The sequence below is a fragment of the Stenotrophomonas sp. CASM101 genome, from assembly GCF_049384845.1.
In the GTDB taxonomy this organism is placed as follows: Bacteria; Pseudomonadota; Gammaproteobacteria; order Xanthomonadales; family Xanthomonadaceae; genus Stenotrophomonas; species Stenotrophomonas hibiscicola.
In genome coordinates this window covers 1-111,605 of record NZ_JBMRFR010000011.1, presented here as the reverse complement: position 1 = coordinate 111,605, position 111,605 = coordinate 1, and the positions used below count along the sequence as shown (strand labels likewise).

Below are 111,605 nucleotides of genomic sequence, written 5' to 3'. Positions count from 1 at the left end.
TTCCAGCGCCAGGCAGCGCCCAGGCACCTGGCCCAGTCGCTGCGCGGCCAGCAGGTAGATGTCCGGTGCCGGTTTCGGCCGCGCCACGTCGCCACTGGTGATCACCGCGTCGAAATACGGCAGCAGTCCGGCCGCCGCCAGCTTGCGGTTGGCACGCGGCTGCCGCGTGGTGGTGGCCACCGCGCGCGGTACCGCGTGCGCCTTCAGCAGCTCCAGCAGTTCCAGGATGCCCGGACGCAACGGCAGGCCGGTCTGTGTGCGTCCTTCGTACAGTTCGTGGCAGCGTGCAGCGACCGCCTCGATCACGCTGTCCTCGATACCCTGCGCACGCAGCAGCGCGTGCGAATCCCGGTCGCCGAGGCCGACCATGCGCAGGAACACTTCCTCGTCCAGGCCCAGTGCGAATTCGTCGGCGGCCTCGCTCCAGCAGGCCAGCGAGACGCGCTCGCTGTCGATCATCAGGCCGTCCATGTCGAAGATGACGGCGTCGGGGAGGAACGGCAGCGCAGCGATGGTGGTCATGGAGCGAACAGCGTATCCAGGTCGGTGGAAGTGAGCTGCCGCCATTGCCCCTCGTCCAGTCCCTGCAGGTCCAGCCCGCCAACACGACTGCGGTGCAGGGCCTGCACGTGGTTGCCGGTGGCGGCGAACATGCGGCGTACCTGATGGTAGCGGCCTTCGTGCAGCACCAGGCGCGCGCGACGCGCATCCAGCACTTCCAGTTCAGCCGGCAGCAGGGGCGTCTTCTCGGACTCCAGCATCAGCGTGCCGCTGGCGAACAGCGCCACCTCGTCGCCGCGCAGGTCCTCGCTCAATTCGACCTCATAGACTTTCGGCAGCTTCGACTTCGGCGAGATGATCCGGTGCAGCAGGCTGCCATCGTCGGTCAGCAGCAGCAGGCCGCTGGTCTCGCGGTCGAGGCGGCCCACCGTGGACAGCACCGGATCGCGGTCGCGGAAGCGCGGCGGCAGCAGGTCGTAGATCAGGCGCCCGGTGTCCTTGGTCGAACAGGTGTAGCCGGCCGGCTTGTGCAGCGCGATCGACAGCCCCGGCGGTGGGTCCAGCGGCTCGCCATCGACCCGGATGGCGTCATGCGGCACCTGGTCGTCGGCATACAGCACCTCGCCATCGGCGTCGGTGACGCGGCCTTCGCGGAACATCCATTGCACCTGCTTGCGGCTGCCATAGCCCAGGTTGGCGATGTGCTTGACCAGCTTCACTTGCCCTTCCCCTTCACTGCTTCCACCAGCTTGAAACCGTCGCGTTCGGCGACCACGCGCACCGCGCCGAAGCTGTCGTTGAGGGTGTGCTCGTAAGGCAGGTGGCGGTTGGCCACCACGTACAGGCGCCCGCCCGGGCGCAATGCCTGCGCAGCCACGGCGATGAAGCGCTGGCCGATGTCCGGGCGGTCAGCGCGCGACGGCGTGTGGAACGGCGGGTTGCTGATGATGACGTCGTAGCCCGGCTCGATGCCGGCGGTGGCGTCCTGCCACAGGAAGCGCAGCGGCAGCGGGCGCGGCGGCGGCGCCAGATTGAGCTCGGCCAGCGCCAGTGCGCGCTGCTCGGCCTCGTACAGGTCCAGCGCGGTGATCTTCGGGCAGCGTTCCAGGAGTTCGCGCGACAGGTAGCCGTAGCCGGCGCCGAGGTCGGCGGCACGCCCGGCCAGGTCGGCCGGCAGGTGCTCGGCCAGCAGCGCCGACGCCGGATCGATGCGATCCCAGGCGAACACGCCCGGGCGGCTGAGGAAACGGCCACCGACGATCGGGCGCACCGCGTCCAGTGCCGACCAGCGCTTGGCCAGGTCGGCATCGTGCTGGCCCTGCATCGGGGCGGTCCAGTACACGCGGCAGTGGTTCTTGGTCAGGCTGCCGCCGAGGCCGGCCAACTGCTTGAGGTCGCCCTCGCCGGAGCGCGCGCCTTCGTTGTTGGACTGGCAGGCAACGATGCGGCCGCCGTCGGCGACCAGCGCCAGCGCACGGGCGAACAGCGCACGGGCTTCTTCACGCTGGCGCGGCGGCAGCACCAGCACCAACGGGTAGCGGCCCTTGCCGGCCGCGTCATCCAGCTGCCCGCTGACGGTCCAGCCGGCAGCCTGCTGCAGCGGTTGCGCGAACGGGGCGAAGCTCTGTTCGCAGTGCACCTCGCGATCGCCGGCCACTTCGCGCAATGGCCAGCCATCGCGGGCACGCAGGAAGGCCACCGGGCCCTCCGGCCAGCGCAGGGCGCCTTGGGAGAACGGCAGGAGCAGGGTCTGCAGGGGGGCGTCGTCGCTGGAGGCCATCGGCGCGGGTACTTCAAGCGTGAGGGCCGTCCATTGTACCGGCTTGGCCGGGCCGGCCCCGGCGGCCCGCTTTGCGAAACCCGAACGGGGCCTTGATCCGCCAGAAACATTGAAACGTTCAGGGTAGAGGCTCCCCCGGAAACCCAGGAGAACCTGCATGCGAGCCTTGTTCGTCGGTGGCGTGGTCGACAACAGTGAAATGGACCTGGAAGGCAGCCATCCGCCCGTGCACTACCCCGAGGACACCGGCGGCGGCCACTCGCGCTACCGGCTGCACCAGGTCGGCCATGGCGCCGACGGCAGCGTGGCCTATGCGGTGTACGGCGCGCCGGACCTGGCTGATGACGAGGTGGCGAGGGTTGCAGAGGAGCGGGCGTACGCACGCCGGTTCGAGGCGACGCCGACCCTGTTCGAGCACTGACACATCTGTAGCGCCCGAGCCCATGCTCGGGCGGCGGCAGAGCCGAGCGTGGGCTCGGCTCTACCTCGGATCAAGGCGCCTTGGGTGGCAGGCGGTTGATACTGGCGATCTCATCCAGCCACACATGGTGCTGCTGCACCGGCGTGTCGTAGTCATCCAGGCGCAACTGGCCGTTGCTGCCTTCATCACCCGCGGCGTTGCGGTATTGCTGCACAGTTGGCCTCACGGCCACCGTGCCGAGCAGGCGGCGGCCATCGTGCAGAATCAGTTCCACCTGCGTTTCGCCATCCAGCTGCGGCAGCAGGGCTTCCAGGCGCGCGATCTGCGCCGGATCGGTGTGGATACGTGGAGCTATGCGGGACATCGGCGACCTCCTGACTGCAGGGTCGCCGATCGGCCGTGAATGCTCAGTGCAGCGCGCTGTCCGCGCGCGCCACCTGCACCTTGCGCACGGCAGCCACCAGCTGCGCTACCGAGTACGGCTTGGCGACGTGCTCCTGGAAGCCCGAGGCCAGCGCGCGGCGGCGGTCGTCGGCACGCGCCAGTGCAGTCACCGCCACCGCAGGCAAGGTCGCCGCGTCCACGCCCATGTCCTCGCGCAAGGTGCGCACCAGCCCATAGCCATCCATGCCCGGCATGCCGATGTCGGTCAGCAGCACGTGGTACTGCAGGTGGCCGGTGTCGGCCAGCAGTGCCAGCGCTTCGCCGGCCGAGCTGGCCGCCGATACGGTGGCGCCCTGCTCTTCCAGCATGCGGCGCAGGTATTCCAGCACTTCCGGCTGATCCTCCACCGCCAGCACGTGCATGCCGCGCAGCGGATAGGGTTCGACGACCACCGGCTCCAGGATCGGCCCACTGATCACTTCGCGCAGCGGTCGGCGCTCTGCATCCGGCAGGTGCTGGGGCAGGCGCACGGTGAAGGTGGCGCCATGGCCATGCCCTTCGCTGGCGGCAGTGACCGTGCCGCCATGCAGTTCGACCAGCTGCTGCACGATCGCCAGGCCCAGGCCGAGACCGCCATGACGGCGCGTGGTGGTGCCATCAGCCTGCCGGAAGCGGCTGAACAGATGGTTGAGGAATTCGGGCGCGATGCCGTCGCCGGTGTCGCGCACGGTGATCACCCAGTGATTGCCATCGGCCTGCAGCTGCAGGTCGACGCGTCCTTCGGCCGGGGTGAACTTGATCGCATTGGACAGCAGGTTCCACAACACCTGCTGCAGGCGGGTGGCATCGCCCAGCACCAGGCACGGCTGTTCCGGCAGCAGCAGGCTCACATCCAGCGCCTTGCCTTCGGCGACCAGCTCCTGCGCGCCGATGGCTTCGCTCAGCAGGTCGCGCAGGTCCAGTATCTCCACCTCCAGCTGCACCTTGCCCAGCAGCATGCTGCTCAGGTCGAGCATGTCCGAGATCAGCCGCTTCTGCGCACCGGCGCTGTTGGCGATCACGTTCAGGCCCTTGTACAGCGGACTGGTGTTGTCCACGCGCTGCAGCAGCAGTTCGCTCCAGCCCAGGATGGTGGTCAGCGGCGTACGCAGTTCATGCGACAGCGTGGCCAGGAACTCGTCCTTCAGCCGCGCCATGTTCTCCGCAGCGCTGCGCGCGGCACGCTCGGACTGCAGCAGCTCCTCGCGGGCCAGTTCAATTTCGCGTCGTTCGGTGACGTCCGGACTGCTGCCGGCCAGGCCGATGAAGCGGCCCATCCGCGAAAAACGCGGGCGGGCGTTCATCTCCAGCCAGCGCCACTGGCCATCCGCGCGCCGCGCACGCACCAGCGCGTGCATCGAACGCTGCGCCTTCAGCGCTTCCTGCAGTTCGTATTCGAACACGGACGCGTCATCCGGATGCACGAGACCGCGCCAGACATCTTCCGGCACACGCGTTTCATCACCACCGAAGAACTCGCTGAAGGCACTGTTGACGAAACGCGCATGGCCGCGCTCATCGAGCACCCACACCGGCATCGGCAGGCCGTCTGCCAGCGCGCTGAAACGGGCTTCGCTTTCGCCCAGCTCCACTTCCATCTGCTTGCGCGCGGTGATGTCGAAGAACAGGATGCCGACCTTGTCTTCTCCCGGCCGCCCCACCCGCACCGCGTCGACCGCGAACGAGCGGCCCAGCGCACGGGCTTCCATCTCGAACTGAGCGGGGCGGCCGCTGCGTGCGACTTCGCCATAGATACGGAACCAGTCCTGCTCGTGGTTGGGTTCCAGCGCAGTCATGCACTTGCCACGAGCGTCCTTCAGCCCAGTGTGGCGCTCGAACGCGTCGTTGACTTCGATGAAACAATAGTCGACCGCACGATCACCTTCGAACAGCACCTGGATCACGCAGAAGCCGGCGTTGATGCGCTCAAGCACGCCACGATGCAGGTCGGGTTCTGGCGCCGGCACCAGCATCGGTGGGCGCTCCACGAGGGGCGGCAGTGTGGACAAGGGGGTCTTTGCAGGCCAGGTTGGGAGCACAGCATCTTCCAAAGGGCGTATTCACAGCGTCAAGCGCCGTCAGTCATGGTTGACGTCGATGAATTGGCGGCAACCGCTCTTGCCCACGACGCAATCGGCCATTGCGGTCGTCCGGCAGCAGGCTCACACTCGATCCGTGATCAACACCCCCCCAGCGCGGGGACGCAGGAGACCGTCATGAAACGCTCATTCGCGATTGCCGTGCTGGCAGGCGCCCTGGCGGCCGGTGGCGCCAATGCTGCGCCACGCACCGTGACCGATGCAGACGCGCCGCGTGCGTTGCAGGCCGATGGACCGGTCAGCGTGAAATGGGAAGATCCGGCCAAGTTCACCGAAATACGCCAGAGCAGCAACCGCTTCGAGGCCGAACGCGTTGACTGGGTGCAGCAGCTGGCCCGCTACCTGCAGACCACCGCAGCCAAGCCGCTGCAGCCTGGGCAGACCCTCGATGTGACCCTCGTCGACATCAAGCGTGCCGGTGACTACGAGCCTTGGCACGGCCCGCGTGGCCGCGACATCCGGATCATGCGCGACATCTACCCGCCACGGATCACCCTGCAGTACACGCTGAAGGATGCCAGCGGCCGTATTGTCAGCGAGGGCGATGCGCGCCTCAGCGATACCGGCTACCTGCACAACGTGGGACTGAAGAGCGACAGCGATCCACTGCGCTACGAGAAGCGTCTGATCGATGACTGGGTGAAGCGCCAGCTGGCCAGTCAGGCGACCGCCGCGCGTTAGGTCCCCCGGCAGGTGTCGACCTTGGTCGACACGCATTCACGGCGCCGATCGAGGTCGGCCGCTACCGGTGCCGAGCGCGGGCTCGGCGCTACACGTACACCTTCGCCACGCGCTTGACCGCGCACGGCAGCTGGTAGGCGCTCACGCCACAGCGCGGCGCCAGCTCCGACAGGGTCGGCGCAGAACCCCACAGTTCCACCACGCTGCCGATGCCGGCCTGCGCATGCGCGGTCAGGTCCACCGTCAGCATGTCCATCGACACGCGCCCGATCAGCGCACCGGGCTGGCCATCGATCAGCACCGGCGTGCCGTTTGGAGCGAACTGCGGATAACCGTCGGCATAGCCGAGTGCAACCACACCCACGCGGGTGCGCGCCTTGGCCACGAAACGCGCGCCATACCCCACCGGTTCACCGGCTTCGATCCAGCGCTCGGCGATCACCTTCGACTGCATCGTCATCACCGGGCGCAGCCGCTCGGTCAACACGGTGTTGTCCGGCAGCGGGTTGGCGCCGTACAGCATCAGGCCCGGGCGCACCCAATCACTGCGCACATCCGGCCAGCCCAGCAGCGCAGGCGAGTTGCACACGCTGGTCTCGCCTGCCAGTCCATCAATGGCGCGGGCGAAGGTCGCCGCCTGTTCGTGGGTGCGTTCGCTGTCCAGCTCGTCGGCACGCGCCAGGTGGGTCATCAGCACGACGCGTTCGACGTGCGGCAGCGCCGACAGGCGCGCGTGCGCCGCGCGGAAGCTGTCCACGTCCAGGCCGAGGCGGTGCATGCCGCTGTCCAGCTTCAGCCACACCGTCAACGGGCGCGGGCTGTCGAACGCCGCCAGTGCCTCCACTTGCCACGGTGAACCGACGGCGAACCAGAAGTCATGCTCGGCCACCAGCGTCATGTCGCTCGGCTCGAAGATGCCTTCCAGCAGCAGGATCGGCGCACGGATGCCGGCCTGGCGCAGCTCCAATGCCTCTTCGATGGTGGCCACGCCGAAGCCATCGGCCTCGCCTTCCAGCGCCTGCGCACAGCGCACCGCGCCATGCCCATAGGCATCGGCCTTGATGATCGCCAGCGCCTTGCCACCGCCCAGTTCACGGGCGAGGCGGTAATTGCTGCGCAGGGCGCCCAGATCGATCAGCGCGCGGGCAGGACGCATGTGCGGTTCTCTTGTTGCGGCGCGTGACCGTACTGGCCGTAGCGGAAAATATCCAGGCCTTCGGTGCTGATCTGCGGCTGTCGCGCGCTCATCAGGTCGGCCAGGTAGCGGCCCGAGCCGCAGGCCATGGTCCAGCCCAGCGTGCCGTGTCCGGTGTTGAGGTACAGGTTGCGGAACGGCGTGGCGCCGATCACCGGCGTACCGTCCGGCGTAGCCGGGCGCAGGCCGGTCCAGAACTGCGCGCGCGACAGGTCGCCGCCCTTCGGATAGAGATCCCTGACCACAAGTTCCAGGGTCTCGCGGCGGCGCTGCGACAGCGACAGGTCGAAGCCGGCCACTTCGGCCATGCCACCGACACGGATGCGGTCGTCGAAGCGGGTCACCGCCACCTTGTAGCTCTCATCGAGGATGGTCGAGGTCGGTGCCATCGCCGGGTCGGTGATCGGCAGGGTCAGCGAATAGCCCTTCAGCGGGTACACCGGCAGGCGCATCCCCAGCGGTGCGACCAGCGCTGGCGAGTAGCTGCCAAGCGCGACCACGAAGCGGTCGGCGGTTTCCAGCTTGCCGTCGATGCGCACGCCGGTGATGCGGTCGCCATCGAACTCCAGGCCGGTGATGTCCTGGTCGAAACGGAATTCAACGCCGGCATCCATGCACAACTGCGACAGCCGGCGGGTGAACAACTGGCAGTCGCCGGTCTGGTCACGCGGCAGGCGCAGCGCGCCGACCAGGCCATCGACATGGGCCAGGGCCGGTTCGGCCTGGATGATGCCGGCGCGGTCCAGCACCTCGTACGGCACGCCGTACTGGGCCAGGATCTCGATGTCCTGCGCCGAAGCATCCAGCTGCTGCTGGGTGCGGAACAGCTGGGTGGTGCCAAGGTCGCGGCCTTCGAATTCGATGCCGATCTGCGCGCGCAGCTCGTTCAGGCAGTCGCGGCTGTACTCGGACATGCGCACCATGCGCGCCTTGTTGATCGCATAACGCTCGTGGGTGCAGTTGCGCAGCATCTGCCACAGCCAGCGGTACTGGGCCAGGTCCATGCCCGGGCGGATCGCCAGCGGCGCGTGCTTCTCGAACAGCCAGCCGATAGCCTTCTTCGGCACGCCCGGGGCCGCCCACGGCGAGGTGTAGCCGAACGACAGCTGGCCGGCATTGGCGAAGCTGGTTTCCAGCGCCGGGCCGGGTTGGCGGTCGATGACCGTGACTTCAAACCCGGCCTGTCGCAGATACCAGGCACTGGTGGTACCGATCACGCCGCTGCCGAGAACTAGGACTCGCATGGGACTTCTCCAACCCGATCATTCCCTGCACTGGAGCGCACAGGGACCATAATTGGGGAAGTATAGACAGCCATTCCCAGTTGATTTGCCTGTTTTGAAATCAACCGGCAGGATGTTCCACTTCAATTCACTCCCGAAGGTTGACGGTCATGGCCACCCGGATCCGCGAACTGGACAAGATCGACCGCAAGATCCTGCGCATCCTGCAGGCCGAGGGCCGCATCTCCTTCACCGAACTGGGCGAGCGGGTGGGCCTGTCGACCACCCCGTGCACCGAGCGCGTGCGCCGGCTGGAGCGCGAAGGGGTGATCACCGGCTACCACGCCCACCTCGACCCGGCCGCAGTTAAAGCGAGCCTGCTGGTGTTCGTGGAGATCAGCCTGGCGTACAAATCCGGCGACATCTTCGAGGAGTTCCGGCGCGCCGCGCTGAAGCTCCCCAACGTACTGGAATGCCATCTTGTATCGGGCGACTTCGATTACCTGCTGAAGGCGCGGATCAGCGAGATGGCCTCCTACCGCAAGCTGCTCGGCAGCACGCTGCTGACACTGCCGCATGTACGTGAGTCGAAGAGCTACATCGTGATGGAAGAAGTGAAGGAAACACTGAGCCTGCCGATTCCGGACTGAGGCTGCTGCTGGGTGGGGCCAGATCCCGTACAGCGGGCTCTGACCCCGATCATGGCGACAGTCAGCGCTGCTGCGGATGCTTATGCGGGCGCTGTTCCTGCTGCCTGCCGCCCTTGTGCTGCTGCAGCTCCATCTGCTGTTGCTGCTGTTGCTGCTGCGGGTTGCGGCCCTGCGGTTCCTTGCCGGGATGACGGTTCTGCTGGTTTTTCATGGTCGCGATCCAGTGGACGAAGGACATGCGGCGGCGGGATGCCGGCGCAGAGCCACGGTGGCCCCGGAACGGTTAATCGCAGGCGAAAAAGCAGTGATCGGCTGGACGCTGTTTTCGCGCGTTCAGCCCGCTCAGCGCCAGCCAGCAGCCAACCTTGGTGGCACCAGGGTTCAGCGCTTGATCTGCTGGCCATCGCCGGCCGGCACGCTGTCGTAGTAGCGGCCGGTGCGCGAGTCGAACACGCGGTTCGGGCCGGCCGGGCGCACGCCGGGCACGATGCGGCCGTTGCGGTCGTAGACCTTGTCGGCCGGCCTCGGTGCTGGCGGCGGCGCGACCTGGGCCGGACCGGTGGACTTGATCGGCTGCGCCGGTTGCGGCGTAGGCAGCAACTGCGGCTGCGGCCGGGCCGCCTGTGGCGGTGGCGCCACCGGCTGCGGCGCCACGGTGGTCGCGCTGCGGGTGGCCGTGGGGTCGGGGGTGGGCACCTGGGCCAGCGCCAGTGCCGGCAACAGGGCGATCAACAGCAGGGGAAGGGTCGGCTTCATGGCACGCTCCGGCGTCTATGACACCCACCTTGCTCCCGCACCCGTGTGCCACCCATGAACGGCCATCACACTTGCAAGCGCGCGCCGGCACCCCCACGTTTTCCGGCATCCCCAGGCCATCGACCCCACGGAGCGCCGCCATGACCGCCTTCGATCTGACGCCCCCCACTGCCACCCAGACCGAGGCGCTGGTCGCCGGCCTCAGCAGCGAGGAACGCCGCGTGCTGTTGCAGCACGGCACCGAAGCGCCGTTCTGCGGCGTGTTCCTCGACAACAAGCGCGAGGGCGTCTACTGCTGCCGGCTGTGCGCGCTGCCGCTGTTCCGCTCCAGCACCAAGTTCGATTCCGGCACCGGCTGGCCCAGCTTCTTCGCCCCGTTCGACCCGGCGCATGTGCGCGAGATCCGCGATACCAGCCACGGCATGGTCCGCACCGAGATCACCTGCGCGCGCTGCGGCAGCCATCTGGGCCACGTGTTCCCCGACGGTCCGCCGCCCACCTACGAGCGCCACTGCCTGAACTCTGTCTCACTTTCCTTCGTCGGCAATGGCGAGCCCTGGCCCGATCCGCTGCAGCGTGGCGGCGCCGAAGCCGGTGTGGCCGGCTGAAGCACCCCGCTGACCGATTTCACAGAATTCCCTCTTCAGAAACCCGGGCGACGGGCCGACAAGGAGATATCCCCTCTCCCTGCGTCGCCCCATGCTCATCATCGTCGGATTCCTGGTCGTCATCATCAGCGTGATCGGGGGCTACCTCGGTGCCCACGGCCGCCTGGGTGCCCTCTGGCAGCCCTACGAGCTGGTCATCATCGGCGGCGCCGCGCTCGGCGCGTTCCTGGTCGGTACCCCGGCCAAGACGGTCAAGCAGACCCTGCAGGCCATGGTCGGCGTGTTCAAGGGCCCGCGCTACAAGCAGCAGGATTACATCGATGTCCTCAGCCTGCTCTATGAACTGCTCAACAAGGCGCGCCGCGAAGGCTTCATGGCACTGGAAGACCATGTCGAACGCCCGGCCGAGAGCGCCCTGTTCGCCAACTACCCCAAGGTGCAGGCCGACCACCACCTGATCGACTTCATCACCGACTGCCTGCGCCTGATGATCGGCAGCAACATCGAGCCGCACGAGCTCGAGCCGCTGCTGGAGCTGGAACTGGAGAAGCACCACGCCGAGGCCATGGCACCGTCGCAGGTGCTGACCAAGGTCGCCGACGGACTGCCCGGTTTCGGCATCGTGGCTGCGGTGCTGGGCATCGTCATCACCATGGGTTCGATCGGCGGCGACATCGTCGAGGTCGGCGGCCACGTGGCCGGTGCGCTGGTCGGCACCTTCCTCGGCATCCTGCTGGGCTATGGCTTCGTCGGCCCGATGGCCGCCGCCATGGAAGCGCGCGCCGAGCAGGACAGCCGCATCTACGAATCGGTCAAGACCGCCCTGCTTGCCTGCCTGCGCGGCTACAACCCGAAGATCGCGCTGGAATTCGCCCGCAAGACGCTGCCGTCGAACGTGCGCCCGGCCTTCTCCGATTTCGAGCAGCACCTGAAGACGGTCAAGTAAGCCATGGCCGAGAACAAGCCCACCGTCATCGTCCGCCGGGTCAGGAAGGCCGGCCACGCCGCTCACCACGGAGGGTCGTGGAAGGTGGCCTATGCCGACTTCGTGACCGCGATGATGGCCTTCTTCCTGGTGCTGTGGCTGATGGCCACCACCAACAAGAACGACCGTGCGGCCATTTCCGAGTACTTCCGCAACCCGAGCCCGCTGAGCGGGCAGAGTGCCACGCCGGCACCCGGCATGGCCGGCCCGGGCGGCGCCAGCACATCGATGATCAAGCTGGGCGGCGCCACCGACATCTCGCGGGGCAGCAGCAACGATCCCTTCCAGAACCAGAAGGAAGCAGTGCCGCAACCGGTGGACCAGCAGCAGCGCGACAAGCAGCAGCTGGAAGCACTGATGAAGGAGCTGCAGGAAGCGATCAGCCGGAGCCAGGCACTGGAACCCTTCAAGGACCAGCTGCTGCTGGACCTGACTCCGGAAGGCCTGCGCATCCAGATCGTGGACAAGCAGAACCGGCCGATGTTCGACCTCGGCAGCGCTACGCTGAAGCCGTACACGCAACAGATCCTGCACGAGCTGGCCAACTACCTGAACCACGTGCCGAACCGGATCAGCCTGACCGGCCACACCGACATCACCGCCTATTCGGCCGCACGCGGCTACGGCAACTGGGAACTGAGCGCCGACCGCGCCAACGCTGCACGCCGTGCACTGGTGGACGGCGGCCTGGAGGACAGCAAGATCACCCGCGTGGTCGGCCTGTCTTCATCGGTGCTGTTCGACAAGGCCGACCCGCAGAACCCGATCAACCGCCGCATCAGCATCGTGGTGATGACCAAGGCCGCCGAGGAGGCAGCGCTGGCGGGTGCCGGCCCCCAGGTGGGGCTGTCGGCGCCCACCGCCGACCCGGACGTGCAGGCCGCGCAGGGGCAAGCGGAATAAGCTGTGGGTGCGCGCCTTGGTCCGAATCCACAGGGCCATGCCGGGCGAGCGCACCACGCCGCACCCGCTACAATGGCGGTCTTTCCGTTTCCAGGTGATCTCACCCCCATGTCCCAGAACTCCAAGGCCAAGCGCGACAAGCGCAAGAAGCAGCAGGGCAAGCGCCCGTTCCTCCGCCTGAACGCGCAGCAGCAGGTGCAGAACCATGCCGTGCTGACCAACGAAGACGGCCAGGTGGTGGCGGCCATCGGCCTGCAGGGCCGTGAGTGGCTGCTGGCCATCGGCGGCCAGACCATGGGCAACGCCGAGAACCCGGTGCCGATGCTGGCCATGCTCAAGCACCTGGCCAACGTGCAGGAGAAGGAAGGCCGCAAGGTCAACCTGGAGTACTCCGAACTGCTGCAGAAGCTGCTGGACACCCTGGCGGCCGAATCCGAGCAGACCGCCGACGAATACCTGGACAAGCTGGTGTCCGAGTTCGAGACCGTGGAAGCCGAAGAAGGCGAAGAAGCCGCCGAAGGCGATGTGGTTGAAGCTGCTGCCGACGCCGAGGCCGCCCCGGCCGCTGACAGCGACAGCAAGCCGCAGGCCTGAACCGGCCGCGGCGGTGACGGTCTACGTCGATGACGCGGTGCATCCCTGGCGCGGACAGCGCTGGGCGCACCTGATGGCCGACACCCTGGCCGAGCTGCACGCAATGGCCGCGCAGCTCGGCATTCCCCCGCGCGCCTTCCAGAACAAGGCCAGCGGCGCCCACTACGATGTCACTGCCGGGCTGCGCGCACAGGCCATCGCGCTCGGCGCCCGGGCGATCTCACGGCACACCGACCGCGAGCTGGTCAAGGCGGTGATTGCCAACGCCCGGGCGCAGTACCGGCCGTAGGCTCGGCTGCCGTGTGCCTCCTGTAGTGCCGAGCCGATGCTCGGCTGCTCTACGCGAAATGCAGCCGAGCGTGGGCTCGGCTCTACAGGCCCGATCAGAACGGGTCGCTGCCCAGCCGGATTTCCACGTTCAGCAGCGAGCACAGCGCAAGCATCGCGTCATCGTCGCGGGTCAGCGCCATCACCCCGGTAAAGCCATCACTGCCGGCATCCACGCTCCACAGCGTGTAGTTGTGCTCGCGCAGGCGGTCGAAGGCGGTGGCCATCAGCTGCACGCCGTCCAGGCCTTCGGCAAAGTCCTCGTCGTCCAGGTCGCCACCCCAGTCCAGCTGCAGGTTGAAGCGCGCCGAAAGCTCGTTCACCGCCGACTGAAGCGACTCCAGGTCCTCACGCTCCACATCGAAACCGGACTGCCAGGCGATGGCGGTGAACAGCGCCGGCAGCCAGTCGCTGTCCGCTTCCAGCGGCTGACCGTCCTCGGCCAGGTGCTCGCGCCAGCGGTTGAACTGCTGCAGGGCCAACTCTTCGTCACCCGGGTTGATCAGCACCAGCAGGTTCCAGACCCGCGCCTCGAAGCCCTCCTCGTCGAAGTCGTGGATGTCTTCCTCGAAGTCGAAATAGTCGCTGTTGTCGGGCATGGCGGAACGTCCTCTGGGGCAGGTCGGCATTCTACGGTTTATCCTGTGCCGCTGAAGCCGGCCTTGGTGGCCGTCACTGTGAATGAAGCGATGAGCGATACCCCTCCCGACCACCTGGCGATCAACCCGGCCAGCCCCTTCCATGATGCGCAGGCGCTGGAGCGCGGCGTTGGCGTGCGTTTCAACGACATCGAGCGCGACAACGTCGAGGAATACTCGGTCAGCGAAGGCTGGATCCGCGTGCAGGCCGGCAAGGCCCGTGACCGCCGCGGCAACCCGATGACGATCAAGGTCAAGGGCAAGGTCGAGGTGTATTTCCTGGACCAGAAACCGGAATAACCAGCACCGGCATGTAGAGCCGAGCCTGTGCTCGGCTGCTTTTCGTTCCGGGTTCATGACGCCTGAAGCAAGCGTAGCCGAGCATGGGCTCGGCTCTACATGCCAGGGCGGAATCCGCGTCAGCGTCAGCAACGCCCGGTCCCAGGCATCATTCGCGCTTGCGCGATTCCAGCAGGTCCAGGTTGCGGATCAGGCGCCGCGAGATCTCGTCGGAGATCACCCCGCGCCGGGTCAGCCGGAACAGTTCCTCGCGCTCGGCGTTGAGGCCGGCGCTGCGCAGCTGGCGGTAGCCCAGCTCCATGCGCCGCACCTTCTCCGGGTCTACGTCGGGCCCGTCGTTGTCCTTCTCCAGGTGCCGCTGGTACAGCAGGCTCACCCGCGAGGCGGCATCGTTGTACAGCTGCACGTTCTCGGTGTTCTGGTTCATCACCAGCTGCTGGCGCATGCGCTCGACCCCGGCCAGCGCCGCCTTCGACGACAGGCGGCGCGCCAGGTCCTCTTCCTTGCGTTCACCCGAATCGGCCGGCAGCTGCAGGCCCTTCAGCAGCTGCGGCAGCGCGATGCTGGCGCCGAGCAGCGAGAACAGGATCACCGAGGCGGCCAGGAAGATCACCAGGTCACGTGCCGGGAACGCACTGCCATCAGGCAGGAACAGCGGCAGGGTCAACACGCCGGCCAGGGTGATCGCACCACGCACGCCGGCCACCGAGGTCGCCACCACGATGCGCCAGTTCGGCGCTTCGCCCCGCTCCAGTCCGCGGCGGCGCGCGCGCAGCAGGTTCCAGCGCAGCGACAGCCACACCCACAGCAGGCGCAGCACCACCAGCGCCAGGTTGATCACCACTACGTACACCAGCAGCCACCACGCGCTCTGGTGGCCGGTCTCGTTCATGGTGGTGGTGGCACGTTCGACAATACCGGGCAGCTGCTCGCCCAGCAGCACGAACATGATGCCGTTGAAGCTGAACTGCAGCATGTTCCAGACCCCGGCACGCTGCACGCGCATGCTGCCGGAGACGCGGCCGGTCAGCTCGACGTAGCTCATCGCGATACCGGCGGCGACCGCGGCGAGGATGCCGGAGGCGTGGATCTCTTCGGCCAGCAGGTAGGCCGCGAACGGAATGAGCAGGTTGACCAGCATCGCCGCGCCCGGCTCCTCGCCGAAGCGGCGCCACAGCCAGCGCTGGAAGGTCGACACACCAAGGGTGACCGCCACGCCCACCGCAAGGCCGGCCACGGCCACCCACACGAAGGTCAGCGAGGCCGTGGCCAGCGAGAACGTGCCAGTCATCACCGCAGCCACCGCGAAGCGGAAGCAGACCAGGCCCGATGCATCGTTGAGCAGCGACTCGCCTTCCAGGATGTGCATCAGGCGCTTGGGAATCGGCGCCTTGGAGGCGATCGCACCCACTGCCACAGGATCGGTCGGCGACACGATCGCCGCCAGCGCGAAGCACACCGCCAGCGGCATCACCGGAATCAGCCAGTGGATCAGGAAGCCTGCGCCGATGACGGTGAACACCACCAGGCCGAACGCCAGCTCGAGGATCGCGCCCTTGTCGCGGAACAGGCCCTGCTTGGGGATGCGCCAGCCATCGAGGAACAGCAGTGGCGGCAGGAACAGCAGGAAGAACACTTCCGGCTCCAGCGCGTGGCCACGGTTGAACACCCCGGCGATGACCGCACCCAGGCCGATCTGCACCAGCGGCAGCGGCAACGAGAACGGCAGGACGCGAACCAGGTAGCCGCTGGCGACAACGGCCACCAGCATCGCCAGGACGACTTCAATGGTATGCATGCTTCTTCCAGGAAGCGGCGCGTGGGGAGGCTTGGAGGCCAGCGCCGGAAACCCGGAAAAAACTACCACATGCGGCCATGGCCGCGACGGCCGGGGCCGCCGCGCGTCAGCCCCGGCTCATGCCCCGTCGAAGCGGTACAGATCCATGGCGAGGAAGCCGGCATCGATACCGGCATCGATGCGACGCGCACCGAAACCGCCCTCGCCGGCCGCGCCCATTGCAAAGAACAGCGGCAGCAGGTGCTCGTCGGTCGGGTGCGCGCGTTCGGCGAACGGCGCCTGCCGGCGGTAATCCAGCAGGGCCTGGCGGTCAGCGGCGGCCAGGCGCTGCTCCACCCATTCGATGAAGGGCCGCACGTACGGCGCTTCCTTGCCGTCCTGGTAGTCGCCCCAGTCGTGCAGGTTGTGGGTGATGCTGCCGGAGCCGACCAGCAGCACGCCCTGTTCGCGCAGCGGCGCCAGCGCACGGCCCAGCGCGAACTGATGCTCGGGGCCGAGCAGCGGCTGGATCGACACCGGCACCACCGGGATGTCGGCCTGCGGGCGCAACAGCCGCAGCGGTACCCACGCGCCGTGGTCGAGGCCACGCTGCGGGTCGATGGCCACTGGCAGTCCTGCGGCGGCGATGCGGCCGGCCACTTCTTCGGCCAGTGCCGGGTCACCCGGCGCCGGGTACTGCAGTTCGAACAGCGCGCGCGGGAAGCCGCCGAAATCGTGGATGGTTGGCGGCTGCGGATGCGCCCCGACCAGCGGCTGCCGGCCCAGCCAGTGCGCCGAGGCCATCACGATGGCGCGCGGCGTGGGCAGGTCGCGCGCCAGCTCGGCCAGGCGCACACCAACCTGGCCCGGATGCAGGGCAGTCATCGGCGAACCATGGGAGATGTACAGCGAAGGCAGGCGGGACATGGAATTCTCCAGTTGCAGGATCAGGCGGCGATCAGCGCGAACGCAGGGTCCACTTGCCATCGCCGACCAGGAACAGCACCACCAGCGCCAGCGCCCAGAACGCCGGGTATTCCCAGCCGCCGCCGGCATTGGCGAAACCGAAGCCGTTGGCGCCGTGCACGGTGACGATGGTGCCCAGCAGCAGCGGCACGCCGACCAGGCCCACCCAGCGCGCATAGATGCCCAGCAGCAGCGCGACAGTGATCACCAGCTCGACGCCGATGGTGAGGTAGCCGAGCACGCCGGGCAGGCCCAGCGACTCGAAGAACGCTGCCGTGCCGGCCGGGGTGAATACCAGCAGCTTGGTCAGCGCATGGACCAGGAACAGCACGCCCAGGGCCAGGCGCAGCAGGGCGGCGCCATACGGGGCCAGCGGCGAAACAGGAGCGGTCGTGGCGTGCATCGGAAAGCACCTTGAAGGGAGTGGGCTCAGGTTATTGCGCCTTCACGGGCCGATAAATACGATCGATTGACCGTATTTATTTCAGAAGGCGCAACAATGGACACCCTCGAGGCGATGCGCGTGTTCGTGGCGGTGGTCGAGCGCAACGGCTTCAGCGCCGCCGCCCAGGCCCTGGACATGTCCACCGCCGGCGTTACCCGCCAGGTCGCCGCGCTGGAAAAGCGCCTGTCCACCCGCCTGCTCCATCGCACCACGCGGCGGGTCAGCCCGACCAGTGCCGGCGCCGCCTACTACGCCCAGTGCGTGCGCCTGCTGGCCGAATTCGACGCGCTGGAGGCCAGTATCGGCGCGCAGGCGCTGGAGCCTTCGGGCACGCTGCGCATCAACTCACCGGTGAGCTGGGGCATTGCCCGCCTCGGCCCGCTGCTGGCCAGTTATCGCCAGCGCTTCCCGCAGGTGGAGCTGGACCTGGCGCTGTCCGACCGGCTGGTGGACATGGTCGAGGAAGGCTACGACGTGGCCATCCGCATCACCCGCGAGCCCGGTCCCACGCTGATCGCACGTCGCCTGGGCGAATCGCGGGTGAGCCTGTGCGCCGCGCCGGCCTACCTGGCCGCACGCGGCGCCCCGCAGACCCCGCAGGACCTGCAGGCGCACGCGTGCCTGGGCTACAGCTACTGGGCCGCTGGCGACCACTGGCCGTTGCAGGGGCCCGCAGGCGAAGTAAAGGTCGCGGTGAACAGCCTGCTGCACGCCAACAACGGCGACGTGCTGCGCGAAGCGGCGATTGCCGGCATGGGCGTGATCCTGCAGCCGGATTTCCTGCTGGAAGACGCGTTGGCCGATGGCCGGCTGGTGCGCGTGCTGCCCGAATGGGAGGCCGCCCCAATCGGCATCTTCGCGGTCTATACCAGCCGCAGCCACCTGGCACCGAAGGTGCGCAGTTTCATCGACCATCTGGTCGAAGCCGGGGTGTAGCCGAACCTGGTGCTTGCCGGCCTGCGGCCGGCACTACCGTCATGCTTCGGCCGGGTAGTGCAGGCCGCTGGCCGGCCAATACGAACCCGATCAGGCGGGGACTTCATCCAACGCGTCGATGATCCGCTCCAGCGGTGCCGGCCGCCCCAGCAGGTAACCCTGCACCTGGTCACAGCCGTGCGCGGCCAGCCAGTCCAGCTGCCCCGGTGTTTCCACGCCTTCGGCAATGATGGTCAGGCCCATGCTGTGGCCCAGCGACAGCAGCGCGCGACAGATCGAGGCGTTGCGTGGATTGGTTTCCACGTCCGCCACGAAGCTGCGGTCGATCTTCAGGATGTCCAGCGGCAGGTGCTGCAGGTAGGACATGCTGGAATAGCCGGTGCCGAAATCATCCAGCGACACGCTGATGCCCTGCTCATGCAGGCGCTGCATGGTCTGCATCGCCTGCGCCGGCTTGCGCATCAGGCTGCTCTCGGTCAGCTCCACGTGCAGCGCACCGCGGGCCAGGCCGAATTCCTGCTGGGCGCGGGTGAACTCGGCCACCAGATCGCTGTTGAAGAACTGCACCGCAGACACGTTGACCGCGATCGGCAGCTCACCCCAACCGGCCTCGACCAGCCGGCGCTGCGCCTTTGCCGCGGCGCGGATCACCCAGCGGCCCAGCGCCAGGATCAATCCGGTGTCCTCGCACAGCTGGATGAACTCGTTGGGCGGGATGAAGCTGCCATCGGCCTGCGGCCAGCGCAGCAGGGCCTCCAGCGCGGCCGGGCTGCCATCACCGGCATGCCGGATCGGCTGGAAGTACAGCTGGAACTCGTTGTCGATGGCGGCATGGATGCGCCCGGCCAGGCGCAGGCGGTCGGCCAGGCGCGTGGTCACCGCCGCGTCGAACCAGACCACCACGTTGCCCTCGGCGCGCGCCGCATGCGCGGCCTGCGCGGCCATACCGATCACCTGCTCGGCCGTGTGCCCGTCACCGGCGATGTGCACGGCCACGCCGATGCGCGGCTCGAACTGGTGCAGCGAGTCCTTGCCGCGCATCGGCGCCGAGACGATCTGCAGCAGGTCGTCCAGCACGCGCTGGGGATCGTGCCCGGCACCAATGGCCAAGACGAAATCTTCGGCCGGCTGGAACGCCAGCGTGCCATAGCGCGCGCCCAGGCCCCCGAGCCGGGTCGCCATCGACTGCAGTACCGCATCGCCGATCTCGCGGCCAAGCGTATCGGCCACCAGCTGCAGGCCGCGCAGCTGCACGAAGGCGATGGTATAGCCCTCGCCCTGCCCATCCAGCTGTTCGGTCAGGGCGCGCACATTGAGCAGTCCGGTGGCCGGGTTGTGCCGTGCCTGGTAGGCCAGGTCGCGCTCGTAGGCCAACCGTTCGCTCACATCCTCGGCCAGCACCAGGCACGCGGGCTGTCCGTCGAAATCGAGTTTGGACAGGTGTGCGCGCACCTCGAACACGCTGCCGTCCTTGCGCCGATGCAGGCGCACGGTCGCGTCCGGAGGATCGCCCACCTGTGCGCGCTGGATGGCACCACGCACCTCGTCCCAGCCCTCGCGCGGGCGGATGTCGAGGATGCTCATCGCCAGGAACTCGTCGCGGCTGTAGCCGTACTGGCGCACGGCGGCATCGTTGACCTCGATGAAGCGCAGCGTGTCCGGGTCGAATACCCAGAACGGCGCCGGATTGCGGTCGAACAGCAGGCGGAAGCGGCGTTCCACTTCGCTCATCTGCTCGCGCGCCTGATAGCGTTCGCTCAGGTCGGTCAGCGCACCGATCATGCGCCGCTCGCTGTCGGCCACTTCCACCCGCTGCCCACGTGCCCCGACCCAGCGCACCTCGCCTCCGGGCAGCACCAGGCGGAACACCTGGTCGAGCACCGCGCCGCCGGCGAAGGCCTGGTCGAAGGCCTGCTGCAGGCGTGCGGCGTCGTCGCGATGCACGCGTGCGAAGAAGTCGGCCACCGGCAGGGCATCGGTCTGCACGCCGAAGATCTCGCGCGCCAGGGGTGACCAGCGCAGCAGCGCGGCATCCTCGTCCACGTACCAGGTGCAGACACGCCCGACCTGGTGCGCAAGGCGCAGCTCGGCGTGGCCGGCCTTCAGCTCTTCGGCCATCGACTGCTGGCTGCGGGTGGTTCGGCGCACCGCATACAGCAGCACCAGCAGCACCACGATGTAGGCCAGTACGATTGCCACCGATGCCTGCAGGTAGGGCCACCACGGTGCCAGCACGTCTTCGTCGGCCAGGCCCACCTGCACCGCCAGCGGACTGCGTTCGAGCGTGCTGATGGTGAGGATGCGCGGTACGCCATCCACCACGCCCGGCATGCTGCCCAGCTCGACCACTGCCTGCGTGCCGAGCAGGTCACGGCGTGGCAGGTCATAGCGGTGGCCCACCGTGCCATGCGGGTCAGGCACGCGGGCCAGCATGTAGCCTTCGGCATCGCTGATCGAGACCAGTCCCTTGGGGCCGACGTCGAGGCCACCGACGATGCGCTGCAGTTCGCCGCAGCGCAGCCGTGCCAGCAGCCAGCGTTCGCCGGCCATCGGCAGCGCCAGCGGGACCACCCAACCGCCATCGCTGGCCCGCTGCGGCGGGCCGATGTACAGCGCGCTGCCCTGGCCACGACGCTGCGGGTCGGTCCACAGCGGCAGCTGCAGGTCGCCCTCGCCGGCCGTCAGCGGTCGGCCATGGCGGTCGAGCACGGCGATGCTGTGCAGTTCGGCATGCCGGCCCAGCACCCCGCCGATGGATGCATCCAGCAGGGCCGGCGCCTGCGCCGGCACGCTGCGGAACAGCTCTGCGGCGTCGGCGGCGATGCCGGACATGGCCCGCTCCAGGTTGCGCAGTTCCAGCGCCAGCAGGCGCTCGCTGCCCACCGCCAGCGCGCGGCTCTGGCGCTGCGCCGCTTCCAGACGGCGGTGGTAGTCATTGACCAGCATGAGGGTCAGCCCGGTGACCAGCAGCACGCCCAGCAGCACTCCGCCCCAGGTAATGGCGCGCAGCGGCCGGGCCAACGCGCGTTTCAGCGCGGGCATCGGCGGGTGTTCCTTGTGCAGTCGGCTGGCTTCATGCGCGAACGAATCCTCCACGTCCCCGACCTCAACGGCCGGTGGACGCCATTCTTGACGCCTGACCCGCCCCCGCATGGCCACCTCCCCGTGTCCGCGCAGGGTTCCAGGGTCCAGCATGCACCACGTCGCTCACGGCGTGAAGGTCGGTTCCACGTGTTCAGCCAGATCCTGCACAGCACAGGACGCAGCACAGGGCCGCCAGGCGGGCCGGCGCAGATTAGACTTGGCGTTTTCCGCCGCAAGAGAAGTCCATGTCCAAGCTGCGCCGTCCCACCCTGGCGCTGGCCATCGTTGCCAGCCTGTCCCTGGCCGCCTGTGACCGCCCGGCCGAGCCGGCCGCCACGGCCACCGCGCCGGCCGATGCCACCCCCGCTGCGGCCAAGCCGATGCTGGGCAGCTTCGGCTTCGATGCCAGCGGCATGGACCGCAGCATTGCCGCCGGCGATGACTTCTTTGGCTTCGCCAACGGCACCTGGGTCAAGAACACCGAGATTCCGGCCGACCGGTCGCGCTTCGGCAGCTTCAACGTCATTGCCGAGAAGACCCTGGCCGACACCCGCGCCATTCTCGAAGGGGCCGCCGGCAACACCCAGGCCAGCGGTGACGACAAGCTGATCGGCGATTACTACGCCGCTTACATGGACGAGGCCGGCATCGAGCAGCGCGGCGTTGCACCCGTGGAGCCGCAGCTGAAGGCGATCGATGCCATCGCCGACAAGGCCGGCCTGGCACGTGCCTTGGGCGGCGATGTGCGCGCCGACGTCGACCTGCTCAATGCGACCAACTTCTACACCGACCGCCTGTTCGGCCTGTGGGTGTCGGTGGACCTGCTGCAGCCGGACCGCAATGCGCCCTACCTGGTGCAGGGCGGCCTGGGCATGCCCGACCGCGATTTCTACCTGGGCGGCGGCCGCATGGCCGAACTGCGCAAGCAGTACCAGGCCTACATCGCACAGATGCTGCAGCTGGCCGGCGTCGCCGATCCGGCCGGCAAGGCACAACGCATTCTCGCGCTGGAGACGAAGATCGCGCAGGCACATGCCACCCAGGAAGAAACCAATGATGTGACCAAGGGTGCCAATCCCTGGACCCAGGCCGACTTCAATGCCAAGGCGCCCGGCATGGACTGGAACGCCTTCCTCGACGCGGCCGCGCTGGGCAAGCAGCAGGACTTCATCGTCTGGCAGCCCAAGGCCGTGGCCGGCCTGTCCAGGCTGGTCGCCACCGAGCCACTGGAGGTGTGGAAGGACTACCTGGCCTTCCACGCGCTGGACCGTGCCGCCGCCTACCTGCCGAAGAAATTCGCCGATGCCCGCTTCGCCTTCCACGGCACCGCGCTGAGCGGCACCCCGCAGCAGAGCGATCGCTGGAAGCGCGCGGTGGACGACGCCAACCACGCAGTGGGCGAAGCGATCGGCAAGCGTTACGTCGAAAAGCACTTCGACGCGAAGACCAAGGAACGCGCGGACGAGATGGCCAAGAACATCATTGCCGCCTTCGCCAAGCGCATCGACGCGCTGGCGTGGATGTCGCCGCAGACCAAGGCGAGCGCCAAGGCGAAGGTGGCCGGCCTGACCGTGGGCATGGGCTATCCGGAAAAGTGGCGCGACTACACCGGCCTTGAGATCCGCCGTGATGACCCGCTGGGCAATGCACAGCGCGCCGAGCTGTTCGAGTACCAGCGCAACATCGCCAAGCTGGGCAAGCCGGTCGACCACGGCGAGTGGGCGATGCTGCCGCAGACCATCAACGCGATGAATGTGCCGCTGGAAAACCGCCTGGTGTTCCCGGCCGCGATCCTGCAGCCGCCGTTCTTCGACGGCGCCGCCGACGACGCCGTGAACTATGGTGCGATCGGCGCCGTGATCGGCCACGAGATCAGCCACGGTTTCGACAACGCGGGCGCACTGTTCGATGAAACCGGCAAGCTGCACAACTGGTGGACCGCCGAGGACCTGAAGCAGTTCAACGCCGCCGGCGATGCGCTGGCCGCGCAGTTCAGCAGCTACGAGCCGTTCCCGGGCGTGCATGTGAACGGCAAGCTGACCTTGGGCGAGAACATCGCCGACGTGGCCGGCCTGGGCACTGCCTACGATGCCTACCAGCTGTCGCTGCAGGGCAAGCCGGGCCAGACCCTGGAAGGCTTCACGCCGGACCAGCGCTTCTTCCTCGGCTTCGCCCAGGCGTGGCGCAGCAAGAGCCGCGAGCAGGCGCTGCGCAACTCGCTGCTGACCGATGTGCATGCGCCAGGCCAGTTCCGCGCACTCACCGTGCGCAACATCGACGCCTGGTATCCGGCGTTCGAAGTAAAGGAAGGCCAGAAGCTGTACCTGGCCCCGGACAAGCGGGTCAAGGTGTGGTGATGTAACCGGAACGGGCGCCGCAAGGCGCCCGTTTCACTTGCGGGTAGCTGCCAACCTTGGTTGGCGCTTCCGCGGCACCGCGAAAAGCGTGCCAACCAAGGTTGGCACCTACCAGGCAACCGCGGGCCACTCGCGCAGGATCTCCACCGGCGCGCCCATGCGTGCACAGGCGCGGCTGGCGAGGCCGTCGGGCAGCGCACGGCGGAACAGCGGCGCCATGCCCTGCATCAGCTTCGCAGACGCCGCAGCCTGGGCGCGCTGACGGCCACTGCGTGCAAGCATGCCTTCGGCCCAGTCCGGCAGCAGCGCCGCGCCCGCACCGAGCAACACCTCGCGCGACAGCCCCGGCACCGGTACCGGCAGGCGCACGCCGGACAACACCTCCAGCACTTCACGCGAGCGCTCGTCCACACGCAGCTCCGGTTGCCGCGCGCAGAAGTACGCCGCCACCTCGGCTTCGCTGCACGGCACATCCACTGCACCCAGCGCCTCGGCCACACGGCGGTACTCATCGTAGTAGCGGTCGGCGATGTCCCCCGGCACCTCGCGCCCATAGCGGCGGAAACCCTGCAGGAACCCGAAGGCTTCGGTCACGTGCACCCAGGTCAGCAACTGCGGATCGTCGGCGGCGTAGGGCTCGCCCTGCGCGGTCTGGCCGCGGATCCGTGCATGAATACGGCGCACCTTGGCCACCAGCGCCTCCACTTCGCCAGTGGGCGCGTAGCTGGTGCCGGCAACGAAGGCGGTGGTGCGGCGCAGGCGTCCCACCAGGTCCTGGCGGAAATTGGAGTGGTCGTAGACCCCGGCCAGCGCGCGTGGGTGCAGTGTCTGCAGCATCAGCGCGCACAGGCCACCGGCGAGCATCGAGGGAAATTCGGCGTGCAGCCGCCAGGTGACGCTGTTCGGGCCGAACCAACCCGGGTCGCCCTGCGGATGGTCGTAGTCGATGCCACTCTGGCCGCGCGGGAAGGCGTCCAGTACCCAGCGCCGGATCGGCGCGGTGACGGGGCGGTAGAGTCGCTGCAGCAAAGCCGGCATCACGGGTCCAGGAAAGTCGGAAGAACGGTCGCATCTTGCGCGGTCGGCCCCGATTCTCGGCGATCACGGCGCAGGCGGCGAGCCTCCACGCTCAGCGACCGTTTCATGTGCGGCCGCAGCACGTTTCACCCTGCGACATCCTGTCGCAGGCTGTGATCGCGATGATGCAATGCATCAATTTTCACCCCCGCCGGGCAAACCCTTGCGCCGCTTGGCATTGCCCCCGTTGCACCGCCCGCTGGAAGTGCTAGAACTGGACCCGCCACACCGTCCAATGCTGATCGACGCACGTTCCACAAGGAGCCAGCCATGATTGCCTTGTTCAAGGGTTTGGGAATTCTGCTTCGCGACAACGAGCTCTACAGCAGCCCGTTCGACAAACAGGTGGCGCACTGGCGCAATCTCAGCGAGCAGCAGATCCGCGATGAAGTGGCGGTGCTGGCCCAGGCCAAGTGCCAGTGGCTGATCGCATCGATCATCGGCTGGCAGGCAGCCTCTCTGCTGATCCTGGGCCTGATCGCCAACTACCTGTGGCGCGATGACTTCCATATCACCTTCACCCGCGTGGTGATCGTGTTCGGCTCATGGGTCTCGATCCTGTTCGTGATCTGGTTCATGGCCAACATGTTCGATCAGCAGGCCGGCTTCGAGCGCTGGATGAAGGCCTTCAACAGCCGCGCCCGCATCAGTTCCAAGGCCGACAGCGTGGAGCACGTGGCCGAGGCACTGGACCTGGCCGAGCACTACCCGGAAGTGCTGGACTACAAGCAGGCGGTCACCACCAAGCGCGAACTGCGCCACGAGGACATCCGCATCATGACCGAGATCGGGCGGATGAAGCAGCACTCGGAGCTGGTCGGACGCCTGAACCACGTCGGCGAAACCGAACACCATCACGAGCTGACGCTGCAGCCTGCCTACTGACCCTTCAGCGAAGCGGGGGGATCCACACTGCCACCGTGATCACTCGCGGTGGCAGTGTTCTATCGGGTCCTGGCTGACGCACTGGCGGAAGCCGTCGGGCAGGCCACGCATGGCCTCGGTCTTGCCTGCCGCAACCGCAAACCGACGCAGCGGCGGCGTGGTGCACGCGGCATCGGTGCTGCACGCTGGGTCCAGCACCAGGTAATGGCAGTGGCCACTGCTGCTGGCAATGCACTGAAAGCGCGCCTCGCCGTCGACCACCGTACTCTTGCTGTACAGCGTGTCCACGCCGTTGGCATGGGTGCGGGTGATCGAGGTGTTGCGGGATTTTTCGCAGCCGGCCAGTGCCAGCACGGCAACGCACGCAATCAGCAGACGGGACATGTTCATTCCTCGGTGCAGGGGGGATGCGGCTGCGGCTACATGCCGCGGAACAGGCTCATGAACGGTTGGCTGACCACCAGCGTTTCCGTTCGGCCACGCAGGCGCAGCACGCCCCGCCCGGTATCGTCGCGGCTGACCGCCGCCACGGCCTTCATGTTGACGATGGTCGAGCGGTGGATCTGGCGGAAATGCTGCGGGTCGAGCACTTCCAGCAGTTCGCGCAACGGCGTGCGCAGCAGGCTCTCGCCGGCGGCAGTGACCACGGTGGTGTACTTGTTGTCGGCGCGGAAGTAGGCCACCTCCTCCAGCATGATCAGCTGCGTCTCGCGGCCGTTGCTGGCGGTGATCCAGGCCAGCGGCGGTCGCTCTGCAGTGCCCTGCGATGGGCCCAACCGCTGCAGCAGGCGCTCCAGCACGGCATCGTCCTGCCGCGTCGATGGCAGCCGCGACAGGATGCGTTCGCGGGTGGCAAGCAGGCGCTCGTCGCTTACCGGCTTGAGCAGGTAATCCATCGCGCCCTGCTCGAATGCATCGATGGCGTACTGGTCGTAGGCAGTAACGAACACCACCTGGGTGCGCGGACTCAGCTCGGACAGCGAGCGCGCGACCTCGATGCCGCTGATACCGGGCATGCGGATATCGAGGAAAGCGATGTCCGGCTGCTTCTCGGCCAGCTGCTCCAGCGCGCTGGCGCCGTCCTCGCACTCGGCCACCAGCTTCAGGTCCGGCCACAGCCGGCGAAGTTGCTCCACCAGCGACTGCCGCAGCAGTTCTTCGTCTTCAGCGATCAGTGCCTCAAGCGGCATGGCTGCGCTCCTTGTGCGACTGCGGCAGGGTCATGGTCGCGGCCACGCCGCTGGGGAAATTGGCCACGATCGCCACACCGGCCTGCTCACCGCAGGTCAGGCGCAGGCGCTCGCGCAGGTTCTTCAGGCCGATGCCGGTACCGCTGGTGCCCTGCCCGAAGCCGAGCCCGTCGTCGGCGACGGTCACGGTCACGTGGTCATCGAAACCACGCGCGAGGATCCAGATCGTGCCACCGCCGGGCTTGGGTTCCAGGCCGTGCTTGATCGCGTTTTCCACCAGTGTCTGCAACGCCATCGCCGGCAGGTGCACGCCATGCAGTTCGTTGGGTACCTGCACTTCCACCGCCAGCCGCGCGCCCATGCGGATACGCAGAATCTCCAGGTAGGCGCGGGTGCGCTCCAGCTCCACGCCCAGCGTGGACACCGATTCGTCCACCTGCGGCAACGAGCTGCGCAGGTACTGGATCAGGTGGCCGAGCATCTGTTCGGCACGCGCCGGGTCGGTGCGGGTCAGCACCTGCGCGTTGGCCAGCGTGTTGTACAGGAAGTGCGGTTCCACCTGCGCGTGCAGCAGATTCAAGCGCGCCACCGACAGTTCCTTTTCCACCTGGGTCTGTTCGGCGGCGGCCTGCTCATCGCGACGCTGGTCGGCCACGCGGCGGCTGATCGCACGGGTGACCGCTTCGGCGTTCTCGAAGTTGCTGCCCTCGTCCAGCGCCAGCAGGTCGGCCCACCAGCCCGCATCCGGTTCAAACAGTAGGGTGGCGGTGCTGGTGCCCTGCCCCGGGGTGACCGTGGCCAGCACGCTGTTGCGCTTGATCGCCAGCCGCGCCGGCAGGTTCCAGCGCGAGGGCTGACGCCCATTCCAGAGATCCACGCGGCGAACATAGGCGCGCACCTGCAGGCTGCCGGCCGAGCTTTCCACATCCTCCACGCGGGGAAGTTCGGCGATCGCCGCTTCCACTACCGAGAACGCGTGGCCGGCGTCCATCGGCAGTTCGATCTGGCGGCGCTGGCGCCCGGACAAGGTGGTGGCATCCAGGCGACCGGCCACCAGCCAGACCCGGCGGATATGGGTGATGGCACTGCCCAGCGCGGAAATGATCAGGAACATCGCCAGCAGGCCGAAAATCCAGCCCGGGCCATCGTTCATGCCACTGAAGATGCCGCTCCAGACCATGCCTGCGACGAACAGCGCCGCAGCCCAGGCCAGCAGATGACGTAACAGGAGAGAAAGGCTGGCGAACACGGCGGCGCCTTGGAGGAAGGGGGTGAGCCGAGCATAGGGCGGCCCGCCGGGCAAGCAAGCGGGCTGCGACGAAGGGCCCGAAAGCGGGGATGGAAGCCTTCAGTGCAACGCCGGGCATGGCCCGGCGCTACCAGGGCTGGCGGGGCAGCGCGCCCCGCATTCCCTTATTTGCGCTGGTCGGCGCTGGCGTCGCGTACGGCGCGGAACGACTCGTCCTTGCTCCAGTTCGGCCAGGCACGGGAGTTGGCCAGCTGGTTGCCCAGCGTGTACAGCACTTCCAGGTCGCGGGCGGCACCGGCGAACACCCAGTCCGGCTGCCATTCGTCGCCCTGCTGGTGGTAGCGCTTGGCGGTGTAGTCTTCCGAGGCCTTCTTGCCCGCAGCCACGCCACCGTCCACCCAGTCCTGGCCGGCCGACCACGACAGTGCCGGCACGCCACGCTTGGCGAACGGGAAGTGATCGGAGCGGAAGAACAGGCCCGCTTCCGGCTTCGGGTCCGGCGTGTAGCGGATATCCCAGCCCTTGGCCACGTCCTTCAGCTGGTCCAGCAGCTCGAAGCGCGCGGCGCCGTAGATGCCGAAATCGCGCGACGGACCGAACGGCGCCATGCCATCCATGTTGATCACCGCCACGGTCTTTTCCAGCGGGTACAGCGGATGGGTGGCGTAGTACTCCGAACCCAGCAGGCCCTTTTCCTCGGCGGTGACTGCCAGGAACAGCACTGACCTCTCCGGGCGCTTGGCCTTGGCGAAACCACGGGCCAGCTCGATCAGCGAGGCAGTACCGCTGGCATTGTCCAGCGCACCGTTGAAGATGCGATCACCGCGCGCGTCCGGCTCGCCCACGCCGATGTGGTCCCAGTGCGCGCTGTAGACGATGGTCTCGTCCGGGTGGCGGCTGCCTTCCAGGCGTGCGGCCACGTTGTGCGAGGTGATCACTTCGGTCTTCACCGCGTACTTCGCGTCCAGACTGGCGCCGGTCAGCGGCACCGGGGTGAAGTCGCGCTGCTGCGCCTTCTTCTTCAGCGCTTCGAAGTCCTGCCCGGCCGAGCGGAACAGCTCCACGGCAAGGTCGCGCTGGATCCAGCCTTCCAGCAGCGGGTGGCTTTCCGCCGGGTTGTCGCGCACCACATCGAACATGGTGTTGGTGTTGGAGCCGGCCACGGTGGCCCAGCCGTACGACGCCGGTGCGGTCTCGTGCACGATCAGCACGCCCAGCGCGCCCTGGCGGGCACCTTCTTCGTACTTGTAGGTCCAACGGCCGTAGTAGGTCATGCCCTTGCCGTCGAAGTCGCCCTGGCCGGTCTCGAAGTCCGGATCGTTGATCAGCACGACCGCGATCTTGCCCTTCAGGTCCACGCCCTTGAAGTCGTCCCAGTTGCGCTCCGGGGCCTTCACGCCGTAGCCGAGGAACACCAGCGGCGCCTTGCTGATATCGACGTTGCTGGCGCCGTTCATGGCGGCGCGCACGGCGATCTGCTTGCCCTGCTCCAGCGCAACGGTCTTGCCGCCCTGGTGCAATGCCAACTGCGGTGCGCCGACGATGTCGCCCTTGCGCAGCGGAACGGCCTGGGTCCACAGGCGCTTGCCATCCTTGAGGTCACCGCCCGGCTGTAGGCCGGCATCGGCGAACTGCTTGCTGAGGAAGGCGATGGTCTTCTCTTCGCCGGCGGTGGCCGGCGAGCGGCCTTCGTAGGCGTCGGAGGCCAGTTCCTTGACGTCGGCGGAGATCCGCGCGCCGTCGAATTTCGGGGTGGCGGCCATCAGTGCGCTCGACACTGACAGGGCCAGCACGCCCAGTGCTACTCGCTTCATTGCTCTCTCCAGCAGGGAAATCTCTCTGGAGTGTAATGGGATTCGGCAGGGCTGCGCCCTGCACCTGCCGATGCCAGGGCAACAGCAACAGCAACAGCAACAGCGACAGCGACAGCGACAGCGACAGCAGAAGCAGGCATTCGGTGGGATGGCGGGGTGGGTCCGGTTGCGGGGGACGCCGTAAACCCCGCTCCGCGGTCCGGCCCAGCCGCTGGCGGCTGTGCGTTCGGGCGCTTGCGAAGCAGTGCTTCGCAAGCAAAGCGCCCTCACCCTTGGGGGCTTGGCCGCGGCATCCATGCCGCGGACACCCCCGCAACCGGACCCACCCCGCCTTCGACAGCTTCCCGCTGCGGTTGGTGGGTGTCGACCTTGGTCGACACGGACTGAAACAGGAAGGGGTCAGATCCCTTTCCCGGCGGGAAAGGGCTCTGACCCCATCGGTGTGTTGCTTGAGCCTGTTACCAGTTCGGATCTTCGGCCGGCGCGGCAGCGGGCTTGGGCTTCGGCTTGGCGGCCGGGCGTGCGGCAGCTGCGGGAGCGGCCGGGGCAGTCGCTCCTGCGGCGGCGGCCGCCGGCTTGCTGCCCAGCTTCTGGCGCAGTTCGATCTGGCCCGGACGGAAACCGCCGCGCATCGCGTCGACGCCGTCTTCGATGGTGCCGTATGAGGTCTGTGCAGCGACGCGGTCGATGCGGATGGTGCAGCACGGGTGTTCGCTGCGGCCCAGCGAGCGGCCGGTCTGCGGGTCCTTCAGTTCTTCGCCCAGGCGCACGGCCTGCCAGCGCTGGCCGGCCTGCACGGTGTCACCGCCCTGGCTCAGCACCACCTGGTCACCGTCCACCGACACCACCGATACCGGGAACAGCGTGGTGACGATGCTGGTGCCGATCTGGCCCGACAGCGATTCCATCATCGCCGCGGCCATGTTGCGGCCGTTGACCACACGCGGCAGGGTGCTGGGGCCGGTCGAGGCCAGCTGGTGGTCGAAGCTGTCGGACATCACCACCTGGCCGGTGGTGGCGTTGACCAGGCGCAGGGTGATGCGGCCGCCACCGGAGTACGAGGTCACCTGGCGGTCGGACATGCGCAGGTTGCGCACGCTGCGCGGGTACTCGAAGCGTTCGATGGTCGGGATCAGGATCAGGTCGGTCGCCAGCTGCTGGCCGACACGGGCAGTGTCCTGCAAACGTACGTTGCCGCTGTTGATGTGGTCGATCTCGGCCTGCAGTTCGTCGCCGAACTCCCGGTCCAGCACGATGAAGCGCTGGGTCTGGGTCAGCGTGTCGGACAGGCGTGCGCGGATCGCGTCGGCCACTTCATCGGCGCTCACGCGGCCATCGCCCACGGCATAGCTGCCGGCCTTGGTACGCGGCAGCGCGACCACGATCTTCGGCTTGCCCTGCTCGTCCGGTGCGCGGTACTGGGCGATCTGGGCACGTACGCGTACCTTCCAGTAGCTGCGCATGCTGCGGTGGGTCACGTCGGAATCGAACGAGCTGGCGCCACGCTTGGCATCGACGTTGACCTTCTCGTCGTAGCTCTGCTTGACACTGGCCGAAGCCGAACCGCTCTTGGCCGAGGCTTCGCCGGACGCACTGGCCGACGCCGAGCCCTTGAAGCTCCAGCCTTCGTCGCTGGCGCGCACACGGGCGATGGTCTCCTCGTCCAGCTGCCGCACTTCGTCCTGCGACAGGATTTCATAGCCCAGCACCGCGCCCTGCGAGCCGGCGATCATCTGCTGGGTGAACGCGTCGGCGCGGATGTCGCCGACGTGTTCGTCATCCACATCCACATGCAGGCCTGCACGCAGGCCCTGCATCTGGCTGGCCACGCGTACGCCGTTGACCTGCGCCACCGCCGACTGCAACGCCGCCAGCACCGCCAGTTCCGGGGTGCTGCCGATGCCGTCGGCCTCGCGCGCGACCTGGGTGGTGCCGCCGAAATCCGGCGTGCCACGCAGGGGCGCCGCTTCCACTGGCGTATTGCTGGCCAGCGCACTGGTTGCCTTTTCCTTGGCGGGCGCGGCAGCCGGGGCGTCCTGCTCGCCACAGGCTGCAAGCAGCGCGGCAACCAGGCCCAGGCCGATCAAACGGTAGGTCATACGCATGAAGATTCGCCTCGGATCAGAGCGTGTCGAGCATCGAATCGGCGTTGGACGGCACCTTCACCTTGCTCTTCCTGGCGAAGGTCACGGCCGACTTGGTCGAGCCGTACAGGCCCTGGATGAAGCCCGGCGATTCCTTGGCCACCCATGCACCGGCGGCCAGCTTGCGGCCGACGGTCGCCAGCTGGGTCGCGCCCAGGTTCTTCATGCCGGCGGTGAAGTTGCTGGCCTCGCCACCGAGCTTCTGTGCTTCGGCGGCCGACGCCAGCAGCGAGACCAGGCCTTCGGCGTAGTGCTGCTTGGATTCAGCGTTCAGTTCCGGCTGCGCGGCCTGGCGCTCGTTGATCGCAGCCTGTGCCGCTTCGCTGACCGACACCGACTTCTTCATCGCATCGACGCTTACCGAACCCGACGACAGCGCCTGGCGCTCGGCTTCCAGCAGCTGCACCTGCTCGGCCAGGCCGAAGGCACGGGCAAACGAGGTCTGGGCCTGCAGCGAGTGCGACTGCGAGCTGACGAAACGACGCACCAGCGCTTCCTGCGCGGCTTCGTCCGGGGCGGCGGCGCTGGAAGCGCTGCTGCTGGAGGTGCCGGTGGCGGCACCGGCCAGGTCCTTCAGCTTGCCCAGGCCAGCGTGGGCCGGCATCGACAGGGTGGCGGCAGCGATGGCCACGACAAGAGCAGTATTGCGGATCATATGAGTGTCCTTTGGGAGAGACGGCCGCCAAGCGGCACGTGGGAATCGGTAACCCCAGGCCGATGCCGAGCGGGCTCGGCACCCACCGGGGCGGCGGATCAGCGGACCGCCTTGACGTTCAGTTCGTTGATCATCTGCTGGGCGGCCTTTTCGGCAGCCAGCTGCAGCGCGTTGGTACGGGCCACGGTTTCATTCGGGCCGGTGCCAGAGAACTGCACCGGGCCCACCGACGACACGGTGCGCGGGAAGCGACCGGTCACGTCCAGCACCTTGCCGGTGACCGTGACGAACACGCGGGTGTTGCCACTGGCCGGATCGCGGTCGCGCATGCCTATGTCGAGGGTGCCGACGGCGATGTACGGAATGTTGGCCGCACGGATGCCGTTGGCGGTATCGCGCAGGGTGGCCGGGGCCAGGTCGTTGCCGGTGCTGAAGTCCTTGCGGATGCGCTCGATGCTGAGCAGGCCGCGCGACTCGCCCTCCACGTATTCGGCTTCAACCACTTCGTAGCCGGCGGCGCTGAAGGCACCGGTCATCGCGGTGTTCACTTCGGCGGCGTTGGCCACCTTCCAGGTGATGTTGTCGGCGCGTGCGGTGGTGCTTCCGCCGCTGGTGACCGACACCGAACCATTCTGGTTGATGCTGCCGTTGGTGCTGACCGAGTTGCCGCGGAAGCTGTCGCCCTCACGGGTGTTCTCGCTGTAGCTGCTGCTGGCGTCGACGCGGCGGTATTCCTTGTCCTGGAACGACTGCACGGTGTCCTGCGAGCGCGCCATGAACAGGAAGGTCAGCAGCGAGCGCTGCGCGGCGGTGGCACCGGCCACGGCCGAACCCGCATCCAGCTTGGTCTGCAGCAGGGTGGTGTTGATCTCGGCGCGGACGGTGACGGTGTAGGTCTTGGCCTTCTTGTCTTCGGTGTCCGACAGCTGCACGGCGCTGAGCACGTAGCGATCGATCTCGCCGATGAACTCGGCGCGGCGCGCTTCGAACAGGCGCAGCTTGGCCGCACCGGTTTCAGCGATGTACGCCTCCAGGGCATTGACCTTGGCCTTGTTCAGGGCCTGGGCACGGGTGTCGGCACTCAGGCGCAGGCCGTAGCTGGCCGAACCGGTACCGCGCGAGCTGGCGGTCTGCGCAGCGACCGGCGAGGCCACCACCAGCGCGATGAGGATGAGCAGGATGGTACGCATCAACGACATGACTTGATCAACTCCTGGAGGGCTTGGGTCTGCTGCTGCAACGGGCGGCCGCCCGGCTTCTGTTCGTCCAGCCAGGCGCGCGAATCGGCACGCTTGGCGGCGGCGCCGGCGAAGGCATCGAGCCCGGCCAGCAGGGTTTCGTAGCTGGCCGACCACTGGTCGACCTGCCACTGCGTGACCGGCACCACCTTGGTGGCCCCCTTGCGCAGCGGCTGTTCGAAATAGATCTTGCCGGAGAAGGGCTCGGTCACTTTGGCGGTGAAGAATGCGCCGAACAGCATCGTCTTCATCGCCGGGGTTTCATTGATGACGCCGTTCTTCAGCGCATCGACCTGCACAGTGATGACGTAGTCCGGCTCGGGGATCTTCAGCTGGTAGACCTTGCCGTCGGCAAAGCGGGCGGCCATCGCACCACCGATCGCCTGGCCCGAGGCCGGCGGCAGCAGGCCGACGCCGGTATTGGACGACAGCGTCTTGGACAGTTCGTGGGCCAGCGTGGCACGCAGCGGGGCGTCCCACCTCGGGTCGGACAGCTTGGCGCGGACCGCGTCGGACAGGGTTACGCCACCGACCTGCAGGCGACGCACGGCGGCATCGGGCAGCTTGGCCTGGGCGAGACTGGCGGCCAGCACCTGCGACAGGCTGGTATCGGCGCTGCCGTACAGCAGATCGGCGACGATCGCGTCGATATCGTCGTTGTCCGGGCGGTAGTCCTGCACGTCGATGCGCTGCAGGGTCAGCGGATAGGACGCGATCACCTGGCGCTCGCGGAAGTCGAAGAACAGCGCCTGCAGCGCCACTTCCACCAGCACCTTGTACTGGTCACCGATCGGCTCGACCGAGACCAGTTCGCGGTCCAGTGCCGCGGCCAGCACGGTCGCGCTGGTGGTGCCGTCGAGCATCGCCACCGGCTGGTCGATCAGCTGCAGGTGGGCCGGGGCGCGGCGCTTGAGCGACTGTGCCAGCGCCTGGTTCAGCGGGACCAGGCCACGCCGTTCCAGCACCGCATGCGCATGTGGCGTGGTCGCCTGCACGGCGGCGGCGTCAGCGGTATAGGCGAAGCCTGCCCAATAGGCCTGCTGTGATTTGTCTGCCGCCTGCGTGGCCATCGGCCACACGGCCAGGCACAGGGCACAGGCAAGCAGGCGCGCAAAAGCGCGCGATGCGCTCTTCGTCCTTGAATACATCCAACCGCTCCTCGGTCAATACGCACGGAATGCGGACGCTGATGCGTCCGCTGGGCGCGAAACATAGCCGCTCAGGCGCGCGGCGACAAGTGCTGTCCTTGTCGGCTCAGTCTGCGCGGGGCAGGCCCGCCCGTTGCCGCAGCAATCCGCGCTCGGCCCGGTTCTGGCTGAGCCGAGCTGCCTCGCCAAAAGCGTCACGCGCATCCTGCTCACGCCCCAGTGCCTGCAACAGCTCGCCACGAACCACCTGCAGCGGCGCGTAGTCGCGCAGGCGCGCATCAACCAGCAGCGGCTGCAGTTGTACCCATGCAGCGAACGCGCCCTCGCTGCGCAGTACCGCCACCACCCGGTTCAATGCCACCACCGGCGAAGGTTGCACCTGCAGCAGCTGTGCATAGAGCGCGGCGATACGCGGCCAGTCGGTAGCGTCGGCGCGCCGCGCCGCCGCATGGCACGCTGCGATGCGCGCCTGCAGCACATAGGGATCGTCACCGCCACCGGCGGCCAGCGCGCGCGCCAGCACCTGCTGCCCGCGTTCAATCTGCAGCCAGTCCCAGCGCGCGCGGTTCTGTTGGTCCAGCAGCACCGGCACGCCCTGCGCATCGGTCCGTGCTGCGGCACGCGAGGCCTGCAGCTCCATCAGCGCCAGCAGGCCCAGCACCGGCGGCACCGGCAGCCGGTGCGCCAGAATGCGCGCGAGTCGCAGTGCCTCGTCGCACAGCGCCGGACGCATCCAGTCGTCACCAGCACTGGCCGCATAGCCTTCGTTGAAGACCAGGTAGATCGCCTCCAGCACCGATCCGAGCCGCTCAGGCATCGCGTCTGCACGCGGGACCTCGTAGGGCACCTGCTTCTGCGCCAGGGTGCGCTTGGCGCGAACGATGCGTTGGGCGATGGTTGGCTCCGGCTGCAGGAACGCACGTGCGATCTCGACGGTGGTCAGGCCACCGAGCAGGCGCAGGGTCAGTGCCACCCGCGCATCGGCCGGCAGCACCGGATGGCAGGCCACGAACATCAGCCGCAGCAGATCGTCACCCAGGTCATCCTCCAGCGCCTGGCTGTCATCCGGCGCTGGCAGGGGTGCCGGATGCAGTTCCTCACCCCATTGCGCATGCTGCTGCGCCACGCGCTGGTGCTGGCGCAGCACATCGATGGCGCGGTTGCGCGCGGTGGTCATCAGCCAGGCTCCGGGGTTGTCCGGGATGCCCTGTTCCGGCCAGCGCTCCAGCGCGGCCAGCCAGGTGTCCTGGGCCAGCTCCTCGGCACGGCCGACATCACCGCCGAGCAGCCGCGCCAGGCGCGCGATCAACACTGGCGACTCCATCCGCCAGAGGGCTTCCAGACGCTGCGTCAGTGCGGGATCGAGCATGCGCCGATCACAACACGCACGCCCGGCCCGCACAAGCGCCGCAGCTCACGCTTCAACAATCGGCTTGAAGCCGCCCCAGAACATGCGCTTGGTATCGAACGGCATGTCCTTCGGGCCCAGCGACGCCAGCCGCGGGTCGGCCATCACCTTGGCGTTGATGCGGTCGCGTGCCGCGCGCGAGCGGAACACCACGAAGGCGACGATCACCGTTTCACCGGGCCTGGCTTTCACCGCGCGCGGGAATGACGTGCTTTTGCCCGGTTCCACGTCGTCGGCCACGCACTCCATGTACTGCAGCGCGCCATGGTCCTTCCACACCGCGCCGGCCTTGCGGGCAAGGCGGCGGTAGGCCGCCACCTTGTCCTGCGGGCACGGCAGCACGTAAGCATCCACGTAAGCCATGAGGGTTCTCCCTTGCGGCGGCCGTCAGCCCGGCTCGCCGTCCATGTGTGCGATTTCCCAGAGATGGCCATCCAGGTCCTGGAAGCCGCGCTGGTACATGAAGCCCAGGTCGCGCGCCGGCTGCGGCTCGCTGGCGCCGGCGGCCAGTGCCTTGTCCACCAGCACATCAACGGCCTCGCGACTGGGTGCCGAGAGTGCGTTGATCACTTCCGTGTGGGTGTGCGCATCGGCAATCGACTTGTTGGTGAACTGCTGGAAAAAAGGTTGGGTCAGCAGCATCACGTAGATGCTCTCGCTGATGACCATGCCAGCCGCATCGTCATTGGTATAGGTTGGATTGAAGCTGTAGCCCAGCGCGGTGAAGAACGCCTTGGACTTCTCCAGATCCTGCACGGGCAGGTTGACGAAGATCATCTGCGGTTGTGGTGCACTCATTGGTAACGCTCCTTGTGGATGAAGAGGAAAGAGGGAGGGATCAGGGCTGCTTCATGCAATTGACCATCCACGGCTTGCCGTAGCGATCAATCAGCATGCCCCAGCGGTGCGCCCAGAACGTTTCGGCGATCGGCATCTGCACCTGGCCACCTTCGGCCAGCGCCGCGAACACGCGCTCGGCTTCCTCGATGCTGTCGACATCGACATTGATGGTGGTCGAGCCACCCTCGCCACCGCCGGGGCCATCGGCGGCCATCAGGATGGCGTTGCCGATCTCCAGCTGGCTGTGCGCAACGTGGTCGAGGGTTTCCGGCGGCATCTCGTTGCAGCCGGGCGACCCATCGGAGGGCGGCATGTCGCGGTACTTCATTTCCGACGTGACCTGGCCACCGAGTGCCTTGGCGTAGAACGCCATCGCCTCATGGGCCTGGCCGCTGAAGCCGAGGAAGGGAATCAGTTTCATGGCAATACTCCGTTGTGCGGTTCAGGGCAGTAGTGCCGGGTCCTGCCCGGCAGGGAGATGAATCGGGTCAACCTTCCAGCTGTGCACGCAGACGCTGTTCCTGCTGCTGTAAGTCGGGGGTGAAGGCTTCACCGAAGTCTTCGGCGGTGATCAGCGGGCGCAGTTCCAGCGTGCCGCCACTGCCGAACGGCGCGCGGCTGGCCCACTCGACAGCTTCCTCCAGCGACCGCACGTCCCACAGCCAGAAGCCGGCGATCTGTTCGCTGGCGGGACCGAACGGACCGGCCTCGACCCTGGGTGCGCCACTGCCGAAGTGAATGCGGCGACCGCGCTGGGTGGCGTGCAGGCCTTCACCGGCCAGCATGATGCCGGCGGCCACCAGTTGTTCGTTGAAGGCGCCCATTTCGGACAGTTCCTGTTCGCTGGGCATGCGGCCGGCTTCGGAGTCGGCGTTGGCCTTCACGATCACCATCACTTTCATTGCAGTCTCCCGTGGGACGCGTGGTGCGTGCCCTTCACTGGGTACAACGAACCAAGGGGCTGGGAATCGACACGTCTGTTGGAAATTTTTTCTTACGCGGAAAAGCGCGCCTTCGGCGCTGCAACATGCCCACGCGCAGACCTGCGCCATCATGGGCACCCCGCCCCCGCCAGGACCGCGCCATGCAGCAGTACCTGCTCCTGATCTACATCGAGCCTGCCCTGCTGCAGGCCCTGCCCATCGAAGAATTCAACGCGCTGATGCGCGACTGCCTGGCCCATGCCGACAAGCTGCAGGCCGAAGGCACGCTGCTGGCCGCGCAGAAGCTGCAGCCGGTCGACACCGCGCAGACCCTGCGCGTGCGTGATGGCCACAGCCGCGTACTGGATGGCCCCTTCGCCGAAACCCGCGAACTGCTGGCCGGCTTCAACCTGATCGTCGCCCGCGACCGCGACGAAGCCATGCGCATCGCCCGCGACTTCCCTTGGGCACGCTTCGGCAGCATCGAAGTGCGGCCGCTGGAAGACATGGACGCCGAGCGCGAACGCTGCGGCGCACCGGCTGCGGCTGCGGCTGCGGCTACGGCAGCAGCCGTACCCTGATCTCGCGCGGGCCGATGCCTTCATTGCCGCTGTAGTCGCGCACGCTGGCGCGCACGATGTACTCGCCCGGCGGCAGCGCCGCCGGCTGCCAGCGCCCGGCTTCCATCAGGCCATCGCGCACGGTGTTGGTCGCCAGATAGCGGAAACGGGTCACCGCGCTGCCATGCACGGTGATCCCACTGTCCGGCGCGTAGGCCACGCGCACGGCCTCCCGCTGCGGCGGCATGCGGTTGAACACGATGTTCCAGCGTGGCTGCTCGTAGCCCTGCAGCGGCTGGCCGCCCGCATCGAGAATCTGGTAACCCACCTGGTACATGCCCAGGCGGCGTCGCGGCAGGTTGTTGTCGACCTGGTCCCAAGCCTCCACCACGATCTGCACACCGCGTCCCTGGCGCGCCACCATCACCACGCCATCGCTGCCTGCGGTCATTGGCTGGTCGTTGTCGTCCAGCAGCGCCACATCGGTGATGCGCGGTGCGAAGTGGTCGGCGTAGTTCTGGAAGCCCAGTGCCACGGCGTTGGTCTCGAAACCACCGGTGCCGACGGCCAGGTGCACATGCGCCTGGTTGTTGATGCTACCCAGGCGATCGCCGACGTGAATGCGCATGCCGCGCCGCACGCGCATCCGCTCCAGCTTGCCCTGCTCGTCGTACAGCGCCTGCCAGCGCGCATCGAACGGTTCATTGCGTGGGGTGCGGCCCACCCGCATGTGGATGTACTTGAGGCGATCCACGGCCAGGCCCTCAGCCTGCTCGCCCAAGCTCCAGGCCGCCATCGGGCTGCTGATCTTGCCATCGGCAATCGCCAGCACGGTCTGGCCCACATCACCGCGCACGTCGAAGCCCCCGTGCAGGTGATGGCGACTCTCGCCCTTGAAGTTGCCGCGCACTTCGCCGAGCGTGCCGACGACTTCGTGCCAGCCCTGCTGCGGCGCCAGCGGCCAACGGCCGCCGGTATCGGGCAGCGCGGCATCGGCGGCCGGGCCGACCAGCGCCGGTGCGGGCAGTTCCCCCACCGGTAGCGGGCGCAGGCGGTGCAGGCGATAGGCCGTCGCGTCGGCCACCAGCACGCTGCCGTCGGCGTCCATCGCCAGGCCACTGGGGCGGGCCAGGCGTGGCAGTCGACCGTTGCCGACCAGCGCGATCTGATGGCCCTGCGGCGTCACCTGCACGATGCGGCCATCCATGTCGCCCACGTACAGCACGCCATCGTGGGTGGTGGCCAACGACAGCGGCCCATTGATCACGCCACCACCACCCACCACGGTGCTGACCGTGCCATCGGCACCGACGCGGCGCACCGCGTTGTTGAACAGGTCGGCCACCAGCAACGCGCCCTGCGCGTCGAAGGCCAGTGCCACCGGCGTATCGAAGCGCGCAGCGGCGCCCGTGCCATCGGCCAGGCCCGGCCGATCGCCACCGGCCAGTGTGCGCACGTTGCCATCGGTACCGATCACCCGGATGCGGTCATTGAAGGTATCGGCCACGTAGACCTGGCCCTGCGCATCCACTGCGATGCCCATCGGCGCATCGAAGCGCGCCTGCGCGGCAGGTCCATCAACGTGGCCCTGTTCACCACCGGCCAGCGTGGTCACCTGGCCGTCGGTGCCGATGCGGCGGATGGCATGGTTGCCGGTGTCGGCCACATACAGGTTGCCCTGCGCGTCGGCGGCAATGCCCGAAGGCGTGTTGAAACTGGCCTGCAGTGCCGGGCCATCAACGCGCCCCTCGCCCTGCCCGGCCACCGTTTCGACGCGGCCATCGGGCAGGCGGCGACGGATCCGGTTGTTATCACCGGCATCAGTGAAATAGACACTGCCATCGGCACTGCGCAGCAACGCATAGGGATCGGCGAAGCGTGCCTGCGCGGACGCGCCGTCGCGGTCACCGGGGTGGCCATCGCCGGCCAGCGGTTCGATCTGCGCGGTCCACGCCAACGGCGTTGGAGCCGGGCCCGCCGGTTCAGCCAGCGTATGCAGCGGTGTCTCCCACCAGGTCGCAGCCAATGCCACTACCGTCGCCAACGCTACGCCTGCCGCCATCCATTGCCACCGTGCCATCGTGCTGCGCTGCCTGCCTGCTGCCTGAAGAGGCACCGACAATAGACGCTGAACGCACGATCCGCCATGGCCAATCGTACGGCCAAACGCCAGAGTTCCATCCATCGCGCTTGTTCTCGCTGGCTGCAGCAGGTTCAATGCGGTTCCCACGGATGGAGATCCTCCATGCCCCGCATCCTCCCCCTTGCTGCCCTGCTGGCCGCCGCATTGGCCAGCACATCCGCCACCGCTTCGATCACGGTGGCGCCGCAGAAGCCGTCAATCACCGCCGATGTGATGCACATGGCCTATGCCACGCGCTGGGATGAGGCCATCCAGCAGTCACGCAGTGGCAACACGCTGGGCGCGCTGATCGCGATGGAACGGCTGATGGAAGATCCGATGCTGGATGACTTCGATGCCGAACATCGCGGCCGCGCCGCGCAGGTGGCCGGCTGGACCGCGATGGTGCAGAAGAAGCCGGACCAGGCCCGCCGCTACCTGCAGCGCGCACAGGAAGCACTGCCGGACGACGCGCAGATCCTGCTGACCCTGGTCTCGGTGGAACTGTCCGAGAACCAACCGGCACCTGCCACGAAGCACCTGGTGCAGGCGCTGAAGCATGCCGAGGCGCCGTTGCCGGTGGACCACCACGCGATCAACTACCTGCAGTTCCGCCTGCGGGACCAGCCGCAGCAGCGCATGGAACTGCTGCAGGCGCTGTTCGACAACGGCTGGAAGAGCGGCGGCCTGGAACCCACCGGACTGTGGCTGGCACTGGCAACACTGCAGGCCGACAATGGCCGGGGCGACGACATCCCGGCCACGTTGGCGCGCATCACCGGCCCGGCCGAGATCATCCGCCTGCGCAGTGACAAGCGGTTTGATCGCTATGTCGACCGCGACGATGCCCGCTTCGACCCAGTGCAGGCTGCACAGAAGCACCTCGACGAACTGCGGGTTTCCGGCCTGCTCGACCGGGCGCTGGACGCACGCATGGCCGAGTTCAGCAGCACGCTGCTGATGCTGGACCGCAACGAGGAAGTGCTTGCGCTGACCGATGGCATGGCCGGTGTGGCGGCCGAAGGTGAGTCGCCCTCGGCGACGGAAGCCGAATGGGTGGCGTGGCTGCTCAACAGCCGGCTTATGGCGCTGCGCCGGTTGGGCCGTAACGATGATGCGCTGGCCACAGCCAGGCTGGCCGCACGCATCGGTGCGCTGGGCCCGGATGGTGCCGAGCACCAGTTCAACGTCGGCTTCTTGCTCAGTTCGCTGGGCCGCATGCAGGACGCTGCTGTCGCGGTGAATGACATGCCGGGCCTGGCCGGTTACGGCAAGGCGGCCCAGGCACTGCTGCAGTTCGTTGCCGCCCGTGAACGTGGCGATGCCAAGACCGAACAGGCCGCGCGCGCAGCCATCCTGGCCCAGGGCGATGACGCGCGCCTGTTCCAGCGCGAGATGCTGCTGGAGGAAGGCAATCTGGACGCGGCCGCTGCGGTGCTGATCGAACAGCTGCGCTCACCGGTTGAGCGCGGCGAGGCACTGGCCTCCCTGCAGGACATGCGCACCTATCCGTCGCTGCCCGGCGACGTGAAGATCGATGCCGCCTGGCGTGTGCTGAAGCAGCGTGCCGACGTGCAGGCCGAGGTGGCACGCGTCGGCCGCATCGAGCGCTACGACCTGGTCAGCACGTCCACCTCGCGCTGAGCCGATTTCCTGTGGAGCCGAGCGTGGGCTCGGCACTACACCTCCCGCCTAGCGGGCTGGCACTTCGGTGCGGATGCCCATCGCTTCGCGGTAGCGCGCGTACAGCGCCATCACCTTGTCCACATAGGCCAGGGTTTCGGCGTAGGGCGGCACGCCCTTGTAGCGGGTGACTGCACCGATGCCCGCGTTGTAGGCAGCCGCCGCCAACGGGCGATCGCCGTTGTAACGGCGCAGCAGCGCGCGCATGTAGCGCGCGCCGCCCTCGATCGACTGCTGCGGCGAAAACGGATCGCGCACGCCATATTCCTGTGCGGTCTCCGGCATCAACTGCATCACGCCCTGTGCGCCCTTGCTGGACACCGCCAGCGGATCGAAATTGCTTTCGGCATGGGCGATTGCGCGCAGCCAGGCATCGTCGACGCCCGTGGCCTTGGCCGCGGCCTTGAACTGCCTGGCGTGCTGCGCCAGCTGCGGCTTGCCCACCTTGCCCAGGCCTTCGTGGGCAGGCTCGCCCGGCGGCGTGGCCACGGTGAACTTCAGGAATACCCGCGAGCCGGGCAGGTTGCGGGTGGAGTAGACAAGCACGCCATCCTGCTCGCGCTCGTACAGTACGCCGCTGAACACGCCCATGTTGCCCCACAGGTTCGGGGTCTGGATGGCGTTGTCGTCGATTTCCTTCGGGCTACAGCGCGAACCCGGTTCCGGCGCGGTGGCCAGGCTGACGGTGTTGCCCTGCACACAGCGGTAGACGGTGCGTGCGGCGGCCAGCCCGGGCCACAGGCTGGGCAGCAGCAACAGCACAAGCAGGAGAGGGCGACGGGACATGGCGGCCGGATCATCCGGCCGCGCCCGCGAATGTTGGGTGAATGGGGGTCGGCAGGGCTGCGCCCCGCACCTGCGCCGGCGCCCGCAGCGGTAGAGTCGACTGTCAGTCGACTATCGCGCGCAGCGCAGGGTTTTCCGGAAGCCCATGGAAGAGCAGTCGACTAACAGTCGACTCTACCGATTTCCGACGTTCTCGATTTCCGGCGTTGCCGAAACCCCGCATTCCCGGTCATTTCACCGTTCTGAGACGCACCCGGTACCCCACGCCCAGCAGCACGAACCACACCGGGCTGGCGATCAGCGCCTGGCGGGTGTCAGCCTGCAGGCTCAGCAGCACCAGCACCGCGGCGAAGAACACCAGGCAGGCCCAGCACATGGCGACGCCGCCGGGCATCTTGAAGATCGACGCAGCGTGGCGTTCCGGGTAGCGGCGGCGATAGGCCATGTAGGCCACCAGGATCAGCGACCACACGAAGATGAACAGCACCGTCGCCAGCGTGGTCACCAGGGTGAAAGCAGTCACCAGGTTCGGAATCAGGTAGATCAGCAGCGTGCCACCCAGCAGGCACAGGCACGAGAACAGCAAGCCACGGGCAGGCACGGCAGCGCGCGACAACTTCGACAGCCCCCGCGGTGCGTGGCCTTCCTCGGCAAGGCCGTACAGCATGCGACTGGTGGAGAAGATGCCGCTGTTGGCCGAGGACGTGGCCGAAGTCAGCACCACGAAGTTGATCAGGCTGGCGGCGGCAGGAATGCCGGCCAGCACGAACAGCTGCACGAACGGGCTCTTGTCCGGCACCACCTGGCGCCACGGGGTGACGGCCATGATCGCAATCAGTGCCAGCACGTAGAAGATGATGATGCGTACCGGAATCGAGTTGATCGCCTTGGGCAGGTTGCGCTCGGGGTCGGCGGTCTCGGCGGCGGTGGTGCCGACCAGCTCGATGCCGACGAAGGCGAACACCGCAATCTGGAAACCGGCGAAGAAGCCGACCAGGCCCATCGGGAACAGGCCGCCGTCATTCCACAGGTTCGACAGCGACGCGGTGTGGCCACTGGGCGAGGTGAAGCCCCAGGCCACCAGCCCGGCGCCGGTGATGATCAGCGCGCAGATCGCCACGATCTTGATCAGCGCAAACCAGAACTCCATCTCGCCGAACAGCTTCACGGTCACCAGGTTCAGTGCCAGCAACAGCAGCACGCAGGCCAGCGCCGGTATCCACGCATCCAGCCCGGGGAACCAGAACTGCGCATAGGCGGCAATGGCGATCACATCGGCGATGGCGGTCACGATCCAGCAGAACCAGTATGTCCATCCACAGAAGAACCCGGCCCATGGGCCGAGCAGATCCGTGGAGAAATCGATGAAGGACTTGTACTGCAGATTCGACAGCAGCAGCTCGCCCATCGCGCGCATCACGAAGAACAGCATCGCGCCGATGATCAGGTAGACGAAGACGATGGAGGGTCCGGCCAGGCTGATGGTCTTGCCCGAGCCCATGAACAGGCCGGTGCCGATGGCACCGCCGATGGCGATCAGTTGCAGGTGGCGGTTGGAAAGGCTGCGGCGCAGGTGCTCGGGGGGCGTTGCGGGCTCGGTCATGGGCGCGGGCAAGAGGGCGGCGAAGCGTTCGACGGTAGTCCTCCAGCGCCCGGAGCGCCAGCATCGGACGGGTCAATCACGTCAAACTTGGCCGCTTTCATCACAATGTGACCGAATACCGGATTGATCCCATTCCGCCCGGCCCTGCGCCATGCTCAGATAGCCGTTCCTGCCCAAGGATCGGCCCGCCCATGTGCCCTGCCCTGCCCACCCCGCTGGAGCCCCGGCCATGAGCCGGCTGCGCGTGATCATCGGTGGCACCGCGCTGGCGATTCTGGCCGCGGCCGTGCCGATCGCGGTGATGGCCTATGCCACCTGGGACCGGGCCGTCAGTGTCGAGCAGCAGCGCCTGCGCGATATCGCCGGTCGTACCCTGCGCCGCGCCGACCAGTCCTACCGGGAAGCACTGGCGGCGCTGCAGTCGGCCGAGGCCGGCGCCCAGGACGCCTGCGGGCCGGACCATATCCGGCGCATGCAGACGCTGGTGATGACCTCGCCGTCGGTTGACCAGATGGGCTACTTCGAGGGTGGCAAGCTGCGCTGCACGTCGTGGGGGCCGTTTCTGTCCGACGTGAACCAGCCCAGGGCCGACCACGTCACCAGTGATGGCGCCGGCATTGCCGTGGATGTGCGCCCCGAGGCAAGCGGACGGCGCCAGGTGCTGTCGATCCTGTATGGCAACTACGACGTCCTGGTCGATCCGCGCCGGTTTGTCGATGTCATCGCCGACCCGAACGTGCGCCTTGCCCTGGCCAGCCCGGATGGCCGCCTCCTGGCCAGGCAGAGCGGCATGGATCCCGCGTTGCTGGAGACCCTGCTGCGTGCGCCCGAGGAAGGCCTGGACCACAACACCCTGTACGCCACCGCCCGCAATGAAGAGTGGCTGGCGATCGCAACCACGCCGCGTACCGCGCTGGCTGCAACCTTCCGCCAGCAGGCGTGGCTGTTCGTGCCGATCGGTGTTCTGCTGGCCGCTGCCGGTGCCGGCCTGGTGGTGTGGCTGTCGCGTCGCCGCCTGTCCCTGCGCGGCGAACTGGCCACGGCGATCCGCCGCCGCGAGCTGTACCTGCACTACCAGCCGATCATCGAGCTGGATACCGGCATCTGCGTCGGCGCCGAGGCCCTGGTGCGCTGGCAGCGCCCGGATGGCACGCAGGTACGGCCGGACCTGTTCATTCCGCTGGCCGAAGAGGCCGGCATGATCGGCGCGATCACCGATCTGGTGATCGAGAACGTCGTGCGCGACATGCGCGATCTGTTGGTCGCCGACCGCAGCGCACACATCGCGATCAACCTGGCCGCCGAAGACATCAGCAGCGGCCGTGCGCTGAAGATGATCTCCAAGCACATGACCGGCAGCGGCATCCTGCCGCAGCAGATCTGGATGGAAGCCACCGAGCGCGGCTTCCTCGATCTGGACCGCGCCCGCACGATGCTGGCGCAGGCACGTCGCGCCGGCCACAGCGTGGCCATCGATGATTTCGGAGTCGGCTTCTCCAGCCTGCAGTACCTGGAGCAGCTGCCGCTGGACGCGCTGAAGATCGACAAGTCGTTCATCGATGCGATCGACACCGAGAGCGCGACGAGCCCGGTGACGCCGCACATCATCGACATGGCCAAGGAGCTGGGCCTGTGGGTGGTGGCCGAGGGCGTGGAGACCGAGGCGCAGTTGGCATATCTGCATGCGCGCAAGGTCGAGTTCGCGCAGGGCTGGCTGTTCTCGCGGCCGCTGCCACGGGACGAGTTCGTGGTGTTCCACCACAAGCGGCAGCAGCGCTATGGCGCGGCGCGGGAGCACATGCAGAATCCGCGCAGTGTGCCGATCGAGCGTGAGGGCGTGGAGTAAGGCGGCGAACGGCGGAGCCCCTCGTGGTGGGTCGCGCCCGGCGAATCTATCAGTTGGGGCCGGGGGGGGGGGGGGTGGGGCGGGGGGGGGGGGCCCGCGCAGGGGGCGCTGCAAGTACGTCCATGTAAGCTCGGTCGCCGCATCCATGCGGCTCACGCCCCTGCGCAACCCACCCACCCGGCCACGGACACATTGCGGCGGCGTCCTGCCACGTAATCAACAGAAGAAAGCAAAAGCAAAAGCAAACGCGGGTCGCTGCGCTCGGTGGATCCACGCCATGCGTGGATGGCGTGGACCACGGTAGTGGCGGCCGCTGGCCGGCACCTCCGTAACGTTTGACCCGGGCCTACGCCCAGGCCTTCGGCCGTGCCAGCAACCACGCCACGCTCACCGCCAGCAGCAGCAACGGCAGCCATCCCAACTGGTTCGGGCCGCCCGCCTGCAGCAGCACACCCCCTGCAACGCCACCGGCAGCAATGGCCAGGTTCCAGCCGGTCACCAGCATCGACTGCGCCAGATCTGCGGCGGCACCGGCACGCCGCGCCAATGCGGTCTGGAACAACGTAGGTACCGCGCCAAAGGCAACGCCCCACAGGATCGTCGCCAGCAGCAGCGCGATCGCGTCGCCCGGCCACAGCAGCAGCGCGAGCACCGGCACGATGAAGCCGATCACGGCCGCCCACACCAGCGTGCGCAGGTGGCGATCCACACCCCAGCCAGCGATACCGATACCGGCAATGGCCGCCAGCCCGAAGGCCAGCAGCAGGCGGTCCAGCCACGGGCCGGCCCCCGCCTCCACCGCCAGCGGTTCGATGTAGGTGTAGAGCACGTTGTGCGCCAGCACGTACAGCACCATTACCGCCAGCGCGCTGCGCACGCCGGGCATGCGCCACACCGCCGCCAGCGAGGTGCGCCGGCCGGCTGCCGCCGCCGGCAGCGCGGGCAGAGCCCAGCGTGCGTAGGCAAGCAGCACCACGGCCAGCACGCTCATCAGGGCGAATGTCCAGCGCCAGCCGAGCTGCTGCCCCAGCAACGTGCCCGCCGGTACGCCCAGCGACAGCGCCAACGGCGATCCGACCATCGCCACCGCAATTGCCCGGCCCTGCAGCGAGGGCACCACCATGCGCGCCGCATAGCCGGCCACCAGCGACCACAACAGGCCACCACTCACCCCGGCCAGGAAACGTGCGGCCAGGATCAGTGGATAGCTGCTGCTCACTGCGGTCAGCGTATTGACCACCACGAAGCCGGCAATGGCGGCCAGCAACAAGGCGCGTCGCGGCAGGCGCTGGGTCAACGCAGTCATCGGCAATGCGGCCATCACCGAGCCCAGTGCGTACACGCTGACGAGCTGGCCCACCGCCGCATCGCTCACGCCCAGGCCTTCGCCCATCGGCCGCAGGACGCCCGCCGGCAGGGTCTCGGTCAGCAGGGTGATGAAACCGCCGCCGGCCAGCGCCAGCAGCCCCGCCCACGGCAGGCGCGTGGCTTCACCGGCCGGGCCAGCCGCATCGATGGCATGGCCGCTCATCGGGCGGCCTCCAGATCGGCGTAGACCGCATCACGCAGCTCATCGACGAAGGCGCCATCCATGCCTTCGTACAGGGTGTTGGTCAGCGCCACCACGCTGAGCCCACGCGCAGGATCGACAAACCAGCTGTGCCCGTAGGCGCCGCCCCAACGCCATGTGCCTGCGCTCTGCGGCGTACCGCTGGCGGCCGCATCGCGCAGCACCGCAAAGCCAAGGCCGAAGCCCCAGCCGGCCGGTTCCGGCGGCCCCTGTTCGCCCACCTGCGGGCTGGCCATCTCCGCCACCAGTGCCGGCGGCAACAGGCCTGAACGCGGCACATCACGCAAGGCCTCCAGCACCGCCATCACTTCATCGGCGCTACCGACCAGGCCTGCCCCGGCCGAAGGGAAACGGCTGGCATCGGTGGCGCGCGCGAGGCTGTACTCGATACCGACAGTACCCTCGAACGGAGCGACCACCTCGCCTTCGCGCAGGCGGTGCGGCTGCGGTGTGTCGCTCACATAGGGCGTGGCCAGCCGTGCTGCGTTGCGCGCAGCGAAGGCGGTGTCACGCAGGCCCAGGGGTGCGGCCAGCAAGCGCTCCAACAGTGCCTGCAGGGATTCACCGGTCGCTGCTTCAGCCACGGCACCGGCAACGTCCACGCCCAGCGAGTACAGCCAGTGGCTGCCCGGCGCGAACAGCAGCGGTGCCTGCGCGATGCGGCGCACGTTCTCGGCCAGCGAGAGCGGGTTCGCGTCCAGGCCATCGCTGACCCCGGCGCGCGCATAGGGGGCGTCCACATCGGCTTCGAGGAAGCGGTAGCCCAGCCCGCTGCTGTGGCTGAGCAGCTGGCGCAGGCTGATCGGCGGCGCAGTGCCATCGGCCAACGCCGGGCGGAAATCCGGCAGCCAGCGCTGTACCGATGTGTCCAGGTCGAGCACACCCTCGGCCACCAGGCGCAGGATCACCGTGCTCAGCAGCGGCTTGCTCACCGACGCCAGCCGGAACAGCTGGTCGCGCTGCATCGGCGTGACCGATTCACGATCGGCCAGCCCGGTCGCGCTGGCATGGCGCAGTACGCCGTGCTCGCGCACCAGCACCACCGCGCCGACCAGGCGCTGCGGGTGGACCTGCTTCAGCAGCCGCTGCACCGAAGGAAGTGTCGGCGCAGGTTCGAAGGAAGGAGCGGCATTCATCGCGGTGATCCGTGGGGGAGAGGCCGCCACGTTAGGCAGCGGGTGGCCGCGCAAAAAGCCGGTTGCCGCTCCGGGCATCATGGACCGTCCAGTCCGCAATCGGCATGATTGCCGGAACTGCATGGCCGCAACCGTCCCCACGCCACCGCGCATCACAGTGTTGCGATGGCGGTGCCGCCCGCTACGTTCACGCAACCTACCCTGCCGCTTTCATTGCCCGCACGCCCATGTCAGTCCTGGACAACCTCGCCAACCTGCAGACCTTCGTGCACGCGGCCGACACCCGCAGCTTCGTCGAGACCGGACGCCTGCAGGGTATTTCCGCCTCGGCAGCAGGCAAGTGCGTGGCACGGCTGGAGCACGCGCTGGGCGTACGGCTGTTCCATCGCAGCACGCGCAGCATCACCCTCACCGCCGAGGGCCAGCTGTTCCTGGCGCGTTGCCGGCGCATCCTCGACGAGCGCGATGCCGCACGCACCGAGCTGGCACAACCGCACGCCTCGCCCCGTGGCACCCTGCGCATCAGCCTGCCCCTGGTTGGCGACCTCACCCTGCCGTTGATGGCCGAGTTCATGGCGGCGTACCCGGATATCCGCCTGGACCTGGACTTCAGTGACCGCCTGGTTGATGTCATCGAGGAGGGCTTCGATGCGGTGTTGCGCGTCGGCGAACCCAGCGACTCACGCATGAACGCACGGCGCCTGGGTGTATTCCCGCGCCGCGTCGTTGCCTCGCCGGGCTACCTGCAGCGCTGCGGCGTTCCGCGCACGCCGGCAGGCTTGATGCAGCACACGCTGCTGCACTATCGCTTCCCCACCACCGGCAAGCTGGAACCGTGGCCGATCCACTGGCCCGACGATGAAACGCCGCAGGAGCTTCCGGTGCACATGGTGGCCAACACCATCGAAGCGCGGGTAGCGCTCGCACTGCGCGATATCGGCCTGGCCTTCGTGCCGGTGCACTCGGTGCGCGATGCCCTGGCCGACGGCCGCCTGGTCACGGTGCTGGACGAACACGTGCATTCCTGCGGCACCTTCCATCTGCTGTGGCCGTCGGGCCGACACGTACTGCCGAAGCTGCGGGTGTTCATCGACTTCGTCAGCGACCGCCTGGGTACCGTGCCGTAGATCCACGCCATGCGTGGATGCGTCTCGCGGCGAGAGGAAGCCGAGCATCGGCTCGGCTCTACAGAACCGCCCGACCATCGGTAGCGCCGGGCCATGCCCGGCGGCCGCACACCTGACCATTCAGCCACTGCCGCTATACTGGCCGCTCATTCCTCCAAGAGGCTCGCGACCAATGCGCCATTGATGCCGCCGTCTTCCCACCAGACGGCCTGACTCTTCCCGCCCCCTGCGCGCAGGGGAGAACCCGGCATCCATGGAGGTCGCATGACCCCGCATTCCCTCACGCTCGATCGCGTGTCGTATCGATTGGCCGACGGCCGCCTGCTGTTTTCCGATCTGACGTTTTCCTTCGAACCGGTTGCTACCGGCCTGGTCGGTGCCAATGGCGCCGGCAAGAGTGTGCTGGCACGCCTGCTGGCTGGCCGGCTGCTGCCCGACAGCGGCCAGGTACGCGGCAGTGGCCGGGTGTTCCTGTTGCCGACGCCCGGTTATCCACCCGCCGGCACGGTTGGTGAGCTGGCCGGCGTCGGCGCGGAACTGGCCGCGTTGCAACGCATCGAGGCCGGCAGCGTGGATGAGGCCGACTTCGCCTGCATCGGCGACCGCTGGGATCTGCGCGAATGCCTGCAGCAGCAATGGCAGATGCTCGGGCTGCCCGATGACCTCGACTCCGCCCAGCCTGCCGCGCGTCTCAGCGGTGGCCAGGCGATGCAGGTGGCGCTGTCCGGTGCCTGGGCCAGCGGTGCCGATTGGCTGATCCTGGACGAACCCAGCAACCACCTCGATGCACGCCATCGCCAACAGCTGTACGAGCAGTTGCAGCAGTGGCGCGGCGGCCTGCTGGCGGTCAGTCATGATCGCGAGCTGCTTGGGCACATGCAGCAGATCGTCGAGCTCGATGGGCGCGGGCTGCATCGTTACGGCGGACCGTGGCAGCACTACGCCGATGCGCGCGCCGCCGAGCGCGAAGCTGCCGCCGCCCAGCTCGACCATGCGCGCGCCCAGCACCGGCAGCAGCAACGCAGCGCGCGCGAACAGCACGAACGGCAACAACAACGCCAGGCGCGTGGCAATCGCGATGCGAAGCAGGCCAACCAGGCCCCCATCCTGCTCGGCCGGCAGAAGCAGCGCGCCGAGGCCAGCCACGGCCGCGCGCAGCTGGTACAGGCCGAACGCCTGCAGGCCAGCGCAGAGCAGCTGCGCGCAGCGGCATCGGCGGTGCATGTGGCGCCGGAGCTGGCGCTGTTTGCCGTCGCAGGCGAACGTGGCAGCACGCGTCTGCTGCAGGCCGAATCCCTGGTGCTGCCGCATGGCTGCAGTGCGCCGCTGCAGCTGGAGATCCGCCGCGGGCAACGCATCGCCGTGGTCGGCGACAACGGTGCGGGAAAATCCACCCTGCTGCGCGTGCTGGCCGGCCAGTTGCCTGCGCGCAGCGGCATCGTGCAACGGCATGCGCCCCTGGCCCTGCTCGACCAGCAGCTGCTGGGGCTGTCCGGCGAGCGCAGCATCCTCGACACCATGCAGGCCGCCAACCCGCGCGCGGCCCCCGGCGAACTGCGCACACGGCTGGCCCTGCTCGGGCTGGACGCGCAGCGCATCCAGCGGCAAGCCAGCAGCCTCAGCGATGGCGAACGGGTGAAAGGCGCGCTGGCCAGCGTGCTGTATGCCGATCCCGCACCGCAGCTGTTGCTGCTGGACGAGCCGGGCAATGCGCTGGATCTGAGCGCATTGCAGGCGTTGGAAGAATTGCTTGCGGCGTGGCCGGGCGCACTGGTGATGGTCAGCCACGACCGGCACCTGCTGCAGGCATTGCGACCGACGCAGGTGCTGCGAATCACCGCCGACGCCTGGCAATGGCGCGACGCCTTGTAGATCCACGCCATGCGTGGGTTCGATTCTGTAGAGCCGAGCCCACGCTCGGCTGACGCATCACGCATGGCGTGGATCCACTGCAATTGCAGCCGAGCGTGGGCTCGGCTCTACAAGGCGGGCAAAGACCGGTTGAACCGCCATCCACGCATGGCGTGAATCTACTGGAGCCGTTCGCTCACCGCTTCCACACCGGGAACGCCTGCGGCAACTGCTGCCACAGCAACGGCCCCGCACGCAGTTCCTGATCGTTGAGCAGGCACGCGTCCAGCTCCGCTCGCACCGCGCGCTCATCCATGTGCACGCCGATCACCACCAGCTCCTGGCGGCGATCCCCCCACAACGGATGCCACAGGCGCTGCATCGCCGAATGCGCGGCCGCATCCGGGAAGTCCTCCGGCCCCGGCAACGGTGCGCTCCAGCAATCGGCCTGCTGCCGTGCCCAGCCGAGGTCGCTGTACGGCAGCGGCGTGGGCGGCAGCAATGGCGCGGTGTCCTCCAGCCCAGCGCGCACGCGATCACGCGCGGCGTACCAGAACCCCGCCGCCTGCGTGCGCGTCGCTGCGCCCACGGTGTTCAGTTCGCCCACCCAGTCCATGCGGTTGGCCAGCCAGAACCAGCCCTTGCTGCGGATCACGCCAGGCATGCCCGACTGCAGCGCGCGGGCGAATCGCACGGGGTGGAACGGACGTCGCGAGCGATAGACAAAGCTGCCGATGCCGTACTCCTCGGTTTCCGGCGTGTGCTCGCCACGCAGTTCCCTCACCCAGCCCGGCGCACGTTGCGCACGCTCGTAGTCGAAGCGGCCGGTGTCCAGCAGCTCGGCCAGTGGCACGTCACCGAAGCGGGACAGCAGCAGCTTCGCGTCGCGGTTCAGGCCGCGCAGCACGGCCAGCGTGTCCTGCAGCAAGTCATCTTCCGTCTGATCGACCTTGCTGACCACGATCACATCGGCGAATTCGACCTGCTCGCACAACAGGTCGACCACGCCGCGATCGTCGTCCGGCCCGGCCTGCTGGCCACGCTCGGCCAGGCGCAGCGTCGAGCCGAAGTCGGCGAGGAACGCGCTGCCATCCACCACCGTCACCATCGTGTCCAGTCGCGCGACGTCACTCAGGCTGAAGCCATGCTCGTCGCGTACGGCGAAGGTGGCTGCCACCGGCATCGGCTCGCCGATGCCGGTCGACTCGATCAGCAGGTAGTCGTAGCGGCCGGCGTCGGCCAGGCGCCGCACTTCCCGCAGCAGGTCATCGCGCAGCGTGCAGCAAATGCAGCCATTGCTGAATTCCACCAGCGTCTCCTCGGTGCGGCGCAGTTCGGCCCCACCCTCGCGCACCAGCTGCGCGTCGATGTTGACCTCGCTCATGTCGTTGACGATGACCGCCACACGCAGGCCCGCGCGGTTGCGCAGGATCTGGTTGAGCAGGGTGGTCTTGCCGGCCCCCAGGAAGCCGGACAGCACGGTGACCGGAAGGCGACGGTCGGCGCGGGAAACAGTGTTCATGTCGGAGCGGGTTGGCTGCGGAACGAAAATGTTACTGTATAACATCTGTCGCGCAAGGAGCCTCCCCCGATGAAGTCGCCGTCTGCCGCCCTGCTCGATGCCGGCGCTGTCGCCCTGTCCAGCCTGTGCCTGCTGCACTGCCTGGCGCTGCCGCTGCTGGCCGCCGCGTTGCCGCTGTTCGGCGCGTGGGCCGAGGCGGAATGGGTGCACTTGCTGTTCGTGGCCATCGCCCTGCCGCTGACCGGCTACGCGCTGTGGCGGGCCGAGCGTCGCCGTCGCCTCCCCGTGCTGGCCTGGGCCACCGCCGGCGCCGGGCTCGGCCTGCTGCTGGCCGGCGCGCTTGCGCTGCCCTCGCACGACTGGGAAACACCGATGACGGTCACCGTCAGCCTGCTGCTGGCCGCCACGCACATCTGGAACGCGCGGCACCGCCACGGGGGGTAGAGTCGACTGTTAGTCGACTATCGCGCGAAGCGCGGGATCTCATGACGCCTGAGCGAAGAGCAGTCGACTAACAGTCGACTCTACCCGCCCTCGGCCTATTTGCCGTAGCGGCGCAGCAGCTCAACCAGCACCTCGGCCTCGGCCGCCCGCTGCTGCGGGTCTTCGGCGCCCACCACGTGTTCCTGCAGGTGCTCGTGCAGCAGCTCCATCAGCAGGCTGTGGGCGGCACCGCGCACGGCGGCGACCTGCACCAGCACGTCCGCGCAGTCGCCGGCTTTACCCTCGGGCTGGTCCAGCGCCTGCTCCAACGCCGCCACCTGGCCCGCGATGCGGCGCACCCGGGTCAGCAGCTGCTTACGATTTTTGTGTACGTGCGCCATGGCGGGATCATATACCCTATGGGGGTATCCACTCCAGCTCCCGCCCCCATGCACTTGGACGCCCTCGCCGCCGCCCGTCGCCACGAACACCGCTTCGACGACGGCAACCCGCTGGCCGAACGCAATACCCGCCGCGCCCTGTGGCTCACCGTCAGCATGATGGTCGTGGAGATCGTCGGCGGCTGGTGGTTCAACTCCATGGCCGTGCTCGCCGACGGCTGGCACATGAGTTCGCATGCGCTGGCGCTCGGGCTCTCGGTGTTTGCGTACCGCTGCGCACGCCGCTACGCGCACGACCCGCGCTTCGCCTTCGGCACCTGGAAGATCGAGATTCTGGCCGGCTATACCAGCGCCATCGCTCTGCTCGGCGTGGCCGCGTTGATGGCCGTGCAGTCGCTGGAGCGGCTGTGGGTACCGGCGCCGATCCACTACAACGAAGCCATCGCCATCGCTGCGGTAGGCCTGGGCGTGAACCTGCTCTGTGCATGGTGGCTGCACGACAGCCCGGGCCACGCGCATCACCACCACGGGCATGACCATGGCCATCATCACGGGCATGACCACGAACACCACGATCACGGCCATGCGCACGGTCACGACCTCAACCTGCGCTCGGCCTATGTGCACGTGCTGGCCGACGCCGCCACCTCGGTGCTGGCCATCATCGCCCTGCTCGGCGGCAAGCTGCTGGGCCTGACCTGGCTGGACCCGGTGATGGGCCTGGTCGGCGCCGTGCTGGTCACGGTGTGGGCGGTGGGCCTGCTGCGCGACAGCGGCCGCATCCTGCTCGACGCGCAGATGGACGCTCCGGTGGTGGCCGAAGTACGCGAAGTGATCGAACAGGGCCCGTGGCCGGCGCGCCTGGCCGACCTGCACGTCTGGCAGGTCGGTCGCGGCAAGTACGCGGTCAGCGCCAGCGTGGTCACCAGCGACGCCACGCTGGATGCCGATACCCTGCACAACGCGCTGGCGATCCATGAAGAGCTGGTGCACGTAACGGTGGAGATCCACCGCAGCGCATGATCCACGCGGGTAGTGCCGGCCCCCCAACCCACAGCGATCCCCAGCCAACTGGCCATGCCGCACCACGGTGCCTTGCCCTGCGCCATCCGAAAACCCCTTTGTTCTTGCCGAATTTCTGTACGGGCGACGCCCGAGTGCCGCCTACACTAGCCGCACCTGCCCTGTAGGGACATCCCATGCGCATGCTCCGCCTGCTGCTGCCCGGTGCCGTCCTGCTGCTCACCGCCTGCAGTGGCGATGCCGGGCTTCCTTTCAGCGCCGATCCGTTGCAGGGCTGCTTCGCCACCGGCGCGCGCAAACCGGCCGACTTCCGCATCGACAGGGAAGGCGGCCAGTACTTCGTCTCCTTCAGCCGCGGCGACCAGTGGCAACGCGAGCCGAATGCCCTGCACAAGGCCACCCGCAGCGAGATCAGCCGCTACTTCCGCGATGACGCCGAGCAGATCGACAGCGCGTTGATCCGCATGGCGGGCGGCTTCGGCATCTTCCACTTCAACAAGGACGCGACGTTGAACGGCAAGGCCAGCGATAGTGACTACATGGCGTTGATGCTGATCGGTGCTGGGCCGGTGTATGCGGTGAAGTGCGATTGAGCGATGGATCAACATTCAAACTAGTAAGAAAAGTTTGAAATCTGGTCAAGTACGGTGCGGGTCACAATCTGAAAACTGAACATTGTTGAGCCTAGTGTCTCCGCAACCGAAGAACGGAGACTCGCAGATGAGTAATCGCACACTGATCCTGTGTCTGGCAATCGCCACGGCCTCGCCTGCATTCGCAGAAACACCATTGAGTGTCGACAGAACGGAGCTCAGCGCCAAAGGAGAGATCATCATTGTTCGCCGTACAACTTGGCCAGACTTCGATGGAGGGCAGATTCAAGTTGATCAGCATCTGAAGCCTGATGGTTTTGGACGACTGATCTATCGATACAGCGATCAGTCGGAGGCGACTAAGCTCTACCACCAAGCTTTCTGCGCTTCCATGGATATGGAACCATCTCAAGGGGAGGGGACGATTGAAGGGCCGGCAGCAGGCTGGGCATGCACTCGTGAAAACACCCCAGGGAATCCAACCTCAAAATGGAGTTCGAAGAGTATTGACTGGGTTACGGCAACTGCGCCGAATGGACGTGTTCCTGTGGGCGTGTCCTATTATTCAACAGGCCAGATGAATGCAGAGAGCTCCGTTGCCGGAGCCCGAACAGCTAAGATTGGTATTGACAACGGCAGATGCTATTTTAGCGATACACGTCATTATTCATCCCCCTTCTATCTCAGCGAGGGAATTGGCGTCGTCTGCACCATAATGGAGTCACGATTCGTGAGCACCTCGCTGGACGTGTGCATACCAAGGCAATGCGCATCCAATCGCGGAACTCAGTTCGCTCAGTAGGCAACTGATCTTAGGCGGCGTTCAGCCTTTCACTGAAGGCCGCGTCGCGGCATCCCGTCATACTGAGATTAGTTGCACATGCCCCATAGACCGTTGTTTTCAACGACCATGGTCATAAATCACTCTTTCAGCCCATCATGCGCCCTGCGGTACCATGCCCTCCCCCGAAACGCCCCGGTACCCGCCGTGCCCCATTACTTCGGCCCCCTGCTGACCCGCGACAGCGCTGACACCCTGCGCCGTGCCCATGACAAGGGCGCTGCTGAATGGCAGGGCTCGCTCGACCTCGGCCGCAGCCAGGACAGCGTGGTGCTGGATGCCGACGGCTTCCACTTCCGGGGCCAGCCCTACCCGTGGCCGGGCAAGCTGAAGGACCGCACGCTGTACTACTGGGATGGCGAGGACTTCGCGCCGATCTCGCGCTACAGCGGCTCGCTGATCAAGCTGGTGCCGACCGAATGGGGCGCACCGACCTTCGAGATCGACGGCATCAAGATGCTGCCGACCTCGAAGCTGTCGCCGTTCGAGGATGCGCGCCGCAAGGTGGAGCTGGTCGCGCCGGCCGGCAAGGTCATCCTCGATACCTGCGGTGGCCTGGGCTACTTCGCCGCCTGCGCGCTGGAGGCCGGTGTCGGCCAGATCCGCTCGTTCGAGAAGAACGCCGATGTGATGTGGCTGCGCACGCTCAACCCGTGGTCGCCGGATCCAGACTCGGCTGCCGCCGGTGGCCGCCTGCAGTTCAGCCACGGTGACGTCTCGCAGCAGATCGAACAGGTGGCCAGCAACAGTGTCGATGCGATCCTGCACGACCCACCGCGCTTCGGCATCGCCGGCGAGCTGTACTCCCAGGTGTTCTATGACCACCTCGCCCGCGTCATCCGCAAGGGCGGCCGCCTGTTCCATTACACCGGCGCGCCGAACAAGCTGACCAGCGGCCGCGACGTGCCGCGTGAAGTGGCCAAGCGCCTGGAAAAGGCGGGTTTCAAGGCCGAACTGGCGCTGGACGGCGTGCTGGCCGTCAAGCGCTGAGCGTCACTCCGAGTCGACCTTGGCCAGCTTCATCACCCACGCCGGCACCTCGGGTTCTCCGGCGTAGAAGTCCTTCGGCTTGCTCTGCGCCATCGCCCAGCGGTGCAGCCAGCTCGGGCCATAGCGGCCGTTGTAGCCCTCGGCACCACGCGCGTAGGCCGGGTCACGCATCGCCTCGTCCAATGAAATGAAGCGATAGCCGCGACGCTTCGTGGCCGCGACCAGTTCGGCAAAGGTCGCCGCGTTGAGCTCATTGGCGTGCATCAGCCACACCTGCGGCAGCGCGTACCCAAGTAGCGCCTGCGACTGCTTCTCGTAATAGTCCAGCTTGTTCAGCATGTACGGCACGTAGCCCTTGCGCAGCTGCGCCAGCGTCGCCGCGCGCGCGGGCGAATCCGCCTGCTCGTTCATCACGTTGGCATAGGCGAACGCCCACACCCACTCGCCGTTGTCCACCGTCACCGGCGCCACGCGGTAGCCAAGCTGCTTGAAGAACACGTCCATTTCCGCGCGGTCTTCCGGCGTGCGCCCCGCACGCAGATAGGGGTGACGCATCCACTGCGGCTTCAGCCCGCGCTCGGCCAGCAACGGCCGCAGCACCGTCTCGCCACGCAGGAAATCCCGCTGGAACGCAGGCACGCCCTTGGCGTTCAGGTCCATGTGCGAGTAGGTGTGATTGCCCAGCATGTAGCCGGCGTCCAGCCAGTCGCGCAGCATCTGCACCCGCGCCGGCTGCATCTGCCCGTCGATCTCAAGCTTGTTCTCGTTGACGAAGCCGACCACCGGCACGCCTGCCTCGCGCAGCTGGTCCATCAGCGCTTCATGCCGCGCCTGCAGGTCCGGCGGAACGATCTCATCCACCCGCGCCCAGGGCAGGTCGTCGATGGTCACCGCAATCCGGCGATCTACTTCAGCGGCGTGTACCGCCAACGAACAGAGCAGTAGCGGTACAGCGCGAAGCAACCAACGCATCAGCACTTCCTTGCAGGGGCGAAGTACGGACTTTAGCGTGATTGAGAACGCCTGCTCGGGCATGCAGCTGCTATGGGCTGGGCGACTGCACCTCCCGCTCGCGCACGATCGCCCGCCACAACATGAATCCTGCAGCCATCGCCATCAGCATCACTGCGACCAGCACCAGGGCCAGATCATCGGGATTGCCCAGCAGCGGGGCATGCTCGTGGGTGAGGATCTCGAACACCGCCTCCTGCGCCTGTGCCAGCGGCAAACTGCCCAGTTCCATCAGGCAGGTTGTCGGCGCCAGCTTGGCCACACTGGTCCATGCCATGTCGTACAGATGCAATGCCCGCACCGCCAGCACCAGTAACGCGCCATGCAGCATCATCAAGACCCGGTTGGCCCGCCGCAGCCGTCCGGACAACCGCCCCAGCCGATAGACGCTGATCGACATCGCGCCCAGCAGCGCCAGCACCACGCCCGCCATCGGAATCCACTGCAACGGTTGCCACGGTGCAAGCGCAGTGGATCGCGCCAGCAGCTGTTCGGCCACCTGTATGCGTGCGGCCGCGTCGGGCCCACCGCATGCGTCATCCACCGGCTCCAGCAGCAGTCCCACACGGTAGTGGAAGAAGCCGGCTGCAAGGCCTACCGCCAGCAACGCCACTACCTGCAGCGCCAGCAGGATCGGGCCGGGACCACAGATGCGACAGAAGCGGGCAGCGGCAGAGACCATCGGTTCATCCATGACAACAAAGGACCATCCTAACCAAGCATCCTGTGCCTGTCGGCTGGCGTATACGACAACCACCGCGTGGTCCCGGTAGGATGTAGACGAGCATGGATGGTCGTCTGTAGAGGTGTTGTGGATGGTCACGCTGTATCTGTGGGTGCGAACCCTGCTCCCGCTGCTGGCGTTCGTGATCGCGTGGATGCTGCTCTCGCGCCTGATCCAGGCCCGCGTGGCGCGCCTTCCGCGCGTTCCCTTGAACCTGCCTGAGCACAGCAGCAGCCCGCGCAGGAAGGACCGGCGTATCTACGCGCGCAAGCTGCGGCGCAGACCGGGGCTGCGCAACGCGACTCGACCGGCCACCGCGCCGCGCAGCTGGATCCTGGCGGCGGTATTCGTTTCGCTGTGCGTATTGATCGCCGCCGTGCTGGCCGTACCAGATGGCGCGCGCTTCCAGGTCATGGTCGAGAGCCTCACCGGCTACCCAGCCACGATTGCTGAGGTACATGTTCCCGCTGCCGGGCAGCCCCTCGTGCTGCAGGCGTGGCAGCCCGCACTGGCGCAGCTGTCACGGCCGGTAACAATGCGCTACCCGATCGGGCGCACCGGCGGCCAGCAGGACGCGCACGCCACGCTTCCGGTACAAGTGAGGCATCAGGGAGATCGGCTGCAGGTAGCTACGGCCATGTCGGTGGATGCCGAGCTGCTGCGTGCGGAGCTTGCACGCCTGGCTGGGGTACCAGTTGAGGCCATCACCGTCCGCCAGAACAAGATCGCGCCCTGGATGGAACCCGGCTGGAAGCCGCTGGCCAAGCTGTAGAGCCGAGCCCACGCTCGGCTGCTTTTGCCGTAGATCCACGCCATGCGTGGATGGATGCAGAGCGGAGTCGAGCATGGCTCAATTCTACAGATCACAGTCCGCGCGGCAGCTTGGCGGCCCACATGTTGTCCACCAGATTGGGGTAACGCCGCCCATTCTCTTCCGCCCGCTGCCGCGCCGCCTCCTTCTGTGCAGGCGACAGCGGCTGCGAGGTCTGGCCCTTGGGGTTGGGCTTCTTCCACGGTGGCATCTTCGGTTCGCGCATGGCCGCAGCTTACCGCTTCAGGAAGTTCAGCAGGGCAAGATTGAAGTGGTCGGCATGGCTGGTATTGCAGCCGTGCGGCGCGCCTTCAAGGATCACCACTTCGCTGCCCGCAATGGCCCGGTGCGTGCGCTGGCCAGAGCCTTCAAACGGAACGATGGCATCGCTGTCACCGTGCAGGATCAGGGTGGGCACTGTGATCTTCTTCAGATCATCGCGGAAGTCCGTGGTGGCAAACGCTTTCATGCAGCCCAGCGCTGCCGTCTGGTCGGACTGATGACACAGCGCGATCGCCGCCTGGCGCGCTTCCTCGGTGACCATCAGCTTGCCGTTGGCGCTGAAGAAATCGCGGGTGAAGCCGTCGAAGAACGCTTCGCGATCCTTCTCCAGACCACTGCGCATTTCGTCAGCCTTGTCCTGGGTCAGCGGGCCTTCCGGGTTGTCATCACTGCGCAGCAGGTACGGCGGCACGGCGGCAGCAAACACCACGCTGTGCAGGCGCTCCTGCCCGTGGTTGGCCACATAGCGCGCCACCTCACCGCCGCCCATCGAGAAGCCGACCAGGGTGACGTCGCGCAGGTCACGTTCCTCGATCAACCCCGCCAGGTCCGCCGCCAGCGTGTCGTAGTCATAACCTTCGGCCGGCTTGTCGGAGCGGCCGAAGCCGCGCCGGTCGTAGCTGATCACCCGGTGTTGAGCGTCGCGCAGAATCGTCACCTGCGTCCTCCAGGCATCGGCGGACAGCGGCCAGCCGTGGATCAGGATGACCGGGCGGCCGTGGCCCCCTGTGTCTTCAACGTGCAGGCGGATGCGGGAAGCAGGCATGGGCGCTCCTGTGGAAAGGGAGGCGTTCAGGCTAGTGGCCGTGCCCTGTGGCGGCCGTGAGGGAATCCCGGCCGCTCATGACATCGCCTGCACAGCCACGGCCCCGACGCTGGCGCCGGGCCGCCAATGCGGGCGTTCACTCCGTGGAAGGGCCGTTTCGTCGGACGCCGGCTGCAGTGGCCCAAACGCCATGCGAGCCTGCGTGAACCCTCCCTGGAGCCTCACCATGCTGCTGCCCACCCTGCCCTTGCTGGCCGCCGGCCTCGTTGCCGCGCCAGCGCCCGCCGACTCCCTGCGCGAGCAGATCCACCAGGCCGACACCCAGCTGTTCGCCGCCGCCTTCGAGGCCTGCAATGCCGACAGGGCCGCCGCGATGACGACCGAGGACATGGAGTTCTTCCATGACAAGGACGGCAAGTCGGCCAGCAGCCGCGAGGACTTCCGTCGCAGCGTGGCCACCCTGTGCAGCAGCGCGCGCAAGGGTGGCTGGCAGCTGCGCCGCGAGCTGGTGGAATCTTCGCTGCAGGTCTTCCCGCTGCACGATGAGCGGGCGCTCGAAATCGGCAACCACCGCTTCCATGAACGCGGCAAGGATGGCGTGGAACGCTGGACCGGCCAGGCCCGCTTCATCCAGGTCTGGCGCCGCGTGGACGGGCGCTGGTTGGCCGAACGGGTGATCAGCTACGACCATCGGCCGGCGGACTGACCTTTCCGGCGCCCTTCACCGGCCGGATTTATACTGAAGGGGTTCACCCCGACCCACCGCTACCGTTCGATCGCCATGGCAGAACTCACCCCCAACCACCCCGAGTACGGCCTCAACCAGCAGGTCCGCCAAGGCGTGGCCGCTCTGGATGCCCAGCATGGCCGTGCGTTCGACCAGACCAGCGAACGCCTGACCGCCAGCCTGACCGTGCTGGCCCGCGAGCAGGGCCTGCAGCAGGTCGACCATGTGCTGGTCAGCAACGCCACGGCCCAGCACCCGGCCGGGCACAACGTCTTCGTGGTGCAGGGCGACCCGGCCAATCCGGCGCACCTGCGCGCGATGATGCCGACCGCGGTGGCGGCGCAGACGCCGGTGGAGCAGTCGATGCAGAAGCTGGGGTTGGCCCCGCAGCAGCCGGCCGTGGGGCTAGTGCCCGAACAGCAGGCCCGTGAGCAGGAGCAGCAGCAGAACCCGGCACACCGTCTGGGCTGAGCCGCCTCCAGCGTTACTGGCGGCCCAGCGCGAGTACGGCGGCTCGCCGTGGCGCTTGCTGCGCTAGGCCATGCGCGGACCGGACTGCTCCTGCACCTGGCGCTGCTGCAGCTCATCCTGCGTACGCACCTGTGCAGACTGCGACAGCTGCTCGGCACGCTCGAACGAAGTTTCTGCCGGTGTCTGCGCAGCCACCGCTGTTGGCATGCTGGCGCGCAGCTGTGCCGGATCGTTGCGCTCGCCCTGCACGATGAAGATGTTCTGCGCAGCGTCGGGCTGCGCGGTGCGATCGCTCAACAGCACATGGTCAACCTGGGTCAGGCCATTGGCTTTGGCCAGCGCGTACAGGCTGGCACTGATGTTCTCGCTGGTGGCATCGAAGGCACGGCCCCGCTCTGCATCGAGCCGGGCCACGCCCTGGTGGATCTGCGAGAGCAGCGGGTCGTTGCTGTGCCGGGCCAGAAGATCACCGCTTCGTTCGCCCATGCCCTCGGCATCACTCAGCATGTGTTGCTTGAGACTGCGCTCCGGCAGGGGATTGGTTTTCCTCTGGTTGAGCTCGCTGTCCGGAAACGGCGGATCAATGCTGTCCACACCGTGGATGTTGCGCAGCGGCCGGAATGCGTCCTTGCCCGCCCCCTTGATGTCAAGAGGAATGCGAACATCCGGAAGAAGCTGGCCAGCGGGACCTCCCAACGCGTTCACGTCGATGCTGCTTTTCCGCTGGATGCCTGCGTGGTTCAAGGCTTCCCAGGTGAAGTCCACGCAGTTGTTGCGCACGTCCTTGTATTGAAGATCGAAGCCGTACTTATCCGGGTGCGCACCGAAGGCCTCAAGCTTTCTGTACTGTTGCTCGCTGATCTCGAGCGTGCGGCTGTAATGCGGGTTCCTGTACTCGACCGCATCGGTCTTCATGACCTCGCCCGGCCCGTTCATGCTTCCATGCTCCGTAGGCGCGAAGCCGAAACTCCGCGTGGTCTTGTCCGGCCCATGGAGCACGTAGAACATGTGTCCGGGCCCGGATGTCTGCGGAACCCCGTCCACAACTTTCTGTACACCTCTCTCGTCCACCAACGGCGTACCAGGTGCGGCAATGACGATTTCTACGGTGTAGCGCGGCTTATCCATAAGAAAAATCCTTCAGTTCCTTCCAGCAGTGGGATGACGGCTATTTTCCAGAGAGTGGGTCGGCATGAACCCGCAGCTGCGCCGGGTAATGCTGGAGCGCAGCGGTGGGCTGCACCGTGCGCACATCCAGGCGGTAGCGGGCACCCATTTCTATCGGCAGCGTGACGATGCTCAACCTGTATCGGCTGGCGTCCATCGATACCTGCTGCGCGTAACGCCAGTCTGCCGACTCATGCCATTCGGGGAGCGGCTCACCCAGATTGCGCGCCCGTGCCTGATAGACATCAGACGTCGCAACGTCCTGCCAGGCACCTGCGACCCAGCGCTGCAGGGACAGCTGAAAGGGAACATGAACATTGTCCATGTCAGGCTCACTGTCAGGTCCGGGTCCATGTCGCTGCACTTCAAGATCCAGAACATAGGGACGACCCGGATAGAAGTTGCGGGCATTCGTCTCGAACTCGAACCGCACCGCTTGGCCGGACCCGGCCACGTCGATCGGCTTGACCAGATCCAGCGGCTCCGGCGCATCCGGTACGCGGCTGCTACAGGCGCCGAGTGCGCCCGCCAGCGTGAAGATCAGGCCGGCGCGCAGCCAGCGGTGGATACCCAGCATGATTCAGATCCTTTGGCTCCCTGCCATAGGCCTCAACCCTAGCGGGTGACCAACGGCGTCGCAACCAGGCGATTGATTACTTTCCAGCGGGTCGGGCGGCATGGATCCGAAAACGGGCCGAGTAGCCCTGCAGTGCCTCTGTCCTCTGCACCGTGCGCACGTCCACGCGGTAGCGGGAGTCAATTTCCACTGGCAGAGCAACCAGGCTCATCGTGTACTGGCCATCACTGCCCATGTGCGGCGACGTATACCGCCATTCGCTGGATGCATGCCATTCCGGAAGCTGCTCACCGGCATTGAGCACCCCGGCTTGAAAGCTGTCGTAGGTGGGAACATCCTTCCAGGCATCAGCACGCCATTGCTGCAGGGTCACCTCGAACGGGATCCTCATTGTGCCCACGTCAGGCTCGTCGGGCTTTCGCGTCCCTTGGTGCTGCAACTCAAGCTCCAGCGCATAGGTGCGACCCGGGTGGAAGTTGCGGGCATTCGTCTCGAACTCGAACCGCACCGCCTGGCCGGACTCGGCCACGTTGATCGGCTTGACCAGATCCAGCAGCTCCAGTGCATCCGGTACGCGGCTGTTGCAGGCGCCAAGTACGCCCGCCAGCGTGAAGATCAGGCCGACGCGCAGCCAGCGGTGGATATCCAGCACGATTCAGATCCTTTGGCTCCCTGCCATGGGCTTCAACCCTAGCGGGTTGGCGCTGGGCACTGCAACCAGGCAAAGAAAAAGGCAGGGCCTGCACCCTGCCTTCTTCACGCGGCGCGTCGCCGGGCGGGACCCGGCGCCAGCGCATCACAGCTGGATGCGCGCCACGCTCTCGTCAGCGCCCTTGTCATCCTTCTCGCCGTTCTTGATGCTGACGAACAGCACGTTGTTCTTCGCATCCAGCGCCAGGCTGTTCGGGTGGGTCGGCACGGTGTAGGTGGCCACCTTCTGGTAGCTGTCACTGTTGTAGGCGGTCACCGTACCGGCTTCGCGGTTGGTCACGTACAGGCGCTTGCGCGGTGCATCCAGCAGGATGCCCAGCGGGCCGGCGTCGGTCGGAATGCTGGCCAGTTCCTTGCCGGTGCTGCGGTCGAGCACCAGCACGCGCTGGCCCGGGTGCTTGCTGACCAGGCCGCTGCTCTTGGCCTGGTAACCACGCAGGAATTCCGAGCCCTGGTCGGTCACGAACAGGCGCTTGCCGGCCGGATCCAGCGCGATGTTCATCGGCTGCTCGGCGGCGATCCTGTGCTGCGCCACTACCTTGTTCGAATCGGTGCCCACCACCACCAGGTCGGCCAGCAGGTTGCTGGTGTAGACGCGCTTGTTGGCCGCATCCAGCGCCAGGCCCGGCGCCTTGGCATTGCCCAGGCCGTCGATGGTGTTGATCACCTTCAGCGTGGTGGTATTGATCACGAACAGCACGCTGCTCACGTCCGGCTGGCTGCTGTGGCCGGTCACGTACAGGCGGTTGGTCGCGCTGTCGACCACCAGCTCGCGCAGGTCGTGGGTGTAGGCGGCCTTGCCGTCCTTGCCGGTCTTTTTCTCCATCAGCTGGATGGTGCCGACGGCCTTGTTCTGTGCGGTGTCGACCACCGTCACCGACAGGTCCACGGTGTTGCCCACGTACAGGCGGTCGTGGGCGTCATCCAGCACCACACCGAACGCCTTGCGCTCCAGCGGGATGCGGGTTTCCACCGCCAGCGTGGCCGGGTTCAGGCGCAGCACCTGGGCCGGGCCGGCGTCATCGCCGAAGCCGCCGGAGGAGGCCACGAACACGGCGTTCTGCTTCGGGCTGTAGGCCAGCTCGTACAGGCCCTTGGCCACGGCCTGGCGCTGCACAGCGGCGGTGGTAGCACTGGCAGCGGGTGCGTTGTCGGCGAACGCGGAGGGCGCGCCGAGGCTGAGCGAAACGGCAACGGCCAGGGCGGCCGACCGGAAGAGAGGAGTACGGAACATGCGAGCGTCCTTGAATGGGCACGGGAGGGTGTCCTGGCTCGCTGGGCCGTACTGCGACGGCCCGCCCCGCATCTGTCTGCGCGGGTGGGCTGGCTGGGGTTGCGGGGGAATGGTAGCAGGTGGGGGGCGTGGCGTGCGCCGGCGCGCGTATGGCCGACGCTCGACCTCGATGCTGCGCCCGCCGCTATGCCATCCGTGGACCGTGGCTCTGCTGAAGCTGCTGCTCCTCCTGCAGGCGCTGCGCGTCTCGCTGCGGCTCGTTCTGCTGCAACTGCGCGACGCGATCGAACGAGGCCTCCACCGGTGCCTGCGCAGCCAACTCCGCCGGCATGCTGGCGCGCTGGTGTGCCGGGTCACTGCGGTCACCCTGCACGATGAACAGCTTCGGTGCGGTATCACCGCGCTGCTCGCCCAGCACCACTTCGTCCACGCGCGAGAATTGCTGCTCCTTCGACAGCGCGAGCAGGCTGGCACTGACATTGCCGTTGCGCGCACCGAAAGCGCCGAGGTCGGCCACCTGCTGGTGGATCTGGTTGAGGCGGGCATGATCATCGTGCGCCGGGTCTGCGGGCGTGCCGCTTGCCGCGAGCACGCTGTTGCCGCGCCACTGCTCCCCGTTCTCGGTGAACATCCACTCGCGGAAGGTCTGCTTCGGCATCGGGTTCCACTGCACCTTGTCCAGCTCGCTGCCCTTCACCTGCTGCGGAATGGCATTGACGGCGCGGATGTTGTCCAGGACCCTGGTAGCGCCCTCATAGTTGGTGATCTCCCCGGCCAGCCCCACCGGGCGCAGCCCAGCGTGGTTCAGGGCACCCCAAGCGAAATCGGTGCAGGCGTTGGAGAAGAAGTCGTAGTTCATGTCGAAGCCGTGCTTCTTCGGGTCTGCCGAGAACTCGAGGATGCGGTCGTACTGCTCCTTGCTGATCTCGATCGTGCGCTCGAAGCGGGGCTTGTCGTAGACCCACACGTCCATGTCATCGACTTTGCCCCTGTTCGGCTCGTCCTTGGTGCCTGCGTGGGTGAAACCCATGCTCTCCGGCAAGGGTTCACCCGAACGGCGCAGCGACAGGAACATGTGCCCCGCGAACGAGGGCTCCAGCAGAAACCTGTTCCCCTCAGCATCACGGCCGTAGCGCGGCGTGCCGGGGGCCGCCAGATGGATGGTTACGCTGTAGCGTTCCGCATCGTCCTTGTGCATGTCTACTTTCCTAGTGATTGGTAGCCAACGATCAGTTCTGCTTTCAGGCCATCCAGCTGGGGTCGATCCTCCACAAGGTCGACCCCCAGAACGTAGCGCCCGGGTGCAATGCCTCCGACCTGCGCCAACTGCAGCGTGCGATAGAGCACGTCTTCAGAGTACAACCCGGCCTCGGCCAAGCTGTTGATGTCCACGCTCCCCGTCGTCAGGTCTGTTACCACGCCATCCTCCCCGATTTTCTGAGAATCGCGTCCATCGCGAGTACGCTGCCAGAGCTGCACAGGACCAGGTGCACCGCCATCAATACGCTCCAGGCGCAGCCGCGTTGGCAGCCGTCCCAGCGTGATCTTCTCCGAAGCATCCAGCAGCCGTCGCGCATCGGTATCCTGCAGCCGCAACCCGATGTTCAGGATCGGAATGGCCGGCTTCTGGGGCGCCGGCAAATCAAACGTGACCTCGGCAATCCGACCGGCCTTCTGCAACTGCACGGCCCGCGTGAACGGCACAACCGTGCGCGCCTCGGCCTGTGCGCGCGTCAGCAGGGGCGGCGCAACCTCCGGCGCTGGTGACGCACGGCATGCCGCCAGCGCGCCCAGCACCGCCAGTACCACCAGCCCCCGCCGCAGTGGCCGCATCATTGCTCCTTCAACCGCAGCGAATCGGCCACATCGGTCTTGGCCGCCACCTCGGTGGCGATGCTGGCGCGGCGGTGCCCCGGGTCGTTGCGGTCCCCCTGCACGATGAAGATGCTCTCCGCCGCATGGCTGCTTTGGGTCGGCCTGCTGAGCAGCACGTGGTCCACGCGCGAGAGATTGTTCTGCTTGGCCAGCACCAGCAGGCTGGCGCTGATGCGCTGGCTGGCCGCATCGAACGGGCGGCCGTGCGCGGCATCCAGTTCGGCCACTTTCTGGATCAGCTGCGAGAACAGGCGATGGTCCGGATGTGAGGGGTCCAGCAGCGTGCCGGCCACTTCGATCGGCGTCGGTGGCGGTTCATCGGTCGCGCGGTCGCCCTGGCGATGATGCTCGGCCTCGCGCTCGGGCATCGCGTGGTGGGTTTCGGCATTCAGATCGCTGCCCGGGAACGGCGCAGCAATGCACTGGATTTCCGGCAGGTTGAACAGCACCGCGAACTCGCCCAGGTTGCTGCCGCCGTCCAGCGGCGCCGGCAGCGGATGCAGGCCCGCGTAATGCAGCGCCGCCCAGACGAAATCGCTGCAGCGGTTGATGGCGGCCGGGCGACCCACATCGAACTCGAACTCGGCCGGTTCCTCTGCGAAGTCGCGCAGGCAGCCGTAATGCTCCTCGGTGATTTCCAGCGTGCGGCTGTAGTACGGGTCCAGATGCTCGTCGGCATCATCGTGGCGCACCTGCGCGTACTGCACGCCGGAGCGGGCTTCGCCCGGCGCGTGGCGCGGTGGTGCGAAGCCATAGCTGTGGGCCTCGTCGCCCGCAGCGACCTGCAGGTACATGTGGCCGCGCGGCGAGATGCCCCCACTCTTCAGCGGGGTGCCGGGGGCGGCCAGATAAAGGGTTACCGTGTAGCGTGTTGCCTGCTCCATGCCTGTTCAGCCTTGATGGGTGCTGCGGTCCTGGCTGGATGATGGCATAGGTGGGATGGGGGACAGGTGGAGAGGCCCAAGCTGCGGGATCGGCTTTCTGAATGTGTGAACCAGCGTGCATTCCGGCGACGTAGGGCCGAGGATGTGGAGTGCGGCGGGAGGGAGTCGTATATTCTGGAAACAGAGCAATGGAATTGCTGATGAACACATCTTCGCAAGTCCGCGTGCCGCAGTCTGAGCATGATGAGCCCCCAACGGGACAGCGGGCAGAATGCATTCTGTCGTGTGTGATCAGGAAGATCCTGGGGGGCACAGACCTTGGCCACAGACGCGACGCCTACTCCACCCCCTTGCAACGGTTTCGGCCGGAGTTGATGTATGGCGCATCTCGTGATTCCTGAACCTGTGCAGCTACAGCGCCTGTTGGCGGAAACTGGCAACGCACAGGCGCGCCACATTCATCACCAGCACCAATCAATGCCAATCTCAGGAAAAGACGATGCCCATTGAATTCAGGCCCGATTCCAACTCTGCATTCGATGCACCCAGCGCGGTGAGAATTTCTTACCCGCGGGTTCTACCAGCCACTCTGTCCGATGGACGCGAAGTCACTGAGTATCAATACACTTTCCGTCGTGACGGTGAGCGGGTAGCGTCGCTTGGCATCTTTGGAACAGAAACGCTTACGATTGACGAGGACGGCCGTGAGCGCATTTACACGTTGGACCTTGGTACCAGTGAAGTACTGAAATCGATCATCGATTTCAAAGAGGAAATAGGAAATTCCGATGAAGTTCCTGCATTCATCCGCGCCGTCGCGCAGGGACTTCTTAATGTATTCTCCAATCAACCCAGCATTTTCGAGAGCATTCGCTACAACGCAGTAGCTCGGGCTGATTCATTGCTTCAACTTGGCATCGCGACGCCAGCGGACAGAATTCAGCTACGGAACGAGGAAGTAGTTCTAGGCAGCTTGTTTGTTCCGCAGAAGCAGGCTGAGGCAGGGTGATATGCCCCAGTTCTCATTTGAAAATTTCGCACTGACGACCCTGATGCCTGCCACAGATGCGGCCAGTGGGGCACAGCTCACCGACCAGCAGAAGGCAGAGATAGTCAGCTACCTGAAATCCCCAGGCTCCGGGCCCGACGGAGTAACTACGGTCCTCGCTGGCTGATGGCATAGGTGGGATGGCGGGCAGGTGGAGGAATAGAGGCGACCGATCGCGGCTTGCTGAATATGTGAGCCAGCATGCAGCAATGACCCCGCGGTGGCTGCGGTCCCGGCTGCGACTGGAGCTTGCCATTCCACCGTTCTATAGTCGTTTCGATCATGCAAGGGAATCGCCCATGAGCAGAGCACCGGCTTGCCGGCTTGCCTCCTTCGCCCTGGTGGCCGTGCTGAGCACCACCGCCTGCGCGAAGGCCCCATCCACGGAAAAGGACCCGAACGGAACCCCCATGTCCGAAACCGCAACCAGCCCACGTACGGTGGGCGGACAGACCTACACAATGCAGCCGGTGGAAGCTCGGCTTGGCCCGCACCGCTTCATGTTCCCGGCCAACCTCTACTACAACCAGACGGGCCCCTTGGCCGATGGGGGCGTCATGCTCACTGTGTTCTGGCCTGATTTCGATGCAGCGCCTCCTGGTGATCGCCCGGTGCGCAGCACGCAGGACAGCCGGCGGCAGGTACTGGTCGAGCTTAGGTACATCGATCGCGTTCCCATCCAGAACTATCTGGCACGTCGGTCCAGCAGTGAGGCCACCAGCGCGCCGGGGTCGCTGGAGCGAAGAGACCCGGTAGAGAATCTTGCGCTACGCGTTGCACAACCCGAGCGATGGGGTCTGACGCCGTATGCGATCGACCCATCGTTGATGGAAGCCTATGCAAAGGAGTCAGAGGCTGCGCTGGGCAGGCCTTACGTGCACAACCCGGGGATGGAGCCAGACTGGTATGTGGCCCGCTCGGCGGAGGGACAACTGACAACGTTCATCAGCTGCGACCCGGCAGATCGCATTCCTGACGGACTTGTAGCTCAGGGAAAGACACTTGAACGCGTCGGAGAAGGCCAGATCGCAATGTGCCGCCATTCCATCGTGGATGTGGGCGACAGCATCGCCATCGAGATGAACTATGCACGCGTAATGCTGAGCGACTGGCAGCGTCTGGAAACCAGCGTGCGTGATCTTCTGAGCCGCTATCGCGTTCAGCCGTAAACCGCATCTCAAGGATGAATCATGAGCGGACTTACCGATAAGGATATTCGTGTCCTGTCCTCCTACGCGAAGGAGGGAAATCGCGAGCTGTATTGGAACTATCTCGCGCAGCTTCCCGACAATGATGGCTACGGCCTGCTTGCGTTGGGTGTTGTGCGCAACGACAGCCTCCCCGGCCGGGTGGCCAACAGCTTTGCAACCGCCGTTGCCGAGCAACAGGCCACGCTGTTCGGCAACGAGAAGAACGTAGCGTTCACCGAGCGCAGGCAAGAAGCCTTCGGCCAGGATCTGATCAGGAACGACCTGGCGGAGCGCAGAAGTTGGATGGAGGCCGGCAGGCCCGATCTGGCACTCAACCTGCCCTACACCAGCACGCTCAAATCCCACGATGTTTCGTTCGAAAAGAACGACCTCAATGTGAACTGCTGGACGCCACGCTTGCTGCTGGTGTCCACGGAGCACAAACGCGGCGAGCAGGCAGCCGAAAAGGTCTGGCAGAACATGCTCGACAACAGCGCTGCCGGCGCATTCCGTGCTGGCAAGACGGCCGTCAGCGTGCACCTGGATATGCCGCAGCCCGCTGGGCATTTCTACTTCGTTGAGCTGAGCAAGTTCGAGGGCGCAGCGCTCCTGCAGCGCGACGCCGTAGATCCGAACGTGATTGGTACCATGTTCGACTATCACAGCTACGACGCCAAAGACGGCAGCTGGAACCGCACAGTGGGCGTTCCCCCGCTCGATAGAACAACCAAAGAGACCGATCCCGCCGAGATTTCCGCGTTGAACGAGACCCGCGAGGTTCGCCTGGAACGCGAGGTCAAGGCGAAGCAGTTTCATCCTGAAGATCCCTACAGAGAGATCGCCAAGAGCCCGCGCGTGGTGTCTACGCAGGAGCCCGAGCCTCTCTTTACGGAAGGACGCCGCATCGCGGCGATAGAGCCAGGCAGCCCGGACTATGCCCTCCATCAGCAGATTCGCCAGGGCGTCGCTGCACTGGACGAGAAGCACGGCCGCCCCTTCGACGCGACCAGTGAGAACCTCGCCGCCAGCCTGACAGTGAGGGCACGCGAGCAGGGTCTGGAACAGGTGGACCATGTGGTGCTGAGCAACGCCACAGCCAATCAGGCGGCGGGTCACACCATCTTTGTTGTACAAGGCGACCTATCTGACCCTGCGCACCTGCGTGCAGGAATGCCCACTGCCGTGGCTGCACAAACGCCGGTGGCTGAGTCGCTGCAGCAACTGGCTGTGGTTGGCGATCAGCGCGAGCTCGCCCGTCAAAATGAGCAGCAGGCGCTGGATGCACGTACGCAGGAACAGCAGAGCCACGCCATGCGCATGGGCTGAGCGCCCCAGGTTGAGGCGGCCTCCCTCGGCGCCAGAGATCTCAGTCCCTGAGACCTTCCCAGGTCATCCTCCCCTGCTTCGGGAGGATGACCATGACCAAGATCGACCCTGCATGGCTGGAAGCTTTCGACAAGGAGCTTCTCTACCTGTTCGCCATCGATCATGGTGACGCAGGCATGGATGAGTACCTGCTGGGCTGCTACGCAGACCTTCCTCCACACGACGCGGCGCTGGCGTTCGGAAGCGACTACGACCTGGAGCGCGACGATGCGCTGTGGCCTCGGTCGGGCTTAGGGGTGCAAAGTTAAGCTGTGTCGCAATCGGCACGCCGCGCGTGTCAGCTCGGCGGGCTAGGTGTCGCTTTTGGGATCCTACACGGCTGCAAACCGTACTTTTTGAAGCGCATTCGGGCGGTAGCTTAACAACGGCCGAAACCACTGCACCGCAAGGGTTATGTCGCGCGTGCGCCATGCAACAATGCCGTAAGCGTCAGCATTTGCGGCCTCTGCGGCCTACGGTTTCTTGGCATCTCGCAGCCATGCGAGTACACCTTGGCATGCCACCTCACACAGGGTGGCACGGGCGTCGAAAACCCGGTCAACAACCATGTGTTTGCGCTTGTCAGCCGGCGTCACGTTCGTGTGACGCCGGCTGGCAATCCGTTCGCGGTCCATGGCGGGCGGTGCGTGGGGGTCTTCGGACCCGCCGGATTGGTTGTTGACCGGTTTTCGAGCCTCGCATCGTCCGCCACTTTTATCGGTGGCGCTGCTGTCTGTCCTGTACGGAGCATTGCCATGAACACATCGGACTTCGGTTCCCTGCACGCGCAGTACGATCCGGATAACGCCGACCCCGAGCGCGGACCTTCCGTCGATCCCAGCGCCTTCGTCGCCACGCTGCACCGCATCGGGACAGGAGCGGCTGCAGACGGACAGCCTTGGCCGGAGCGGCATCAACTGCCTGGGCGGTGCCTTCAGCTGGCGGATGCGGACTGCGCTCTTGCGGGACTGCGCGTCGTGGCGGAGCTGATGTTGGCTGCGGAGCGCACGCGGCAGAACGGTGCGCCCGAGGAGTACCTCGGGGATCGGGTAATGGAAGGGTTGAAGATGGCGTGTGTGGCGTTGACTGCACAGGCTATTGAGCGGTTGCAGGTGCGGGAATAGCATCCAAGACTTGAACTTCAAGTGCCCTATTGCGGATTGTTATCGTGGCCACATTGTGTACGCATCTTTGACCTGCGTAACTTCTAATTTAGCCTCTAACGCAGGCCAGTTCGCTCTTCGCAGGGCTGATCGGGGCAGGGCTCGCCCGCATTCATTCGCCAGAAGGTGGGCTGAAGCTAAAGAGCCACCTCCATCGGTCTACTGCTGAATCCTCAGCAACGCGTGAGAAAGCTAATCCAGATTTTGCTAAATGCCACATCTAGTGCATCGCTCCGTCGCCCCCGGCTTGGCTCACTCATCTCTACCGCCATAGATGTAGCGATCCTCATACGAATCGGCCTCACGTTTGGTTGCGACTCAATTTCGCGTCAATTGCTGGGGTGGCGGGGAGGGAGGTAGATCTTCGATCGTTTCTTAAGCCCCTGAGAACAACTCCCAATCCTGCTGTGGAATCTAGAGATCGTGAGGCTCCCTATGACGCCAGGAACGACAGATGTCGTAGAATCTGACATCTGACGATTAGATCCACTCATGGGGGAATTGTGCGCATAGCTCTTAGGACCAGCGGTGGACGCGGTGAGTATGAAGTCGCGGGTCGGCACGATTCCATCCGCGTTCAGGATGTCTTTGATCATCACATCGTAATTGAGGTAATTCCTGGCCTTCGGCTACCGACGAACAATTACGTTCGCCACACTCAAGGCAAGCCGCGAATCCGCCTGAATGACCCCAGGGTGGATAGTCATATTTATTTAATTCTCACATCACTACTCCTCTTGCCGAAGCCGAAGCGCGAGATTGGTGCGACACCAAGTGGAAAGCTCCAGATTTACAAGGACAACTTCTCGGTTCTTTCTGTTCCATTTGAAGTATCAGAAATAGACGCTGCAGAAATTACCATCTCGCCCACGCAATTGGTTCTGTCCAATTCCAGTTTCGACTCGGGCAGACTTGAAATTATCGAAAGGATGCGAATTGTCATGGCCTGCTGGGATGCGGCATCGCGTCTTGATACCCCACTTGCGAAGGCTCTTGGTAGACATCAGCAATCCGTACACGACCAAGACCTTCCTGGCATTATGTCAGCAGCTCAGGACATACGCGTCAGCATCAGAGAAGTCGATGATCCACTTCGCCATGTAATTAGAACGATTGGACTTGAAAACAGAGAAGAGCTGATGTGGCTTGGGGTTCACACGACGAGCGTTGAGGAAGCGCTAGCGTTGGGCGAGGAGACTCTTGAAGAGCTTCGAGAGGCCGCTAGAAATCGCCAAAAAACTTGGCGATTGGCCGCACTAAGAGGATCCGCAGGAAAGAGTTTTAGATTGAATGTAAAGATGGCCTACGATCACACGTGCCTATTTACTGGCATCCGTCTCCCTAAAATCCCGCTCACGGGCAGCTCCGGTGTTGACGCAGCCCATATTCTACCCTGGGCAGAATATGAGCTAAATTCAATTAGTAATGGACTATGTCTGAGCAAGCTATGCCATTGGGCATTTGACTCGGGAATTCTCATGCTTCATTTCTCTGAGAAAGATGAGAAATATCGCGTCAGCATCACCGAAAAAGCCGAAGAAGCTGAATCAAACGGGTTAATTCAGCTCGGCAGCTTCAGATCGATTCAAGGAGTGGTCTCTAGCTCATTGCTCCCCAAGTCAAAAGCCAACTGGCCAAGTGCAAAATTTCTCAGCGCATTCAATGAGGCATCCAACTTCTGATCATCCTCGGGGAAATCTCTTGATTCGAGATAGCGGCGTATTCTAAGCGCAAGCCATTCAGCAACAGGAGGAGTTACCGCATTACCTAGTGCGTGATAGCGAGCAGAATCCAGGTCATCTGAAGTCAGACTAGTTTCAACTGGAATAGTCCACCCCTTCGGGAATGCCATAACACCTTCGCATTCACTCGGTATGAGGCGCCGGATTTCACCTATTTTCGGATAGCAGACGTAGTTTCTGCTCCAGTCCGTGCCTGTATGCCGAGCGGACGTCGCATACAAGCAATAGGCAAGGGCCTGGATTACGGGGCCTTCTCCGAAAGGATCTCCAATGATCTCCTGAAATGAGGCCGCAGATTCCTTCCCATTCGATCCGCTCTTCGAATTATTCCCCTTGCGGCATTCGGACTCAAAAAGTATTTCTCCGGGACCTCTCCCGTCTCCACGACACCCAACAATGTAGACCCTCTGCCTTGACTGGGGTACTCCGAAGTATTTGCTGTTAAAAGTACGCCATCCGACAGAATACCCGAGCTCGGCCAACGTTGAGAGCACGAGGCCAAAATCTTTTCCTCCGTGGGAGCTGAGAAGGCCCGCAACGTTTTCGAGGAGAATAACTCTGGGGCGGCCCTCTCCAACCAGTCGAGCAAACTCATAAAAAAGTCCGGACTTACTGCCTCGGAGTCCATCTCTCTTACCCATTCGAGCAAGAGAGAGGTCTTGACACGGGAATCCTCCGACCCAAACGTCTGATTTTTTGATGTCGTCATTTGTCAGCTTTGTTATATCTGAATGCTGAGGGACTGCCGGCCAATGTTTTTTCAAGATCGACAGACAAAAAGGCTCAATTTCGCATTGCAAGGAGATGTCGAAGCCCGCAGCCTCAAAGCCTATATCAAACCCGCCAATTCCTGAAAAAAATGAAGCCACAGAGTAGGCAGATTTGTCAGAACTCTTGCGAACTCCCTCTGAAACTACCGCATCACTCCTGCCCTTCGCATAATCTCTTATGCGATCAATATCCTGCTCTGTAAATACGCGCCAGTTGTTACGATCCCTACCAACGTCTTTGACTTTTCCGCTAATTAGCCAACGCTTTAGAGTCACAGCTGATACGCCGACTGCCTGCGCTGCTTGATTGAGGTTCATTCGACTGCAGCTCTTTTAAACAACGGGGTGGACAACCCATATCAACCCGTATCATTACACAAAAATGGTCGGACAGATAGACGTCCGTTGACCCAAGCCAGCTTCTATCCCAATTAGGGTGTAAGAGCCTAGTTCAACCCACTCTCAGAAGATGAGACTGGGTAGTGACTGATAGTTGGGGAGTCAAGACAAGCCTTGCCGCAGGGTCCAATCAACACTGCGTGTACTGACCCAACACGCGCCGCAATCTCGCCCAGCGTCCAAATTCGACAGAGGGCGAACTAAGCACCGTTCAACCTGAAGTAGGTCGGCATTGTTAGCTATTCCCATGCCGGAAAAAACATGGGCGTCCCAAGGACGCCCATGTCCCAACTCAGCTGTTCAAACAGCTTCAAACCCCAACAGGATTAGCCTTCTCCGGATCAATCTTGTACTGCTTGATCGCCCGAGCCACATCCTTCGCGGTCATCTTCCCTTCCTTCGCCAGCGCCGCAATCGCGGCATGGGCGATGTAGTACCGATCCACCTCAAAGAACCGGCGCAGGTTCGCACGCGTATCCGAGCGGCCGAAACCATCCGTACCCAGCACGGTGTACGACATCGGCACGAACGCGCGAATCTGGTCCGCATACGCACGCACGTAGTCGGTGGCGGCAATCGCCGGGCCCTGGCGACCTTCCAGCAGCTCGGTCACGTAGGCCTTGCGCTGCTCACCTTCCGGATGCAGGCGGTTGGCACGTTCCACGTCGAAACCATCGCGACGCAGTTCGTTGAAGCTCGGGCAGCTCCAGATATCGGCGGTCACGCCGAAGTCCTTGTCCAGCAGCTCGGCGGCAGCAATGGCTTCGCGCAGGATGGTGCCCGAACCCAGCAGCTGCACGCGCAGCTCGCCCTTCTTCGGCTTGCCGGCGTCGGTCAGCAGGTACATGCCCTTGACGATGCCTTCGGCCGCGCCTTCCGGCATTTCCGGGTGGGTGTAGTTCTCGTTCATCAGGGTGACGTAGTAATACTCGTCCACCTGGTCTTCCATCATGCGCTTGGTGCCGTGCTGCAGGATCACCGTCACTTCGAAGCCGAAGGTCGGGTCGTAGCTGCGCACGTTCGGGATGCCACCGGCCACCAGATGGCTGAAGCCATCCTCGTGCTGCAGGCCTTCACCGTTCAGCGTGGTGCGGCCGGCGGTGCCACCCAGCAGGAAGCCGCGGGTACGCATGTCGGCGGCCTGCCAGGCGATGTCGCCCACGCGCTGGAAGCCGAACATCGAGTAGTAGATGTAGAACGGCAGCATCGGCACGTTGCTGACCGAGTAGCTGGTCCCGGCGGCCATCCACGAGCTGATCGCACCCGGCTCGCTGATGCCCTGCTGCAGCACCTGGCCGCTCTGGTCTTCGCGGTAGAACATCAGCTGGTCGGCGTCGACCGGCTTGTACTTCTGGCCGAACGGCGCGTAGATGCCGATCTGGCGGAACAGGCCTTCCATGCCGAAGGTACGGGCTTCGTCGGCCACGATCGGCACGATGTGCGGGCCCAGTTCCTTGTCGCGCAGGGTGATGTTCAGGCTCTGCACGAAGGCCATGGTGGTGGAGTAGCTGCGCTCGCCGCTGCTCTTCAGCAGGCGCTCGTAGGCTTCCAGCTTCGGCGCCACGAAGGTCTTGTCGGCCTTGCGGCGGCGCTGCGGCAGGTAACCGCCCAGCGCGGCACGGCGTTCCTGCAGGTACTGCACTTCCGGCGAATCCGGGCCCGGGTGGTAGAACGGCACCTGGCCGTCGGCCAGCTGCGCGTCGGTCACCGGAATGTTGAAGCGGTCGCGGAAGTGGCGCACCGCTTCGTCGTCCAGCTTCTTGGTCTGGTGGGTCGGGTTCAGTGCCTCACCGGCGCTACCCATGCCGTAACCCTTCACGGTCTTGGCTAGGATGACGGTCGGCATGCCCTTGGTGTTCACGGCCTGGTGGTAGGCGGCGTACACCTTGTGCGGGTCGTGGCCACCACGGTTCAGGCGCCAGATGTCGTCGTCGGAAAGGCCGGCGACCATCGCAGCGGTTTCCGGGTACTTGCCGAAGAAATGCTCGCGGGTATACGCGCCGCCGAAGGCCTTGCAGTTCTGGTATTCGCCGTCGACGGTTTCCATCATCAGCTTCTTCAGGACGCCATTGGTGTCCTTGGCCAGCAGGGCATCCCAGTAACCGCCCCACAGCAGCTTGATCACGTTCCAGCCGCCGCCACGGAACACGCCTTCCAGTTCCTGGATGATCTTGCCGTTGCCGCGCACCGGGCCGTCCAGGCGCTGCAGGTTGCAGTTCACCACGAAGATCAGGTTGTCCAGGCCTTCACGGCCGGCCAGGGCGATGGCACCCAGGGTTTCCGGCTCGTCGCTCTCGCCGTCGCCGATGAAGCACCACACCTTGCGGTCGGACTTCTCGATCAGGCCACGGTTTTCCAGGTAGCGCATGAACTGCGCCTGGTAGATGGCGGCCAGCGGGCCCAGGCCCATCGACACGGTCGGGGTCTGCCAGTAGTCCGGCATCAGCCACGGGTGCGGGTACGAGGACAGGCCACCGCCGTCCACTTCCATGCGGAACTTGTCCAGCTGCTCTTCGCTGATGCGGCCTTCCAGGAAGGAACGCGCGTAGATGCCCGGGGCGCTGTGGCCCTGGATGAACAGCAGGTCGCCCGGGTGGTTCTCGCTGGGGGCGCGCCAGAAGTGGTTGAAGCCCACGTCGTACAGGGTGGCGCCGGAGGCGAACGAGGCGATGTGGCCGCCCAGGTCACCCGGCTTGCGGTTGGCGCGCACCACGGTGGCCATCGCGTTCCAGCGGATGATCGAACGGATGCGCCATTCCAGCTCGGCGTTGCCCGGGCTCTTGGCCTCGAACTGCGGCTCGATGGTATTGACGTATTCGGTGGTGGGAGAGAACGGCAGGTAGGCGCCCGAACGACGGGTCAGTTCCACCATGCCTTCCAGCAGCTGATGCGCGCGCTCGGAGCCCTCGACATCAATAACGGCCTTCAACGACTCGATCCACTCCTGGGTTTCCACAGGATTCGGGTCGTTGTTCAGCACCTCGTTCAACCAGTTCATTAGCGCTCCCATGACCGCACGCACGCGCGCGACTGTTGTATAGATTTCTAGACCGCAAAGTGTAGCGCACCAAGGGCTTTCGTCACTTGGCTACGCAGGCGTATGGATGCATGCGGCCAGTGTCCGCAAGGCATGTCCCGCCCTGTCCAGCAGCAGGACAGGCCCCTGTTTCCGGCCGCTACGGCCTCTTGCGGCCGGCGCCCCGCTGTCGCATCAGGCCCGCTGCGTCCATGCGCAGGACGCAGTGTTACTACTGCCGATGACGCTTCTGGGGCAGGTTTGGTGTCGGGGGTGGCCGCTTCCGGCGCCGGGCACTGAACCAGCGGCAACATGCCGCATCCGGCACTGGAAGTGCGCCGCTGGCGGCCGCAGGGTAGAGACCGAGTGCTGGCCCCAAGGCCCCGCTCCCTTCCACAGTTGCTGCCGGGGCGCCCTGCAAAGGGCGCCCCGTTTCTGCGCGCGCCGCCCGCCGTGGCCCAAAACAGACCCGCTTGTGGCCGGATCGAGTGTTGTCGCTTTCGACATATCGATATATCGTTTGCACACTCGTTTACCGATATATCGAAATGAGCCGTACCGCTTCTGCCAGAGCCCGTTCCACCGATCCGGATGTGCCGCGCCGCAACGGCCAGCCGCGCGTCCTCAGCCGCGGCGACCTGCGCCTGCTGGTGCTGGCCCTGATCGGCGAGCAGCCTCGCCATGGCTACGAGCTGATGCAGCTGATCAGCAACCAGTTCATGCAGGCCTATACGCCCAGCGCCGGCACCATGTACCCGCTGCTGGCCAGCTTCGAGCAGGCCGGCTGGATCGAGGCCGAGGAAGTGGACGGCAAGCGGATCTTCCGCATCACCGCCGCCGGCGAGTTCGAGCTGAAGGTGCAGCGCACCCAGGTACGCCTGGCGCAGCGGCGTGCCTTCGACCGTGCCCGCGAGATCACCAAGGCCTCGCTGCCGCCGCCGCTGGCCACTGCCCTGCGCGAGTTCAAGCGGGCGCTGGTGCATCACCACGGCCGCTGGGCCGAGGGTGAGGCGGACGAAGTGGCGGCACTGCTGACCCGGGCCTCGGCCCTGCTCAACGGCACTACCGGTGGCGAGAGCCGACCCTTTTCAACGACCCAGCCAGACTGACTCCAGCCAGGTCTCCCCCATGCCGCGCGCCCCCGCGCGACGCCCTTACAGGTAACCCCCATGACCGAACACAACAACACGCGCCTGCGCCTGGATGTGCGCTTCCGTGAACTGACCGTGCTGCGCACTGAAGAGGTCACCCCGCACATGCGCCGCATCGTGCTGGGTGGCGCAGAGCTGGCCGGTTTCGATTCGCCCGGCGCCGACGACCACATCAAGCTGTTCTTCCCCAACGCTGCGGGCGAGATGGTCCTGCCGGTGCTGACCGCCGAAGGCCGCAGCTACCCGGACGGCAAGGAGCCTTCGCCGTCGCGTGACTACACCCCGCGCTGGTGGGATCACGAAACCGGCGAGCTGGCCATCGACTTCGTGCTGCACGACCAGGGCGTGGCCGGGCCGTGGGCCGAGCGCGCACAGCCCGGCGACACGCTGGTGATCGGCGGCCCGCGCGGCTCGTTCGTGGTGGCCGACACCTACGACGCCTACGTGCTGATCGGCGATGAAACTGCGCTGCCGGCCATCGCCCGCTGGCTGGACGTGCTGCCGGAGGATGCCGAGGTGCAGGCCTTCATTGAAGTGCGCGACGAGGACGAGCGCCAGGACCTGCCGCAGTACGAGAACGTGCGCATCCACTGGCTGGAGCGCAACGGCTTTCCGGCGGCCAGCAGTACGCTGCTGGAAGACATGCTGACCGACTTCGAGGCCCCGGACGGCGATGTCTTCTACTGGATCGCCACCGAATCGCGCCGCGCACGGATGATGCGCAAGTTCATCGAAGGCCACCTGGGCGTGCCGCGCGACTGGATTCGTTCCACCGGCTACTGGAAGGCGCACCCGGACGAAACCGACGGCGATTGACCGGGCAGCCGGTGGGTGCGGACCCTGCTTGGTGGGTGCGGACCGTTGGTCCGCACGATGAGCCGAGCATGGGCTCGGCTCTACAGGGGTCATCGGCGGCCATGCACATTCCCTGGTGGGTGCGGACCGTTGGTCCGCACGCCTTTGACTGTGTAGAGCCGAGCCCATGCTCGGCTGCTCTTCGTTCCGCGATCGACGAACCCTCGCGCTGCGCGCGATGAGCCGAGCGTGGGCTCGGCTCTACAGGTATTCCGCCGCCCGGTTCAACGCATCAGCCGCCAAGCAATGCGACAATCGCGCTCCTTTCCTGCAGCAACGAGGCCCACATGGCCAAACTGACCCTGGCCAGCGTGGACGCGCTGCGTACCCGCTTCGCTGATGACGCTGCCTGCGACGCGGCCCTGGCCGGCTTCGCCGACACCACTGCATTGCGCATGCCGCTGCGCGAACTGGTGGAAGCACAGCACCGCTACCTGCAGGCCGAATTCGAAGTGGCGCAGGTGGCCGATGTGCTGCGCCGCGACCAGAAATACGCGCCGGTGGGCCGGCCTTCGGTGCATATCGTGCAGCTACGCAAGCAGCAGGCTGCCACCAAGCAGGCGGCGCTGATCGGCCGCCAGGTGGTGGCGCAGGCGGCGCAGACTTTCGTGCGGGTGAGCGGGATGACGGTGAAGGCCAAGCAGAGCCCCAGCGAGGCGTGCGTGGCATGGTTGGGCGCGTTGCGCTGAGGGATCGTGCGGACCAACGGTCCGCACCCACCAGATGCCGGTTGGCACCTACCGGGTAGTGCCGCCCGCTGGCCGGCAACCCCATCGGCATCGGGCACCTCGCATGCAGAGCCCAAAAAGAAGGCCCGCTTTTCAGCGGGCCTTCTGCCTTCTCACGACGAGTGAGCGGGGTGCATCAAGCCGCCGGCTTTTCGCCGGTGGCTTCGGTGGTGATGCGGATCTTCACTTCATCGCTGACGTTCGGGGCGTAGGCGCCGACGCCGAAATCGCTGCGCTTCAGGGTGGTGGTGGCATCGAAGCCGGCGGCCGGAACCTTGGCCATCGGGTGCTCGCCGCCACCGTTCACGGTCACGTCCAGGGTGACCGGCTTGGTGATGCCCTTGATGGTCAGGTCGCCGGTGACGGTCAGCTTGTTGGTGCCGGCCGCTTCCACCTTGGTGCTCTTGAAGGTGGCATCGGCGAACTTGGCGGCGTCGAAGAAGTCGGCGCTCTTCAGGTGCTCGTCAAACTTGGCGGTGAAGCTGTTCAGGCCGCTCAGCGGCAGCTTCACTTCCACGGTGGACTTGGTCACGTCTTCGGCGTTGTACACCAGGGTGCCTTCAACGTTGCCGAAGTGCGCGCTGGGGTTGGAGAAGCCGAAGTGGCTCCACTGGGCCAGCACGTCGGTGTGGCTCGGGTCCAGCTTGTAGGTGCCCGAGGCGATCTTGATCGCTTCGGCGGCCGGCGCGGCAGCGGCGGCATCGGCAGCCGGGGTGGCGGCCTGCTCGGTGGTGGCCGGGGCGGCAGCATCGGCAGCCGGGGTGGCGGTGTCGGCCGGCTTGGAGCAGGCGGCAATGGCCAGGGTCAGGGCCAGCGGCAGCAGCAGTTTACGGGTGGCGCTCATCTCAGGAACTCTCCGGATCGTAGGGTGGGTACACGGTGCAGCAAGGGCCCGCCGCGGGACGGCAGGCCCGAAACCGATACAGCGACTTACGCGATGCGCGCCGCTTCGTCGAACGACAGGCGCGGCAGACGCGGGAACAGGCCCGCCGGGTCACCGTAACCCAGGTTGACCAGGAAATTCGACTTGATGGCGGTGCCGGCGAAGAAGGCTTCGTCGACCTTGGCCGCATCGAAGCCGGACATCGGGCCGGCATCCAGGCCCAGCGCGCGCGCAGCCAGGATCAGGTAGGCGCCCTGCAGGCTGCCGTTGCGGATGGCGGCTTCGTGGCGGCCTTCCTGCGGGCCGTCGAACCAGGCCTTGGCATCGGTGTGCGGGAACAGGTACGGCAGCTTCTCGTGGAAGTCCAGGTCGAAACCGATGATGACGGTGACCGGCGCGGCCATGGTCTTGGCCAGGTTGCCTTCGGACAGCGCCGGGGCCAGCTTGTCCTTGGCCTCCTTCGAGGTGACGAAGACGAAGCGCGCCGGCGTGGTGTTGGCCGCGGTGGGGCCCCACTTCACCAGGTCGTACAGTTCCTTCAGCAGGCTCTCGGGGACCGGCTTGTCGAGGAAGGCGTTCTGGGTGCGGGCCGTACGGAACAGCTGATCAAGGGCGGCGGCGTCGAGCGCGTGGGACATCGGTGGATCTCCAGGGCGGCGAAAGGAAGTCAGTGCCCGCGGGCGGCGCGGGGCGAAACGACGAGCCGCAGTGTAGAGTGTCGCGACTGTTGCAACACCCAGCAGGGCTGAAACGAATTAATGCCAATGGTGAAACGATCGAGCGCGCCATGGACGGTCACCGACGGCCGTGCGGGCAATGTCCGCCAGGCGGTCGCGCTGGCCTCGGCACTGCGCCAAGGCACCCACCGACCGCTGCTCCTGCAACCGCGCGCACCTTGGCGCTGGCTGTCGCCGCGGCGCCTGCCCGGCGATGTGAATGGCTATGGCGAGGCCTTCGCGACACTGGCTGCCGAGGCCCCGGCGCTGGCGATCGGCTGTGGCCGCCAGGCCGCCGGTGCCCTGCGCGTGCTGCGCGCACGCGGCAGCCAGGTGGTGCAGATCCTCGACCCGCGCATCAGCGCCCGCCATTGGGACGTGGTGGTGGTGCCCGAACACGATGCCCTGCGTGGCAGCAACGTGCTCACCCTGCTCGGTAGCCTCAACCCGGTGGACGACGACTGGCTGGCCTGGGGCCGCGCCGCGTTCGCCGGCTTCAGCACCCTGCCCGGCCCGCGCACCGCACTGCTGGTCGGCGGGCCGACGCCGCTGGCACCGTGGGACGAGACCGCGATGGTCGGCGTATTCCAGGCGCTGGCCGAGCAGATCCGCAATGAAGGCGGCAGCCTGCTGGCAACCACCTCGCGACGCACGCCGCCGGCCCTGGCCGAGATCCTGCGCGCGAAGTTCGCCAACCTACCGCACGTGATCTGGGGCGATGGTGGCGACGGTACCAATCCCTATGGCGGCCTGCTCGGCTGGGCCAACCGCGTGGTGGTCTCGCCCGATTCGGTGAACCTGCTCTCTGAAGCCTGCGCCACGCGCATGCCGGTGATGGTGGCGCTGGCCGAGACCGCGCAGGGCCGGCTGGCCCGCTTCCAGCAGCAGCTGCGCGAGCGCGGGCGCCTGCAGCCGCACTGGCTGGACTGGCAGTACGACCGCATCGAGCCACTGCGCGAGACTGCGCGGGTAGCGGCGGAAGTGAAGCAGCGCCTGGCATTGGGGTAGTGCCGGCCGCTGGCCGGCAACGCTGTGCGCATTACCGAACACTGCCGATGCCGGCCAGTGGCCGGCACTACCGGGATGCACAGCGATTTCTGAACATTTCAATCTGCCCATACCGTTAGAGTCCGGTGCCCCCCACCGGACCGAATGCCTTCATGCGTACCCTGCTCCTGCTGCCCTTGGCCCTGCTCGCCGCGTGTTCGACCGCGCCCACCGAGCTGGACCCGATCTCCTATCAGTGCCAGCAGCAGCTGGACGCGTACCGCGAGCAGCCGGCCTTGCGCGATCCGAAGACGGGCGAGCGCCCGCCGCTGCCGATCGCCCCGATCAGCGATGCCTGCGACAGGGAACTCCAGCGCAAGGGCGTGGATCGCCCGCTGCGCTGAGCAGCGTATGATCGGCGCGCGGGCCTGCCCGCCGCTGAAGGTACCGACATGGATCGTTTTGCCCGCCTGCCCCGTGCCGCGCTGCTGATCGCCAGCCTGCTGGCGACCGCACCGGGCTGGGCCGACAGCACCGCCTGCCGCGAGCGCTACCCGAGCGTGGCGTCGCAGGCGGCGATGCTGGACGTGGCCTGGACCACCGCCGAACGCCTGGACGCGCTGCCCGATGTGGACGTGGTGGTGGCCGCGCGCGGTGGCCAGGACCTGAGCCGCTACGGCCTGCGCCACAGCCACCTGGCCTTCCTGCTGCGCGAGGACGACGGCCGCTGGCGCGCGATGCACCTGCTCAACCGCTGCAAGACCGACAGCTCGCAGCTGTACCACGAGGGCCTCGGCAACTTCGTCGGCGAGAGCGGCGGCCATACCGACCTGCGCATCGGCGTGCCGTCGGCCCCCTTGCGTGCAGCGCTGCGCGCGATGCTGGTGCCGCCCTCGATCCAGCCCAAGGCGCTGCACGAAACCAGGTACAACGTGGTCGCCTACCCGTTCGCCACCGACTACCAGAACTCCAACCAGTGGGTGCTGGAGGTGCTGGCGGCGGCGATGGCGCAGGCCGAAGGCGCGCCGGCCATCGTCAAGCGCGAACAGGCACAGCAGTGGCTGCGCCAGCAGAAGTACCAGCCCAGCGTGCTGCATATCGGCCTCGGCAAGCGCGTGGGTGCGCGCCTGTTCGTAGCCAACGCCACCACCACCGACCATCCAGCCGGCGAACGCATCTCCGGCAACTATTCGGTGGTGACGGTGGAATCGGTGTTCGACTTCCTGCACCAGCGCAGCCAGCTGCAGCAGGAACTGGTGATCCCCCATGTGCCGGTGGCCGGTGCCACTGCCGCCACGCCCTGAATCCCGCAAGGAGAACGACATGCGTCCGCTGCTTACCTCTGTGTTGTCGATGGTGATCGTCACCGGCCTGGCCTGGTCCACGGCCGCCCACGCCGAACGCCGCATCGTGATCATCCACGACCCGGGCCCGCAGGGACCAAGCCTGGAAATGTCCACGCAGATGGTGGCCTCGGCCCGCGCTGCAGCGGCCAAGGAAGCGCAGGATGCCGCCGACGCCGGCCAGCCGCTGGCCCGCCCGCAGCAGATCAAGCTGCCGCAGATGGAGGTGAGTGCCATCTCCACTACCGTGGATGGCCGCCGCGAAGTGCTGCTGCGTGATGCCAACGATCCGCAGAACACCGCATCGATGCAGTATCCGCGCGGCGTCGGCGACCCGGCCGTGCAGTTCACCGTGGGCCAGACCGTGAATTTCGAGCCAACCGGCAACGACCAGGGCTGGCAGCTGAAGGACAACCAGGGCCGCCCGCTGGAGTACCTGCCCGAGGCCACCGGCCCGCGCGATATCTTCGATACCCGGCGCTGAGCCGCCGTCTCCCCCCCCTGACCAGGAGGTCTCCATGTTCCGTTGCCTGCGCGTTCCCGCTTCTGCATTGCTGCTCTCCGCGCTGCTGGTGCCCACCGTCCATGCCGGCGCCGCGCCGCAGTTGAACAGCAGCGAGGCCAGCGTGCTGATCACCTCGCTGATCGTGGTCTCGGTGCCGCTCGCTGCATCGGCGGGCCTGTCCGAACTGTCCAAGGCGCCGTTCAAGGCCAGCGAACGCAACGGCCGGGCCACGCGCACCAAGGCAGTGCCGCTGCCGCCGATGGAGGTGAAGAAGGTGGAGACCACGCCGGAGGGCGAGCGCCAGGTACAGCTGCAGGTGCCCGACAAGGCCGATCAGACCGCCACCCTGCGCTGGCCGGGGCGCGTACATGAAGACCAGACGGCGGCCTTCGTGGTCGGCCAGCGGGTGCATTTCGAGCCCACCGAGGCCGGTGCCGGCTGGACCGCGAAGAGCGCGCAGGGCCAGGCCCTGGCTTACGTCCCCACCGCCTACGCCGCCGGTGACGTGATGAGTGAAGCGCTGTAAAGCTGAACGACCGTTTTTGGTTTTGCCACGGCCCGGGCGGATAATGGGTGATCCCCTTTCTCCCCCTGGCTCGCCATGTCCGTGCGTCCTGCCCCTCTGTTTGCCCCGCTGACCCCGCGCGCCCTGGTGCTGGCGGTACTGGCGATGGGCGCGGTGGTGCTGCTGTCCAACGTGCTGGTGCAGTACCCGATCAACGATTGGCTGACCTGGGGTGCCTTCAGCTATCCGGTCGCGTTCCTGGTCAGCAACCTGATCAACCGCCGCTTCGGCCCGGGCCCGGCGCGCCGCGTGGCGTGGATCGGCTTCGCGGTGGCGGTGTTGTTGTCGATCTGGGTGGCCACCCCGCGCATCGCCATTGCCTCCTGCTCGGCCTTCATCGTGGCCCAGCTGCTGGACATCACCGTGTTCGACCGCCTGCGCCGCGGCAGCTGGTGGCGCGCACCGATGGTGGCCACGACCTGCAGTGCGACGGTGGATACCACCATTTTCTGGTCGATCGCGTTTGCCGGCTCCGCGCTACCGTGGGTGAGCTGGGCCGCCGGGGACCTGGCAGTGAAGCTGGCGATCGGCGTGTGCCTGCTGGCCCCGTTCCGCGCGCTGCTGTGGAAGATGGCGCCGCTGCGCGCCACCAGCTGACCGCCATTGCCCTGGTAGGTGCCAACCTTGGATGGCACATGAGCACGGTAGATGCCGACCGTTGGTCGGCACGCTCCATCAGAGTTCATCACCGCTGACAGATTGTGCCGACCAACGGTCGGCACCTACCAACAGCGGATCATCCCCGGGCAATTGCTCTAATGGGTGCACCCACTCACCCGAACGGCAACGCCGCCGCTCTGCACGCCGCCGTAATCGCCGCACACGCGTCTTCAATCGCGGGCGTAGTCGGTGCCAGTCGCGGGCGCCGGTCCAGCGTGCAGGCCAGGCCTACGTCGAGCAGCGTGGCATGCGCGGTATGCAGTGCCTGCGCGGTGGCACCGGGCAGGAAGCCCGCAACCGCCAGCGCATCTATCAACGACGGTGTATCGCGCGGCTGCAGCAGCGCGGGATGCTGCGCACTACGCGCCAGCACGCCGGTCTGCAGCAGGAACTCCAGGTCCACCACGCCACCGGCACCCTGCTTCAGGTCCAGTCGCGCAGCATCGCTGCGGTCCAGTTCGGTGCGCATGCGTCCACGCATCTTCAACACATCGGCATACAGCGTGGCCGGATCGCGTTCGCGGCCCAGCGTCTGTGCACGCACCTGTTCGAAATCGGCCAGCAGGCTGGCATCACCGGCCACGCCGCGTGCACGTACCAGGGCCTGGTGTTCCCAGGTCCACGCGCGTTCGCGCTGGTATTCGGTGTAGCTGGCCAACGAAGACACCAGTGAACCCTTGCCGCCATCCGGGCGCAGGCGCACGTCGATGTCGTACAGACGGCCGGCGGCGGTGACCGCACCGAGCAGCGCCATCACCTTCTGCGCCAGCCGCGCATACCAGCGCCCCGGTTCCAGCGGACGTGCGCCATCGCTGGCCTCCACGCCGGCCGGATTGTCGTGCAGGAATACCAGGTCCAGGTCGGAACCGAAGCCCAGCTCAAGCCCTCCGAGGCTGCCGTAGCCGATGATCGCGAAGCGCCCACCAGGAATCACGCCGTGTGCCGCGCGCATGTCCGCTTCGGCCATCGCCAGCACGGTGGTGACCACCGCCTGGGCCAGCTCGGCCAGTTGCCGCGTGCTGTCCACTGCGCCCTGGCGACCGTCCAGCGTGGCCATCGCCATGCGGAAGCTGAGCGCCAGCCGCGTCTCGTTGAGCCAGCGCAGTGCGGATTCGGGGTCTTCCACCGCCAGCACCTGCTGGCACTCGGCCAGCATGCCGGACGCATCGGGCATCGGTCCGGACACGCGCACGTCCAGCAGTTCGTCCAGCAGCAGCGGGTACGCGGCCAGCCGCTCAGCCAGCAGCGCGCTGCGCGCCAGCACATCCACCAGCCGCGCCAACGCGCTCGGTTGTTCGTCCAGCAGCGCGAGATAGCTGGTCCGGCGCAGCACCGCCTGCAGCAGGCCAAGCACGCGCTTGAGCGCGGCATCGGGTTGCGGCGAGCGCGTGGCCGCATGCAGCAGCGCCGGCAGTACGCGATCCAGCCGTGCACGTGCGGCGTCGGACAGGGACTTCACGCCGGTGCCCTGGGCGAAATCGCGCAGCGACTGATCGGCGCCATTGGCATCGAGGAAACCGGCTTCCGCCAGCAACGGCGCGTTGCTGCCCTCGGGCAGGCTGCGCCAGTAGTTGGCCAGCGCGTCGGGCGCAGCCTGGCCCTTGCGCGGCGCCAGCAGCGCGGCGAATTCGGTGCTGACCCGCTGCTGCTGTTCGGCCAATGCCGCGCGCAGCACGTCCCAGTCCGGGTAGCCGAGGCCGACGGCGATGCGCGCGCGGTCCAGCGCGTCGCTGGGCAGCACGTGGGTCTGCGCATCGCGCAGCATCTGCAGGCGGTTCTCCAGCCGGCGCAGGAACAGGTAGGCCTCGCGCAGCGCACTGCCGTCCCCGGGCGCGATCTGCCCCGCAGCCACCAGCGCGTCCAGTGCCACCAGCAGGCGGCGCTCGCGCAGCGCAGGTTCGCGGCCACCGCGGATCAGCTGCAGCGCCTGGCACAGGAACTCGATCTCGCGGATGCCACCGGCGCCGCGCTTGATGTCTTCGTGCAGCTCGCGGCGCGCGACTTCGGCGGTGATCGCTGCCTTCATCTCGCGCAGGCCATCGAGCGCAGTGAAATCCAGGTAGCGGCGGTACACGAACGGGCGCAGGGTCTGCAGCCACGCTTCACCGGCCTCGATATCACCGGCGACCGCGCGCGCCTTCAGCCACGCATAGCGCTCCCAGTCGCGGCCTTCGCGCTGGAAGTACTGGTCCATCGCCGCGAACGACAGCGCGACGCGGCCGGCGCTGCCGAACGGGCGCAGGCGCAGGTCGACGCGGTGGCTGAAGCCATCGACGGTGGTTTCGTCCAGCAGCTTGGCCAGGCGCTGGCCGAGGCGGGCGAAGTACTCTTCGGCGGCCAGCGCGCGCGGGCCGTCGGATTCGCCGCCGTGCGGGTAGGCGTAGACCAGGTCGATATCGGAACTGAAGTTGAGCTCGCCGCCGCCGAGCTTGCCGAGGCCGAACACCACCAGCTGCTGCGCGGCGCCTTCGCCATCGCGGACCACACCTTGGCGCTGGGCGAATTCCTGCTGCAGCGCGTCCAGCGCCAGCCGCAGGCAGTCCTCGGCCAGGATGGTGGCGCCAGCCAGCGTCTGCGCCACGTCGTCCAGCCCAGCCAGGTCGCGCCAGATCAGCCGCGTCGACATGGCAGTACGCCAGCGCCGGATCTGCGCCGGCCAGTCGCTGGGCTGCAGCGGATCGAGCACCGGTGGTGGGATCGGCGGGCAGCCGGGGGTAGCCAGCTGCGCCAGCAGCGCCGGTTGCCGCACCAGGGTGTCCAGCGCGAAGTCGCTGGCCACCGCCAGTCGGGTCAGCAGCGGCAGCAGTTCGGCAGGAACGGGCTCGGGCAGGACCTGGGCCAGGCGCGCCAGGGCGCGGTCGACAAGGGGCTGCAGGGAGGCGGGCAGGTCAGCGGGGGCGAGGGTCATGGGCGGATTGTATCGACCCGGTCGGGACGCGACGGACCCGGTAGTGGCGGCCGCTGGCCGGCAGATCCCATGATCCTGCCGAAGGTTGCTGCAGTCGCCGGCCAGCGGCCGGCACTACCGATAATGGAGGCCGCGCATTCATACTGGGCGACAGGCAATAAAAAAGCCCGCTTGCAGCGAACTGCCAGCGGGCTCTGCTCCCTCCCCCACGTCGGGATGCAGGGCCATCGTGCGGGCTGCGAAAGCACTTTGCACGCTGCACTGCAAAACAGAACCGATGGGTATGGGTGAGCCCCTTGGGGGAAAAGCCATTCCACGAAGGTAGAACCCCCCGTACGGATGAGGATGGCCGATAATCGGGATTCCCCCCAGAAACACTGTCGTCATGTCTGTTGATCGCATCGCCAACGCGCGTCTCCGTGACCGCGTGGTCTCCGCCGAGGCCGCAGCCGCGCTGATCCAGCCCGGTGAAACCGTGGCCATGAGCGGCTTTACCGGCTCCGGGTATCCCAAGGCCGTTCCCGTGGAACTGGCCCGCCGCATCGAAGCGGTGCACGCCCAGGGCAATCCCTTCCAGATCAAGCTGATGACCGGCGCGTCGACCGCGCCGGAACTCGATGGCGCGCTGGCCAAGGCCGATGGCATCGCCATGCGCATGCCGTTCCAGAGCGACCCGGACGCGCGCAACCGTATCAACGAGGGCAAGCTGGATTACATCGACATCCACCTCAGCCACGTTGCCCAGCACGTGTGGTTCGGCTTCTACGGCGAGATCGATACTGCGGTGATCGAAGTCTCGGCCATCCGCGAAGATGGCTCGCTGGTGCCCTCCACCTCGGTCGGCAACAACAAGACCTGGTTGGACCTGGCGAAGAAGGTGATCGTCGAGGTCAACGAATGGCAGCCGGCCGGCGTCGACGGCATGCACGACATCTACTACGGCACCGCGCTGCCGCCGCACCGCAAGCCGATTCCGCTGGTGAACGCCAACGACCGCATCGGCGACACCGCGCTGCGCTGCGACCCGGACAAGATCGTGGCCGTGGTGCGCACCAACGGCCCGGACCGCAACAGCCCGTTCAGCCCGATCGATGCAACCAGCGAACAGATCGCTTCGCACCTGATCGAGTTCCTCAAGCACGAGGTGAAGAAGGGCCGCCTGCCGGCGAACCTGCTGCCGCTGCAGTCGGGCGTGGGCAACATCCCCAATGCCGTGCTGGCAGGCCTGGCCAAGAGCGGTTTCCGCGACCTGGCCGCGTTCACCGAAGTGATCCAGGACGGCATGCTCGACCTGCTGCGCGATGGCGTGCTGAGCTACGCCTCGTGCACCGGCTTCGCGCTGAGCCCGCAGGCCAACGAGACGTTCAAGGAGAACATCGATTTCTACCGCGAGCGCATCATCATGCGTACGCAGGAAATCTCCAACCATCCGGAACTGGTGCGCCGCCTGGGCTGCATCGGCATGAACGGCATGATCGAGGTGGACATCTACGGCAACGTCAATTCGACGCACGTGATGGGCACGCGCATCATGAACGGCATCGGCGGTTCGGGTGACTTTGCCCGCAATGGTTTCCTGTCAGCGTTCCTGAGCCCGTCCACCGCCAAGAACGGCACCATCTCGGCGATCGTGCCGATGGCCAGCCATGTCGATCACACCGAGCACGATGTGTCGGTGATCGTCACCGAACAGGGCCTGGCCGACCTGCGCGGGCTGACCCCGCGCAAGCGCGCGCAGGTGCTGATCGACAACTGCGCGCACCCGGATTTCCGCCCGCAGTTGCAGGATTACTTCGACCGTGCCAGCCGCGAGAGCTACGGCAAGCACACCCCGCATCTGCTGCCGGAAGCGCTGTCGTGGCACGAGCGCTGGCTGGATACGGGAACGATGAAGGGCTGACCCCGGGTCCGGACATCGGGTAGAGCCGGGCGCTGGCCGGCTGTAGGGGAAGCCCGCCTCCCCATCCCCCCGCCCAGCGCCCGGCTCTACCTCACACGGTGCGCCCGGCCAGCGGCCGGCTCTACCTTCACGCGGTGCGCAGCGCCGCCAGCGATTCGGCCTGCAGCCGCTCGTAGATCTCGAACTCGTCGTTCACCGCCACGCCCAATGCCTGCTCGAAGGCCTCGCGGTTGGCATGCGCGGCATAGGCGCGCTGTTCTTCGCCACCCAGGTTCGACTGGAAAATGCCTGCGGCGCTGACCGGCAGGAAATCCTCGTATACGATCGGGTCAGCCGTCGCCAGGCCGGCGGCCACCAGCACTTCAGCGGGAAGATCGGCCACGCGCTCCGGCGCGGCGCGGCCGGCGTCGGTCAGCTGGTAGCGGTAATACCCCAGGCCTTCCTGGCGCAGCGTGTCATGGTCATCCGGGAAGCTGGCGAACACCGCCTGCAGGCGCTGGCCGTAGTCGCCGCCGGTGCTGCCTTCGCCACCGGCGTCGCGGGCCTGCGACAACAGTTGGTCGTACAGCGCGCGGCCCTTCGGGGTCAGCGCCAGGCCGCGTTGTTCGATCTCGCCGAAGCGCGCGGTATGCGTGCCGGCGTCACCACCTTCGGCATCCGGGAAATGAACGGCTTCTTCCAGGGCCTTGAAGCTGGTCTGGCGCAGCAGGATCGGGCAGGCACGGCGCGGCGGACCTTCGATGACCGCCTTGGCCGCCATGCCGTGCTCGATCATTGCCGCCTGCGCCGCGTCGATGTCCAGCGTGCGCGGGGTCAGGTGGTTGATGTGCGGGCCACGGAAGCTGACCACGTCGGCCACCAGCCGGTGGGCGTTGTGCAGCGCGCGGTAGGTCGGCAGGTCGACCGTGGCGTCACCATGCCAGCGGAAGGTTTCCAGTGCTTCATCGACGAAGCGCTCGGCATCGGCCTGCGACAGGCCGCCGTCACGCTCGGCCTGCTCGATCAGTGCCAGTGCGCCGTCGGTAAAGATGCGGCGGCGTGACAGGATCTTCGCCGACTCGGCACGCAGCGCTTCATCTTCGATCAGTTCCAGGCGCAGCAGCGAGGTGAACACGCGGAACGGATTCTGTGCCAGCGCCGCGCCGGTGAGTGGGCGGAACGCGGTGGAGTGCACCGGCACGCCGGCCACCGACAGGTCGTAGTAGCCGACGGGGTACATGCCCATCACCGCGAACAGGCGGCGCAGCGTCGCCAGCTCCTGCGCGGTGCCGACGCGGATCGCGCCATGACGCTCTTCATCCAGCCGCGCACGCTCGTCGTTGCGCTGCAGCTGCGCGGCCAGCGCCGGGTCATGGGCAAGCACCTGCGCGTTGATCCGCTCCACCAGTTCCACCAGCGTGCCGTACAGCGGCACTTCGGTGCGGTACATGCGGGACATGGCCTGCGCGAACAGGCGGCGGATCACATCAGGCGAAACGAAAGAGGCGCTCATCAGTCACTCGATTACGGGAACGGGGAACAGCTCGGACCCGTATTGTCGCCGGAGCGCCCGGCGGCGGCGATACGCAGAGCAACATAAGGAAACCGGTAGTGCAGATTGTCCGGCTTGGTGGGCATGCGCTTGACCACCGCCTCCCAGCCGCCCTCCGGGTCCTGGCTGAAGGTACGCACGCTGTCGCGGCAGGTCTGGCCACTGGCCTTGGCCCAGAAGCAGGCGAAATAGATGTCTCCGGCCTGCCAGCCGTGGGTGGTGAACAGCGCGCTGATGTAGCCACGCGGCACGTCGGCATAGCGCGACACTTCGTCGAGGAAAGCGTCGGGGTAGCGTTCGGCGTAATGGTTGATGTCCCGCAGCTGGGCATCGACCCAGCTGTCGCCGGTGTCCACTTCGTAGGCGCTTGAGCGCTCGGCGGTCTGCTGGGCCAGCACGGTGGCCGGCGCCAACAGCAGGGACAACATCAGCGCGCGCAGTCGGTGGTTCATGCTCCGATTCTGCCGCAGCCGACGGGCCCTGTCAGGCCGCAGCGGCCTTGGCCTCGATCGCCGCCAGTGCGGCCGGCCAGTCGTGGGCGGTATCGGCAGTGACCATGCGCGGTTCGTCGTCGGCCACGCCATGCTGGGTCTCGTGGGCCCAGGTCACTGCGTACGGGGTATGCACGCCCCAGCCACCCAGGGTGACCACCGGCTCGATGTCCGAGCGCAGCGAGTTGCCGACCATCACGAAGCGCTGCATCGGCAGGTCGAATTCGGCCAGCACGCGGGCGTAGGTCTCCGGGTCCTTCTCGGAAACGATCTCGATGCGCGGGAAGAGCTCGGCCAGGTTGGCGACCTTGATCTTCGCTTCCTGGTGGAACAGGTCGCCCTTGGTGATCAGCACCACCGGGTAGTGCTCGGCGATGGCCGCGACCGCTTCGCGCACACCGTCGATCAGCTCGACCGGGTGGCGCAGGGTGTCGTGGCCAATCTCCAGGATGCGCTGGATGTCCTTGGCCTCGATGCGCTGGCCGGTGATGTCGATGGCCGCTTCGATCATCGACAGGGTCATGCTCTTGACGCCGTAGCCGAAGGTGCCCAGGTGGCGCTGCTGCACTTCCAGCAGGTGGCGCGCGGTCTGGGTGTCATGCACGTCGACGTAGCGCGACAGCAGGTCAAGATAATCCTGCTCGGCCTTGCGGTAGTAGTCCTCGCTCTTCCACAGCGTATCGTCACCGTCAAAACCGACCAGGCCGATGGCGCGCGACGGCGCAGGCGTGGAGGTGTTCATCGCGCAAGGATACAGGGGCCGTGGTGACGAAAAAAACCCGGGCGGCCGAAGCCGCCCGGTTTCCCATACGCCCCGATACGGGTCTTACCTGCCCTGCGCACCCTGCGCTGCGCCGCCGGCGCCGGCCTGCTGGGCGGCCACATAGGCCTTGTACTCATCGGCGCTCAGCTCACCGTCCTTGTTGGTATCGGCCTGGTCGAACACCTGGGCCAGGCCGGCGTTCACCTGCGCCTCGGTCTTGCTGATGGTGCCGTTGCCATCGGTATCGATGCTGGCCCAGGTCTGGCCACCGCCGTTGGCCTGGGCCGAGGCCGATGCGGCCGCATTGGTTGCCTGGTCAGCCGCCTGGCCCGCCTGTGCCGCTGCCTGCTGCGCCTGGGCGGCCTCGTTCTGTGCCTGCGCGGCCTGCTGCTTGGCCGACTGGGCCATCGCCGGGATGGCCAGCACGCTGCCGGCGGCGACGATCAGGGCGATCAGGGGCTTGCGGTTGCGAATAGTCATCAGGGGTGTCTCCTACCGATTGGGTGGTGTTGCGCGGCGTGTTGATTCCGCACGGCACCTACCCTGCCACCGCGTTTCTGAATCGATTTTGCGCCGCGACCGGCGCCCACACGCGCGATTAACCACTGGCCTCCACGCATGCTTTAGCGCGGTGGTTAGGGTGAAGTGAGTGGCTCATAAGATGCGCATTCAGCGCCTCTGCATTTAACCGGCAGGCAACGAAAAACCTGCGTCAGTCGACGGTTTTTTCCGATGACCGCGAACTGAACAACACCCATGCAAGAGCAACACCGGCGAGCGCACCGGCGATTTCCAGCACCACACGGCTGCCGAGCTCGTTGGGATCGTGGATGGTGGCCAGGAAGATGCGCGCGTACAGCGGCGATTCCAGCCGCACGATGCCCATGTAGAACAGCTTCCATGCATCGATGCCGGCGGAGATGATCACGGCGATGACGCAGGACCAGCCGATCGCATGCCCCGCTGTCCAGTGCAGGAGCCGGCACAGCTGCGACCACAGGAAGTACACCAGCAGCCCGACCAGCATGGCGATGGCGCCGGCTTCCAGGGTACCGAGCAGGCCGAAGTGCAGAGGAAGGTTCATCGGGTGGGCAGGGATGAAGAGGCGGCCAGTGTAAGGGATCTGCCCCGGACCCGATCCGGTAGCCACGGTAGATCCACGCCATGCGTGGATGAATCTCCATCCAAATCGAATATCTCGACGATTGAACAAGGAGCAGCCGAGCATGGGCTCGGCTCTACAACGGACCACGCGGGAAACTGTCGAAGGCGGGGTGGGTCCGGTTGCGGGGGCGTGAGCCGCATGGATGCGGCGACCGAGCTTACATGGACGTACTTGCAGCGTCCCCCGAAACCGGACCCACCCCGCCATCCCACGGAATGCACGCTGTTGCTGTTGCGTCTGATGTTGCCGGCCAGCGGCCGGCACTACCGCGGGTGCAGGGCGCAGCCCTGCCGATGCCCCTACCGTACCGGGACGTCGTACGCGGTGCCGGAATCCGGTTCGGGCTGCAGGGTGTAATGCCACCACTCCTGCGGATAGTTGACGAAGCCACGGCGCGCCATCGCCTGCACCAGCTGCTGGCGGTTCGCCTGCTGCACAGTGCTCAGCCCGCTCGTCTGCGTATGCGCACGTGGCCCGAAGAAGTCGAAGTCGGTGCCCATGTCCAACGGCGCACATGCACCGCTGCGGCAATCCAGCAGGCCCAGATCCACCGTGGCACCGCGGCTGTGGCCGGAGCGCTCGGCGATGTAGCCGTCAGCCAGCAGGCGTGGCTTGTCCAGATCCGGGTACTGCTGCGCCTTGCGCGAGAGCTCGCGCGGATCGTTCACCCAGGCCATGAACGCCTGCACCGAACGCACCGGCCGGTAGCAGTCGTAGAGGCGCAGGCCGAAGCCATCGGCGCGCAGGTCCTGTTCCACCTCGGCCAGCGCCTTCGCCACCGGCGCCAGCAGGTAGCACGAAGGCGCCTCGTAGCCTGGCACACGCGCGCCGGTGAAGTTGTTGGCACCCGCATAGCGGATATCCAGGTCGATTCGCGGCGACAGCGTGCGGATCTCCACCAGTCCGGCGCTGGCCGCGTCGGTGGCCGGTGAAACGCGCGGTGGCTCAGCGGCGCCGGTGGTCGCCGCCAGGGCAATCGCCAGTACGAGTGAAATGCAGGTCCTGGAAGTCATAGCTGAAGTCGATGTCCGGATCGATGGCGCGCAGGTCCAGTGTCGGTGCCGGGCCCTCGCCCGGCCGCAGCCACGCCTGTGCATCGTCACCCAGCGTATCCCAGCGCAGCAGCCAGCGCCCCTGCAGCTGCAGCACGGCCCCCTGCAGGCGGGGCGACTTGTCCACGCTGAAGCGCAGGCCGTCCTTGCCTGGGCACAGCGATGCGGGCCCCAGCCAGGGATCGCTGTAGCGTCCCTGCCAACGCGGCAGATCGGAAGCCGACGCCTGCCGCGCGTCCAACGTCGGCGGCCGCTGGTGCCCGGTTGCCGCACGAGCGGCCTGGTCCGCCTTCAGTTCGGCCAGGTATTCCATCGCCGGGCGCGCATCATTGGGGGCGGTGAAGCGTTTCAGTGCGGCCTGCATCAATGCGGTGCGCGCATCCTCGCCTTCACCGTTGATCAGCATCACCACGCCCACCTTGCGGTCAGGCAACAGTGCCAGCGACGAGTACATGCCCGATAGGGTGCCGGTGTGCGCCACCTTCCACTGCCCATCCATGTCCGACACCCGCCAGCCATAGCCGTAGCCATGGAAATGCGCGTTGTCCCAACGCCGCTGGCGTTCACCCAGCGCCATCGGCATGTGCAGGGTCCACAGCGTACGGCGCTGCTCAGCGTCCAACCAGCCAGGTGCCAGGGCGGGATCGAGCAGCACCTGCATCCAGCGCGTCATGTCGCGCAGCGAACAACGGATGCCGCCGGCCGCCATCGACGGCAGGTCCGGGCTGATCGCTCCATCCGCGTTCACTACCGCGTTGCGATCACCGCGCCAGGCATGCGGCTGCGCCACGTTGCCCACGCGCTTCACCGACCACGCCCCCACCTGGCAGCGCGTCATGCCCAGTGGTTCGAACACCTGCTCGCGCATCAGCTGGTCGTACGGCTTGCCACCCGCTGCCGCCGCCACTTCCCCGGCCACCACGTACATCAGGTTGTCGTAGGCGTAGCGGCTGCGGAAGCTGCTGACCGGTTTCAGGTGCGCCAGCCCCGCGATGATGTCCGCACGGGTGAACGCGTTCGGTTCCGGCCACAGCATCAGGTCACCGGCGCCCAGGCCCAGGCCGCTGTTGTGGATCAGCAGGTCGCGCACCTGCATCTGCTCGCCCACCCACGCATCGTGCATGCGGAAGCCCGGCAGATATTGCTGCACCGGATCCTGCCAGCGCAGCTTGCCCTGCTGCACCAGTCGCGCCAGCAGCGCGGCGGTCATCGCCTTGCTGTTGGAGGCGATCTTGAACAGCGTGTCCTGGTCGATGCGGCCGCCGTCGCCACGCGCGCCTTCGGCGTGGCGATAGACCACCTGCCCGTTGTCGACCACCGCCATGGCCAGCCCGGGCAGGTGCTCGTGCTGGACCACAGCGGCGACGTCGGCATCGAGGGAGGCGATATCGGTCGGCGAAGCGGACGGTGCGGCCAGTGCCGCCGCGACGATCAGCAGGTGGTACATGCGCGCAGCCCCTCCATTGCCCGCGCCGTCACGGTGGGCGGCGCGGATCGTGGCCTCAGAAGTTCCAGGTCACCACCAGCTGGGTGTAGCGCGGGGCCTGCCAGCGCGTCCCGGTGGCGAACGTCGCTTCGCGGTACTGGCCGGGCTGCGCTTCATAGCGCTGGTGCACGTTGATGGTCTTCTGGTTGTTGAACAGGTTGTACACCGACAGCCGTGCACTGAGATCGATGCCCTCCACCGGCAAACGCCAGGTCACGTTGGCGCCCATGGTCCAGGTCCACGGCAGGCGACCGAACGCACCGCGTGGGCTGTACTCGAACTGCCGCTGGTTGTACGGGCCGGAACAGTTGGCCACGCACAGCCAGCCGGTACCACCGCCGCTACCCTCGCTGGAAGTACTGCCACCGGCGATGGAATCGTTTGGCCACATCACGCCGTAGGCAGTGATCGGGCCACCGGACTGCACCTGCAGTGTGGTACCGAACGACCATTGCTTGTTCAGCGCGTAAGCGGCACGCAGCTTGAACTGGTGGCGGAAGTCGTTGAACAGCACGCCATAGCGCTCGTTGGTGGCCGGATGGTCCCAGAACTGGACCATGCCGGTGTCGCCGTAGTTGGTATCGGAATTCACCGGGCCTTCGAAATTGCCCTCACTCTTCGACCACAGGTAGGACGCGTTGAACATCCACTTCTCGTCCCAGGCACGGTCGATCTGGAATTCCAGTGCCTTGTAGGTGCGCTTGGGCTTGGAGTAACCGATCACCTCGCCGCTGCCGCCCTTCCGATAGCCGCTGTTGGCGGTGTCAATGGTGATCCAGCCTTCGGTGGCGCAGCCGATGCTCTTGTCGCCCCAGATCGTCAGGCTCTCGCCCGGGTTGGCGATCGGCCACAGCGTGCTGGGGGTCGGGCCGCATGGGGTGTAATTGATGCGGATGTCGTCCAGCGCACGGGTCATGCGTCGATAGGTGGCGTTGACGCCCCACGACCATGCCTGGTTGATCATGTTCTGGAAGCCCAGGATGTACTCGTCCTGGTAGACCGCCTTGAGGTCGCGATCCACACTCTGGCGCAGGTCGGCACCGCCGGTGTTCATGCGGGTGTCGGTCGGCCCGATCTGCTGACCGACGACCGGTGCCATGTACGGTGAGCCGGTCGGCGAGGTTTTCCGCTCCCAGCCATTGAGCACGTAGTAGCTGTACTCGTCGGTCAGGCCACCTGCGAAATTCACGTTGATGTTGTTGGTGACAGGCAGGTAGTAGCGGCCGGCGTTGCCGAACAGCTTGGTGCTGCCATCACCGCGCATGTCCCACGAGAAGCCGACGCGAGGTGCGATCAGGTCATCCATCTTGATGAACGCCTTGCCGGCGGCGGTACGGTTCTCGAAACGGTCCCAGCGCACGCCCAGGTTCAGCATCAGGTTCGGGGTGATGTTCCAGATGTCTTCCACGTACAGCGCATTGGCTTCGGTCTCGAACGTGCCGCCCGACTTGCGGTTGCGCGCACGCAGCATTTCGGTAACGCCAGCCGGTACGTAGGCATTGGCACCGTCCCAGACTTCATCGCCGGGGCGCGCCACGTAGGCGGTGTAGCTCAGTTCGGTCGGGCCGGGGTAGCGGGTGGACTGCTTTGTGGTCATCAGCTCACGGTCGACACCGAAGCGCAGCAGGTGGTCACCCAGCTGCCATTCGAAGTCCAGTCGCGCCACGTCACGGGTATCGTCACGCTCGGCCACTGCCGTGCCCGTGGGGTGGCAGCCTGCGCGCAGGCCCTGCAGCTTGCCCAGGCGCGGGCCGTAGGTACTGTCGGTGAACACGGGGCTGCAGGCCTGATCCAGCGATGAATTGGTGAACGCACGCTGGTTGTTCTGGCCGACCATGGCGCGCGCGGTGAAGTTCTGTCCGAAGTGGCCGGTGTAGGTGGCCGACCAGTTGCGGCCGCCGGTCTCGGTGACCGAATCGCCGCCCCAGGCGCCGAGCTGGTCGGCGTTCCAGTTGTAACCGTACGACGCATTGGTGACATCGCCCTCATCCGAGAACGCCAGCAGCGCCAGGCTGTGGTTGTCGTTGATGTTCCAGTCCAGCTTGGTGCCCCAGAAGCCGTTGCCGGAGTCGTTCTTGAACCAGGTACTGCCATCGGACGAGGTGTTGTGTCCCTTGTCGCTGCGGTCTTCGTACATCGCGAACAGGAACAGCTTGTCCTTGACGATCGGGCCGGAGCCCCACACGTTGGTCTTCAGGAAGGAGTTGTTGTCGCGGCTGCCATAGGAATGCGGGGTGCCGTCGCGGTGGAAATGATCGCCGCCACTGGCGCGCCACGCACTGGGCTCGGCGGTGACTTCAACACCGCCCTCGAATTCGTTGCTGCCCGAACGGGTCACCGCATTGATCACGCCACCGGTGGAGCGGCCGAACTCGACCGAGTAGCCACCGGTCTTGACCTGGAACTCCTTGAAGAAGGCGAACGGCGCGGTGCTGAAGCCGCGACGGGTATACATGTCGGTGACATTCAGGCCATTGATGAAGACCGCATTCTCGGCCACCGATGAACCAGCGAATGACAGGCCGCCGAATGACGAGTTGCCGCCGACCACGCCCGGCGCCATCAGCGCGACCGCAGACAGGTCCTGCGCCACCGGCAGCCGCGAGATCTCCTGGCGGTTGATGTTGAAGGATGTCTCGGTGGAGTAGACATCCACGCGGTTGACCACGCGGGTGCCGACCACCTGCAGCGCATCGAGATTGGTGACGCCGCCGCCACTGGCCAGGTTGACCGTGGTGGTTCCGCCTACTGCCACACTGACAGCAATCTGATCGCCCAGCTTCTGGCCATCGCGGCTGAGCTGCAGCTGGTAGTCACCTACCGGCAGCTGGCCGAGGCGGTAGCTGCCGTCGGCGCCGACGGTGACGGTACGGGTCAGACCCGTACTGTTGCTGACCACGGTCACCTGGTCGCCCGCGGTTGCACGGCCGGCAACTGCGCCGCTCACGTTCTGTGCCATCGCGATGCCGGGCAGCACTACGCCCAGACACGCCCCAAGGGCGACGCACAACGCCGCCCGCTTGATGCTGTAAGCCTTCATCCCCTGCTCTCTCCTGCAAGAATTGAATGGTGTGGAATGCGGTGTGTCGCGCTAGCGTTGCCTGGCTGGCAGTACCCGCCACTGGAAGTCGTAGCTCCATTGGTCGAAGTACAGGTTGCCGCCTGCCCACTCGGCCTCGCCGCGCTGCGAGTCGACCGTTTCCGAGCGGAAGTGCTGCTTGGCCGGCACGAAGGGCTGGCCGAAATCGTCGTTGAAGGCGATGCGGTAGCCGTCGAGGCCACCCAGGTAGAAATCGCGCAGTGCAGGCACATCGCTGGCAAGCGCGCCGGTGGTCACGTCCATCGGCAGCCAGCCATACGGCGCCAGGTAGACCTGCCCCCAGTCATGCAGGTTGTTGTAGCCGCTGCCATCGCCGGAGAACACCATGCCCGACTGCCAGCGCGCGGGAATGCCGTTCATGCGCAGCAGCGCGATCAGCAGCAGGGTCTGTTGGCCGCAGTCGGCATGGCCGGCATGCAGCGCGTAATCGCTGATGTTGCTGAGCGTGGAGTATTCGCGCGCACCGGCCCAGGGAATGCGATCCACGGCAGCAAACAGCTTGCGCAGCACTTCATACGGACGTGTCTCGCCCTGCAGTACCTGGTCGGAGAACAGCTTCAGCGCCGGGGTGAAGCGCACATGCGGCAGCTGCTCGGCCAGATAGGGCTTCAAGGCCGGATCAGCCGGGGTTGGCTGTACCTTGGCCGGGTCGATCGCGGTATGCCGGGCGAGGATCGTGACCGCGTAGCGGATCTCGAAGCGCGTCGGCTGCCCAGCCACTGCCTTGGCTTCCAGGTACGCGGTGCGCTGCAGGGTACTGGCCGGTGCCACCCGCGCCTTGCCCGGGGTGCTGCCCAGCCACTGCACCTGTTCCTGCTGCCCGGGGATCTCGCGCGGGTACGGAATCCACGCGCGGATCGTTTCACCGGCGGGCACCACATCGGATTTCACCGTGAGCGACTGGGTGAATTCGTAGCGCTGCGGCAGTACCGACGCCTGGCCACTCTGTTCGGCCGCGGCAACCACGCCTGCGTGGTGGGCGTTGAGCACTTCGTTGGGGCCCGGAGGCGGCATCGGTGCATCCGTGCGGCGGCGCGCGCGTGCTTCGTCGCTGAGCAGGAACAGGTTCGACGGTGCGCGCTTGAAGTACCAACGCTCGCCATCGGTATCGAGATGCTCGATCAGGCCGAGTTGGTCCCAGCGCGCAAACTCCTCGTCGGTCAGATCGGGAATCCAGCGGCGCACGGCCGCCTTGGCCGCGGCCTCGTCGAGGGAAAAATCCAGGCGGATGCGGCGCATGCGCTCGCGCTGGAAGGTCCCCTCGGTGGTATCGCCTGCCGTTGCCAGCAGCGCTTCGGCATCGCTGAAGCGACCGCTGTCGATCAGGTCGATCACCTGCGTCTGGCGCGCCCGCTGCTGGCTGCTATGCCCATCCGTCGCGTGCGTGGCCGACACCCACAGCAGCAACACGGCACCCAGGCCGGCGGCGGCAGTCAGACGCGGTTTGCGAACGGCAGGATCCACAGCGACACTTCCCCAGCGCGGGTGGTAATGGCTGTGTAACACGGGCCGGGATGCCGGTCAATAATTTATTCTTGCTTTCCATGCCGAAAGGAATAAATATTCCAACAGGCATTCGAGGAGGGTGTGCACCGCATGAGCCTGGCTTTCCGCGAACGGCACCGGCATTGGCCGCGCCGCTTGACCCTGGCCCTGTGCCTGCTGGCCGCTCCGGCCTTTGCACAGGCGGCCCCACGGCCCGACCCGGGTGCGCCGCTGCCCTATGTGATCGGCCTGCACGAGGCCTATCTGACCCCGCAGTACTGGGCCGCGCGCCTGGACAACGCCGATGCGCCGATTCTGGATCGCGCGCAGATCGAAGCACAGAACGCGCGGATGCGGGCGCAGGACAGCCACATCCAGGACATCGCCGCACTGCCCGCCCAGCTTGATGCGGCGACGGTTCGCGCCAGCATCACCGCGCTGTCGAGCTGGCCCACCCGCGCCCTCTACAACGACAAGGGCCAGGCGATCGCACCCGCGCTGCGCAGCGCGATCGAAGCCAACCTCGGCCTCGATGCGATCCCTGCCAAGGTGGCACCGGCCTACGGGCTGGTGGTGAAGCGCGCGGCACTGCGTACCTTCCCCACCCGCGAGCGGGTCTTCAGCACTGCCGGTGACACCGACATCGACCGCTTCCAGGAATCGGCACTGTTCCCCGGCGACAAGGTCGCCGTGGTCCACCGCAGCGCCGACGGCCGCTGGCTGTTCGTGCACAGCGAGCGCTACAGCGCGTGGATCGAAGCCGACGCCATCGCCAGCGGCGACAAGGCCACGGTGCTCGGTTATGGCGCGAAGGGACCGTACCGGATCGTCACCGGCGCCACCGCACAGACCGCCTATACCCCGGAGGAGCCGCGCGTATCGCGCCTGCAGCTGGACATGGGCGTGCGCCTGCCGGTGCTGGCCGACTGGCCCGCCGCCGAACCAGTGAACGGCCAGCAGGCCCACGCCTCGTGGGTGGTGCAGCTGCCGGTGCGGGAAGCCGATGGTCGCCTGAAGCTGGTGCCGGCGCTGCTGCCGCGCTCGCAGGACACCGCCGCCGACTACCTGCCACTGACCCCGCGCCTGCTGCTGCAGCAGGCCTTCAAGTTCCTCGGCGAGCGCTACGGTTGGGGCCACGACTACGACACGCGCGACTGCAGCGGTTTCGTTTCCGAGATCTACCGCAGCTTCGGCGTGCTGCTGCCGCGCAATACCAGTGCACAGGCGGTCAGCCCGGCACTGGATCGCCTGCCGTTCACCGAGAAGGTCGGCAAGGCCGCGCGCGACCGTGCGGTCACCGAACTACAGGTCGGCGACCTGGTCTACATCCCCGGCCACGTGATGATGGCCATCGGCCACGTCGACGGCCGCACCTGGGTGATCCACGATACGGCGGGCGGCAGCTGGTTCGGTGCCGACGGCACGCGCGTGCAGGCCCATCTCAATGGTGTTTCGGTCACGCCGCTGGAGCCGATGATGGCCAGCGACACCGTCCGCTACATCGACCGCATCACCAACATCCAGCGCCTGCGGGCCAAGACTCCCGAATGAAGATCACCGCCATCGAACTGGGCATGCTGCGCGTGCCGTTGAAGACACCGTTCAAGACCGCGCTGCGCACGGTGGAAACCGTGGAAGACGTGGTGGTGCTGATCCGCACCGACAGCGGCAACACCGGCTATGGTGAAGCCCCGGCCACCGCCGTGATCACCGGCGATACGCACGGCTCGATCATCGAGGCGATCCGCCACTTCATCGCCCCGCGCCTGATCGGCCAGGACGTGGTCAACCTCAACCACCTGTGCACGCTGGTGCAGACCGCGATGGAGCGCAACACCAGCGCCAAGGCCGCGGTGGAGATCGCCCTGTACGACCTGTGGGCGCAGCTGCACGGTGCGCCGCTGTACCAGATGCTCGGCGGCGGCGACCCGGTGATCACCACTGACATCACCATCAGCGTGGACTACATCGACAAGATGGTGGCCGATTCGTTGTCGGCGATCGAACGCGGCTTCGAGTCGTTGAAGATCAAGGTCGGCAAGGACATCGGGCTGGACATCGAACGGGTCAAGGCGATCCATGCCGCCGTGGAAGGCCGCGCCCTGCTGCGCCTGGATGCCAACCAGGGCTGGACCGCCAAGCAGGCGGTGCATGCGATGCGCACGCTGGAGGAAGCCGGCGTGGTACTGGAGCTGCTGGAGCAGCCGGTGAAGGCCGCGGACATCAGTGGCCTGAAGTACGTCACCGACCGCGTCAACACGCCGGTGATGGCCGACGAAAGCGTGTTCAGCCCCAGCCAGGTGATGGACCTGATCCAGCAGCGCGCAGCCGACATCATCAACATCAAGCTGATGAAGACCGGCGGCCTGTCCAACGCGATCCGCATCGCCGACATCGCCGGCATCTACGGCGTGCCGTGCATGATCGGCTGCATGATCGAATCGAGCATCAGCGTGGCCGCAGCCGTGCACCTGGCCGTGGCCAAGAGTGATGTGATCACCAAGGTTGACCTCGACGGTCCCTCGCTGGGCCAGTTCGACCCGGTCAGCGGCGGCGTGCATTTCAACGAATCGGAGATCAGCATCAGCGACGTGCCGGGGTTGGGCATCACCGAAGTGCGTGGGCTGGAGATGGTGGGTTGATTTCTGCCTTGCGGCTGACGTTGCGTGCCACTGGCGCTGGGTCGCGCGTTACTTTTCTTTTCGCGAAAAGAAAAGTAACCAGAAGAAACGCTCCGCCGGCCGCGAGCCGGTGCTACGCACCGGTTCCCTGCGCTCCTCGGCCCGTCGAGGGACGGCGCGGGAACTCGCTACGCTCAGACACCCGCGCCTCTTCGCCCTCGCCGGACCTGCGGTGCCCGGCTCGCTTGAAGGCGGACTCAACGTCAAAAGCAACAACCGCGCTCCGTAACCTCTTCGAGGCTGGAACCCGCTCGACCCATTCCATGACACGCTCTACGCTGCCAGCCGCAACGCGCCCACACATGCCCGGACACCCCGCATGCCGCCCCTGCTGAAGATCCGCACCGAGCGCGGGCAGATGTCGGCCATCGAGCGCCGCATCGCCGACTTCATCCTCGACAACGCCCACCTGCTGCGCGACTACTCGTCACAGCAGCTGGCCAGTGCGCTCGGCATCAGCCAGTCCAGCGTGGTGAAGTTCAGCCAGAAGCTCGGCTTCAAGGGCTACCCGGACCTGAAGTACTCCATCGGCCAGGACGTCGCCCGCGCCGGTGCCGATCCGCAGCAGGCGCCCGACGAACCCGACAGCGGCGATGACTACCTGCGCCTGGGCGAGGCGCTGCGCCGCAGCAAGGCGCAGGCCGAGGAGGAAACACGCCAGGCCAATCCACGCGCGGAGATCGAGCGCATCGTGCAGCTGCTCGACGGTGCGCCCAAGCTGTTCGTATACGGCTTGGGAGACGACGGCCTGTTCGCCCGCGAGTTTGCCATGCGGCTGTCGCTGCTCGGGCTGCTGGTGGTACCCCACACCGACCCGATCCTGATGCTGGCCAACCTCTCGGCCGCGCGCCCGGGGGATGCGCTGCTGGTGTTCTCCGAATTCGGCAACCTGCCCCAGCTATCGCAGCTGTCGCGCCAGTTCCAGGACATGGGGGGCAAGATGATTTCCATCACCCGGCATACCGCCAACCCGCTGCGCGCGCATGCTGACGCAGCGCTGGTGGTGTGCGCGCACGATCGCGCGCCGCAGGTCGCGCAGCTGCTGTACCGTAGCGCCATGCACGCCCTGCTCGATTTCCTGTTCGTGCTGCTCTGCCACACCAATCCGGACCGCCAGCAGCAGCTTGCGGTGAACCTGGAGCGGATCGACCACCTGCTGGATTCCTGACCGGAGCACCTGTTGATGAAATCACTGGTCCGTCTCGCTACCGCTGCACTGCTGCTTGCTACGGCGGTGTCCGTTCACGCGGCGCCGCTGGATGGCGCGCGCCAGCTGATCGTGGTCACCAGCGAAGGCTGGGACAGCACCCAGGGGCAACTGCAGGCCTATGTGCGCGACGGCAAGGGCTGGCACGCGCATGGACAGGCGTTCCCGGTGGCGCTCGGCCGCACCGGCAGTGCCTGGGGCCTGGGCCTGCACCCGGCGCAGGCCGACGGCCCGCAAAAGCAGGAAGGCGATGGCCGCAGCCCGGCCGGCATATTCGCGCTCGGCAGTGCGTTCGGCTATGCCGTCACCCGCCGCGGCACCGCCATGCCCTACCAGCCGATGCTGGACAGCAGCTACTGCATGGACGTGCCCGGTTCGCCGTTCTACAACCGCATCGTTGATGAAAAGAAGGTCGGCAATGCAGCGGTCAAGGGCTCCACCGAGCCGATGCGGCTGGATCTGCACAACAAGGGCGACGTGCGCTACCGGGAGGGCTTCGTGATCGCCCACAACCCGGACAACCAGCCCGGCAAGGGCAGCTGCATCTTCGCCCATCTGTGGCGCCAGCCCGGCGAGGCCACCGCCGGCTGCACGGCCATGCCGCAGGAACGCATGCAGGCACTGCTGGACTGGCTGCGGCCGCAGGACGCGCCGCGTTTCGTGCTGCTGCCGCGCGCCGAGTACAGGCGACTGCAGGCGCAATGGGAGCTGCCTTCATTGAATGGAGACGGCCATTGAGCGCACAGGACGAACCGCAGCTGCAACGCGCGGTCAGCCGCTGGCAGATCGTCGGCCTGTCGATCAACGATGTGATCGGCAGCGGCATCTACCTGCTGCCGGCCGCCACCGTCGCCCTGCTCGGCCCCTTCAGCCTGTGGGGCGTGGTCGCCGCCGGCATCGTCGTGGCCTTGCTGGTGCTGTGCTATGCGCAGGCCGCCAGCTACTTCGATGAACCCGGCGGCAGCTACCTGTATGCACGCGAGGCGTTCGGGCGCTTCGCCGGTTTCGAGATCGGCTGGATGATCTGGCTGACCCGCATCAGCTCGGCGGCCGCACTCAGCAACGCGCTGGCCGATGCCGTCGCGCGTTTCTGGCCGTGGGCCGGTGCCGGCATGGGGCGCATCGCGGTGATCGTGGTGTCGCTGGGCTTCCTGACCGGCGTCAACATCATCGGCGTGCGCTCGGCCGCGCGTACCGGCGTGGTGCTGGTGATCGGCAAGATGCTGCCGCTGCTGCTGTTCGTGGCCATCGGTGCGTTCTACATCGACCCACAGCTGGCCTTCTCCGGCCAGCGTCCGGACCCGCATGACCTGCAGCGCATGGGCGAGGCCGCCTTGCTGCTGCTGTACGCCTATGCCGGCTTCGAGAACATCCCGGCCGCCGCCGGCGAGTACCGCAATCCGCGTCGCGATATTCCGTTCGCGCTGATCACCATGATCATCACCGTCACCGTCATCTACGGCGCGGTGCAGGTGGTGGCACAGGGCACGCTGGCCGGCCTGGCCAGCTCGGCCACGCCGCTGGCCGATGCCGCTGCCGGCTTCGGCGGCGAAGCACTGGCGCTGATCCTGACCGTCGGCGCGACCATCTCCATCCTCGGCACCAACAGCAACACGATGATGATGGGCCCGCGCTTCCTGTTCGCACTGGCCCGCGATGGCTATGGGCCGAAGATCCTGGCGCAGGTGCATCCGCGCTTCCACACGCCGGCCGCGTCGATCCTGTGCCAAGGCCTGATCGCGCTGGGCCTGGCCCTGTCCGGTTCGTTCGTGCAGCTGGCCCTGCTTTCCATGACCACGCGCCTGTTCGCCTACATCGGAACGGCCGCTGCGGTACTGGTACTGGCCAAGCGCTACGCCGACCGCCCGGGCGCGTTGAAGCTGCCCGGTGGGCCGTTGATTCCGGTGCTTGCGCTGCTGCTGTGCCTGGCCCTGTTCGCCAGTGCCAGCTGGCAGAACATCGCAGCTGCACTGATCGCGTTCGCCATCGGCGCGGTGATCTACAAGCTGCCGCGCAAGGATGCCGACGCCGGATGACCGACAGCGCCGGGCCATGCCCGGCGGATTGATCTGGTGATCACGCTGCCGGACCGGGCCGTTAACCGCCACGCAGGCACGATCAGGCTTCGTCCACAACGGAGCCTTCCATGACCGAGTACCAGATTCCCGGCCGCGTACCGGACGACAGCACGCCGCGCGACGCGGTCAGCAACTACTGGCGCGAACGCTACACGGCCGAGCCGTACTACGACGACCAGTTGTTCTTCGAGGACTACGAGCCTGCCTACCGCATCGGCCACGCCGCGCGTGCGCAGGACATGATCCGCGCCTACGAGCAGGTCGAAGCCGAGCTGGAATCGCGCTGGGCCAATGAACGTGGCCGCAGCCGGCTGGAATGGGCGCAGGCACGCAATGCCGTGCGCCGTGGCTGGGACGAAGCGCACCTGGCGGACCCGCTGTTGAAGCGATAGCGCCATGCTTCTGTAGAGCCGGGCCTACGCTCGGCTCTCGCACCACGTCTGTAACGTCGAGCCATGCTCGACTGAGCCGAGCATGGCTCGGCTCTACACCGGATCGATCATTCCTGTTCCGGCAGCGGCGGCACGATCGCGCTGTGCTTGCTCCCGCCACCACCGGCGGCGATCAGGTCGCGGGTGTTCTTCTGCACGGCCACCGCGCCGAACAGCGACAGTGCATACGCCATGCCGTAGAAGCCCTTCTCGCTCGGTGCCAGCGTGGCATTCCACAGGCCAACCAGCAGCAGCATCAGCGCCGACAGCAACGCGAACCAGCACAGCGCGTAGTACAGGCCACTCACCGCAATGCCTTCGACGCGGTCGCGCACGCTCTTCTGCAGCGACACCGCCGCGAACAGGCCGAACAGCAGCAGGGTCAGGTAGTAGCCCTTCTCGTTGAGCGCCATCGTGGCATTGAACAGGCCGATCAGGTAGGCCACCGCACCCAGCAGCAGGGCCACCCATGAGGCGGCGATGAAGGCGGTGGAGGGCTTGTGGGGCATGGCAGTGTTCATTGCAGGTCCTTGGCAGGCAGACGGGCACGCTTTGCCCGGGCGTGCCCACCCTAGACGATCCCGCCGCGCTCGCACAGGGGTCGCAGGACCTTCGGGCCACGACGCTCACGGCGCCAGTGGTATACAAGGGACAGCCCGGCCATCCGCATCCCCGCACTGGAGATACCCATGACCCGCACGCCC

General features: G+C 66.4%; 108 protein-coding genes (1 of these 108 running past the window's edge). 47 read left to right on the top strand and 61 right to left on the bottom strand.

Annotated features, from left to right (window positions below):
- The 3 genes in view from VG543_RS15310 to VG543_RS15300 are tightly spaced (each overlapping or abutting the next) and all read right to left on the bottom strand, a layout consistent with a single transcriptional unit that may run on beyond the window.
- Positions 1-522 carry the 5' portion of an HAD family hydrolase gene (locus tag VG543_RS15310; RefSeq protein WP_423178657.1) on the bottom strand. It extends 162 nt beyond the left edge of the window, so the window shows 522 of its 684 coding nt (coding positions 1-522); the start codon lies at positions 520-522; its stop codon lies off the left edge, out of view.
- Positions 519-1,220 (bottom strand): pseudouridine synthase, encoded by a 702-nt coding sequence (locus tag VG543_RS15305; RefSeq protein WP_346473446.1) that lies wholly within the window; start codon positions 1,218-1,220, stop codon positions 519-521. Before VG543_RS15305 ends, VG543_RS15310 begins: the two co-directional genes overlap by 4 nt.
- Positions 1,217-2,281 carry a class I SAM-dependent methyltransferase gene (locus tag VG543_RS15300; protein ID WP_423178658.1) on the bottom strand — a complete coding sequence of 355 codons (1,065 nt, stop codon included), beginning with the start codon at positions 2,279-2,281 and terminating at the stop codon, positions 1,217-1,219. The genes VG543_RS15305 and VG543_RS15300 overlap by 4 nt, the downstream gene beginning before the upstream one ends.
- 157 nt (positions 2,282-2,438) lie before the next feature.
- Here VG543_RS15300 and VG543_RS15295 point away from each other — a divergent pair, with 157 nt between their 5' ends.
- Positions 2,439-2,702: a hypothetical protein gene (locus VG543_RS15295; RefSeq protein ID WP_005407925.1), complete on the top strand. Its 264-nt coding sequence runs from the start codon at positions 2,439-2,441 to the stop codon at positions 2,700-2,702.
- Between the two features lie 70 nt (positions 2,703-2,772).
- On the opposite strand, the gene VG543_RS15290 is transcribed toward VG543_RS15295, so the two are convergent.
- Both VG543_RS15290 and VG543_RS15285 read right to left on the bottom strand, forming a co-directional pair.
- Positions 2,773-3,066 (bottom strand): DUF3247 family protein, encoded by a 294-nt coding sequence (locus tag VG543_RS15290; protein WP_019660923.1) that lies wholly within the window; start codon positions 3,064-3,066, stop codon positions 2,773-2,775.
- A gap of 43 nt (positions 3,067-3,109) precedes the next feature.
- Entirely contained in the window at positions 3,110-5,098 is a 1,989-nt protein-coding gene (locus tag VG543_RS15285) for an ATP-binding protein (protein ID WP_026347121.1), read from the bottom strand.
- Positions 5,099-5,341: 243 nt separating this feature from the next.
- Between VG543_RS15285 and VG543_RS15280 the strand changes: the two genes are divergently transcribed.
- Positions 5,342-5,905 carry a DUF3016 domain-containing protein gene (locus VG543_RS15280; protein ID WP_423178659.1) on the top strand — a complete coding sequence of 188 codons (564 nt, stop codon included), beginning with the start codon at positions 5,342-5,344 and terminating at the stop codon, positions 5,903-5,905.
- Positions 5,906-5,993: 88 nt separating this feature from the next.
- On the opposite strand, the gene alr is transcribed toward VG543_RS15280, so the two are convergent.
- Positions 5,994-7,061: an alanine racemase gene (alr, locus tag VG543_RS15275; protein WP_019660920.1), complete on the bottom strand. Its 1,068-nt coding sequence runs from the start codon at positions 7,059-7,061 to the stop codon at positions 5,994-5,996.
- Positions 7,040-8,344, bottom strand: coding sequence for a D-amino acid dehydrogenase (locus tag VG543_RS15270; protein ID WP_134731092.1), 1,305 nt, complete (start codon positions 8,342-8,344; stop codon positions 7,040-7,042). The genes alr and VG543_RS15270 overlap by 22 nt, the downstream gene beginning before the upstream one ends.
- A 149-nt stretch (positions 8,345-8,493) precedes the next feature.
- Between VG543_RS15270 and VG543_RS15265 the strand changes: the two genes are divergently transcribed.
- The gene (locus VG543_RS15265; protein WP_019660918.1) at positions 8,494-8,973 is read left to right on the top strand and encodes a winged helix-turn-helix transcriptional regulator; all 480 of its coding nucleotides are present in this window, start codon (positions 8,494-8,496) and stop codon (positions 8,971-8,973) included.
- Positions 8,974-9,034: 61 nt separating this feature from the next.
- Here the strand turns inward: VG543_RS15265 and VG543_RS15260 are convergent, their stop codons facing one another.
- Together VG543_RS15260 and VG543_RS15255 are read right to left on the bottom strand one after the other, a co-directional pair.
- Positions 9,035-9,211: a lana protein gene (locus VG543_RS15260; protein ID WP_423178660.1), complete on the bottom strand. Its 177-nt coding sequence runs from the start codon at positions 9,209-9,211 to the stop codon at positions 9,035-9,037.
- Positions 9,212-9,354: 143 nt separating this feature from the next.
- Entirely contained in the window at positions 9,355-9,729 is a 375-nt protein-coding gene (locus VG543_RS15255) for a classical arabinogalactan protein 4 (protein WP_111178403.1), read from the bottom strand.
- 140 nt (positions 9,730-9,869) lie between these two features.
- Here VG543_RS15255 and msrB point away from each other — a divergent pair, with 140 nt between their 5' ends.
- The 5 genes from msrB (at position 9,870) to VG543_RS15230 (ending at position 13,108) form a co-directional block, all read left to right on the top strand.
- Positions 9,870-10,337, top strand: a complete 468-nt coding sequence (gene msrB / locus VG543_RS15250; protein WP_021204375.1) for a peptide-methionine (R)-S-oxide reductase MsrB — start codon at positions 9,870-9,872, stop codon at positions 10,335-10,337.
- 91 nt (positions 10,338-10,428) lie between these two features.
- Positions 10,429-11,283 carry a flagellar motor stator protein MotA gene (gene motA, locus VG543_RS15245; protein ID WP_014645799.1) on the top strand — a complete coding sequence of 285 codons (855 nt, stop codon included), beginning with the start codon at positions 10,429-10,431 and terminating at the stop codon, positions 11,281-11,283.
- A 3-nt stretch (positions 11,284-11,286) separates the two neighbouring features.
- Complete coding sequence (motB, locus tag VG543_RS15240; RefSeq protein WP_019660913.1) at positions 11,287-12,225, top strand: flagellar motor protein MotB; 939 nt, start codon at positions 11,287-11,289, stop codon at positions 12,223-12,225.
- A 108-nt stretch (positions 12,226-12,333) separates the two neighbouring features.
- Positions 12,334-12,819 (top strand): hypothetical protein, encoded by a 486-nt coding sequence (locus VG543_RS15235; RefSeq protein ID WP_058980702.1) that lies wholly within the window; start codon positions 12,334-12,336, stop codon positions 12,817-12,819.
- Between the two features lie 13 nt (positions 12,820-12,832).
- Positions 12,833-13,108: a DUF4031 domain-containing protein gene (locus VG543_RS15230; protein WP_019660911.1), complete on the top strand. Its 276-nt coding sequence runs from the start codon at positions 12,833-12,835 to the stop codon at positions 13,106-13,108.
- A 94-nt stretch (positions 13,109-13,202) separates the two neighbouring features.
- On the opposite strand, the gene VG543_RS15225 is transcribed toward VG543_RS15230, so the two are convergent.
- Positions 13,203-13,745: a DUF6630 family protein gene (locus VG543_RS15225; RefSeq protein ID WP_019660910.1), complete on the bottom strand. Its 543-nt coding sequence runs from the start codon at positions 13,743-13,745 to the stop codon at positions 13,203-13,205.
- Positions 13,746-13,835: 90 nt separating this feature from the next.
- On the opposite strand from VG543_RS15225, the gene VG543_RS15220 reads away from it, so the two are divergent.
- Complete coding sequence (locus tag VG543_RS15220) at positions 13,836-14,084, top strand: DUF3297 family protein (protein ID WP_026347120.1); 249 nt, start codon at positions 13,836-13,838, stop codon at positions 14,082-14,084.
- A gap of 148 nt (positions 14,085-14,232) precedes the next feature.
- Here the strand turns inward: VG543_RS15220 and VG543_RS15215 are convergent, their stop codons facing one another.
- From VG543_RS15215 to VG543_RS15205, 3 genes are all read right to left on the bottom strand, one after another.
- Positions 14,233-15,882 carry a Na+/H+ antiporter gene (locus VG543_RS15215; protein WP_019660908.1) on the bottom strand — a complete coding sequence of 550 codons (1,650 nt, stop codon included), beginning with the start codon at positions 15,880-15,882 and terminating at the stop codon, positions 14,233-14,235.
- A gap of 117 nt (positions 15,883-15,999) precedes the next feature.
- Positions 16,000-16,788: a dioxygenase gene (locus tag VG543_RS15210; protein WP_423178661.1), complete on the bottom strand. Its 789-nt coding sequence runs from the start codon at positions 16,786-16,788 to the stop codon at positions 16,000-16,002.
- 31 nt (positions 16,789-16,819) lie between these two features.
- Positions 16,820-17,230 carry a DoxX family protein gene (locus tag VG543_RS15205; protein WP_423178662.1) on the bottom strand — a complete coding sequence of 137 codons (411 nt, stop codon included), beginning with the start codon at positions 17,228-17,230 and terminating at the stop codon, positions 16,820-16,822.
- 96 nt (positions 17,231-17,326) lie between these two features.
- Between VG543_RS15205 and VG543_RS15200 the strand changes: the two genes are divergently transcribed.
- Entirely contained in the window at positions 17,327-18,208 is an 882-nt protein-coding gene (locus VG543_RS15200; RefSeq protein ID WP_423178663.1) for a LysR family transcriptional regulator, read from the top strand.
- Between the two features lie 90 nt (positions 18,209-18,298).
- Here the strand turns inward: VG543_RS15200 and VG543_RS15195 are convergent, their stop codons facing one another.
- The gene (locus VG543_RS15195) at positions 18,299-21,361 is read right to left on the bottom strand and encodes an EAL domain-containing protein (RefSeq protein ID WP_164144258.1); all 3,063 of its coding nucleotides are present in this window, start codon (positions 21,359-21,361) and stop codon (positions 18,299-18,301) included.
- Between the two features lie 176 nt (positions 21,362-21,537).
- On the opposite strand from VG543_RS15195, the gene VG543_RS15190 reads away from it, so the two are divergent.
- Positions 21,538-23,649: a M13 family metallopeptidase gene (locus VG543_RS15190; protein WP_423178664.1), complete on the top strand. Its 2,112-nt coding sequence runs from the start codon at positions 21,538-21,540 to the stop codon at positions 23,647-23,649.
- A 108-nt stretch (positions 23,650-23,757) separates the two neighbouring features.
- On the opposite strand, the gene VG543_RS15185 is transcribed toward VG543_RS15190, so the two are convergent.
- Positions 23,758-24,687, bottom strand: a complete 930-nt coding sequence (locus VG543_RS15185) for an oxygenase MpaB family protein (protein WP_423178665.1) — start codon at positions 24,685-24,687, stop codon at positions 23,758-23,760.
- A 309-nt stretch (positions 24,688-24,996) separates the two neighbouring features.
- Here VG543_RS15185 and VG543_RS15180 point away from each other — a divergent pair, with 309 nt between their 5' ends.
- Entirely contained in the window at positions 24,997-25,611 is a 615-nt protein-coding gene (locus VG543_RS15180) for a hypothetical protein (protein WP_021204368.1), read from the top strand.
- A 39-nt stretch (positions 25,612-25,650) separates the two neighbouring features.
- Here the strand turns inward: VG543_RS15180 and VG543_RS15175 are convergent, their stop codons facing one another.
- From VG543_RS15175 to VG543_RS15115, 13 genes are all read right to left on the bottom strand, one after another.
- A complete protein-coding gene (locus VG543_RS15175) occupies positions 25,651-25,995 on the bottom strand; it encodes a hypothetical protein (RefSeq protein ID WP_031270794.1) in 345 nt (114 codons plus the stop codon).
- 35 nt (positions 25,996-26,030) lie between these two features.
- Positions 26,031-26,801 carry a LytR/AlgR family response regulator transcription factor gene (locus VG543_RS15170; protein ID WP_021204366.1) on the bottom strand — a complete coding sequence of 257 codons (771 nt, stop codon included), beginning with the start codon at positions 26,799-26,801 and terminating at the stop codon, positions 26,031-26,033.
- Positions 26,791-28,050 (bottom strand): sensor histidine kinase, encoded by a 1,260-nt coding sequence (locus VG543_RS15165; protein ID WP_423178666.1) that lies wholly within the window; start codon positions 28,048-28,050, stop codon positions 26,791-26,793. Before VG543_RS15165 ends, VG543_RS15170 begins: the two co-directional genes overlap by 11 nt.
- A gap of 164 nt (positions 28,051-28,214) precedes the next feature.
- A complete protein-coding gene (locus VG543_RS15160) occupies positions 28,215-29,864 on the bottom strand; it encodes a M28 family metallopeptidase (protein WP_308305301.1) in 1,650 nt (549 codons plus the stop codon).
- A 458-nt stretch (positions 29,865-30,322) separates the two neighbouring features.
- Positions 30,323-31,969 carry a CsgG/HfaB family protein gene (locus VG543_RS15155; RefSeq protein ID WP_423178667.1) on the bottom strand — a complete coding sequence of 549 codons (1,647 nt, stop codon included), beginning with the start codon at positions 31,967-31,969 and terminating at the stop codon, positions 30,323-30,325.
- Positions 31,970-31,985: 16 nt separating this feature from the next.
- Positions 31,986-32,663, bottom strand: coding sequence for a hypothetical protein (locus VG543_RS15150; protein WP_021202156.1), 678 nt, complete (start codon positions 32,661-32,663; stop codon positions 31,986-31,988).
- Between the two features lie 98 nt (positions 32,664-32,761).
- A complete protein-coding gene (locus tag VG543_RS15145; RefSeq protein ID WP_032953880.1) occupies positions 32,762-33,862 on the bottom strand; it encodes a hypothetical protein in 1,101 nt (366 codons plus the stop codon).
- Positions 33,853-35,049, bottom strand: coding sequence for a hypothetical protein (locus tag VG543_RS15140; protein WP_423178668.1), 1,197 nt, complete (start codon positions 35,047-35,049; stop codon positions 33,853-33,855). The genes VG543_RS15145 and VG543_RS15140 overlap by 10 nt, the downstream gene beginning before the upstream one ends.
- Before the next feature lie 106 nt (positions 35,050-35,155).
- Positions 35,156-36,418 carry an RNA polymerase sigma factor gene (locus VG543_RS15135; RefSeq protein WP_423178669.1) on the bottom strand — a complete coding sequence of 421 codons (1,263 nt, stop codon included), beginning with the start codon at positions 36,416-36,418 and terminating at the stop codon, positions 35,156-35,158.
- Between the two features lie 45 nt (positions 36,419-36,463).
- A complete protein-coding gene (locus VG543_RS15130) occupies positions 36,464-36,820 on the bottom strand; it encodes a DUF1428 domain-containing protein (RefSeq protein WP_171953359.1) in 357 nt (118 codons plus the stop codon).
- A 24-nt stretch (positions 36,821-36,844) separates the two neighbouring features.
- Positions 36,845-37,255 carry a VOC family protein gene (locus tag VG543_RS15125; protein ID WP_423178670.1) on the bottom strand — a complete coding sequence of 137 codons (411 nt, stop codon included), beginning with the start codon at positions 37,253-37,255 and terminating at the stop codon, positions 36,845-36,847.
- A 40-nt stretch (positions 37,256-37,295) separates the two neighbouring features.
- Positions 37,296-37,718: a VOC family protein gene (locus tag VG543_RS15120; protein ID WP_188219104.1), complete on the bottom strand. Its 423-nt coding sequence runs from the start codon at positions 37,716-37,718 to the stop codon at positions 37,296-37,298.
- Positions 37,719-37,785: 67 nt separating this feature from the next.
- Complete coding sequence (locus tag VG543_RS15115; RefSeq protein WP_043403334.1) at positions 37,786-38,199, bottom strand: YciI family protein; 414 nt, start codon at positions 38,197-38,199, stop codon at positions 37,786-37,788.
- 182 nt (positions 38,200-38,381) lie between these two features.
- Here VG543_RS15115 and VG543_RS15110 point away from each other — a divergent pair, with 182 nt between their 5' ends.
- Positions 38,382-38,801 (top strand): YciI family protein, encoded by a 420-nt coding sequence (locus VG543_RS15110; protein ID WP_155028886.1) that lies wholly within the window; start codon positions 38,382-38,384, stop codon positions 38,799-38,801.
- On the opposite strand, the gene VG543_RS15105 is transcribed toward VG543_RS15110, so the two are convergent.
- Positions 38,779-40,860, bottom strand: coding sequence for a gluconolaconase (locus VG543_RS15105; protein ID WP_423178671.1), 2,082 nt, complete (start codon positions 40,858-40,860; stop codon positions 38,779-38,781). The genes VG543_RS15110 and VG543_RS15105 overlap by 23 nt on opposite strands.
- Positions 40,861-41,025: 165 nt before the next feature.
- On the opposite strand from VG543_RS15105, the gene VG543_RS15100 reads away from it, so the two are divergent.
- Complete coding sequence (locus VG543_RS15100) at positions 41,026-42,546, top strand: tetratricopeptide repeat protein (protein WP_346473748.1); 1,521 nt, start codon at positions 41,026-41,028, stop codon at positions 42,544-42,546.
- 48 nt (positions 42,547-42,594) lie between these two features.
- Here VG543_RS15100 and VG543_RS15095 read toward each other — a convergent pair whose 3' ends face one another.
- Together VG543_RS15095 and cycA are read right to left on the bottom strand one after the other, a co-directional pair.
- Positions 42,595-43,371, bottom strand: a complete 777-nt coding sequence (locus VG543_RS15095; RefSeq protein WP_019660891.1) for a lytic transglycosylase domain-containing protein — start codon at positions 43,369-43,371, stop codon at positions 42,595-42,597.
- Positions 43,372-43,600: 229 nt separating this feature from the next.
- Positions 43,601-44,974, bottom strand: a complete 1,374-nt coding sequence (gene cycA / locus VG543_RS15090; RefSeq protein ID WP_021204435.1) for a D-serine/D-alanine/glycine transporter — start codon at positions 44,972-44,974, stop codon at positions 43,601-43,603.
- 229 nt (positions 44,975-45,203) lie between these two features.
- Here cycA and VG543_RS15085 point away from each other — a divergent pair, with 229 nt between their 5' ends.
- Positions 45,204-46,820, top strand: a complete 1,617-nt coding sequence (locus tag VG543_RS15085; RefSeq protein ID WP_019660889.1) for an EAL domain-containing protein — start codon at positions 45,204-45,206, stop codon at positions 46,818-46,820.
- A gap of 346 nt (positions 46,821-47,166) precedes the next feature.
- Here VG543_RS15085 and VG543_RS15080 read toward each other — a convergent pair whose 3' ends face one another.
- A complete protein-coding gene (locus tag VG543_RS15080) occupies positions 47,167-48,351 on the bottom strand; it encodes an MFS transporter (RefSeq protein ID WP_423178672.1) in 1,185 nt (394 codons plus the stop codon).
- On the bottom strand, positions 48,348-49,526 hold the full coding sequence (locus VG543_RS15075) for a serine hydrolase domain-containing protein (protein ID WP_423178673.1): 1,179 nt from the start codon (positions 49,524-49,526) through the stop codon (positions 48,348-48,350). The genes VG543_RS15080 and VG543_RS15075 overlap by 4 nt, the downstream gene beginning before the upstream one ends.
- A gap of 227 nt (positions 49,527-49,753) precedes the next feature.
- Here VG543_RS15075 and VG543_RS15070 point away from each other — a divergent pair, with 227 nt between their 5' ends.
- Positions 49,754-50,653 carry a LysR substrate-binding domain-containing protein gene (locus tag VG543_RS15070; protein WP_171953353.1) on the top strand — a complete coding sequence of 300 codons (900 nt, stop codon included), beginning with the start codon at positions 49,754-49,756 and terminating at the stop codon, positions 50,651-50,653.
- Positions 50,654-50,917: 264 nt separating this feature from the next.
- Positions 50,918-52,525, top strand: a complete 1,608-nt coding sequence (locus VG543_RS15065; protein ID WP_423178674.1) for an ATP-binding cassette domain-containing protein — start codon at positions 50,918-50,920, stop codon at positions 52,523-52,525.
- Positions 52,526-52,700: 175 nt separating this feature from the next.
- Here the strand turns inward: VG543_RS15065 and VG543_RS15060 are convergent, their stop codons facing one another.
- Positions 52,701-54,026, bottom strand: a complete 1,326-nt coding sequence (locus tag VG543_RS15060; protein ID WP_423178675.1) for a GTP-binding protein — start codon at positions 54,024-54,026, stop codon at positions 52,701-52,703.
- 69 nt (positions 54,027-54,095) lie between these two features.
- Between VG543_RS15060 and VG543_RS15055 the strand changes: the two genes are divergently transcribed.
- Positions 54,096-54,470 carry a MerC family mercury resistance protein gene (locus VG543_RS15055; RefSeq protein WP_423178676.1) on the top strand — a complete coding sequence of 125 codons (375 nt, stop codon included), beginning with the start codon at positions 54,096-54,098 and terminating at the stop codon, positions 54,468-54,470.
- 95 nt (positions 54,471-54,565) lie between these two features.
- Here VG543_RS15055 and VG543_RS15050 read toward each other — a convergent pair whose 3' ends face one another.
- Positions 54,566-54,850: a metal/formaldehyde-sensitive transcriptional repressor gene (locus VG543_RS15050; RefSeq protein ID WP_111098371.1), complete on the bottom strand. Its 285-nt coding sequence runs from the start codon at positions 54,848-54,850 to the stop codon at positions 54,566-54,568.
- 48 nt (positions 54,851-54,898) lie between these two features.
- Between VG543_RS15050 and dmeF the strand changes: the two genes are divergently transcribed.
- The 4 genes from dmeF to VG543_RS15030 all read left to right on the top strand — a co-directional run bounded on the left by dmeF (position 54,899) and on the right by VG543_RS15030 (position 58,297).
- Complete coding sequence (gene dmeF / locus VG543_RS15045) at positions 54,899-55,873, top strand: CDF family Co(II)/Ni(II) efflux transporter DmeF (RefSeq protein WP_329846710.1); 975 nt, start codon at positions 54,899-54,901, stop codon at positions 55,871-55,873.
- Positions 55,874-56,049: 176 nt separating this feature from the next.
- The gene (locus tag VG543_RS15040; RefSeq protein ID WP_021204446.1) at positions 56,050-56,466 is read left to right on the top strand and encodes a hypothetical protein; all 417 of its coding nucleotides are present in this window, start codon (positions 56,050-56,052) and stop codon (positions 56,464-56,466) included.
- A gap of 127 nt (positions 56,467-56,593) precedes the next feature.
- Positions 56,594-57,268: a hypothetical protein gene (locus VG543_RS15035; RefSeq protein ID WP_134731146.1), complete on the top strand. Its 675-nt coding sequence runs from the start codon at positions 56,594-56,596 to the stop codon at positions 57,266-57,268.
- Positions 57,269-57,454: 186 nt separating this feature from the next.
- Positions 57,455-58,297: a class I SAM-dependent methyltransferase gene (locus tag VG543_RS15030; RefSeq protein ID WP_058980880.1), complete on the top strand. Its 843-nt coding sequence runs from the start codon at positions 57,455-57,457 to the stop codon at positions 58,295-58,297.
- A gap of 3 nt (positions 58,298-58,300) precedes the next feature.
- Here VG543_RS15030 and VG543_RS15025 read toward each other — a convergent pair whose 3' ends face one another.
- Both VG543_RS15025 and VG543_RS15020 read right to left on the bottom strand, forming a co-directional pair.
- Positions 58,301-59,269 carry a polysaccharide deacetylase family protein gene (locus VG543_RS15025; RefSeq protein ID WP_227852463.1) on the bottom strand — a complete coding sequence of 323 codons (969 nt, stop codon included), beginning with the start codon at positions 59,267-59,269 and terminating at the stop codon, positions 58,301-58,303.
- A 70-nt stretch (positions 59,270-59,339) separates the two neighbouring features.
- Complete coding sequence (locus tag VG543_RS15020) at positions 59,340-59,990, bottom strand: hypothetical protein (protein WP_423178677.1); 651 nt, start codon at positions 59,988-59,990, stop codon at positions 59,340-59,342.
- Between the two features lie 133 nt (positions 59,991-60,123).
- Between VG543_RS15020 and VG543_RS15015 the strand changes: the two genes are divergently transcribed.
- Positions 60,124-60,804 (top strand): hypothetical protein, encoded by a 681-nt coding sequence (locus tag VG543_RS15015; RefSeq protein WP_423178678.1) that lies wholly within the window; start codon positions 60,124-60,126, stop codon positions 60,802-60,804.
- A gap of 91 nt (positions 60,805-60,895) precedes the next feature.
- Here the strand turns inward: VG543_RS15015 and VG543_RS15010 are convergent, their stop codons facing one another.
- Both VG543_RS15010 and VG543_RS15005 read right to left on the bottom strand, forming a co-directional pair.
- Positions 60,896-61,069, bottom strand: a complete 174-nt coding sequence (locus VG543_RS15010) for a hypothetical protein (protein WP_167692772.1) — start codon at positions 61,067-61,069, stop codon at positions 60,896-60,898.
- 9 nt (positions 61,070-61,078) lie between these two features.
- Complete coding sequence (locus VG543_RS15005) at positions 61,079-61,891, bottom strand: alpha/beta fold hydrolase (protein WP_288041720.1); 813 nt, start codon at positions 61,889-61,891, stop codon at positions 61,079-61,081.
- 226 nt (positions 61,892-62,117) lie between these two features.
- Here VG543_RS15005 and VG543_RS15000 point away from each other — a divergent pair, with 226 nt between their 5' ends.
- Complete coding sequence (locus VG543_RS15000) at positions 62,118-62,597, top strand: nuclear transport factor 2 family protein (RefSeq protein ID WP_197575696.1); 480 nt, start codon at positions 62,118-62,120, stop codon at positions 62,595-62,597.
- Positions 62,598-62,672: 75 nt separating this feature from the next.
- Positions 62,673-63,089, top strand: coding sequence for an XVIPCD domain-containing protein (locus tag VG543_RS14995; RefSeq protein ID WP_423178679.1), 417 nt, complete (start codon positions 62,673-62,675; stop codon positions 63,087-63,089).
- A gap of 63 nt (positions 63,090-63,152) precedes the next feature.
- Here VG543_RS14995 and VG543_RS14990 read toward each other — a convergent pair whose 3' ends face one another.
- The 7 genes from VG543_RS14990 to VG543_RS14960 form a co-directional block, all read right to left on the bottom strand.
- Positions 63,153-64,025 carry an XVIPCD domain-containing protein gene (locus tag VG543_RS14990; protein WP_134731225.1) on the bottom strand — a complete coding sequence of 291 codons (873 nt, stop codon included), beginning with the start codon at positions 64,023-64,025 and terminating at the stop codon, positions 63,153-63,155.
- Positions 64,026-64,257: 232 nt separating this feature from the next.
- Positions 64,258-64,833: a hypothetical protein gene (locus VG543_RS14985; RefSeq protein ID WP_019660872.1), complete on the bottom strand. Its 576-nt coding sequence runs from the start codon at positions 64,831-64,833 to the stop codon at positions 64,258-64,260.
- Positions 64,834-64,909: 76 nt separating this feature from the next.
- On the bottom strand, positions 64,910-65,485 hold the full coding sequence (locus VG543_RS14980) for a hypothetical protein (protein WP_134735003.1): 576 nt from the start codon (positions 65,483-65,485) through the stop codon (positions 64,910-64,912).
- Between the two features lie 144 nt (positions 65,486-65,629).
- Positions 65,630-66,778 (bottom strand): YncE family protein, encoded by a 1,149-nt coding sequence (locus VG543_RS14975; RefSeq protein ID WP_312543346.1) that lies wholly within the window; start codon positions 66,776-66,778, stop codon positions 65,630-65,632.
- 184 nt (positions 66,779-66,962) lie between these two features.
- Entirely contained in the window at positions 66,963-67,976 is a 1,014-nt protein-coding gene (locus tag VG543_RS14970) for an XVIPCD domain-containing protein (RefSeq protein ID WP_423178680.1), read from the bottom strand.
- A 2-nt stretch (positions 67,977-67,978) separates the two neighbouring features.
- A complete protein-coding gene (locus tag VG543_RS14965; protein WP_423178681.1) occupies positions 67,979-68,614 on the bottom strand; it encodes a hypothetical protein in 636 nt (211 codons plus the stop codon).
- Positions 68,611-69,537, bottom strand: coding sequence for an XVIPCD domain-containing protein (locus VG543_RS14960; RefSeq protein ID WP_423178682.1), 927 nt, complete (start codon positions 69,535-69,537; stop codon positions 68,611-68,613). Before VG543_RS14960 ends, VG543_RS14965 begins: the two co-directional genes overlap by 4 nt.
- Positions 69,538-70,036: 499 nt before the next feature.
- On the opposite strand from VG543_RS14960, the gene VG543_RS14955 reads away from it, so the two are divergent.
- The 6 genes from VG543_RS14955 to VG543_RS14930 all read left to right on the top strand — a co-directional run bounded on the left by VG543_RS14955 (position 70,037) and on the right by VG543_RS14930 (position 75,985).
- On the top strand, positions 70,037-70,546 hold the full coding sequence (locus tag VG543_RS14955) for a hypothetical protein (RefSeq protein WP_171953337.1): 510 nt from the start codon (positions 70,037-70,039) through the stop codon (positions 70,544-70,546).
- 338 nt (positions 70,547-70,884) lie between these two features.
- Positions 70,885-71,754: a hypothetical protein gene (locus VG543_RS14950; protein WP_164144173.1), complete on the top strand. Its 870-nt coding sequence runs from the start codon at positions 70,885-70,887 to the stop codon at positions 71,752-71,754.
- Positions 71,755-71,775: 21 nt separating this feature from the next.
- On the top strand, positions 71,776-73,101 hold the full coding sequence (locus tag VG543_RS14945) for an XVIPCD domain-containing protein (protein ID WP_262212255.1): 1,326 nt from the start codon (positions 71,776-71,778) through the stop codon (positions 73,099-73,101).
- 92 nt (positions 73,102-73,193) lie between these two features.
- A complete protein-coding gene (locus VG543_RS14940; RefSeq protein WP_423178683.1) occupies positions 73,194-73,409 on the top strand; it encodes a hypothetical protein in 216 nt (71 codons plus the stop codon).
- Between the two features lie 486 nt (positions 73,410-73,895).
- The gene (locus tag VG543_RS14935; protein ID WP_423178684.1) at positions 73,896-74,264 is read left to right on the top strand and encodes a hypothetical protein; all 369 of its coding nucleotides are present in this window, start codon (positions 73,896-73,898) and stop codon (positions 74,262-74,264) included.
- A 734-nt stretch (positions 74,265-74,998) separates the two neighbouring features.
- Complete coding sequence (locus VG543_RS14930) at positions 74,999-75,985, top strand: HNH endonuclease (RefSeq protein WP_423178685.1); 987 nt, start codon at positions 74,999-75,001, stop codon at positions 75,983-75,985.
- On the opposite strand, the gene dcm is transcribed toward VG543_RS14930, so the two are convergent.
- Together dcm and aceE are read right to left on the bottom strand one after the other, a co-directional pair.
- The gene (dcm, locus tag VG543_RS14925) at positions 75,889-77,133 is read right to left on the bottom strand and encodes a DNA (cytosine-5-)-methyltransferase (protein ID WP_323153601.1); all 1,245 of its coding nucleotides are present in this window, start codon (positions 77,131-77,133) and stop codon (positions 75,889-75,891) included. The genes VG543_RS14930 and dcm overlap by 97 nt on opposite strands.
- A gap of 391 nt (positions 77,134-77,524) precedes the next feature.
- Entirely contained in the window at positions 77,525-80,212 is a 2,688-nt protein-coding gene (gene aceE / locus VG543_RS14920; RefSeq protein WP_012478970.1) for a pyruvate dehydrogenase (acetyl-transferring), homodimeric type, read from the bottom strand.
- 566 nt (positions 80,213-80,778) lie between these two features.
- Between aceE and VG543_RS14915 the strand changes: the two genes are divergently transcribed.
- The 3 genes from VG543_RS14915 (at position 80,779) to VG543_RS14905 (ending at position 82,925) form a co-directional block, all read left to right on the top strand.
- A complete protein-coding gene (locus tag VG543_RS14915) occupies positions 80,779-81,339 on the top strand; it encodes a PadR family transcriptional regulator (protein ID WP_423178686.1) in 561 nt (186 codons plus the stop codon).
- Positions 81,340-81,399: 60 nt separating this feature from the next.
- The gene (locus tag VG543_RS14910) at positions 81,400-82,197 is read left to right on the top strand and encodes a siderophore-interacting protein (RefSeq protein WP_423178687.1); all 798 of its coding nucleotides are present in this window, start codon (positions 81,400-81,402) and stop codon (positions 82,195-82,197) included.
- Positions 82,198-82,523: 326 nt separating this feature from the next.
- The gene (locus VG543_RS14905) at positions 82,524-82,925 is read left to right on the top strand and encodes a hypothetical protein (protein WP_423178688.1); all 402 of its coding nucleotides are present in this window, start codon (positions 82,524-82,526) and stop codon (positions 82,923-82,925) included.
- A gap of 175 nt (positions 82,926-83,100) precedes the next feature.
- Here the strand turns inward: VG543_RS14905 and VG543_RS14900 are convergent, their stop codons facing one another.
- On the bottom strand, positions 83,101-83,808 hold the full coding sequence (locus tag VG543_RS14900) for a YceI family protein (protein WP_164111312.1): 708 nt from the start codon (positions 83,806-83,808) through the stop codon (positions 83,101-83,103).
- An 86-nt stretch (positions 83,809-83,894) separates the two neighbouring features.
- The gene (locus tag VG543_RS14895; RefSeq protein WP_423178689.1) at positions 83,895-84,485 is read right to left on the bottom strand and encodes a malonic semialdehyde reductase; all 591 of its coding nucleotides are present in this window, start codon (positions 84,483-84,485) and stop codon (positions 83,895-83,897) included.
- Positions 84,486-84,611: 126 nt separating this feature from the next.
- Between VG543_RS14895 and VG543_RS14890 the strand changes: the two genes are divergently transcribed.
- The 6 genes from VG543_RS14890 (at position 84,612) to VG543_RS14865 (ending at position 88,560) form a co-directional block, all read left to right on the top strand.
- The gene (locus VG543_RS14890) at positions 84,612-85,571 is read left to right on the top strand and encodes a mitochondrial fission ELM1 family protein (RefSeq protein WP_155028860.1); all 960 of its coding nucleotides are present in this window, start codon (positions 84,612-84,614) and stop codon (positions 85,569-85,571) included.
- Positions 85,572-85,723: 152 nt separating this feature from the next.
- Positions 85,724-85,954 (top strand): hypothetical protein, encoded by a 231-nt coding sequence (locus VG543_RS14885; RefSeq protein WP_005415044.1) that lies wholly within the window; start codon positions 85,724-85,726, stop codon positions 85,952-85,954.
- Positions 85,955-86,002: 48 nt separating this feature from the next.
- Positions 86,003-86,854 (top strand): DUF2145 domain-containing protein, encoded by an 852-nt coding sequence (locus VG543_RS14880; RefSeq protein ID WP_423178690.1) that lies wholly within the window; start codon positions 86,003-86,005, stop codon positions 86,852-86,854.
- Between the two features lie 19 nt (positions 86,855-86,873).
- On the top strand, positions 86,874-87,377 hold the full coding sequence (locus VG543_RS14875; RefSeq protein WP_031269949.1) for a hypothetical protein: 504 nt from the start codon (positions 86,874-86,876) through the stop codon (positions 87,375-87,377).
- 34 nt (positions 87,378-87,411) lie between these two features.
- Positions 87,412-87,924: a hypothetical protein gene (locus tag VG543_RS14870; RefSeq protein ID WP_423178691.1), complete on the top strand. Its 513-nt coding sequence runs from the start codon at positions 87,412-87,414 to the stop codon at positions 87,922-87,924.
- A 75-nt stretch (positions 87,925-87,999) separates the two neighbouring features.
- A complete protein-coding gene (locus tag VG543_RS14865; protein WP_019662191.1) occupies positions 88,000-88,560 on the top strand; it encodes a queuosine precursor transporter in 561 nt (186 codons plus the stop codon).
- A gap of 175 nt (positions 88,561-88,735) precedes the next feature.
- Here the strand turns inward: VG543_RS14865 and glnE are convergent, their stop codons facing one another.
- Positions 88,736-91,531, bottom strand: coding sequence for a bifunctional [glutamate--ammonia ligase]-adenylyl-L-tyrosine phosphorylase/[glutamate--ammonia-ligase] adenylyltransferase (glnE, locus tag VG543_RS14860; protein WP_423178692.1), 2,796 nt, complete (start codon positions 91,529-91,531; stop codon positions 88,736-88,738).
- 385 nt (positions 91,532-91,916) lie between these two features.
- Here glnE and VG543_RS14855 point away from each other — a divergent pair, with 385 nt between their 5' ends.
- On the top strand, positions 91,917-93,431 hold the full coding sequence (locus VG543_RS14855; RefSeq protein ID WP_423178693.1) for an acetyl-CoA hydrolase/transferase family protein: 1,515 nt from the start codon (positions 91,917-91,919) through the stop codon (positions 93,429-93,431).
- A gap of 127 nt (positions 93,432-93,558) precedes the next feature.
- Here the strand turns inward: VG543_RS14855 and hglS are convergent, their stop codons facing one another.
- The 9 genes from hglS to VG543_RS14810 all read right to left on the bottom strand — a co-directional run bounded on the left by hglS (position 93,559) and on the right by VG543_RS14810 (position 104,483).
- On the bottom strand, positions 93,559-94,923 hold the full coding sequence (gene hglS, locus VG543_RS14850) for a 2-oxoadipate dioxygenase/decarboxylase HglS (protein ID WP_227854375.1): 1,365 nt from the start codon (positions 94,921-94,923) through the stop codon (positions 93,559-93,561).
- Positions 94,924-94,934: 11 nt separating this feature from the next.
- Positions 94,935-95,414 carry a hypothetical protein gene (locus VG543_RS14845; protein WP_423181120.1) on the bottom strand — a complete coding sequence of 160 codons (480 nt, stop codon included), beginning with the start codon at positions 95,412-95,414 and terminating at the stop codon, positions 94,935-94,937.
- A gap of 31 nt (positions 95,415-95,445) precedes the next feature.
- Complete coding sequence (locus tag VG543_RS14840; RefSeq protein WP_021202954.1) at positions 95,446-96,195, bottom strand: HAD family hydrolase; 750 nt, start codon at positions 96,193-96,195, stop codon at positions 95,446-95,448.
- A gap of 84 nt (positions 96,196-96,279) precedes the next feature.
- A complete protein-coding gene (locus tag VG543_RS14835; protein ID WP_197592849.1) occupies positions 96,280-96,696 on the bottom strand; it encodes an EF-hand domain-containing protein in 417 nt (138 codons plus the stop codon).
- A 232-nt stretch (positions 96,697-96,928) separates the two neighbouring features.
- Positions 96,929-97,300 carry a hypothetical protein gene (locus VG543_RS14830; RefSeq protein ID WP_019662198.1) on the bottom strand — a complete coding sequence of 124 codons (372 nt, stop codon included), beginning with the start codon at positions 97,298-97,300 and terminating at the stop codon, positions 96,929-96,931.
- Positions 97,301-97,680: 380 nt separating this feature from the next.
- Positions 97,681-98,394 (bottom strand): M15 family metallopeptidase, encoded by a 714-nt coding sequence (locus VG543_RS14825; RefSeq protein WP_423179168.1) that lies wholly within the window; start codon positions 98,392-98,394, stop codon positions 97,681-97,683.
- Entirely contained in the window at positions 98,327-99,880 is a 1,554-nt protein-coding gene (locus VG543_RS14820) for a serine hydrolase domain-containing protein (RefSeq protein ID WP_423179169.1), read from the bottom strand. The genes VG543_RS14825 and VG543_RS14820 overlap by 68 nt, the downstream gene beginning before the upstream one ends.
- A 55-nt stretch (positions 99,881-99,935) precedes the next feature.
- A complete protein-coding gene (locus tag VG543_RS14815; RefSeq protein ID WP_180832988.1) occupies positions 99,936-102,959 on the bottom strand; it encodes a TonB-dependent receptor domain-containing protein in 3,024 nt (1,007 codons plus the stop codon).
- 51 nt (positions 102,960-103,010) lie between these two features.
- Positions 103,011-104,483 (bottom strand): transglutaminase-like domain-containing protein, encoded by a 1,473-nt coding sequence (locus tag VG543_RS14810; RefSeq protein WP_346474023.1) that lies wholly within the window; start codon positions 104,481-104,483, stop codon positions 103,011-103,013.
- Between the two features lie 132 nt (positions 104,484-104,615).
- Here VG543_RS14810 and VG543_RS14805 point away from each other — a divergent pair, with 132 nt between their 5' ends.
- The 6 genes from VG543_RS14805 (at position 104,616) to VG543_RS14780 (ending at position 110,862) form a co-directional block, all read left to right on the top strand.
- The gene (locus VG543_RS14805) at positions 104,616-106,055 is read left to right on the top strand and encodes an SH3 domain-containing protein (RefSeq protein ID WP_423179170.1); all 1,440 of its coding nucleotides are present in this window, start codon (positions 104,616-104,618) and stop codon (positions 106,053-106,055) included.
- Positions 106,052-107,146, top strand: coding sequence for a dipeptide epimerase (locus tag VG543_RS14800; protein ID WP_423179171.1), 1,095 nt, complete (start codon positions 106,052-106,054; stop codon positions 107,144-107,146). Before VG543_RS14805 ends, VG543_RS14800 begins: the two co-directional genes overlap by 4 nt.
- 358 nt (positions 107,147-107,504) lie before the next feature.
- Positions 107,505-108,353: a MurR/RpiR family transcriptional regulator gene (locus VG543_RS14795; RefSeq protein ID WP_423179172.1), complete on the top strand. Its 849-nt coding sequence runs from the start codon at positions 107,505-107,507 to the stop codon at positions 108,351-108,353.
- 15 nt (positions 108,354-108,368) lie between these two features.
- Positions 108,369-109,130 carry a L,D-transpeptidase family protein gene (locus VG543_RS14790; RefSeq protein WP_134731188.1) on the top strand — a complete coding sequence of 254 codons (762 nt, stop codon included), beginning with the start codon at positions 108,369-108,371 and terminating at the stop codon, positions 109,128-109,130.
- Entirely contained in the window at positions 109,127-110,428 is a 1,302-nt protein-coding gene (locus tag VG543_RS14785; RefSeq protein ID WP_164144987.1) for an APC family permease, read from the top strand. Before VG543_RS14790 ends, VG543_RS14785 begins: the two co-directional genes overlap by 4 nt.
- Positions 110,429-110,538: 110 nt before the next feature.
- A complete protein-coding gene (locus VG543_RS14780) occupies positions 110,539-110,862 on the top strand; it encodes a hypothetical protein (RefSeq protein WP_069139911.1) in 324 nt (107 codons plus the stop codon).
- A gap of 107 nt (positions 110,863-110,969) precedes the next feature.
- Here the strand turns inward: VG543_RS14780 and yiaA are convergent, their stop codons facing one another.
- Positions 110,970-111,422 (bottom strand): inner membrane protein YiaA, encoded by a 453-nt coding sequence (yiaA, locus tag VG543_RS14775; protein WP_423179173.1) that lies wholly within the window; start codon positions 111,420-111,422, stop codon positions 110,970-110,972.
- Positions 111,423-111,605: the final 183 nt, after the last annotated feature.

What these genes read in the sequence shown, in the direction of transcription:
- VG543_RS15300 (WP_423178658.1), bottom strand. Translation starts at nt 2,281, where the DNA reads ATGGCCTCCAGCGACGACGCCCCCCTGCAGACCCTGCTCCTGCCGTTC.
- VG543_RS15295 (WP_005407925.1), top strand. Translation starts at nt 2,439, where the DNA reads ATGCGAGCCTTGTTCGTCGGTGGCGTGGTCGACAACAGTGAAATGGAC.
- VG543_RS15290 (WP_019660923.1), bottom strand. Translation starts at nt 3,066, where the DNA reads ATGTCCCGCATAGCTCCACGTATCCACACCGATCCGGCGCAGATCGCG.
- VG543_RS15285 (WP_026347121.1), bottom strand. Translation starts at nt 5,098, where the DNA reads ATGCTGGTGCCGGCGCCAGAACCCGACCTGCATCGTGGCGTGCTTGAG.
- VG543_RS15280 (WP_423178659.1), top strand. Translation starts at nt 5,342, where the DNA reads ATGAAACGCTCATTCGCGATTGCCGTGCTGGCAGGCGCCCTGGCGGCC.
- alr (WP_019660920.1), bottom strand. Translation starts at nt 7,061, where the DNA reads ATGCGTCCTGCCCGCGCGCTGATCGATCTGGGCGCCCTGCGCAGCAAT.
- VG543_RS15270 (WP_134731092.1), bottom strand. Translation starts at nt 8,344, where the DNA reads ATGCGAGTCCTAGTTCTCGGCAGCGGCGTGATCGGTACCACCAGTGCC.
- VG543_RS15265 (WP_019660918.1), top strand. Translation starts at nt 8,494, where the DNA reads ATGGCCACCCGGATCCGCGAACTGGACAAGATCGACCGCAAGATCCTG.
- VG543_RS15260 (WP_423178660.1), bottom strand. Translation starts at nt 9,211, where the DNA reads ATGTCCTTCGTCCACTGGATCGCGACCATGAAAAACCAGCAGAACCGT.
- VG543_RS15255 (WP_111178403.1), bottom strand. Translation starts at nt 9,729, where the DNA reads ATGAAGCCGACCCTTCCCCTGCTGTTGATCGCCCTGTTGCCGGCACTG.
- msrB (WP_021204375.1), top strand. Translation starts at nt 9,870, where the DNA reads ATGACCGCCTTCGATCTGACGCCCCCCACTGCCACCCAGACCGAGGCG.
- motA (WP_014645799.1), top strand. Translation starts at nt 10,429, where the DNA reads ATGCTCATCATCGTCGGATTCCTGGTCGTCATCATCAGCGTGATCGGG.
- motB (WP_019660913.1), top strand. Translation starts at nt 11,287, where the DNA reads ATGGCCGAGAACAAGCCCACCGTCATCGTCCGCCGGGTCAGGAAGGCC.
- VG543_RS15235 (WP_058980702.1), top strand. Translation starts at nt 12,334, where the DNA reads ATGTCCCAGAACTCCAAGGCCAAGCGCGACAAGCGCAAGAAGCAGCAG.
- VG543_RS15225 (WP_019660910.1), bottom strand. Translation starts at nt 13,745, where the DNA reads ATGCCCGACAACAGCGACTATTTCGACTTCGAGGAAGACATCCACGAC.
- VG543_RS15220 (WP_026347120.1), top strand. Translation starts at nt 13,836, where the DNA reads ATGAGCGATACCCCTCCCGACCACCTGGCGATCAACCCGGCCAGCCCC.
- VG543_RS15215 (WP_019660908.1), bottom strand. Translation starts at nt 15,882, where the DNA reads ATGCATACCATTGAAGTCGTCCTGGCGATGCTGGTGGCCGTTGTCGCC.
- VG543_RS15210 (WP_423178661.1), bottom strand. Translation starts at nt 16,788, where the DNA reads ATGTCCCGCCTGCCTTCGCTGTACATCTCCCATGGTTCGCCGATGACT.
- VG543_RS15205 (WP_423178662.1), bottom strand. Translation starts at nt 17,230, where the DNA reads ATGCACGCCACGACCGCTCCTGTTTCGCCGCTGGCCCCGTATGGCGCC.
- VG543_RS15200 (WP_423178663.1), top strand. Translation starts at nt 17,327, where the DNA reads ATGGACACCCTCGAGGCGATGCGCGTGTTCGTGGCGGTGGTCGAGCGC.
- VG543_RS15195 (WP_164144258.1), bottom strand. Translation starts at nt 21,361, where the DNA reads ATGCGGGGGCGGGTCAGGCGTCAAGAATGGCGTCCACCGGCCGTTGAG.
- VG543_RS15190 (WP_423178664.1), top strand. Translation starts at nt 21,538, where the DNA reads ATGTCCAAGCTGCGCCGTCCCACCCTGGCGCTGGCCATCGTTGCCAGC.
- VG543_RS15185 (WP_423178665.1), bottom strand. Translation starts at nt 24,687, where the DNA reads ATGCCGGCTTTGCTGCAGCGACTCTACCGCCCCGTCACCGCGCCGATC.
- VG543_RS15180 (WP_021204368.1), top strand. Translation starts at nt 24,997, where the DNA reads ATGATTGCCTTGTTCAAGGGTTTGGGAATTCTGCTTCGCGACAACGAG.
- VG543_RS15175 (WP_031270794.1), bottom strand. Translation starts at nt 25,995, where the DNA reads ATGTCCCGTCTGCTGATTGCGTGCGTTGCCGTGCTGGCACTGGCCGGC.
- VG543_RS15170 (WP_021204366.1), bottom strand. Translation starts at nt 26,801, where the DNA reads ATGCCGCTTGAGGCACTGATCGCTGAAGACGAAGAACTGCTGCGGCAG.
- VG543_RS15160 (WP_308305301.1), bottom strand. Translation starts at nt 29,864, where the DNA reads ATGAAGCGAGTAGCACTGGGCGTGCTGGCCCTGTCAGTGTCGAGCGCA.
- VG543_RS15155 (WP_423178667.1), bottom strand. Translation starts at nt 31,969, where the DNA reads ATGCGTATGACCTACCGTTTGATCGGCCTGGGCCTGGTTGCCGCGCTG.
- VG543_RS15150 (WP_021202156.1), bottom strand. Translation starts at nt 32,663, where the DNA reads ATGATCCGCAATACTGCTCTTGTCGTGGCCATCGCTGCCGCCACCCTG.
- VG543_RS15145 (WP_032953880.1), bottom strand. Translation starts at nt 33,862, where the DNA reads ATGTCGTTGATGCGTACCATCCTGCTCATCCTCATCGCGCTGGTGGTG.
- VG543_RS15140 (WP_423178668.1), bottom strand. Translation starts at nt 35,049, where the DNA reads ATGTATTCAAGGACGAAGAGCGCATCGCGCGCTTTTGCGCGCCTGCTT.
- VG543_RS15135 (WP_423178669.1), bottom strand. Translation starts at nt 36,418, where the DNA reads ATGCTCGATCCCGCACTGACGCAGCGTCTGGAAGCCCTCTGGCGGATG.
- VG543_RS15130 (WP_171953359.1), bottom strand. Translation starts at nt 36,820, where the DNA reads ATGGCTTACGTGGATGCTTACGTGCTGCCGTGCCCGCAGGACAAGGTG.
- VG543_RS15125 (WP_423178670.1), bottom strand. Translation starts at nt 37,255, where the DNA reads ATGAGTGCACCACAACCGCAGATGATCTTCGTCAACCTGCCCGTGCAG.
- VG543_RS15120 (WP_188219104.1), bottom strand. Translation starts at nt 37,718, where the DNA reads ATGAAACTGATTCCCTTCCTCGGCTTCAGCGGCCAGGCCCATGAGGCG.
- VG543_RS15115 (WP_043403334.1), bottom strand. Translation starts at nt 38,199, where the DNA reads ATGAAAGTGATGGTGATCGTGAAGGCCAACGCCGACTCCGAAGCCGGC.
- VG543_RS15110 (WP_155028886.1), top strand. Translation starts at nt 38,382, where the DNA reads ATGCAGCAGTACCTGCTCCTGATCTACATCGAGCCTGCCCTGCTGCAG.
- VG543_RS15105 (WP_423178671.1), bottom strand. Translation starts at nt 40,860, where the DNA reads ATGGCACGGTGGCAATGGATGGCGGCAGGCGTAGCGTTGGCGACGGTA.
- VG543_RS15100 (WP_346473748.1), top strand. Translation starts at nt 41,026, where the DNA reads ATGCCCCGCATCCTCCCCCTTGCTGCCCTGCTGGCCGCCGCATTGGCC.
- VG543_RS15095 (WP_019660891.1), bottom strand. Translation starts at nt 43,371, where the DNA reads ATGTCCCGTCGCCCTCTCCTGCTTGTGCTGTTGCTGCTGCCCAGCCTG.
- cycA (WP_021204435.1), bottom strand. Translation starts at nt 44,974, where the DNA reads ATGACCGAGCCCGCAACGCCCCCCGAGCACCTGCGCCGCAGCCTTTCC.
- VG543_RS15085 (WP_019660889.1), top strand. Translation starts at nt 45,204, where the DNA reads ATGAGCCGGCTGCGCGTGATCATCGGTGGCACCGCGCTGGCGATTCTG.
- VG543_RS15080 (WP_423178672.1), bottom strand. Translation starts at nt 48,351, where the DNA reads ATGAGCGGCCATGCCATCGATGCGGCTGGCCCGGCCGGTGAAGCCACG.
- VG543_RS15075 (WP_423178673.1), bottom strand. Translation starts at nt 49,526, where the DNA reads ATGAATGCCGCTCCTTCCTTCGAACCTGCGCCGACACTTCCTTCGGTG.
- VG543_RS15070 (WP_171953353.1), top strand. Translation starts at nt 49,754, where the DNA reads ATGTCAGTCCTGGACAACCTCGCCAACCTGCAGACCTTCGTGCACGCG.
- VG543_RS15065 (WP_423178674.1), top strand. Translation starts at nt 50,918, where the DNA reads ATGACCCCGCATTCCCTCACGCTCGATCGCGTGTCGTATCGATTGGCC.
- VG543_RS15060 (WP_423178675.1), bottom strand. Translation starts at nt 54,026, where the DNA reads ATGAACACTGTTTCCCGCGCCGACCGTCGCCTTCCGGTCACCGTGCTG.
- VG543_RS15055 (WP_423178676.1), top strand. Translation starts at nt 54,096, where the DNA reads ATGAAGTCGCCGTCTGCCGCCCTGCTCGATGCCGGCGCTGTCGCCCTG.
- VG543_RS15050 (WP_111098371.1), bottom strand. Translation starts at nt 54,850, where the DNA reads ATGGCGCACGTACACAAAAATCGTAAGCAGCTGCTGACCCGGGTGCGC.
- dmeF (WP_329846710.1), top strand. Translation starts at nt 54,899, where the DNA reads ATGCACTTGGACGCCCTCGCCGCCGCCCGTCGCCACGAACACCGCTTC.
- VG543_RS15040 (WP_021204446.1), top strand. Translation starts at nt 56,050, where the DNA reads ATGCGCATGCTCCGCCTGCTGCTGCCCGGTGCCGTCCTGCTGCTCACC.
- VG543_RS15035 (WP_134731146.1), top strand. Translation starts at nt 56,594, where the DNA reads ATGAGTAATCGCACACTGATCCTGTGTCTGGCAATCGCCACGGCCTCG.
- VG543_RS15025 (WP_227852463.1), bottom strand. Translation starts at nt 59,269, where the DNA reads ATGCGTTGGTTGCTTCGCGCTGTACCGCTACTGCTCTGTTCGTTGGCG.
- VG543_RS15020 (WP_423178677.1), bottom strand. Translation starts at nt 59,990, where the DNA reads ATGGTCTCTGCCGCTGCCCGCTTCTGTCGCATCTGTGGTCCCGGCCCG.
- VG543_RS15015 (WP_423178678.1), top strand. Translation starts at nt 60,124, where the DNA reads ATGGTCACGCTGTATCTGTGGGTGCGAACCCTGCTCCCGCTGCTGGCG.
- VG543_RS15010 (WP_167692772.1), bottom strand. Translation starts at nt 61,069, where the DNA reads ATGCGCGAACCGAAGATGCCACCGTGGAAGAAGCCCAACCCCAAGGGC.
- VG543_RS15005 (WP_288041720.1), bottom strand. Translation starts at nt 61,891, where the DNA reads ATGCCTGCTTCCCGCATCCGCCTGCACGTTGAAGACACAGGGGGCCAC.
- VG543_RS15000 (WP_197575696.1), top strand. Translation starts at nt 62,118, where the DNA reads ATGCTGCTGCCCACCCTGCCCTTGCTGGCCGCCGGCCTCGTTGCCGCG.
- VG543_RS14995 (WP_423178679.1), top strand. Translation starts at nt 62,673, where the DNA reads ATGGCAGAACTCACCCCCAACCACCCCGAGTACGGCCTCAACCAGCAG.
- VG543_RS14990 (WP_134731225.1), bottom strand. Translation starts at nt 64,025, where the DNA reads ATGAACGGGCCGGGCGAGGTCATGAAGACCGATGCGGTCGAGTACAGG.
- VG543_RS14985 (WP_019660872.1), bottom strand. Translation starts at nt 64,833, where the DNA reads ATGCTGGGTATCCACCGCTGGCTGCGCGCCGGCCTGATCTTCACGCTG.
- VG543_RS14975 (WP_312543346.1), bottom strand. Translation starts at nt 66,778, where the DNA reads ATGTTCCGTACTCCTCTCTTCCGGTCGGCCGCCCTGGCCGTTGCCGTT.
- VG543_RS14970 (WP_423178680.1), bottom strand. Translation starts at nt 67,976, where the DNA reads ATGCACAAGGACGATGCGGAACGCTACAGCGTAACCATCCATCTGGCG.
- VG543_RS14965 (WP_423178681.1), bottom strand. Translation starts at nt 68,614, where the DNA reads ATGATGCGGCCACTGCGGCGGGGGCTGGTGGTACTGGCGGTGCTGGGC.
- VG543_RS14960 (WP_423178682.1), bottom strand. Translation starts at nt 69,537, where the DNA reads ATGGAGCAGGCAACACGCTACACGGTAACCCTTTATCTGGCCGCCCCC.
- VG543_RS14955 (WP_171953337.1), top strand. Translation starts at nt 70,037, where the DNA reads ATGCCCATTGAATTCAGGCCCGATTCCAACTCTGCATTCGATGCACCC.
- VG543_RS14950 (WP_164144173.1), top strand. Translation starts at nt 70,885, where the DNA reads ATGAGCAGAGCACCGGCTTGCCGGCTTGCCTCCTTCGCCCTGGTGGCC.
- VG543_RS14945 (WP_262212255.1), top strand. Translation starts at nt 71,776, where the DNA reads ATGAGCGGACTTACCGATAAGGATATTCGTGTCCTGTCCTCCTACGCG.
- VG543_RS14940 (WP_423178683.1), top strand. Translation starts at nt 73,194, where the DNA reads ATGACCAAGATCGACCCTGCATGGCTGGAAGCTTTCGACAAGGAGCTT.
- VG543_RS14935 (WP_423178684.1), top strand. Translation starts at nt 73,896, where the DNA reads ATGAACACATCGGACTTCGGTTCCCTGCACGCGCAGTACGATCCGGAT.
- dcm (WP_323153601.1), bottom strand. Translation starts at nt 77,133, where the DNA reads ATGAACCTCAATCAAGCAGCGCAGGCAGTCGGCGTATCAGCTGTGACT.
- aceE (WP_012478970.1), bottom strand. Translation starts at nt 80,212, where the DNA reads ATGAACTGGTTGAACGAGGTGCTGAACAACGACCCGAATCCTGTGGAA.
- VG543_RS14915 (WP_423178686.1), top strand. Translation starts at nt 80,779, where the DNA reads ATGAGCCGTACCGCTTCTGCCAGAGCCCGTTCCACCGATCCGGATGTG.
- VG543_RS14910 (WP_423178687.1), top strand. Translation starts at nt 81,400, where the DNA reads ATGACCGAACACAACAACACGCGCCTGCGCCTGGATGTGCGCTTCCGT.
- VG543_RS14905 (WP_423178688.1), top strand. Translation starts at nt 82,524, where the DNA reads ATGGCCAAACTGACCCTGGCCAGCGTGGACGCGCTGCGTACCCGCTTC.
- VG543_RS14900 (WP_164111312.1), bottom strand. Translation starts at nt 83,808, where the DNA reads ATGAGCGCCACCCGTAAACTGCTGCTGCCGCTGGCCCTGACCCTGGCC.
- VG543_RS14895 (WP_423178689.1), bottom strand. Translation starts at nt 84,485, where the DNA reads ATGTCCCACGCGCTCGACGCCGCCGCCCTTGATCAGCTGTTCCGTACG.
- VG543_RS14890 (WP_155028860.1), top strand. Translation starts at nt 84,612, where the DNA reads ATGGTGAAACGATCGAGCGCGCCATGGACGGTCACCGACGGCCGTGCG.
- VG543_RS14885 (WP_005415044.1), top strand. Translation starts at nt 85,724, where the DNA reads ATGCGTACCCTGCTCCTGCTGCCCTTGGCCCTGCTCGCCGCGTGTTCG.
- VG543_RS14880 (WP_423178690.1), top strand. Translation starts at nt 86,003, where the DNA reads ATGGATCGTTTTGCCCGCCTGCCCCGTGCCGCGCTGCTGATCGCCAGC.
- VG543_RS14875 (WP_031269949.1), top strand. Translation starts at nt 86,874, where the DNA reads ATGCGTCCGCTGCTTACCTCTGTGTTGTCGATGGTGATCGTCACCGGC.
- VG543_RS14870 (WP_423178691.1), top strand. Translation starts at nt 87,412, where the DNA reads ATGTTCCGTTGCCTGCGCGTTCCCGCTTCTGCATTGCTGCTCTCCGCG.
- VG543_RS14865 (WP_019662191.1), top strand. Translation starts at nt 88,000, where the DNA reads ATGTCCGTGCGTCCTGCCCCTCTGTTTGCCCCGCTGACCCCGCGCGCC.
- glnE (WP_423178692.1), bottom strand. Translation starts at nt 91,531, where the DNA reads ATGACCCTCGCCCCCGCTGACCTGCCCGCCTCCCTGCAGCCCCTTGTC.
- VG543_RS14855 (WP_423178693.1), top strand. Translation starts at nt 91,917, where the DNA reads ATGTCTGTTGATCGCATCGCCAACGCGCGTCTCCGTGACCGCGTGGTC.
- hglS (WP_227854375.1), bottom strand. Translation starts at nt 94,923, where the DNA reads ATGAGCGCCTCTTTCGTTTCGCCTGATGTGATCCGCCGCCTGTTCGCG.
- VG543_RS14845 (WP_423181120.1), bottom strand. Translation starts at nt 95,414, where the DNA reads ATGAACCACCGACTGCGCGCGCTGATGTTGTCCCTGCTGTTGGCGCCG.
- VG543_RS14840 (WP_021202954.1), bottom strand. Translation starts at nt 96,195, where the DNA reads ATGAACACCTCCACGCCTGCGCCGTCGCGCGCCATCGGCCTGGTCGGT.
- VG543_RS14835 (WP_197592849.1), bottom strand. Translation starts at nt 96,696, where the DNA reads ATGACTATTCGCAACCGCAAGCCCCTGATCGCCCTGATCGTCGCCGCC.
- VG543_RS14830 (WP_019662198.1), bottom strand. Translation starts at nt 97,300, where the DNA reads ATGAACCTTCCTCTGCACTTCGGCCTGCTCGGTACCCTGGAAGCCGGC.
- VG543_RS14825 (WP_423179168.1), bottom strand. Translation starts at nt 98,394, where the DNA reads ATGACTTCCAGGACCTGCATTTCACTCGTACTGGCGATTGCCCTGGCG.
- VG543_RS14820 (WP_423179169.1), bottom strand. Translation starts at nt 99,880, where the DNA reads ATGTACCACCTGCTGATCGTCGCGGCGGCACTGGCCGCACCGTCCGCT.
- VG543_RS14815 (WP_180832988.1), bottom strand. Translation starts at nt 102,959, where the DNA reads ATGAAGGCTTACAGCATCAAGCGGGCGGCGTTGTGCGTCGCCCTTGGG.
- VG543_RS14805 (WP_423179170.1), top strand. Translation starts at nt 104,616, where the DNA reads ATGAGCCTGGCTTTCCGCGAACGGCACCGGCATTGGCCGCGCCGCTTG.
- VG543_RS14800 (WP_423179171.1), top strand. Translation starts at nt 106,052, where the DNA reads ATGAAGATCACCGCCATCGAACTGGGCATGCTGCGCGTGCCGTTGAAG.
- VG543_RS14795 (WP_423179172.1), top strand. Translation starts at nt 107,505, where the DNA reads ATGCCGCCCCTGCTGAAGATCCGCACCGAGCGCGGGCAGATGTCGGCC.
- VG543_RS14790 (WP_134731188.1), top strand. Translation starts at nt 108,369, where the DNA reads ATGAAATCACTGGTCCGTCTCGCTACCGCTGCACTGCTGCTTGCTACG.
- VG543_RS14780 (WP_069139911.1), top strand. Translation starts at nt 110,539, where the DNA reads ATGACCGAGTACCAGATTCCCGGCCGCGTACCGGACGACAGCACGCCG.
- yiaA (WP_423179173.1), bottom strand. Translation starts at nt 111,422, where the DNA reads ATGAACACTGCCATGCCCCACAAGCCCTCCACCGCCTTCATCGCCGCC.